The sequence below is a fragment of the Bacteroides difficilis genome (assembly GCF_048319815.1).
GTDB lineage: Bacteria > Bacteroidota > Bacteroidia > Bacteroidales > Bacteroidaceae > Bacteroides > Bacteroides zhangwenhongii.
This window is the reverse complement of sequence record NZ_CP182814.1, coordinates 1,211,099-1,326,441: the sequence shown is the minus strand read 5'-3', so window position 1 is coordinate 1,326,441 and position 115,343 is coordinate 1,211,099. Positions and strand designations below refer to the sequence as shown.

At 41.4% G+C, this 115,343-nt stretch carries 72 protein-coding genes and 1 pseudogene (2 of these 73 running past the window's edge); 19 read left to right on the top strand and 54 right to left on the bottom strand.

Annotated elements, in window-relative coordinates:
• The 5 genes from ACNOGP_RS04845 to ACNOGP_RS04825 all read right to left on the bottom strand — a co-directional run.
• Positions 1–2,424, bottom strand: partial view of a glycoside hydrolase family 2 protein gene (locus tag ACNOGP_RS04845; protein ID WP_117512477.1) — the 5' portion only. Its footprint begins 540 nt before the window's first position; 2,424 of the gene's 2,964 nt are visible here — the first part of the coding sequence; it begins with the start codon at positions 2,422–2,424; its stop codon lies off the left edge, out of view.
• 30 nt (positions 2,425–2,454) lie between these two features.
• On the bottom strand, positions 2,455–4,074 hold the full coding sequence (locus ACNOGP_RS04840; protein WP_099147575.1) for a RagB/SusD family nutrient uptake outer membrane protein: 1,620 nt from the start codon (positions 4,072–4,074) through the stop codon (positions 2,455–2,457).
• 14 nt (positions 4,075–4,088) lie between these two features.
• Positions 4,089–7,229, bottom strand: a complete 3,141-nt coding sequence (locus tag ACNOGP_RS04835) for a SusC/RagA family TonB-linked outer membrane protein (protein ID WP_008646719.1) — start codon at positions 7,227–7,229, stop codon at positions 4,089–4,091.
• 125 nt (positions 7,230–7,354) lie between these two features.
• Positions 7,355–8,317, bottom strand: a complete 963-nt coding sequence (locus tag ACNOGP_RS04830; RefSeq protein ID WP_004302675.1) for a polysaccharide deacetylase family protein — start codon at positions 8,315–8,317, stop codon at positions 7,355–7,357.
• Between the two features lie 15 nt (positions 8,318–8,332).
• Positions 8,333–9,847 (bottom strand): SGNH/GDSL hydrolase family protein, encoded by a 1,515-nt coding sequence (locus tag ACNOGP_RS04825; RefSeq protein ID WP_418214218.1) that lies wholly within the window; start codon positions 9,845–9,847, stop codon positions 8,333–8,335.
• A 248-nt stretch (positions 9,848–10,095) separates the two neighbouring features.
• Here ACNOGP_RS04825 and ACNOGP_RS04820 point away from each other — a divergent pair, with 248 nt between their 5' ends.
• Positions 10,096–12,150 carry a glycoside hydrolase family 2 protein gene (locus tag ACNOGP_RS04820; RefSeq protein ID WP_004302677.1) on the top strand — a complete coding sequence of 685 codons (2,055 nt, stop codon included), beginning with the start codon at positions 10,096–10,098 and terminating at the stop codon, positions 12,148–12,150.
• A 41-nt stretch (positions 12,151–12,191) separates the two neighbouring features.
• Positions 12,192–13,775 (top strand): glycoside hydrolase family 28 protein, encoded by a 1,584-nt coding sequence (locus ACNOGP_RS04815; RefSeq protein WP_418214737.1) that lies wholly within the window; start codon positions 12,192–12,194, stop codon positions 13,773–13,775.
• Positions 13,776–13,928: 153 nt separating this feature from the next.
• Here ACNOGP_RS04815 and ACNOGP_RS04810 read toward each other — a convergent pair whose 3' ends face one another.
• Both ACNOGP_RS04810 and ACNOGP_RS04805 read right to left on the bottom strand, forming a co-directional pair.
• Positions 13,929–16,904, bottom strand: a complete 2,976-nt coding sequence (locus ACNOGP_RS04810) for a glycoside hydrolase family 2 protein (protein WP_418214217.1) — start codon at positions 16,902–16,904, stop codon at positions 13,929–13,931.
• 34 nt (positions 16,905–16,938) lie between these two features.
• Positions 16,939–18,060 carry a glycoside hydrolase family 88 protein gene (locus ACNOGP_RS04805; protein ID WP_418214216.1) on the bottom strand — a complete coding sequence of 374 codons (1,122 nt, stop codon included), beginning with the start codon at positions 18,058–18,060 and terminating at the stop codon, positions 16,939–16,941.
• 248 nt (positions 18,061–18,308) lie between these two features.
• Between ACNOGP_RS04805 and ACNOGP_RS04800 the strand changes: the two genes are divergently transcribed.
• The gene (locus ACNOGP_RS04800; protein ID WP_418214215.1) at positions 18,309–20,222 is read left to right on the top strand and encodes a rhamnogalacturonan lyase; all 1,914 of its coding nucleotides are present in this window, start codon (positions 18,309–18,311) and stop codon (positions 20,220–20,222) included.
• A gap of 28 nt (positions 20,223–20,250) precedes the next feature.
• Here ACNOGP_RS04800 and ACNOGP_RS04795 read toward each other — a convergent pair whose 3' ends face one another.
• The 6 genes from ACNOGP_RS04795 to ACNOGP_RS04770 all read right to left on the bottom strand — a co-directional run bounded on the left by ACNOGP_RS04795 (position 20,251) and on the right by ACNOGP_RS04770 (position 26,849).
• Positions 20,251–22,026, bottom strand: coding sequence for an oxaloacetate decarboxylase (locus tag ACNOGP_RS04795; RefSeq protein WP_418214214.1), 1,776 nt, complete (start codon positions 22,024–22,026; stop codon positions 20,251–20,253).
• Positions 22,027–22,319: 293 nt separating this feature from the next.
• The gene (locus ACNOGP_RS04790) at positions 22,320–22,805 is read right to left on the bottom strand and encodes an HU family DNA-binding protein (protein WP_007762388.1); all 486 of its coding nucleotides are present in this window, start codon (positions 22,803–22,805) and stop codon (positions 22,320–22,322) included.
• Between the two features lie 552 nt (positions 22,806–23,357).
• The gene (locus ACNOGP_RS04785; RefSeq protein WP_007762394.1) at positions 23,358–23,579 is read right to left on the bottom strand and encodes a DUF4248 domain-containing protein; all 222 of its coding nucleotides are present in this window, start codon (positions 23,577–23,579) and stop codon (positions 23,358–23,360) included.
• A gap of 405 nt (positions 23,580–23,984) precedes the next feature.
• Complete coding sequence (dprA, locus tag ACNOGP_RS04780; RefSeq protein ID WP_418214213.1) at positions 23,985–25,109, bottom strand: DNA-processing protein DprA; 1,125 nt, start codon at positions 25,107–25,109, stop codon at positions 23,985–23,987.
• A complete protein-coding gene (locus tag ACNOGP_RS04775) occupies positions 25,106–25,507 on the bottom strand; it encodes an acyl-CoA thioesterase (protein ID WP_186966122.1) in 402 nt (133 codons plus the stop codon). Before ACNOGP_RS04775 ends, dprA begins: the two co-directional genes overlap by 4 nt.
• Positions 25,508–25,565: 58 nt before the next feature.
• Positions 25,566–26,849 carry a peptidase U32 family protein gene (locus ACNOGP_RS04770; RefSeq protein WP_017142657.1) on the bottom strand — a complete coding sequence of 428 codons (1,284 nt, stop codon included), beginning with the start codon at positions 26,847–26,849 and terminating at the stop codon, positions 25,566–25,568.
• 24 nt (positions 26,850–26,873) lie between these two features.
• Between ACNOGP_RS04770 and ACNOGP_RS04765 the strand changes: the two genes are divergently transcribed.
• The gene (locus tag ACNOGP_RS04765; RefSeq protein WP_186966124.1) at positions 26,874–28,814 is read left to right on the top strand and encodes an RNA-binding domain-containing protein; all 1,941 of its coding nucleotides are present in this window, start codon (positions 26,874–26,876) and stop codon (positions 28,812–28,814) included.
• A 9-nt stretch (positions 28,815–28,823) separates the two neighbouring features.
• Complete coding sequence (gene dusB / locus ACNOGP_RS04760; RefSeq protein ID WP_007762413.1) at positions 28,824–29,801, top strand: tRNA dihydrouridine synthase DusB; 978 nt, start codon at positions 28,824–28,826, stop codon at positions 29,799–29,801.
• Here the strand turns inward: dusB and ACNOGP_RS04755 are convergent.
• Both ACNOGP_RS04755 and ACNOGP_RS04750 read right to left on the bottom strand, forming a co-directional pair.
• The gene (locus tag ACNOGP_RS04755; protein ID WP_418214212.1) at positions 29,794–30,759 is read right to left on the bottom strand and encodes a phosphatase PAP2 family protein; all 966 of its coding nucleotides are present in this window, start codon (positions 30,757–30,759) and stop codon (positions 29,794–29,796) included. The two genes, dusB and ACNOGP_RS04755, sit on opposite strands and share 8 nt — an antisense overlap.
• Positions 30,750–31,757, bottom strand: coding sequence for an NAD-dependent epimerase/dehydratase family protein (locus ACNOGP_RS04750; protein ID WP_418214211.1), 1,008 nt, complete (start codon positions 31,755–31,757; stop codon positions 30,750–30,752). The genes ACNOGP_RS04755 and ACNOGP_RS04750 overlap by 10 nt, the downstream gene beginning before the upstream one ends.
• A 182-nt stretch (positions 31,758–31,939) precedes the next feature.
• Between ACNOGP_RS04750 and ACNOGP_RS04745 the strand changes: the two genes are divergently transcribed.
• The 10 genes from ACNOGP_RS04745 (at position 31,940) to ACNOGP_RS04700 (ending at position 51,986) form a co-directional block, all read left to right on the top strand.
• Positions 31,940–33,142: an IS110 family transposase gene (locus ACNOGP_RS04745; RefSeq protein WP_195595431.1), complete on the top strand. Its 1,203-nt coding sequence runs from the start codon at positions 31,940–31,942 to the stop codon at positions 33,140–33,142.
• A gap of 364 nt (positions 33,143–33,506) precedes the next feature.
• Positions 33,507–35,663, top strand: coding sequence for a ribonuclease R (gene rnr, locus ACNOGP_RS04740; RefSeq protein ID WP_418214210.1), 2,157 nt, complete (start codon positions 33,507–33,509; stop codon positions 35,661–35,663).
• A gap of 3 nt (positions 35,664–35,666) precedes the next feature.
• Positions 35,667–36,146, top strand: coding sequence for a pyridoxamine 5'-phosphate oxidase family protein (locus tag ACNOGP_RS04735; RefSeq protein WP_418214209.1), 480 nt, complete (start codon positions 35,667–35,669; stop codon positions 36,144–36,146).
• Entirely contained in the window at positions 36,143–40,210 is a 4,068-nt protein-coding gene (locus tag ACNOGP_RS04730) for a hybrid sensor histidine kinase/response regulator transcription factor (protein WP_418214208.1), read from the top strand. Before ACNOGP_RS04735 ends, ACNOGP_RS04730 begins: the two co-directional genes overlap by 4 nt.
• A 124-nt stretch (positions 40,211–40,334) precedes the next feature.
• Positions 40,335–43,514 carry a SusC/RagA family TonB-linked outer membrane protein gene (locus ACNOGP_RS04725; RefSeq protein ID WP_418214207.1) on the top strand — a complete coding sequence of 1,060 codons (3,180 nt, stop codon included), beginning with the start codon at positions 40,335–40,337 and terminating at the stop codon, positions 43,512–43,514.
• 12 nt (positions 43,515–43,526) lie between these two features.
• Positions 43,527–45,149 carry a SusD/RagB family nutrient-binding outer membrane lipoprotein gene (locus ACNOGP_RS04720; RefSeq protein WP_117932630.1) on the top strand — a complete coding sequence of 541 codons (1,623 nt, stop codon included), beginning with the start codon at positions 43,527–43,529 and terminating at the stop codon, positions 45,147–45,149.
• 35 nt (positions 45,150–45,184) lie between these two features.
• Entirely contained in the window at positions 45,185–45,565 is a 381-nt protein-coding gene (locus ACNOGP_RS04715) for a hypothetical protein (protein WP_007757599.1), read from the top strand.
• A 20-nt stretch (positions 45,566–45,585) separates the two neighbouring features.
• Positions 45,586–47,220 (top strand): cellulase family glycosylhydrolase, encoded by a 1,635-nt coding sequence (locus ACNOGP_RS04710; protein ID WP_418214206.1) that lies wholly within the window; start codon positions 45,586–45,588, stop codon positions 47,218–47,220.
• Between the two features lie 43 nt (positions 47,221–47,263).
• Positions 47,264–49,576 carry a glycoside hydrolase family 3 N-terminal domain-containing protein gene (locus tag ACNOGP_RS04705; protein ID WP_418214205.1) on the top strand — a complete coding sequence of 771 codons (2,313 nt, stop codon included), beginning with the start codon at positions 47,264–47,266 and terminating at the stop codon, positions 49,574–49,576.
• Positions 49,577–49,583: 7 nt separating this feature from the next.
• Positions 49,584–51,986 carry a glycoside hydrolase family 3 N-terminal domain-containing protein gene (locus ACNOGP_RS04700; RefSeq protein WP_418214204.1) on the top strand — a complete coding sequence of 801 codons (2,403 nt, stop codon included), beginning with the start codon at positions 49,584–49,586 and terminating at the stop codon, positions 51,984–51,986.
• A gap of 87 nt (positions 51,987–52,073) precedes the next feature.
• On the opposite strand, the gene cysK is transcribed toward ACNOGP_RS04700, so the two are convergent.
• From cysK to ACNOGP_RS04625, 15 genes are all read right to left on the bottom strand, one after another.
• Positions 52,074–53,021, bottom strand: coding sequence for a cysteine synthase A (gene cysK / locus ACNOGP_RS04695; RefSeq protein WP_418214203.1), 948 nt, complete (start codon positions 53,019–53,021; stop codon positions 52,074–52,076).
• A gap of 122 nt (positions 53,022–53,143) precedes the next feature.
• The gene (locus ACNOGP_RS04690) at positions 53,144–53,485 is read right to left on the bottom strand and encodes a cupin domain-containing protein (RefSeq protein WP_418214202.1); all 342 of its coding nucleotides are present in this window, start codon (positions 53,483–53,485) and stop codon (positions 53,144–53,146) included.
• Between the two features lie 29 nt (positions 53,486–53,514).
• Entirely contained in the window at positions 53,515–54,315 is an 801-nt protein-coding gene (locus ACNOGP_RS04685) for an alpha/beta hydrolase (RefSeq protein ID WP_418214201.1), read from the bottom strand.
• Between the two features lie 200 nt (positions 54,316–54,515).
• Positions 54,516–54,923 carry a hypothetical protein gene (locus ACNOGP_RS04680; RefSeq protein WP_418214200.1) on the bottom strand — a complete coding sequence of 136 codons (408 nt, stop codon included), beginning with the start codon at positions 54,921–54,923 and terminating at the stop codon, positions 54,516–54,518.
• Positions 54,924–55,032: 109 nt separating this feature from the next.
• A complete protein-coding gene (locus ACNOGP_RS04675; protein ID WP_418214199.1) occupies positions 55,033–56,505 on the bottom strand; it encodes an N-6 DNA methylase in 1,473 nt (490 codons plus the stop codon).
• 8 nt (positions 56,506–56,513) lie between these two features.
• Positions 56,514–57,089, bottom strand: a complete 576-nt coding sequence (locus ACNOGP_RS04670; RefSeq protein ID WP_186966138.1) for a restriction endonuclease subunit S — start codon at positions 57,087–57,089, stop codon at positions 56,514–56,516.
• A 903-nt stretch (positions 57,090–57,992) separates the two neighbouring features.
• Positions 57,993–59,315 carry an ATP-binding protein gene (locus tag ACNOGP_RS04665; protein WP_418214198.1) on the bottom strand — a complete coding sequence of 441 codons (1,323 nt, stop codon included), beginning with the start codon at positions 59,313–59,315 and terminating at the stop codon, positions 57,993–57,995.
• A 343-nt stretch (positions 59,316–59,658) separates the two neighbouring features.
• On the bottom strand, positions 59,659–61,092 hold the full coding sequence (locus ACNOGP_RS04660; RefSeq protein ID WP_418214197.1) for a sialate O-acetylesterase: 1,434 nt from the start codon (positions 61,090–61,092) through the stop codon (positions 59,659–59,661).
• A 71-nt stretch (positions 61,093–61,163) separates the two neighbouring features.
• A complete protein-coding gene (locus ACNOGP_RS04655) occupies positions 61,164–62,405 on the bottom strand; it encodes a BACON domain-containing protein (protein ID WP_418214196.1) in 1,242 nt (413 codons plus the stop codon).
• 17 nt (positions 62,406–62,422) lie between these two features.
• The gene (locus tag ACNOGP_RS04650; protein ID WP_418214195.1) at positions 62,423–63,907 is read right to left on the bottom strand and encodes an alginate lyase family protein; all 1,485 of its coding nucleotides are present in this window, start codon (positions 63,905–63,907) and stop codon (positions 62,423–62,425) included.
• A gap of 27 nt (positions 63,908–63,934) precedes the next feature.
• Entirely contained in the window at positions 63,935–64,246 is a 312-nt protein-coding gene (gene rhaM, locus ACNOGP_RS04645; protein WP_074635802.1) for an L-rhamnose mutarotase, read from the bottom strand.
• Between the two features lie 46 nt (positions 64,247–64,292).
• Positions 64,293–66,014, bottom strand: coding sequence for a RagB/SusD family nutrient uptake outer membrane protein (locus tag ACNOGP_RS04640; protein WP_074556604.1), 1,722 nt, complete (start codon positions 66,012–66,014; stop codon positions 64,293–64,295).
• 11 nt (positions 66,015–66,025) lie between these two features.
• Positions 66,026–69,118, bottom strand: a complete 3,093-nt coding sequence (locus tag ACNOGP_RS04635) for a SusC/RagA family TonB-linked outer membrane protein (protein ID WP_418214194.1) — start codon at positions 69,116–69,118, stop codon at positions 66,026–66,028.
• A gap of 24 nt (positions 69,119–69,142) precedes the next feature.
• Positions 69,143–70,393, bottom strand: a complete 1,251-nt coding sequence (locus ACNOGP_RS04630; protein WP_270539981.1) for an alginate lyase family protein — start codon at positions 70,391–70,393, stop codon at positions 69,143–69,145.
• 25 nt (positions 70,394–70,418) lie between these two features.
• Positions 70,419–71,618, bottom strand: a complete 1,200-nt coding sequence (locus tag ACNOGP_RS04625) for a glycoside hydrolase family 88 protein (protein WP_074556606.1) — start codon at positions 71,616–71,618, stop codon at positions 70,419–70,421.
• A 333-nt stretch (positions 71,619–71,951) separates the two neighbouring features.
• On the opposite strand from ACNOGP_RS04625, the gene ACNOGP_RS04620 reads away from it, so the two are divergent.
• Complete coding sequence (locus ACNOGP_RS04620; protein ID WP_418214193.1) at positions 71,952–76,013, top strand: two-component regulator propeller domain-containing protein; 4,062 nt, start codon at positions 71,952–71,954, stop codon at positions 76,011–76,013.
• A 154-nt stretch (positions 76,014–76,167) separates the two neighbouring features.
• On the opposite strand, the pseudogene ACNOGP_RS04615 reads toward ACNOGP_RS04620, so the two are convergent.
• The 12 genes and pseudogenes from ACNOGP_RS04615 to ACNOGP_RS04560 form a co-directional block, all read right to left on the bottom strand.
• Positions 76,168–76,374, bottom strand: a pseudogene (locus ACNOGP_RS04615) (pyridoxal-phosphate dependent enzyme); the annotation flags it as partial.
• 261 nt (positions 76,375–76,635) lie between these two features.
• Positions 76,636–77,523: a hypothetical protein gene (locus tag ACNOGP_RS04610; protein ID WP_418214192.1), complete on the bottom strand. Its 888-nt coding sequence runs from the start codon at positions 77,521–77,523 to the stop codon at positions 76,636–76,638.
• A 6-nt stretch (positions 77,524–77,529) separates the two neighbouring features.
• On the bottom strand, positions 77,530–78,519 hold the full coding sequence (locus ACNOGP_RS04605; RefSeq protein ID WP_418214191.1) for an alpha/beta hydrolase: 990 nt from the start codon (positions 78,517–78,519) through the stop codon (positions 77,530–77,532).
• A 44-nt stretch (positions 78,520–78,563) separates the two neighbouring features.
• Positions 78,564–79,766, bottom strand: coding sequence for an alginate lyase family protein (locus ACNOGP_RS04600; protein ID WP_287664972.1), 1,203 nt, complete (start codon positions 79,764–79,766; stop codon positions 78,564–78,566).
• A gap of 83 nt (positions 79,767–79,849) precedes the next feature.
• Positions 79,850–80,602, bottom strand: coding sequence for an SDR family NAD(P)-dependent oxidoreductase (locus tag ACNOGP_RS04595; RefSeq protein ID WP_007762463.1), 753 nt, complete (start codon positions 80,600–80,602; stop codon positions 79,850–79,852).
• A 24-nt stretch (positions 80,603–80,626) separates the two neighbouring features.
• On the bottom strand, positions 80,627–82,093 hold the full coding sequence (locus tag ACNOGP_RS04590; RefSeq protein ID WP_143868121.1) for an MFS transporter: 1,467 nt from the start codon (positions 82,091–82,093) through the stop codon (positions 80,627–80,629).
• 4 nt (positions 82,094–82,097) lie between these two features.
• Complete coding sequence (locus tag ACNOGP_RS04585; protein ID WP_022274948.1) at positions 82,098–82,442, bottom strand: cupin domain-containing protein; 345 nt, start codon at positions 82,440–82,442, stop codon at positions 82,098–82,100.
• Positions 82,443–82,465: 23 nt separating this feature from the next.
• Entirely contained in the window at positions 82,466–84,673 is a 2,208-nt protein-coding gene (locus ACNOGP_RS04580) for a heparinase II/III domain-containing protein (RefSeq protein ID WP_418214190.1), read from the bottom strand.
• A 44-nt stretch (positions 84,674–84,717) separates the two neighbouring features.
• Positions 84,718–86,982, bottom strand: coding sequence for a chondroitinase-B domain-containing protein (locus ACNOGP_RS04575; RefSeq protein WP_418214189.1), 2,265 nt, complete (start codon positions 86,980–86,982; stop codon positions 84,718–84,720).
• 6 nt (positions 86,983–86,988) lie between these two features.
• Positions 86,989–88,689 (bottom strand): IPT/TIG domain-containing protein, encoded by a 1,701-nt coding sequence (locus tag ACNOGP_RS04570; protein WP_418214188.1) that lies wholly within the window; start codon positions 88,687–88,689, stop codon positions 86,989–86,991.
• A gap of 20 nt (positions 88,690–88,709) precedes the next feature.
• Positions 88,710–90,230 carry a RagB/SusD family nutrient uptake outer membrane protein gene (locus tag ACNOGP_RS04565; RefSeq protein WP_418214187.1) on the bottom strand — a complete coding sequence of 507 codons (1,521 nt, stop codon included), beginning with the start codon at positions 90,228–90,230 and terminating at the stop codon, positions 88,710–88,712.
• A gap of 12 nt (positions 90,231–90,242) precedes the next feature.
• A complete protein-coding gene (locus ACNOGP_RS04560) occupies positions 90,243–93,425 on the bottom strand; it encodes a SusC/RagA family TonB-linked outer membrane protein (RefSeq protein WP_186966146.1) in 3,183 nt (1,060 codons plus the stop codon).
• Positions 93,426–93,666: 241 nt separating this feature from the next.
• Here ACNOGP_RS04560 and ACNOGP_RS04555 point away from each other — a divergent pair, with 241 nt between their 5' ends.
• Positions 93,667–94,386 (top strand): FadR/GntR family transcriptional regulator, encoded by a 720-nt coding sequence (locus tag ACNOGP_RS04555; protein ID WP_007762484.1) that lies wholly within the window; start codon positions 93,667–93,669, stop codon positions 94,384–94,386.
• 84 nt (positions 94,387–94,470) lie between these two features.
• Here the strand turns inward: ACNOGP_RS04555 and ACNOGP_RS04550 are convergent, their stop codons facing one another.
• The 10 genes from ACNOGP_RS04550 to ACNOGP_RS04505 all read right to left on the bottom strand — a co-directional run bounded on the left by ACNOGP_RS04550 (position 94,471) and on the right by ACNOGP_RS04505 (position 107,818).
• On the bottom strand, positions 94,471–94,956 hold the full coding sequence (locus tag ACNOGP_RS04550) for an HU family DNA-binding protein (protein ID WP_007762485.1): 486 nt from the start codon (positions 94,954–94,956) through the stop codon (positions 94,471–94,473).
• A gap of 216 nt (positions 94,957–95,172) precedes the next feature.
• Complete coding sequence (locus tag ACNOGP_RS04545) at positions 95,173–95,967, bottom strand: endonuclease/exonuclease/phosphatase family protein (protein ID WP_418214186.1); 795 nt, start codon at positions 95,965–95,967, stop codon at positions 95,173–95,175.
• Between the two features lie 61 nt (positions 95,968–96,028).
• On the bottom strand, positions 96,029–97,408 hold the full coding sequence (locus ACNOGP_RS04540; RefSeq protein ID WP_418214185.1) for an SMP-30/gluconolactonase/LRE family protein: 1,380 nt from the start codon (positions 97,406–97,408) through the stop codon (positions 96,029–96,031).
• A gap of 17 nt (positions 97,409–97,425) precedes the next feature.
• Positions 97,426–98,259, bottom strand: coding sequence for an endonuclease/exonuclease/phosphatase family protein (locus tag ACNOGP_RS04535; RefSeq protein ID WP_186966149.1), 834 nt, complete (start codon positions 98,257–98,259; stop codon positions 97,426–97,428).
• A gap of 26 nt (positions 98,260–98,285) precedes the next feature.
• On the bottom strand, positions 98,286–99,014 hold the full coding sequence (locus tag ACNOGP_RS04530; RefSeq protein WP_195532161.1) for a DUF3823 domain-containing protein: 729 nt from the start codon (positions 99,012–99,014) through the stop codon (positions 98,286–98,288).
• A 32-nt stretch (positions 99,015–99,046) separates the two neighbouring features.
• Positions 99,047–100,987 (bottom strand): RagB/SusD family nutrient uptake outer membrane protein, encoded by a 1,941-nt coding sequence (locus tag ACNOGP_RS04525; RefSeq protein WP_418214184.1) that lies wholly within the window; start codon positions 100,985–100,987, stop codon positions 99,047–99,049.
• A 14-nt stretch (positions 100,988–101,001) separates the two neighbouring features.
• A complete protein-coding gene (locus tag ACNOGP_RS04520) occupies positions 101,002–104,169 on the bottom strand; it encodes a SusC/RagA family TonB-linked outer membrane protein (protein ID WP_418214183.1) in 3,168 nt (1,055 codons plus the stop codon).
• An 8-nt stretch (positions 104,170–104,177) separates the two neighbouring features.
• Positions 104,178–105,338, bottom strand: coding sequence for a glycoside hydrolase family 130 protein (locus ACNOGP_RS04515; protein ID WP_122136005.1), 1,161 nt, complete (start codon positions 105,336–105,338; stop codon positions 104,178–104,180).
• A 168-nt stretch (positions 105,339–105,506) separates the two neighbouring features.
• On the bottom strand, positions 105,507–106,754 hold the full coding sequence (locus tag ACNOGP_RS04510; protein WP_195532165.1) for an MFS transporter: 1,248 nt from the start codon (positions 106,752–106,754) through the stop codon (positions 105,507–105,509).
• A 17-nt stretch (positions 106,755–106,771) separates the two neighbouring features.
• Positions 106,772–107,818, bottom strand: coding sequence for a glycoside hydrolase family 130 protein (locus ACNOGP_RS04505; protein ID WP_418214182.1), 1,047 nt, complete (start codon positions 107,816–107,818; stop codon positions 106,772–106,774).
• Positions 107,819–107,974: 156 nt separating this feature from the next.
• Here ACNOGP_RS04505 and ACNOGP_RS04500 point away from each other — a divergent pair, with 156 nt between their 5' ends.
• Both ACNOGP_RS04500 and ACNOGP_RS04495 read left to right on the top strand, forming a co-directional pair.
• Complete coding sequence (locus ACNOGP_RS04500; protein ID WP_418214181.1) at positions 107,975–111,958, top strand: response regulator; 3,984 nt, start codon at positions 107,975–107,977, stop codon at positions 111,956–111,958.
• A gap of 21 nt (positions 111,959–111,979) precedes the next feature.
• Complete coding sequence (locus tag ACNOGP_RS04495; RefSeq protein ID WP_418214180.1) at positions 111,980–112,855, top strand: endonuclease/exonuclease/phosphatase family protein; 876 nt, start codon at positions 111,980–111,982, stop codon at positions 112,853–112,855.
• Positions 112,856–112,885: 30 nt separating this feature from the next.
• On the opposite strand, the gene ACNOGP_RS04490 is transcribed toward ACNOGP_RS04495, so the two are convergent.
• A complete protein-coding gene (locus ACNOGP_RS04490) occupies positions 112,886–114,913 on the bottom strand; it encodes a glycoside hydrolase family 65 protein (protein ID WP_418214179.1) in 2,028 nt (675 codons plus the stop codon).
• A 51-nt stretch (positions 114,914–114,964) separates the two neighbouring features.
• Positions 114,965–115,343: the 3' end of a glycoside hydrolase family 31 protein gene (locus ACNOGP_RS04485; RefSeq protein WP_418214736.1), read on the bottom strand. It continues 2,102 nt past the right edge of the window; the window shows 379 of its 2,481 coding nt (coding positions 2,103–2,481); its start codon lies beyond the right edge, outside the window; its stop codon occupies positions 114,965–114,967.

Sequence of the window (115,343 nt, the reverse complement as noted above, 5' to 3'; positions counted from 1 at the left end):
AGTTCCCAAACCATCTTTTATAGTAACAGGGATTGTTTCCAATAAAACAGAAGCATCGGGAAGTCCCTTAGCTTTCGCAGTTAATATTATTTTTCCTGCTTTTGTAGTACTACGGACAAAGACACGATTTATACCACATTCAACTGGTAAATTCTTACTAAGAATATAATTATTTTCACCTTGTGCAATGCCACCACGCCATTCAGCTTCCCCTTTCAAATTAAACTTAATGATTCGATTGTCCAGTGGACAGCGCTTTCCTTCTCTATCTACAACTTCCACTTGAATTAAAGCCATGTCAGCTCCATCTGCCTGGAAACCATCGGGATTCTGTATAACTGTCAATTTCAAATTCGCAGGTTCACCCGCAGTTGCCAAAGTACAACGACTCAATTCTTTTCCTTTTTTATCATAGCTTACAGCTTCTAATTTGCCCGGTTTAAATGCAACTTTATCAAAAGTAAATAAGAAATTATAATCACGATTGCCTTTACCTAAAGACTCCCCATTAAGAAACAATTCCACTTCTTCTCCTGTAGATACTACATACACAGGTTTCACTGTATCTAGCGGATAATTCCAATGACCAATTATATGAGTTTGGTGGTTTTCTGTATCTACCCAACCATTCCACATCACTTGATGAGCAAAAAAGCCATCTTTCTCAATGCGCATCGGGTCAGTCACACCACTACGACGATAATTTTCCGAACCACGATGATGGGTATTGCTATCAGAAAAGATAATTTTTGCTCCACCGGAACTAACTCGTTCCCCCGTTCCGGGACGTTCACGCCAATAATCATACCAACGACGAATTAATTCAACTGCAAACTCATCTTGATTATGATTATAACTGGTAGCTGGTTGATTGCGATGCAAAGGACCATCTCCCTCTTTATGAAACGGATAACTATATTCATCCCAATATTTTCTCAGTCCTTCATCACGACAATATTCCGTAGCCCACATCGGATGATGTTTACTCTTATTGATATACAGCATTTCTCCTCCCCATTCAGCTTCACGAATGTCTAACATTTCACGGGAACCAATAGCACGACCACCAAACGGGTCATATTTATCCCGAATAGCTTTCATATCCAGCATGTGATCTCGGCTAATCGAGTTATTACCGCATTCATAGAACAAAATACTCGGGTTATTGCGATTATAAATGATCGCATCACGCATCAACTCCGTACGTTGCTCCCATTGGCGACCTTCCCTATCTTTTTCTGAATCTCCAGCAGGCATGGCTTGAATAAGACCAACACGGTCACATGATTCTACATCTTGTTTCCATGGTGTAACATGCATCCAACGAACAAAATTAGCATTACTTCTTACCATCAGATCATTTGAATAGTCACTAAGCCATGCCGGAACAGACATTCCTACCGAAGGCCATTCATTACTAGTACGTTGAGCATACCCTTTCATTTGTATGACACGATCATTCAACCAGATCTTTCCTTCTCCAAATCTAGTTTTACGAAAACCTGTACGCGTTGTTACTTCATCAAAGATTTGTTTCTGAGCATTTACAAGTGCAGTCTTCACCATGTAAAGATAACCGTATCCCCAACTCCAGAAATGTAAATCTCCGACTTCGGCGGCAGCTTTAACTATTCTTGTTTCTCCAGCTTTTAATGTTATATCAGAACCTCTAAAGGATTTTACAATTTTACCGTCTGCATCAATTAATGTCACCTGATAACTAAACCGACGAACTTCACGACTATCATTCTTTACCTCGGATTCCGCATGAATCTTTGCTTTACGGTCTTTTATATTTATATCAGTCGCATAAACATATACTCCTGTTGTTTTCAAGTGACTATATAATGGAAGAGTTTGATAAACGCTATCTTTTACATACAAATAAACATTTTTGGGGATACCGCCATAATTAGCATTAAAATTACGATCATTCCACTGAAATTTGGCTTTTGTTGCCACCTCACGATATTGCCAGTTATTATCAATACGTACAGCTAGCACGTTATCTCCGTCTTTCATATAAGGTGTTAAATCAAAACCTACTGCCATTACACCATTCTCATGCTTTCCCAAACGATGTCCGTTCAAATAAAAATCACCAGCCTGACGTATTCCTTCAAACTCAATAAACACTTTCCGATTGCCTCGATTTTCAATCTTAAAATGTTTACGATACCACATAACCGTATCGGTCAGTTGCTCTATCGAAACTTTGAATGCTTCATCCTCATTAAAAGCTCTCGGAAGTGTTACCTTGCTCCAATCATCATCTTTAAACTGACTTTTCTGTGCATCAGGAATATCGCCTACTTTTAAAAGCCAGTCGTTATTAAAACTATATTTTCCACATTCCGTTGTATATCCTTTAATGGCAAATGTAAAAGTAAAGATATACAATAATATAAGAAATTTATTCTTCATACTAATTCTAAATTAACAATTATGTTTTAATCACTTATAAGCCTCATTCTGTTCATATAATCCTTCTTTCACTTTCATCTGTGTATCAGGAATCGGATAAAGATAAGTACCTTCTTTTACACGATCAGCATATTGAGCAACTAGAGGGCGAGTGATATTACCTTCTGAATCTGTAGCATAATGCATAAACTTGTCTTTCACGGCTTGCAAATTATTATGACGGACAAGATCATGCCAGCGAATACCCTCAAAAGCCAATTCCTTACGACGTTCTTTTTCTATACACTTCTGGAATTTATCCGGTACTTTCTCCGCATCACTTAATTCACTCAAGCCGGCACGAGTACGAATCCTATCTACCATATCTATCCCCCTATCCGTAGGCCCCACAATCTCCGCATACATTAACATGACATCTTCCAACCGAATTAATGGATAATTAATAGGGAAATAAGTACGATCTATTATTTGCCCATCAATATCAGAATATCCCAGTTCCTGTCTCTTAATCTTATGTTCCATAAATTTAATAAAGAAATCATCGCCCGAATATCTAGTAATTTGGTTTGGGTTGTCTTTATTGACAAATTTCGTTGTATCAATAGTTGCCAGACAACGTACATCCAAGTAATGTCCTTCTGCATCTTTCTCTTCCCCCAGAAGTTCTTTCAAACCATCTGCACATCCCATGCTCCATCCTGCCAATTGTACTGCGGTATATTGGGAGGGAAGTTTAGGAGTACATATACCTGCCATCGGATTACCATAATCTTTAGCTGCGATATATTGAATCTCAAATATATGATATTTATTATCATTGTCACTAATCCATATCCTCTTCCACTCATCAGCATTTTTCGCCCAAAATTTCTTTTTTGCGTCAGCGTAATCTATCACTTTCTCAAATAAGTCTTTTGCTAATTCTTTTTTACTTTCATCATATAAAGGATAACCTGCCATAGTTAAATAAACCTTGCCAAGTAAAGACTGTGCAGCTTGCAAAGTAGCGCGTCCTGTGGAAGTTGCCTTTCCCAAATAATCAGTAGGAGCATCATTTAAACTAGTTATAGCATATTCTAAATCGGGTATTATGGCTTTTTCATAAATTTCATGCGCTTCTGATTGTGGAACAGACATAGCCTCGGTAATAGTCAAAGGAGATAGAGTCAAAGGTATGCGTCCAAAATAGCGTACCAAATCAAAATAGGCCAACGCTCTTAAAAAACGCGCTTCCCCTATCATCTGTTCTTTTGTTCCTTCTATGATAAATGTTACTCCATCAACTTTTGACAGAAATACATTGGTACGATATACAATCCGATATAATTCTTCCCATGCTCCACTTATAGTGGAAGTAATAGCCAAATTAGGATCATAGGTACTAATAGCCAAATAATCCCGTTGGGCTCCGGTATATTCACCACACCAAACATTATCAGAGCGAAGTTCCGACATTAATAACGAATATTCCGACACAGGAAGTAATCCATTATAAATCCCCATTAACGCTTGTTCCATCTCTTTGGGTGTCTTATAATAATAGTTTGTTGTACGAGTGTCTACTGGTTCTACTTCCAACCAATCACTACATGATGAAAAGAGCGATCCTAAACATAAAGCTCCACCTAATATGTATTTATACAATTCCATAATTTTCCGTTTTATTAAAATGTAACATTAACTCCCAAAGTAATCGTTCTTGGCTGAGGATAAGCTCCATAATCATAATCTGCAGTTTTACCACCATTATTAGATTCCGGAGAGAATCCCCCGTCATATTTATCCCACATCCAAACATTCTCTGCCGACATATACAAACGGGCACTGCTAAGATATTTAAACCTTTTAACGGGAATACGATAACCAAGAGTAATATTTTTTATCTTTATAAAGTCTGTACTATATAACCACCGTGAGTCATATAACGAACTTGTATTTTTATTATCAATACCTGGAGTTTTTCCATCTCCCGGTTCTTCTTCCGATCTCCACATATTCTTCCATTTAGCTAATACATTAATAGAAGCTCCCATACCTGGACGGTCCATAGCTCGGCCTAACACACTGTAAAGTTTACCACCGGTTTGAGCCGTAAGCAGAATAGACAAATCAAAATCTTTATATCTGAACGAGTTTGTGAAACCAAAAGTATAATCAGGCGACGGTTTACCTACTAATGTACGATCCTGGTCATTAATAACTCCATCATCATTAGCATCGCGATATCTCACGTCTCCCACCTGTGAGTTTGTCATGGTAGGATATTTCTTCAAATCTTCTTTAGTCTGATAAACTCCGACAGCATCATACATATAATAAGCTCTCAATGGCTGACCTACCATAAATACCTGAGTATTAGAATCACTATAACCAATAAATACAGTAGTATTATCTTCTCCCAGACTCTTTACCTCGTTTTTATTATAAGAAACGTTTAAGGATGTACTCCAATTCAGCTTCCCTGTCAAGTTCTGAGTTGTCAGTTCCAATTCAAAACCTCTATTTCCTATACTACCAATATTTCCCCAAGCTTTGGTGAATCCCATAATGGCAGGAACAGAAACTTTATACAAAAGATCTTTGGTCGTTTTATCATAATAGTCGGCAGCCAGCACAATACGGTTATTAAAGAATCCTAGGTCTATACCAATATTCCAGCTATGTGTCTTTTCCCAACCCAGTTTTTCGTTGTCAATAGAACTTGGCGCAAAGCCATTAACCAAACTTCCCAATGAGTAATTTGCACTTTCCATCAATCCTAATGCAGCACCATTAGAGATGGAATTATTACCATTCAGTCCCCAGCTTGCACGCACCTTTAATTGATTCATCACAAAATCTTTAGGCCAGAATTTCTCATTCGAGACACGGTAAGCTGCTGATACAGCAGGAAAAGTACCCCATCTATTCTCCCTGCCAAAACGCGAAGAACCATCCCGGCGAATACTCGCTGTCAATAGATAGCGATTATCGTATTCATACTGAAAACGTCCGAAATAAGAAAGTAAACGGCTAGGAGTCGTTAAAGTAGCAGATGCTCCGGTAATCGCCTGATCATTCAAAGTAAAAACTTCTAAAGAGTTATCCGCAAATTGCTTTGCAGACAAACTACTTGATGCCCCAGAAGAAGACTCCATAGAGTAACCAGCCATCAAGCCTACCGTATGCTTGCGAAAAGTTCTGTTATAATTCAATATCGTTTGGAACAAATATTTATGGGAACGTGTATCAGAACGATTTGCACTTGTATGATATCCTTCACCCACTTCCCATTTCTTCAGAACTGAGCTTGGAGTAAAGATACGTCTATGCTGACTTGAAAAAATATAAGAGCCGGTTGCTTCCAACTTTAACCCTTTCAATAAATCAATTTTCAAATAAGCAGAAGAGTTTACATTAATATTTTCCCGATGATTAACATTCTGCTCCATAAAAGCTATTGGACTCACATTGGAACTAGCCCACAAATAACTATCATAAGGCTCTGCACCCTCATATACCCCTGCTTCCGGCTCAGCTATAGGACACATAGACAAAACTTTCTGCGCCTGTTGATCTTTTCCTTCAATGCTCCCTCCTTCATTCCAAGTCATAGTCGGAGCAATATTAAATCCCATTGTGATACGATCAAACAAACGAGACTCTACATTTGCACGTAGATTCAAACGTTTATAGCTTGTTTCAATAGCAACACCTTGCTGATCAATATATCCCAACGAAAGACGGTATTTGCTATTCTTATTACCATTAGATACAGATAGTTGGTAATTCTGTATAGGAGCCAAACGAAAAAACTCATCCTGCCAGTCTATCAATGCCAAACCACCATAATTAGGCTGTGACCAACGAGGGTCATTCATGTAATAATAACTAATCTTACCACCATTCATAGCTAAACGAGTTTCCCAATCATCATTAGCAGTAGCTCCTTTTGCAGCATATTTCTCTACATATCTATAATTATTATATGCAGTACGAAAATCAATCCATTCTTCCGGACTCAAAACATCTACCCTTCTCTCCAATTGCTGAATACCATAAGATGCAGAAAAATCAACACGTACTTTATCAGACTTCGATGCAGTTTTCGTCGTTATCAAAATAACGCCATTTGCACCACGTGAACCATAGATAGCAGAAGAAGAAGCATCTTTTAACACCTCAATCGACTCAATATCGTTCGGATTAATGCTCCCCAGATTATCTACCGGAATCCCATCCAATACATATAAAGGTACCGCATCAGCATTAATCGATGCTGCTCCCCGTACACGAATCTCAAGCTCTTCTCCAGGTGCTCCACTTGTTGAACGGATTTCCACCCCTGAAAGCATACCTTGCAATGCAGAAGCAATATTCGGCGCCGGACGATTTTCAATTTTCGAAGCATCCACTTTGGACACAGAACCTGTCAGATTACCTCTCTTGGCAGAACCATACCCTATAGCTACTACCTCATCTAATTGAACCAATGATTCTGTCAATTGAACTTTATAAGTTGATTGTGCTTTCAACTGGACCTTTGCTTTATTATATCCTAAAAAAGAAATTTCCAGAGTTTTAACTGTAGATGGAAGATTTAATTCAAAAGCACCGTCCAGATTTGTAATAGTAGAACGGTTGGTACCGATAGCAACAACCGTTGCACCAATAACAGGTTCCTCATTTTCATCAATTACTGTACCCCTGATAGTACGATCATTTTGAGCCAGTAACGTAACTGATTGCAAAACAAAGACAGTTAGCAGAAAGAGAAACAAAGTTCCTCTACTTAAACAACTAATGCCGTACTCTGTGCTTTTCATACATTTCATTTTCATATTAGTAAAAACTTAATTTAAACATTCAATTTTGTGATTTTCACATTGCAAATGTAGTACAGGAACATATTTTAATTATGCAATCCAGTACAAATAGATGGTACAGAATCCTATTTTTCAATTAAACGCACCTTTATTAAACCATCATAAGGATTAAAATCAAAAATAATTTTATCCCCCAAGATATTTGCTGATAGTCGTTTTTTATTTTGGGTAACAACTACTCCTTTTACTCCTTCCTTTCTGACTATCATTGTTAATGGTTCCGCAAAAAGTTCCTTATTTAGCTTCAATTTTGGAGTAATAACCAGCACATCTTTTTTATCTGATACTTTCAGTTGTATTTCTTTCCTCTCCTTTATATAAGAAGCGATTTGCCGAAAAGTACTTATCCAAATTTTATCCTCCATATTTTTCACTTCGTCCAAATGTTCCCAAAATAATTCAGGTGACTTGAAAGCATCATATCCGTAATTAATGCCATGGGTCATGGTTACTCCCCAATCCTTGTTTTTTATTAAGTCTTCCAACCATTTTGCAAACCGTTGAGGACTTGCCTTACTTCCACCTATCGAAAATTGTTTCACACGTGTTGCCACCCTATTTTCAGAAGCTATCTGAGAAATCGTATCTGGCTTATAATTATATGGATAACAATAGGTAACAGGCATAATACCAATGTTAGCAAAAATTGCACTATCATTTTTCTCTATCTCGTCTTTAATACGAGCTAAGGGCAAACGTGACATTTTCTTATGTGACCAACTATGATTGGAAATCTCATGTCCTTTATTTGCCATTTCCTTCAATTGCATCCAAGTCATTCGAGGAACCTTTGCATCCATTCCCTGTTCCGTATAATAGCCGCATATCCAAAAAGTTCCTTTAAAACCCCGTTTTTCCAATTCTGGAAAAACGATTGTATAATGTTCTGCCAACCCATCATCAAATGTATAACTAATAGCACATATTTTATCATGCTTATATTTGGCTACATAAACCTCCCTATTTGCAGCGAATGCAGAATTAGAACAAATGATAAGGTTTAAAATAAGGAAAAAGAATATTTTCATGACTTTTCTAATTATCTATTTATCCATTATTGTACAAATTATTTTAGAGGCGACAATTTCTTGTCCAGCCCCTGCCATGTGCACTCCATCACCAGCATAATAATCAAGTATTCCTAATAACGGATGATATACATCAACCACACTAAAACCTTTTTTGGAAGCCATATACATCAATTCCGGTATCAAATTATTTAATCTCTGACTAGCTCCTTGGAACTTTAGACTAATATTTTTCTCTCTGAGAGGAGGAGGAGTTACGAAAATTAATTTTGTATCCGAACCTTTATACAGATTATGCATTTTTATCTTATTCAGAAGTTTCTCAAAATTTAGTACAACCTCATTCTGCCTGGCTTCAAATATTCTTTTTGTATCATTAGTTCCTAAACACAAAATAATATAATCATACTTTTTCTTTTCAACTTGTGCCTGATCTAAATATGAATTGATATTTTTAAGTCCATTCAATCTTTCCTTACCATTATTGTCAAACCCAATAGTACGCCCGGCTTCTGAATAATTAATTATTGTAGATTCCGGTAACATCTTCTTCAGTTGTGCAACCCAACCATCTTTTTTCTGTCCATTAGAATCACCAATAGTCAGGATATTATATTTTAGGTCTGTAATTTTATTGTAAGGTATCAAACCTAAAGCCTGAGGAATTTGATCATAATCACTCTCAAGAACTGTTAACTGTATGTTACTATACTTACGTATCAAATAGACATCACAACCAAACATCCTTCTATTCTTTTTGCAGTCAAAATTACTACGTTCACCCAATAAATCAAATATTTCGTAACAAGATATAAGGCTAGGATCATTAACCGCCTTCATCTTAATATCATCCATATTCAATATTCCATATTTTAACTCTCCAACTAATCGATTGTATATATTCAAAGATGGTGTAACAGAAAGAGAATCTTTATCTCCCCCATTCATCTTAGCATAGATAAACAATCGGGCATCTTTACGCTTTTCAATCAAACATTGATGTTCTAAAGATAAATCTACATTCAGTGCTCCCCAAACCGAAAAAGATTTCACCGGATAGTTAAGATTCATGTAGCTTGCCAATGTCACAACACCACCTTTTCCTGAACCTATTATATGAACATCATTGGGATTGGCATTGGTTTGTCTTAATGCATATCGAATTGCATCCTCAATATGGGCCAACATTTCAAGAATACTCACTACACTCACTTCTTGATTGACTTCTTCTAAATTCGGATGAATATAATTCCAGCCACGAGCTATAATTTCTTTGATTAAAGGATTCTTCTGTACAGAATCATTATTCCAAGTATCAAGATTCACCACCAAAGGCTGAGGACTTTTGCAAATAGTCTCATACATAAGTGCTCGCCGAATAGTGCCATCTTTAACAGAAGGAATCTCCACGTTCTTCAGTGCAGAATCCCAATTAGTCTCCACTGCATTATCACAAATCATTTTATTTTGAGCAAACATTTGTAAAAATGACAAGCCCCCCAAAAGAAATATAAACGTAATCTTTCTCATGATTATTCTATTTTTACTAGCTTTCATTATTTTAGCTCTTACTATGCAAAAGAAGCGCAAATTTATGAATACAGCCTTAATCACCATACATTTATATGTATTCCTGTTCAAAATATACCATCACCTGATTTTTGCGATTTGTTTTGCATCATAATACTTGTTTTCGTACTATATTACAGGAATAAGAGAATACAACGCCCTATATTTGCCAATAAAAATTCTGCATAATAATTATAACTTAATAATTTATGAAACACAAATTATCCACTTTATGCCTCGTTATTATCGGGCTCTTGTTCCATTCTTCTATCCTTGCAGAGAACCATCCTCGCACCTCTATTCTATTGGATAAAGGCTGGGGATATAAACCACTCACCAGTAATAAGAAAGATGCATCACTTACTCCGGTAACCCTTCCTCACACTTGGAATGCGAATTATCTGGAAGGTACCACAACATACAATCGGGAAATGATGGTATATAAACGTGATTTGGAAATTACTCCGGAAATGAAAGATAAACGACTTTTCCTCTATTTCGAAGGTGTCAATTCTGCCGCTGACATTTTCATAAATTACCGGACTGTAGGACAACATCTAGGTGGCTACACAGCTTTTTGCTTCGAAATCACAGATTTTGTACAGAATGGTAATAATGATCTGGAAGTGTGGGTAAGTAATGCATATCGTACAGACATCCTGCCAATTAGCGGAGACTTTAATATCTACGGTGGAATCCACCGTCCTTGTCATCTGATTATAACAGAAAAGAATTGCATCTCTCCTGTATTCTATGCCTCGCCAGGAGTGTTTATCCATCAGAATAGAATTACCAAGCAACAAGCCGAAATCTGTGTAGAGAGTATTCTTTCTTTAAAAGAAGTAAAATCCGGTCTGAAACTGAAAACAACCATCACAGATACTAATGGAAAAGAAGTGACCAGCAATATAACAGCAGTCAGTGAGGAGACCGTCAAACAGCCACTTACAATCACTAATCCTATTCTTTGGAATGGAAAAGAGAATCCTTATTTATACAACGTATCAGTAGAACTATATGATGGCGACAAAGTAATTGATAAAGTAACTCAAAAAACGGGATTCCGCTACTTTCATGCTGACCCGGAAAAAGGTTTCTTCCTAAACGGAAAATACCTGAACCTCTATGGTTTCTGCCGTCATGAGGATGTAAAAGGTAAAGGAAGTGCTTTACAGCAAGAAGATTATGATAAAGACATAAGCCTGATAAAAGAAGTAGGTGCGACCGCTATGCGTTTGGCACATTATCCACACGCAGAACCCATGTACGACTTATGCGATCAAAACGGAATTATATTATGGACAGAAATCCCGATGTGCGGTCCCGGCGGATATGCATATACCGGCTATTTACACAATAAAGGATTCGAGGATAACGCCAGGCAATCCCTGAAAGAACTGGTATATCAAAAATTCAATCACCCTTCTATTTGTTTTTGGGGAATATTCAATGAGCTATTGATTACCGACAATAAGAAATTTCAAGAATATGATAATCCGGTTCCTTTTGTTAGAGAAATTAATGAATTGTATAAAAAACTGGATCCGTCCCGTCTGACTGCTTTTGCAACTTGTGTAGACCAAACTAATTATCTGGGTTGTTCCGATCTTATTGCTTGGAATAAATATTTCGGTTGGAAAACCTCTCAACAATCTGCCGAAAAGTTTTTTGATGATGTAAAAAAGAACTCTAATAACCAGCCAGTGGGAGTATCGGAATATGGAGCCGGCGCCAGTATCCATCAACACGCATGTCCCCTCGACCATAATACCCAACGTCCTAAAAGAGAACATCCTGAAGAATATCAGGCAATCTGTCACGAAGGTTATTGGACAGCATTTACCGAACGCCCCTATTTATGGGCTAAGTTTATCTGGCAATTCGCAGATGCACAATCCTCTATCCGACAGGAAGGAGATACAGATGGTATTAACGACAAAGGTACTATTACCTATGATCGCAAAGTAAAAAAAGATGTCTTCTACTTTTATAAAGCGAACTGGAATTCGGAACCGATGCTCTACATTTGTAGCCGTAGATTCACCGAACGTACTAATCCAAACACGTTAGTCAAAGTATATAGCAACCTAAATGAGGCAACTCTGTATCTTAATGACAAAAAAATCGGTAAACAGAAAAAAGATAAGGTTAACCGGATCATATGGGATAATATAACCCTTTCTCCCGGAGAAAATGTCATTCGTGTAGAAGGGAAGTCCGGAAAAGAAATATTGAATGATACTTGTATATGGACACTTAAATAAACTTCTTGATAGTTATGAGAATTTATAAACCGTATTTATTAATGGCTTTGACACTTCCCTTTTTGTCAGTCTCTTGTCAGCCTCAAGTCGAATCTGCAAAGATTGTAACTATAGATAAGGTAGGCGCCATTGCCATGCCGGAAGAAATTGCCCCTATTGGCAAAATACCGTTTCAGATGCCTGATCTTAAAAGGCCTGTCTTTCCTGAATTGACAGTCAACATATCAGATAAGGGAGCCAAAGCAGATGAACCTATCACTCTTATTGTCAATCAAACGATCATGGACGTTCACAATCGAGGGGGGGGGACTGTCGTCATCCCCAAAGGGAAATGGAAATCAGGGCGTATTGTGCTAAAAAGCAATGTGAACCTCCACTTAGAAGACGAAGCCGAAATAGAATTTCCCGGAACTGTAGAAAGTTATTTACCTGCAGTGTTCACTCGCCACGAAGGAATTGAAATTATGGGAGCCGGGGCATTCATCTATGCAAATGGAGAAAATAATATAGCTGTGACCGGCAAGGGCATTATTTATGGTCCAGCTATGAATGCGGAGATCAGACAACTACCTAATGGAAATACTGTAGTTGAAAATGACATATCGTCAACCACTCCGGTAGCGCAACGAATATTTGACGGTATGAACGGAAGGGGATTCTATCGCCCAAAAACAATCTCGCCCATTAACTGTACTAATGTATTGGTTGAAGGTATTACTATGGAACGCAGCGCATTCTGGAACATCTGTCCGATTTACTGTGAAAATGTAATAATCCGTGGTATTACTGTAAATTCGATTGGAGTTCCCAGTGGCGATGGTATCGACATTGAATCCTGTAAGAATGTACTGATAGAATACTCCACACTCAATTGTGGAGATGATTGCTTCACTTTAAAAGCCGGACGCGCTGAGGATGGACTACGTGTAGGTAAGGCTACCGAGAATGTCGTAATCCGCTATTCATTGGCCAAAGACGGACATGGTGGCATTACTTGTGGAAGTGAAACTGCAGGTGGAATAGAGAATATTTACCTACATGACTGTGTGTTCGATGGAACACAAGTAGGAATACGGTTTAAAACCCGCCGCAATCGAGCCGGAGGAGTATCTGATATTCTATATGAAAATATACGCATGACGAATGTAGGAGAAGCTTTTAAGTGGGATTTGCTTGGCAGCAAACGATATATGGGCGAATTAGCCAACCGTATCCCACCAAGGGCAGTAAACAAACTGACTCCTATTATAAAAGATATCAAGATAAGAAACTTTATCGTAGAATCAGCTAATAAGGTATTAAGTATCAATGGAATTCCAGAAGTACCCTGTAGTAATATTCTTATAGAAAATGGAAAAATCAATAGTCAAAAACTCATTACTGCAATGAACGACGTTAACGGATTTATCTTACGTAATCTGGAAATCAACTCACAAGATAACAAAATTAGTATTCTAGACGGACAGAATATCTTATTCGACAATGTCCTTTTTACAGTTCCTGCAGGAGAATTATATACCAACATTAGAGGTGAAAAATCAAAAAATATTGTTTATCAGGACGAAAAATCAAAAATAGTATGCACACATAAAAAACCAATAAAGGTAAAACAACTCACTCGTTAATTTAGGTATTTCCCTCTAATCTGTTTTTCAATAGGTAAATAAAGAGCATCTCAAATAAAAATGAGATGCTCTTTTTATAATCTTCCAACAATAAGCCCCAGCCAATTCAAATAAAGAACTAGCCAGGGCAACCTTAAACAAACGCAATCCTATTTATTTCTTCAGCGTTTCCAGAAATTCAACCTCCACTATTCTCAATTCATTATTTGTCTGTTCACCACCTTTTGCTCTAAGAAGATCAAGATCACCAGCATTAGGCTCAACAACTTCTACTATTTGTCCGAAAGCATCCGATTCTTTTGCCTCTCCCTTCAACTTGATAGTTATTTTATCCGTTTGCACAGGCTTGACGGATAGATGAATATATCCTAAACTCTTTTCCGTATTTCCACTCCAAATAAGTTCATCATCTGCAAAAATCTCTAAAGGATAAGAACGTTTCCGCCAACCTGTCAACTTAATGCAAATATCATCTATCTCTGCTTTTCTCTCCAACTGATAAGTAATCCATGCCGTACTCAGTTTTCCATCATTTTTCCATTCACTTAATTCGTTACTGTCATAACTATGAATAGCCTGTTCACTGTTTATTCCAGCAATAGCAGATTTTACTCTTACATCTACTTTTGAATCCTGATAAGAAGGAGTTAACGGTGTTTCACCACGATCAAACCGGCTAGTCAATTTTTCACTTGGAAAAAATTGACTAAGTCCATCTTTCACCTCAATTGGATTGGACATCAGCGACAATTCTGCTGAAGGCAAACCTGCTGCCATAGCTTTTACCACAATCTTCCCTGCCTGTTCAGTCGAACGAATCAAAATTCTTGTGATACCGCACTCAACAGGTAGTTCTGTAGCCAATACATAATTGTCTATAGCCTGCGCAATACCTCCACGCCATTCGGCAGGTCCTTGCAAATCAAATTTAATCATATTATCAGCAAGTGGACATCTATCGCCATTTGCATCTACTACCTCCACCTGCAGTATAGCCAAGTCAGCCCCATCCGCAAAAAGCCCATCCGGTCCATGCATAAATGTAAGTTTCAAATGATGGGGATCTCCTATCGTTTTTACAGAATAACGGCTCAATTCTTTATTATTCTCATCATAACTCACAGCTTCAACTACTCCCTTCTCCCAGCGGACTGAATCAAACGTAAATAAGAAACGATAATCCTGTTTACCAAATCCTTTTGATTTACCATTGACAAATAATTCTACCTTATCACCTGAAGAAACTACATACACAGGTTTAATCACTTTGGATGTATAATTCCAGTGACCAATGATATATGTATGTTCTTTTTCCTTATCAACCCAGCCATCCCACATGACTTTGTGAGCAAAAAATCCATCTTTAGGTATTCTCAATGGATCTACGACTCCACTCCTGCGATAATTTTCTTCACCACGGCTATGCGTTTGTGTATCCGAGAAAATAATTTTAGCACCACCGGAACTAACCCGCCTTCCGGTACCCGGTCGTTCACACCAATAATCATACCATCGCCGGATCAATTCTACAGCAAACATATCCTGATTACGATTATAGACACTTGCATCCTGTCCTCTATACAAAGGCCCTGCTCCTTCTTTATGAAAAGGATAACTATATTCATCCCAATACTTACGCAGACCTTCATCACGACAATATTCGGTAGCAAACATCGGATGATGTTCACTCTTATTTATATAAAGCATTTCACCTCCCCATTCAGCTTCACGAATATCCAACATCTCACGGGAGCCTATCGCTCTTCCTCCATAAGGATCGTACATATCCCGGATAGCAATCATTTCAAGCATGTGTTCACGACTTATAGACTCATTACCCGATTCATAGAACAGTATACTCGGATTATTCTTAAAGTAGATGATAGCATCACGCATTAATTCCAAACGCTGCCCCCACCAACGGCCAACTGCATCTTTCTCCGCATCTCCGGCAGGCATTACTTGTATCACTCCTACTCTGTCACAAGATTCAACATCTTGTTTCCAAGGTGTAACATGCATCCATCTAAAGAAATTCGCATTATGCTCAATCATCAAACCATTAGAATAGTCGCTCATCCAAGGTGGCACCGATATGCCTACCCCCGGCCATTCATTACTTGTACGCTGGGCATATCCTTTCATTTGCAAAACTCGGTCATTCAGCCATATCTTTCCACCACCAAAACGAGTCTTTCTGAAACCTGTTTTAGTCACTACCTCGTCAACAATTCTGTTATTCACTATCAACCTTGTCTTTACATCATAAAGATAACCATATCCCCAACTCCAGAAATGCAGGTTCTCCAATTCTTTAGCAGCTTTTAGCTTTACTGTCTCCTTCGGTTTTACTACCACCGGGGCACTTCTGAAAGTACTTACTAAATTACCATCATAATCATATACACAGACCTCATATCCCACATTACACGATTTATCATATTCGTTACGTACTTCAGACTCTGCATTAACCAATGCTTTACGGCTTTTAGTACGTATATCTGTAGCATAGATATACACTCCTGTCGTTTGTAAGTTACTATATAAAGGTAATGTTTGATATAACTTATCCGTAATATGTAACCATACATTTTTAGGGATGCCGCCATAATTAGCATTAAAGTTATTATCATTCCATTGATATCGGCTTCCGGTAGCCCGCTCTTTATACTTCCAATCATTATCAGTACGCACAGCAATTACATTCTCTCCTGAAAAATTCAAATATGGTGTCAGATCAAAGCCAACAGCCATCACCCCATTTTCATGTAGTCCGATATGTTTGCCATTCAAATAGAAGTCAGCCCCCTGACGCACTCCTTCAAACTCTATAAAGACTTTCTTTCCCTTTGCTGTTTTTGGTAACTTAAAATGTTTACGATACCAAGAAACGGTATCTGTCATTTCTCTAATAGCAACTTTAAAAGCCTCATCTTCATTAAATGCGCGAGGTAAAGTAATTTTCTTCCAATCTTTATCAGCAAAAGACTGCTTTTCTCCTCCTTGAACATCACCAATATGCACTAACCATTGAGAGTTAAAATTATATTTCTCCCTATTGTTAGCCACTAGTAGTATAGGTATCAGCAGTAACAAAAGCAATAACTTCAAAAACTTAAATCTTCCCATATTCCAATATATCAATATTTCACCAAGTCTATCATCAATCTAGTTTATAAATCTCCGTACCTGCCAACAGAAAACAGCCCACTCCATAATCTTCAAAATCCGGAACGCTCTTATAAGTTACAGGCTGACTATCCTTAGGTTCTTTTCCGCTTCCCTGTACATAACCGAGAAAACCATTTGGATGTACACACTCTTTTACTAACGCATTCCATGCTTTTATAATAACAGGCAGATATTCCTGCTTATCCAATAAACCATTCCGCACTCCCCATGCCATACCATATACAAATAAGGAAGTACCGGAAGCCTCTTTTCCACCATAATTTGATTCATCATGCAGGCTCACATTCCAAAAACCGTCTTCCCGTTGGCAAGCTTTCAAGGCTTTACTCATAGCCATAAAATCAGTGACATACTCTTTACGGTGAGATTCATTAGCCGGAATTTCATTCAACACCCTTGTCAAAGCGGTATACACCCATCCATTACCTCTACTCCAAAAACAATTCTTACCATTCGGTTCTTTATAAGGAGGAACAAAATTAGCGTCTCTCCACCACAATCCTTCTTTCTGATTGAACAGACCACCGCCAATACTATTCCGCGAACAGGAATACATTTGCCACATTTTGTCATAATACTTCTGCTCACCAATAAGTTTACCTAATTGAGCAAAAATGGGCATCCCCATTTGTATTGCATCAATCCAGGTCCAATCATTCACCTGTGGCGTATTGACCAACATATCCATCGTTGCCTTGATATTCTTTATCTTATCCGATTCAGGACTAATCTTGTACAACTCTATATAAGCTTGCCCACAACAATGATCGTCTGCATTACGAGTGGTATTTCCACCTCTTAATCCCCATTTATGGAAATCAGCCCAATCATACGCATAATCATAATAATCCGAACGGGGATAAATAGTGTGCAAAGCCATCAATCCCTCATAATACACCCCTCTGGTCCAAATATTACTGGGACGGAATTTTCCGACATAACTAGGCCGCGTATAATCGGCATACTTTTTCATGAAACAATCATTCACCTTGATTAAAACTTTCAATGTCTCTCTCCGGTCCGGAAGAGTTTGGGCGGAAAGAAATCCTCCCCCGATTAATAATGCTAAAACAAAAAGTAATTGTCTTCTCATAAATATAAGTTTAATTATTTATATTTCTTCTCTTCTACAAAAGTAGGCGGAAGCCGTAAGAGCCAAATAGAAAGGAGTACTAATACATTGACTACAATTCAAATCAACCGAAAACATAGATACAAAAGCGTGAATTAGTAGTATTTTCCATGTTTTTGTATATTTGTACAGCTAATGTTTATTAGAAATGTCTTCCTTTGTGCATCGCATCTTTACAAGGACATATTACACATTAAATAAAAAGAAAAATGAGAAATGCAGTCTTTTATTCAATCCTTATCATACTGTTCCTTTTCGAAGGAATACATCCGGCACAAGGGAAACAACGTCAAATGGAAGCATTAGACAGAGGAGTGGTGGCTGTCCAAACCGATAATGGTGTTTTCATCAGCTGGCGTTTATCAGGTAACGAAAAAGGAGTAGCTTTCAATGTCTACAAAAACGGAAAGTTATTCAAAACCGTATCTGCAAAAGATGCAACCAATCTAATGGACAAAGCTGGTAAACTAACGGATAAATATGTAGTCAAAGCAGTTAGTAAAGGAAAAGAAGGAACAGGTTCCAAAGAGGTCAGTCCTTGGGCAAAGGATTTTTTAACCCTTCAACTGAACCGTCCGCAAGGAGGAGTCACGCCACCTAATATCACATATAACCGGGCAAAGAAACCTGCTGTCAAAGAAGAATTTCCCAATGGACAGGAATACACATACGTTCCGGGAGACTGTAGTGTAGGAGATTTGGACGGTGATGGAGAATATGAAATCATCGTAAAATGGAATCCTTCCAATCAGGTTGATAATTCCTTCTCCGGTATCACTGGTCCTGTTTATTTGGATGCCTACAAATTGAACGGTAAGCAATTATGGAGAATCAATCTCGGTAAGAATATCCGGGCAGGGTCTCACTATACGCAATTCATGGTATATGATTTCGATGGTGACGGCAGAGCGGAACTCATCTGTAAGACAGCACCGGGAACCATAGACGGAAAAGGGAAGAAACTCTTTCTCGGTTCGGATGATCCCGACAGGGATTGGAGAGATTTAAGCATGAACTATAAAACTTGCGGTTATATCCTCGAAGGGCCGGAATATCTCACCATTTTTAGTGGTACGACAGGGGGAGAACTCCATACCATTCCTTACGAAGTAAAACGTGGAGAGGTAAGTTACTGGGGAGATAGTTACGGAAATCGCGTAGACCGTTTTCTCGCTTGTGTTGCTTATCTGGATGGAGTACGTCCAAGTGTTGTAATGTGTCGCGGCTATTATGCAAAAACAACTCTGGTTGCCTACGATTTTATCAACGGAAAGTTGGTGAAACGATGGGAACATATCTCTGACATAAAAGGAGAAGGGGCCTATGGACAGGGAAATCACAACTTAGCAGTGGCAGATGTGGACGGAGATGGTTGTGATGAAATCATCTATGGCTCTTGTGCTATCAATAACGATGGAACATTACTTTATCGCACCGGGCTCGGACATGGAGATGCTATGCATGTAGCCAATTTAGATCCCGATCGTCCCGGCTATCAAGTATGGGAAGTGCATGAAGAGAAAGAAGCGTGGCAGACATACGGTTATGAAATGCATGATGCACGAACGGGAGAAATTCTCTGGGGTGGTCCTACCAAAGGCGATAATGGTCGCGGATTAGCCGCAGATATTGATCCGAATCATCGTGGATTCGAGATGTGGAGTTCCGGCGCACCGGGGGTCTATAACTGCAAAGGAGAAAAGATTTCCGATAACAAGCCCGGCATCAGTTTCCGTATTTACTGGGATGGCGACTTACAGGATGAAATATTGAATGGAACCAATCTTTCTAAATGGAATGGCAACAAGGCAGTAACTATTCATAAGTTTCCCGGTGCAATGCACTGCAACGGTTCTAAAAGAACTCCTAATGTCAGTGCCGATCTTTTCGGTGATTGGCGGGAGGAAATAGTATTTTATGACGCCAACGATCCAAGCAAGCTACGCATATATACCACGACAATTCCCACAAAACATCGTTTGTACACACTAATGCATGATCCTGTTTATCGTTTGGGAATTACCTGGCAAAATGTAGGATATAATCAACCGCCTCATTTGGGATTCTATATTGGAGACGGACTGAAGAATATACCTTGGCCAAATATGTATACACCGAAATAACATCTTCAGTCTGTCTCTCATCAAATACTCACGCAAAGATATCGCTCCGTAGAATATAGCCGATAACATCTCCCTTACGTACAGTAGCGCCCTGCTGTGCGCATATTTCCACCACACGTCCGGTAAATCCGGTCAGAATCTTCTCGTATTCTCCCCACGGAGTGGATAGGTAACAGAATACTTCATCGTGCTGATATTTACGTCCGATGAACGGGGCAATGGACGGTCCTTCTACGGAAACTTCCCAAAGCACCTGTCCGTTGTCGGGAGCGATAACCGGGTCTGCTTTGGCACGCTTCAATTTCTTTATTTCTTCCTCTGAATAACCGGTCTTCACCATCGCCGCATCTTTGGCACGTTGCAGGTCTTCTTCAAAACGTTTTTTGGCAACACCCGATTTATAATCACGATACTGTCGGTCGTGCATGGCCAGCTCGAAAAGTTCTTCATCATCTTCTCCATACTCCCAGCCATTCTCATCCATTTCCTTGCGGTAGTCATCCAAAGCATCCGGGTAGTTCAACTGAGGATCAGTATCGACAAACTCATATCCTTTCGATTTAGCCAGTTCTACAATCTCCGGAGCAAGCGTGCCCGGCAGACGTCCACTCTTACCTAGGATCATATCCCAAGTATGGTTATCTATCATTGTCCAGCGTTCTTCTCCTTTTACCAACTGCATAAGATTCATCAGTGCAACATTCTTCACATACTGGCTGAAAGGAGTCACCAAAGGAGGATAGCCCAACTTAGGCCATACATATTCCACCTCATCGAAAAGCATTACGAGCAGGTCGTCAAGACTAAGTTCCGGTTCGTTCTTACTCCTCAATATCATATTGATACCGGAATGCACCCCTTTCAGGTCTGCCATCATAGAACCCATCATGCCACCCGGCAAACCGCATTTCAAAAGGAGGGAAGACATATATTTGTTGGTAGGATCCATGAAGTAGCCCAGAAAATCATCTATAAATTCCTGTGTCATGGCACGGGCCTTCATATACGCTTTCATATTAATATCGGGAACCTGGAAACCTAAGTCTTTCAACATCGCCTGTACCGAAATGATGTCCGGATGCACTTTACCCCAAGACATGGGCTCCATAGCCACATCAATGATATCCGCACCATTCTCACAAACTTCGAGGATAGATGCCATAGACAATCCCGGTCCGCTATGACCATGATATTGTATCAGTACATCCGGATGTCTTTCCTTAATGGTCCTGACCAGTTGCCCCAACATACCGGGACGACCGATACCCGCCATGTCTTTCAAACAAATCTCAGGTGCACCGGCTTCAATCAGCTGATCGGCTATTCGTGTATAATACTCAACAGTATGTACCGGAGAATATGTAATGCAAAGGGTTGCCTGCGGAATCATGCCCGCTTCCAGAGCATACTTGATGGAAGGAATTATGTTTCTTGTCTCATTCAGTCCGCAGAAGATACGTGTGATATCTACTCCTTGCGCATGCTTGACTTTATACATCAATTTACGCACATCTGCCGGAACCGGATACATACGCAACGCATTCAATCCGCGATCGAGCATGTGCGTTTGAATGCCCGCTTCTCTACAAGGTGCGGTAAAAGCACGGACGGCTTTATTAGGATTTTCACCGTACAACAGATTCACTTGCTCAAAAGCACCTCCATTCGTTTCAACTCTTGCAAAACAACCCATTTCAACAATCAATGGAGCTATACGTACAAGCTGGTCAACGCGAGGTTGATACTTACCGGAAGACTGCCACATATCCCGATAAACAAGACTGAATTTGATTTCCTTTTTCATCGCAATTAGTAATAAAATGATTTTTTTCTTCGGTTAACTTCACATAGACAAATATAAGATATTATCCTGACATATAGTCAACAAAATCCATATTTTATAAGGATATAAAGATATGTTTTATATCATAATGCTAGATATGTTCCTATTTATCTTTAATAACAACGAATAATAAATCAAATTGTTCTAGCAAACGAAAGCATAGTATATAAAAAATGCACAGATTATCAACAATCAGTCGATTCTCTGTGCATTCCACTACTCTAAAGCCAATACTAACACAAAACCCTACTCAATTATTCTGCAGGATCCGGTGCCTCTCCATTATCACCTTTCCCATCATCAGGATTCTCGGCATTGCCACCGTTTCCGCCCCCATTGGTATAATCGGTCTCCACTTCTTCACGACGGGTAATGCTCATTTCCGCCAATGTATCTTTGAAGATTTTGCCAGGATAGAAATTGATTTTTCTTTGAAGGATTGATTTCGCCGACACATCTTTTGCATCATCCGCACTCTTCGTGTGGATAGTAGGATTAAAGATACCGAATTCACCTAACTGTACGCTCTTTCCATCATCAATATCCTCTGCCATAATATCTACCAGCCCACTGACTACCAAATCTACTACCTTACGGTGGACACCGCAAAGCTGACTCACCTTACGACACATTTTGGCGAAATTTACTCTACCGGAACGAACCGATCTTGCCACATACTTTTCGTTTTTGTCTTTGTCAAAACCGAACACTCTTTTTGTTACTACATACTCTAAAGCCATAATTGTTAAAGTTTAAATGGTTAAAAAAATAAAGGTTATCTGTATGCCATTCTCTTTGTTTGAATGACTTTGCAAAGGTACATCAGGCGAAAAACGTTCAGTCCCCTTTCGTCTCCTTTTTGTCTCCTTTCATTGTTGGGAGATGTGCATTACCGCAATGTATACCGCTAATAATCAGCACAATAAACAAAATAGTTAAATTCCCAATATATACGTTCATATCATGTTGAATGTTCATTATTCCATAAATCATATACTTGTCAAATTAAGACAACCCCTGGTCATGTAACACCTATTTACCAAAGTAGGAATCAAATAAAAAGAACTTAGATTCCAAACATTTTAATGTACAGAAAAAAGTTTATCTTTTTTCCATAAACTATTTTTCAGTTTCTAATAAACTTTTGAGGGGTTTATTAAAAACGGTATCCACGTTTATTAAAAACTCTAATTGGGATTTTATAGAGAGCTACATTGAATTTATGCAACAAAAAAGGCTGCAAACCTCATAAAAGGTTGCAGCCTCAAGCTTTTCATCGGGTCGTCTATGCCCTAATCCTCATAAGGATCTCCTAGATGTTTTGTTATAATCTTATACTGTTTCATTGTCAGATAACGATGATTATACGGCATATAACCGGTCGGTACAAGTTCTTTGACCAAAAGGTTACAGCCTGTAATCCATCGGCTCAGACAACGCACTGCATTTTTACTGGTTCTACACCCGGGGAAGTACAACGCGGCAAGTGCAGCAAAAGATAAGATTCGTCTCATTCGTTTTTAAAGTTTTAATTTGTTTTTTTATTGTTTCCGTTCTACAAATATACAACATCAAAAAGCGTTTGTCAAGTCTTTCAGGAGTTCAGCGTTAATAAAAAGGCTTTTATCTTCATATCTCATTATTACTCAATACATTACACGAAGTCCATTAATTCTTCATATTTTACATGGAATACCATCCGGCCGAATAGTCAAGAAACTACCGTGTACGATAACAGTGAAAATCAGTAAAAGAATTCAAAAGAGAAACAAATATGACAGATTTATTTGGAAGTTAGTTCAGGAAGGCATACATTTGTCATGTGATTTTTTTCATAGTATTAGATTTAAGGTTAACAAAGGTTGGAGCAAGGCGTTGCTCCTTTTTTTATATCTATATACGAAATCGCCCTATCCCAGTTAGTTTAATAGCTGATACATTCCACCCGCCAATACACGAACCACCCCTTTCATCTCCAATTCAAAAAGAAGGGCGCTCATTTTCTGAACCGGAATATCCGCTTCCACTACCAATGTATTAATCTGAAGGCTTCCTTGCTTTGCCAGAATACTGACAATCTTTTGTTCTTCTTCCGATAAGTCGAGGAAAAGACTACGTTGCACATTCTCTGTTTTTACAGGATGAGAACCCGTGTTCCACCCCATCGCTGAAACAAAATCTTCTGCAGAGAGAATCATAGAGGCTTTGTTATCCCGGATCAACTGATTACATCCTTTGGAATACTCGTCAGCCACACGGCCGGGAAAAGCAAAACAATCACGCTGATAACCTTCGGCCAGTTCGGCAGTAATCAAAGAACCTCCTTTCTCGGCAGACTCTACAACGATAGTAGCGTCACACATACCCGCAACAATACGATTACGGCTGACAAAATTGTGACGATCGGGATTGGTTTCAGTGAGAAACTCCGTCAATAGCCCGCCATTATCCAACATATCAATAGCAGTTTTGCGATGGACGTATGGATAGATACGATCCAAGCCATGCGCTAGAACTCCTACTGTAGGAAGGTCATTGACCAATGCTTCACGGTGGGCATGGATATCAATGCCATAGGCGAGGCCGCTGACGACCAGTACATCCGGACAAAGAGCCTTGAGTTGATGCAGAAAAGACGCGCAAAGCTGAGTCCCATAACCGGTAGCATGGCGAGTGCCTACCATATTAAGAATATGAAGGGAATTCAAATCGGCATTTCCTTTGAAGAAAAGAACAATGGGAGCGTCATCACACTCCCGCAAACGGGAAGGATAATCCTCGTCAATGAACGTCAGGCAACGGATATTCTTCTTACGGATAAAGTCCAGTTCGCGCCCGGCACGAACGACGGCTTGCGGACAGTCCAACGCATCCACTACACGCTGATTTATATCTGGAATCAGTTCGGGAAGTTCTTTTCGGTTCCGGAATACATAACGGGCGCTACCCGTCTCGGAAACCAACCGTTTCGCTCCGATATGCCCTATGCCGGGCACCATTGTCAGAGCGATACTGTAAAGCTGTTCTTCTTCGTCGGATATCATTTCAGGTAAGGAGCAAAGACGTTGTCAAACAATTCGCTGTCACTCAAACGTCCATTTACTACACATACCGTTTCAACAGTGGATTTCACTACTACTTTATTATCACTTTTACGGAAGATGTCCTGATAGAATACGTATTTGATCCCTTCTTTCTTCATGTATAACTTAGATATAAACTCATCTCCGCTCTTCAACGGGGTCTTGAAAGCCATATTAATACGTGCCACCACCGGATCTACTCCCTGTTCATGGAGCCCGGCAAAACTTACGCCTGCCGAAGTCAGAAACTCATGGCGAGTATGCTCCAGATAATGCTGGTAATTGGCATTGTTCACAATTCCCTGAAGATCGCATTCGTAATCGCGTACCTTCATCTCCAACTCATAGATATAGTTCATCTATTGAAAATTAAGGATTAAAAGTTAAGAATTAAAATTGAAAGCAGGAACGAGGGAGTTAACCTCTTTTCTGCTCGATATCAAGACCTTTGAATTTCTTCAATTCTTCGGTAGATACCAGTTTATATAGCTTGTCACTTGGACGTATCTTATCCGATTTCATGGAGAAATGCTCACCTTTCTTCACTGTCTGCACCGGTTTCAAATCGACACGGGCTTCTTCCAGGGTCATAAATACCGCACCGGTAGTCGGCCCCGTAATCAGCAGTTTATCGCCTACACTTACTTCAGCAGCCTCCACCAGGAATTCAGACACACCGATATTGGAATAATATTTGATACCCTTACCTACATATATCTTGCGTTCCGTTGCGGCAGAACCATAGTTACGGGTCCATTCTCCCAAACGCTGTCCCAAGTAATAACCATTCCAGAAACCACGGTTGAAGACCGTTTTCAAACGTTCATCCCAAGCCGCTATTTTTTCGTCGGTAAATGTATCTTCCAGATAAGCCTTGATGGCTTCCTTATAGCATTCGACCACTGTACGCACATATTCAGGACCACGGGCACGCCCTTCAATCTTGAACACACGTACGCCCGCATCCATCATTTTATTCATAAAGTGGATGGTTTTCAGGTCCTTCGGTGACATGATATATTCGTTATCAATATCGAGTTCCACATCTGTTTCCTTATCACGGACGGTATATGAACGACGGCACACCTGCATACAGGCGCCACGATTGGCGGAGTTATTCATTTCATGCAGAGAGAGATAGCACTTACCCGATACAGCCATACAAAGCGCACCGTGACAGAACATTTCAATACGGATCAGTTCACCGCTCGGTCCGCAAATATTCTCTTCCCGAATCTGTCGATAAATCTCCGCCACCTGTTCCAGATTCAACTCACGGGCCAGTACAACTACATCCGCAAATTGTGCATAGAACTTCAAGGCTTCCGCATTGGAGATATTCAACTGAGTGGAAAGATGTACCTCCTGCCCTATCTGACGGGCATAATTCATTACCGCTACATCAGCGGCAATCACAGCAGAAATGCCCGCCTCTTTTGCCGCATCGACAATCGTACGCATCAAAGGAATATCTTTATCATAGATAATCGTGTTGACCGTCAGATAACTTTTCATCCCGTGTTCATCACACGTACGGGCAATTTCCCGCAAATCATCAATCGTGAATGTATTGGCCGAACGGGCACGCATATTCAGGTTTTCTATACCGAAATAGATAGAATCGGCACCTGCCTGAATAGCCGCAGCAAGGGATTCGCGCGAACCGACAGGAGCCATTATTTCAAAATCTTTTATATTCATTTTACTGTCTGATAATCATTAAATATGATAGAAGTATGCAAAGGTACGAATTTATCCGTATTTTTGCAGAGAATAAAGCAGAAAGAAGAAATGGAAAATAAGAAACCTATCGTACTCAACAATCTGGAAGAGTGGGATTTTACCGACTATATAGACTCGTTGATACAAAAAGAGGAGGCTGTAGATTTGGAATTCAAGGTTGCCAAAGATGGTCTTCCTAATAGCTTGTGGGATACTTATTCTTCTTTTGCCAATACGGATGGGGGAGTCATTGTGCTTGGTGTGAAAGAGCATAAACAGCAATTCATTATAGAAGGACTAACTAAAGAACAAATCAGCCAATACAAAAAAGACTTCTGGAATCAAATTAATAATCCGGATTGCATAAATGAGAATCTGCTTTCCGACAATGACTTATACGAAGGTCGCTATAAAGAAAGAAATCTGCTTCTCATCTATGTTCCCCGTGCAAACCGTGTGCAGCGCCCTATCTACAGGACAAGAAACCCTTTCGGTGGGCATACATTTAAACGCAACCATGAAGGAGATTATAAGTGTACGGATGCAGAAGTCAGACGCATGATTGCCGATTCGGACGAAAGTCATCCCCGTGACTCTAGGATTCTGCCCAATTACTCGATGGAAGACATTGATAAGGAAACATTGATTCAATACAGACAGCTTTTTGCCAATTTGAAACCATCTCATCCATGGCTTAATTTAAATGATATTGAATTTCTGACTAAACTTGAAGCATATCGCAAGGACAGGAGTACGAAAGTAGAAGGTTTCACATTGGCAGGCATACTGATGTTTGGAAAGACAGAAAGTATTACCGATCCCGAATGTGCGCCCAATTATTTCCCCGACTATAGAGAGCATCTTAACGAAAACTCCGATATTCGATGGACGGATAGAATCTGTCCGGACGGAACTTGGGAAGCCAATCTCTTTCAGTTTTATCGCAAGGTTCATCCCAAACTAACTGCTCCCCTGCCTAAGCCCTTCCTTATCAAAAACGGAATACGTATTGATGAGACACCTACGCACATTGCTGTGCGCGAAGCTTTTATCAATACGCTTATCCACTGTGATTTCTCGGAGGAGGGCAATATTGTTGTCGAACAATGGGTAGATAAGTACCGATTTAAAAATCCCGGAACAATGCTGGTCAGCAAAGCTCAATATTATCTAGGAGGAGATAGCGTCTGCCGCAATAAAGCCTTGCAGAAAATGTTTATGCTAATCGGTTTTTCCGAAAAAGCGGGAAGCGGAGTGAATAAGATCATTAAAGGTTGGAGGGAAGCAAACTGGCAGAAACCGTATGTTGAAGAATTCAGCCGACCGGACAAGGTGGAACTAACCCTGCCTATGATTAGTTTATTGCCGGATGACGCTGTAATTAAACTAAAGGAGTTGTTTGATGGAAAGGTTGAGAACTTGACGCAAGATGAATTGACAGCTTTAGTAACTTGTTACAGTGAGGGGGGGATTAATAATACCCAACTGCAATATGTTATTCCGCAACACCGTTCTGATATTACAAAAATGCTGAAAAAGCTTTGTAATCAAGGATTCCTTATTTCAGAAGGAAACAGAAGGGGAACAAAATATCATGTCAACGATCCGGAGAGGAAGGTTGGAAGCTCGGAGGAAAAGGTTGGAAGCTCGGAAGAAAAGGTTGGAAGCTCAGAGGAAAAGGTTGGAAGCTCAGAGGAAAAGGTTGGAAGCTCGAAAAGACTCAAATTCGAAGAACTTCAATCCATAATAATATCCATTGCAGAAGACTACATCACATTAGATGAAATCGCTAAAAGAACAAACAGAACCTTTGACTACATTGCCAATAAAATAATTCCACGGATGCTAAAGAATGGGACTATCGAATATTTATATCCCGGAGTACCCAATCATCCGAAACAGAAATATAAAGCAACCAATAAGAAAACGAATAATAAGCAGTAATACTTATATATGAAGATAGCTCACATAGATTTGGGTAAACACCCTATTCTGCTCGCTCCTATGGAAGATGTGACTGATCCGGCTTTCCGCCTGATGTGCAAGAAGTTCGGAGCAGACATGGTATACACCGAGTTTGTATCAAGCGACGCACTGATACGTGCAGTCAGCAAGACCGCACAAAAGCTCAGTATCAGTGATGAAGAACGCCCTGTCGCCATTCAGATCTACGGAAAAGATACAGAGACAATGGTAGAAGCAGCCAAAATTGTGGAAGAAGCGCAGCCCGACATTCTGGATATCAATTTCGGATGTCCGGTGAAAAGAGTGGCCGGAAAAGGAGCAGGAGCAGGAATGTTGCAGAATATTCCGAAAATGCTGGAGATTACCCGTGCCGTAGTAGATGCAGTAAAGATTCCCGTAACTGTGAAAACCCGTTTGGGATGGGACGCCAATAATAAGATTATCGTAGATTTAGCGGAACAGTTACAAGATTGCGGAATTGCCGCATTGACTATTCATGGCCGTACCCGTGCACAAATGTATACCGGAGAAGCCGACTGGACACTGATAGGTGAAGTGAAGAAGAATCCACGGATGCATATTCCTATTATCGGCAATGGTGACGTGACTACGCCTCAACGCTGCAAAGAGTGCTTTGACCGCTATGGAGTAGATGCAGTAATGATCGGGCGTGCCAGCTTCGGACGTCCGTGGATATTCAAGGAAGTGAAACACTATTTGGAAACCGGTGAAGAACTGCCACCACTCAGTTTCGACTGGTGCATGGATGTACTACGCCAGGAGGTGGTCGACAGCGTCAATCTGCTAGACGAACGCAGAGGTATCCTGCACGTACGCCGTCATTTGGCCGCCAGCCCCCTATTCAAAGGAATTCCCAATTTCCGCAACACACGCATTGCCATGCTACGGGCAGAAACTAAGGAGGAACTCTTCCGGATATTTGATGAGATACTTGCTACTATTTAAACATCGGCTGTGCAAACCACTTCTTAAACATCCAGGTTGCCACTACATACAATAAGAATGCGGAGAAAAATCCTACCACAGCGTCGATGACGTAATGTGCTTGAATATATACGGTAGCCCCACAGAGCAACAAATAGAAAGGCAGTAAACAGGCGAACAGCTTCTTACTGCCGCGCCAAGCCATAATCATCAAGATAGTAGAAATGCCGACGTGCGAACTCGGAAATGCCGCTGTGGGACGTTCACCCACTTGCTGGGAACTTTCTACCAGGCTATAAAAGAATCCGTGCTGGTATCCCGGTCCGGGCAACAACTCCTGATGATAATTGAAATAGTCACCGATAGCAGGAAAAACTCCCTTAGCCACGTTATCAAATCCGATAGCCGGAAAATAGAACTGAGGGCCTGCCACTGGGATAAAGATATAAAGCAAATAATATATAAAGAAAGAAGTAACCAGTACAAAGGACATCTTTTCGAACCATTCAAACCTATAAATGAAATAAAACAACGCCACAATCAGCATCATCGGATAATAGAAGAAATATCCCATATTAAACGCTTCGCTGACCAGAATATGAGGAAACGTATGGCAGAACCAGATAGCAGGTTGTCCACTGAAGATAAACTGTTCGATGGTAGCAAAGATATGGTCCAGGTTCGGAAAAAAGCGATTGAATTCGAAAGTATCCGGATACCAATAGGAAAGCAGGCTCATCTGAATAACGATACGTACAAACGCCGAGAACTTACAAGGGGCAAGCCGATAAAGATACATCAACAGGAAAGTCATTGCAGCAATCATGGCTCTATCCAATAACATATGCCATGGATGATCCATCCTCTGAAACAGGAATAGAATCAATATGGAAGTCAGCAGATTATAAATCAATGTAATCTTCTCCACAGCAAACAACCCTTTCCGGGTCTCTACACGCTTAAATAAGTCTAAAGCCATCCTTCGTTTTTATACCAGGCAATAGTTTCACGTACCCCCCTCTCCAAATCGTACTCGGGTGTATATCCCAATTCGTTAATTGTCGGGGTTATATCACACTGCCAGTTGCGTTGTTTCATTATCTTATATTTATCAGAATTCAATGTACTGCACTTCTTGGAACGCGTAGCTACAAATTCAGCGAGCAAAGATATAACTTTTAGCACAATTAACGGACATTTCAGATGAAGAACAAACGGATTCCCTAATTCTTTTTGTATCAAGTCCGAAAACGCGCGGCTTTTATAGACTTTCCCATCTGTCAGAAAATACGCCTTTCGGGTGACTCTTTTCTCTATACCCAAGAAAATAGCCTGCACAATGTCTTTCACATAGACAAAAGTCAGATCTTGCCGCTTGAAACCAACCGAAAAATCAAAATGCTTCTGAATGGACTTAGCCATTAGGAAATAATCTGATTCACGAGGTCCATACACTCCCGTAGGGCGATAAATGACATAAGGAAAACCGGGGATACTTTGAATATATAATTCAGCCTTCAACTTACTGAAACCATAAGCTGTGTTGGGCATGGGAGAATCGTCCTCTTTTATCGGAGTGTAATCTGTCTCGTGCACAGGACCGAACACACTAAGCGTACTTATATATATGAATTGCTTCGGGACCATATTCAACTCCCTCAACGTATCAATAAAATACTTCGTCTGAAGATAGTTCACGTAGTCGAAAGATTTTTTGTCGAAACATTTCGTAACACCGGCACAATGAACGATATAATCAAACTTATTATATGTCCCTTTATGACCGGAGAGTTGGGCACGAAGTTCATTAGGATGTGCAAAGTCCAGTTCCAGAAAGTGAATTTTCCGATTCTTCAAATATTGTCTGCTACTAGTAGGACGAACTCCCGCCCACACACTAAACTTTCGTTTCAACGCTTCTTCTACAATGAAACTCCCGATAAAACCGCTTGCACCCGTAATTAAAACACTCTCCATTCCTACTTTTCGGCTCTATATAAATACAATTAAAATTTCGGTTACAAAAGTATATAGAAAAATCAAGTTTTTCTATACCGGCGTAATAAAAAGCCAAGGCCAGTGTAAAAAACTCTGCCTTACACCTCGTGTAATTGATGTAAATGTCTATATTTAAGGAGTGTAACTTAAAAAAAATAAATATGGACAGAAACAGAACGGTGGCTGGCCTTGACATTCACAAAGATACAATTTATTTGTGTGTGATGAGCCACAACGAGACCATTATTTTTGAAAATGTTTATGGAACATTGACTCCTGAATTACAACTTATGTGCTCCGACATGATTTCTTATGGAGTGACAGAAGCCGCAATGGAAAGTACTGCGACTTATTGGGTACCGGTATGGAATGCCTTGTGCGACAGCATGTCGCTCAAACTGGTAAATCCTTATTTCATAAAGCAGCTTCCCGGTCGCAAAAGCGATGTGAAAGACGCCCAATGGATAGCGGAATGCCTGCTGAAGCAGCTGATTCGAGGGAGTTTTGTTCCGGATAAGACAGTGCAGGATATGCGCAAGTACAACCGTCGCATTTTTGACCTGAACGAAGACATGACTTACAACACCAATAAGCTAGACGCTGCCTTGCAACGCTGTGGTTTTCGGTTGAGCAACTATGTTTCGCGGATCAAGGGGAAAAGCTACCGGAAGTGCATCAAAGCAATAATAGATGGGGTGACAGATCCTGATAAGTTGGTGAAACTGATTCATGGAAGAACTATACGAAAATTCGGGAATGACACCCTGAAATCCGCCGTAACCGGAAACTTTCACCAAGCGGACATATGTCTGATAAGGCAATACACAGAGTTTATAAACATGATTGAACGGCAAATCGAAGAATGCAAGAATGCCCTCATTACAATGTGCAAGGAATATTTTCCAAAACCATTCGAACGGTTGCAGAGCATACCCGGTGTTAGTGAACGCGCGGCTTCGGCTATAATTGCGGAAACTGGGGCTGACATGAAGCCATTTGAAAAAGCGACAAATCTTGTAGGCTGGTGTGGGCTAAAGCCACGTAATGACGTAAGTAACAATAAAGTAAAAAGCAATAGGACTACACATGGGAATAGATTCCTACGCCAGATATTAATTGAAATATCCTGGGTCGCATCAAGAACCAGAAACTGCTTTTTCTCAAACTTCAGCTACGTACAATGCACACAACGGCATAAGAACAAGATGAAAATACAAGTGGCAATCGCTCGAAAAGTATTAGTCGCAGTATGGCACATGTTGACTAAAGATGAGGACTTTATAGATGTCTACATCAGGCGTCTTGAAAAGGAAGAACAATGGATAAATGAAATCCGGACATTAGAATCGTTAGTGGTCAAATAGACCATTCCGATAGACCTCTATAGACAACATAATTATCTTTGTGCTGCCACATGAGCGCGTTTACAAAATTATTGCATCTATAGAGGAATTGGACACCGGCGTAGTCCTTTTTAGGCTGAAGAGGAAAGTAACAAACTTTATTGGTTCAGACGACAAAAGACTTGTCGCCTAAGCTGGTTTATGTGCCAGGAGACAGAATATAAGCATAATTGATTCTATACACATGGCGAATATTCAAATATGATAGCTGAGGGGAACTTTACTTTTTAGAGGAAAGATACGATAAATATAATAGTATTATTACCGGTTTTTTTATTTACTTTGTAGCCATATCAATAGATGATGACCAATAAAAATACATATTATGGCGAAAAAGAAAGAAAAGAAAGAGAAAAAGGCCGGTAAGAGAATGAGTAAAAAAGAGCTGGCAGCGTTGTTAATAGACTTTTTCCACGCCAAATCCAGTGAAATTCTAAGTATGAAATACATTTTCTCGGAATTGCGTCTTACCACCCATCCGCAGAAAATGCTATGCGTCGATATATTACATGACCTTTTGGATGACGATTATATCTCCGAAATTGAGAAGGGCAAGTTCCGTCTGAATAATCACGGCACAGAAATGATAGGTACCTTCCAACGCAAAAGCAATGGAAAGAATTCCTTTATTCCCGAAGAAGGAGGCGAACCAGTATTCGTAGCAGAACGCAATTCCGCCCATGCCATGAACAATGACAAGGTAAAAATTACATTTTATGCCAAACGAAAGAACAGGGAGGCAGAAGGGGAAGTAATCGAAATACTGGAACGTGCCAACGACACTTTTGTCGGTACATTGGAAGTAGCCAAGTCATACGCATTTCTAGTAACGGAAAACCGTACACTTGCCAATGACATATTTATTCCGAAAGATAAACTGAAAGGCGGAAAAACCGGAGATAAAGCGATCGTGAAAATAACAGAGTGGCCTGACAAGGCAAAGAATCCCATCGGACAAGTGATAGACATATTGGGCAAAGCAGGCGACAATACCACTGAGATGCACGCCATTCTCGCAGAATTCGGCTTACCATACGTATACCCGAAAGCAGTAGAGACAGCAGCCGATAAGATTCCGGCAGAAATCACTCCCGAAGAGATAGCCAAGCGTGAAGATTTCCGCAAGGTGACAACTTTCACTATCGACCCGAAAGATGCTAAGGATTTCGACGATGCGCTTTCCATCCGCTCCATCAAAAACGGATTGTGGGAAGTAGGCGTACACATTGCCGATGTGACACACTATGTAAAAGAAGGAGGAATCATCGACAAAGAAGCTGAAAAGCGTGCCACTTCCGTTTATCTGGTAGACCGCACCATCCCAATGCTCCCCGAACGGCTGTGCAACTTCATCTGTTCGCTCCGTCCGAATGAAGAGAAACTCGCTTTCTCCGTGATTTTCGATATTACCGAGAAAGGAGAAATCAAAGACTCACGCATTGCGCATACAGTCATCAATTCCGACCGCCGTTTCACTTACGAAGAGGCGCAGCAAATTATTGAAACTAAAGAAGGTGACTACAAAGAAGAAGTACTTATGCTGGACACCATCGCGAAAGCACTCCGCGAAAAACGGTTCGCAGCGGGAGCAATCAATTTTGACCGCTACGAGGTGAAATTCGAAATTGACGAGAAAGGGAAACCTATCAGTGTGTATTTCAAAGAGTCGAAAGACGCCAATAAACTGGTAGAAGAATTTATGCTTCTTGCCAACAAAACCGTAGCAGAGAAGATAGGACATGTACCCAAAAACAAAAAGCCTAAAGTACTGCCCTACCGTATCCACGATCTGCCGGATCCAGAGAAACTGGAGAATCTGTCACAATTCATCGCCCGCTTCGGCTACAAGGTACGTACAAGCGGAACAAAAACAGATATTTCAAAATCCATCAACCATTTGTTGGATGATATACATGGAAAGAAGGAAGAGAATCTGATTGAGACCGTGTCTATCCGTGCTATGCAGAAAGCCCGTTATTCTACACATAACATCGGTCACTACGGACTGGCATTCGATTATTATACTCATTTCACCTCACCCATCCGCCGTTTCCCGGACATGATGGTTCACCGTCTGGTAACGAAGTATATGGACGGAGGACGCAGTGTATCCGAGGCTAAATATGAGGATCTTTGTGATCACAGTTCAAATATGGAACAAATTGCAGCCAACGCCGAACGTGCTTCCATCAAATACAAACAAGTGGAATTCATGAGCGAACATCTAGGACAGATTTACGATGGTGTCATCTCCGGAGTAACCGAATGGGGACTGTATGTCGAACTTAACGAGAATAAATGCGAAGGTCTCGTCCCTGTCCGTGACTTGGATGACGATTATTATGAGTTTGACGAAAAGAACTATTGCCTTCGTGGACGCCGCAAGAACAGAACATATAGTTTGGGAGATGCTATTACTGTTCGTGTAGCACGTGCCAATCTGGAAAAGAAACAGCTCGACTTCGAATTAATTGAGAAATAAATTATGAAAACTTTTATTATTGAAGACAAACAACGAATCGAGTCCATTATCCTCCACTGCGATGCCTGCTTTGTAGGCATCACAGATTTAGAAGGTAATCCCTACGTAGTTCCGATGAACTTCGGTTATGAGAATGGCATCCTATACCTTCATTCGGGTCCCGAAGGCAGCAAGTTGGAGATGTTGGAACATAATAATAATGTATGCATCACTTTCAGCATAGGTCATAAACTCGTATACCAGCACGAGAAAGTAGCGTGCAGTTACAGTATGCGCTCCGAAAGCGCCATGTGTCGTGGAAAAGTGATATTCATAGAAGATATGGATGAAAAACGCCGGGTATTGGATATTATCATGCGTCATTACACGGATAGTGAGTTCAACTATTCCGAACCTGCCGTGCGCAATGTCAAAGTATGGCAAGTGCCCATCGAGCAGATGACGGGAAAAGTCTTCGGTTTGCGAGCCAACGAAAAGCCATGAAACGTTTCCCGGCTCTTTACCTGTTGACCATCTTCCTTCTGTTACCTGTTTTTCCCATTCTCGCACAATCAGATAAGCAGGTAAACAGCCACTCTTTTACCTATCAATACCTTACAACCAAGGAAGGATTAAGCAACCAGCGCGTATTCTCCATCCTCGAAGATAAGAAAGGCTTCATCTGGATTTCTACACGTTCAGGGGTAGACTGCTTCAACGGAAGAACCGTAAAAAACTACAGCCTTTTCGGGGAAGACATCATCGTTGACGGAGCCGGGCGCATGATCTACCTCACAAAAGACTCACACGAAACGCTATGGGCATATACAAGTGCCGGTAAAGTATTCAAATATGATCCCATCTTCGACGCTTTCACACTGGAGATTGACGTAGCGGAATTAACGGAAAAAGGGATCTTTCTTAACAATCTTTTTATCGACTCATCCGACTGCTTCTGGTTCGGACTGAAAAACGGTTTGTTCTGCTACGACAGCCCCAACCGGCACATAGAGAATATACTAGAAAAGAAATGTATAAACACCATCCATTTCTCACCATCCGACGAAACCCTGTATATCGCCACTACCGAAGGATTGTATAAACGCAACCAGCAGAATGGAACAATTACCACCCTATTGCCCGAGTGTTACATCCAGTCCGTTTTCTACGATCCCGCAACCCACTTGCTCTGGATAGGAACTTTCAACTCCGGAGTAAAAGTGCAGGATACCCGTACCAGAGATTTCATGTCGAACGAATCACTGAACCAGCTGCCACACCTCCCCTACCGTTCCATCATCCCCTACGACCCACAAACATTATTGTTGGGAGTAGACGGAGCAGGTGTCTATGCAGCCACCCGTGATGCCGGATACTCCTGGTCCTTCCTCAATGCGAATCTGGAAGAAGAAGGAGAACTGAAAGGAAACGGCATTTATGCCCTCTGCAAAGACAGTTCTTCCAATCTATGGATCGGCAGTTATACAGGGGGTGTAGCCTACGCCAATCCGAAGAAATATCTCTTCGAACTTACCCAACATGAATACAAAAACCCGCAATCACTGATAAACAATCACGTCAACGCTATCCTCGAAGATCATGAAGGCGATTTATGGTATGCCACCAACCAGGGAATCAGTGTACACCTGCTAAAGTCCGATACCTGGAAACACTTCTTGAAAGAAAACGTATTCCTGACTCTCTGTAACGATGAAAACGGAAATGTATGGACCGGAGGTTACGGCACAGGCGTCTACTGCCTCAACAAACATACAGGCATCCGCCAGCATCTCACCACCGAACGTCCCGGCACATTAACAACAAACTACATTTACTCAATCGTAGAAGACAACAACAAGAATCTATGGTTTGGCGGCATGTATGGCAACCTCATCCGATATACCCCGTCTCAAGCAGGGAAAGCGGAACAGTTCGCTTCCTACGGCATCACGCTCATCAACTCGATAACCACAGTCGGCAAAGACACGATAGCCCTTGCCACGGCCAACGGGCTCTACCTGTTGAACAAACAAACCGGCAATTTCAAACAATATTTCACCTCGCCCTCCAATGCCGACACCCGGAGCAACAGCTTCATCTACTCCATGTATTTCCCCACCCCCGACAAAGTGTGGTTCGGTACAGACGGAGGAGGCATCAACTTATTAGACCTGAAAACAGGCAAAGCCGTCACCTACTCCACAGCAAACGGCCTTCCTTCCAACTATATATACAGCATCCTTCCCGACAACAAAGGACACCTATGGCTTAGCACAGACAAGGGACTGGCCTACATCACCACCTCCCCCTCTCCCACAATAACCAACATCGGCTTCCTCGACGGACTGGCAAATGAATTTAACTTCATGTCCTACACCCGTCTAAGAAACGGAGACTTCGTCTACGGAAGTACCAACGGCGCCGTGCGCTTCAACCCGGAAAACTTTACCCGTCCCCTTTACGAAGCCCCCTTGCTGTTCACTTCCTTCGAAGTTCCGCAAAAGTCACGTGAAAAGACCGAAGAGAAAAAGATTCAATTCAACCGGATGCTGAACGAAGGAAAAACGATCGAGTTGAAATACAACGAGAATTCTTTTCTCATTTCCTTTATCTCCGTCTCTTACCAATATCAACAAGACATCCACTACAGCTACCAACTGGAGGGTTTCGAACAAAACTGGAGTGCTCCTACCAACGAATTAAGCATCCGTTATACCAATATTCCTCCGGGCAATTATACGTTCCGCGTAAAAAGCATGAGCAAAAACGGCGGACAGCAACTGGACGAGCAAACCATCCGCATACACATTGCGCAGCCTTACTGGAATACAGCAATCGCCTGGCTGATATACATCATCCTGCTGGCAGGCATCACCTATTTCATCTGGCGTTTCTTTGCCAACAAGATGGAGAAAAAGCACTTCTCCGAAAAGATACAGTTCTTTATCAACACCGCCCATGACATCCGTACTCCGGTGACGCTTATCATGGCCCCGCTTAGCGATTTAAGCAAGGAGGACGGACTGTCCGGAGAAGGGAAACGATACCTCCAGATAGCCCGCAAGAACACGGAAAAGCTATACAACTTAATCACGCAACTACTCGACTTCCAGAAGATAGACACAACACATCTCACACTTCAGGTTGCAGCGTACGATTTGAAATCATACTTGCAGGAAAAAGTGCTTAACTTCCAGTCCCTTTGCGAAAGCAAACAAATCCGGATGGAATTATCAGTGCCCGAAGCCCCCGTCTCACTTTGGATGGATAAAGACAAAGCAGACAAAATATTCGATAACCTGTTATCGAATGCAGTGAAATATACCCCTGCCGGCGGAACTATTTCAATCACAATAGAACAGAATGATAAAAAGATAACCGTAGAAGTCAAAGACAGCGGTATCGGTATTCCGCGTAAAGCACAACGGTATATCTTCTCCAATTTCTACCGTGCCGAAAATGCCGTCAACTCCAAAGAAACCGGAAGCGGCATCGGATTACTGCTGACCCGTCGCCTGATGAAACTACATAAAGGAAACATCTCTTTTACCAGCAACGAAGGCGAAGGCTCCACCTTCCTGCTCACTTTCCGAAAAGGGAACCGCCATCTGGCACGCTACATCCTTTCGGGGAAAACCTCTCCTCTATCTACCTTCCTAACGGATATATCCACAGAAGACAGTAGCAGCGAACTATCACCGGAGGTAAATACAGACCGGGAAACAGGAACCGTTCAGCATACAGACCGATACGATGAAAACGAGCCGAACCAGACAGCCCATACTGCCAAAGAACGAATCTTGATTGTAGAGGACAACGACGATCTGCGTTTCTACCTGAAAAAGACATTTTCTTCCATCTACACCGTCATCGACAAACCCGACGGAGAATCGGCACTGGAATATCTGCAAGGAGCATCAGTAGACTTGATTATCTCCGACGTCATGATGCCGGGCATTCAGGGGGACGAATTGTGTCGTCAGCTCAAATCGGACTTCACCACCTCGCATATCCCCGTCATCCTATTAACTGCCAAAACGGAGAAAGACGCCATCCTCGAAGGATTGGAAAGCGGAGCGGACGATTATCTCACCAAGCCTTTCGACACGGAGATACTGAAAACTAAAATAAAAGGAGTATTACAGAACCGCAAGATTATGCGGCAGTATTTCCTTTCTCATTCGCTCAATTCCATTCCTGCTACGGGGCAAAGCGAAGAGAAAGAGGACACCGAATGTGCCTACCTCCTATCTCCCATGGACAAAGAGTTTTTGGAACGTTGCACAAAGCTCATTACAGAAAATCTGGCCAACCCGGATTTCACCATCAACCAGCTCTCCCGTGAGCTGGCATTAAGCCGTACTATATTCTACGAAAAACTGAAAGCCCTGACAGGGCAGGCGCCTAACGAATTTATCAAACTCATGCGCATGACAGAAGCTGCCAATCTATTAAAACAGCAGATTCCGGTGCAGGAAGTCGCTCTTTTGGTTGGTTTCACAGATTCCAAGTACTTTAGTACAGCATTCAAGAAGCATTACGGAGTGTCTCCAAGCAAATTCCTTTAGAAAAAAGCGAATAAAATGCAAATCCGATAGTTTTTCAACCTATTCCGATAGCTTTCAAACCCGTCCGGATACGATAACACCCTATATTTGCGATGTTATCAACAATCTAAATAATCTAATTAAGATGAAAAAGCAGTTAACCCTAATTCTCTGTCTGTTGCTATTCATACCCATATATGGATATGCGGAAGACGAAATCACCCATCAAGTTGTACAGCAAACTTCCAAAGTAAAAGGTACGGTTACGGATGAGCAAGGCGAACCTCTGATTGGAGCCAGCATTGCCGTCAAAGGTACTACACAGGGAGTCATCACCGATTTCAACGGTCAGTTCAGTATCGACGCTTCCAAAAACGCTACATTAATAGTAAGTTATGTAGGTTATCGTTCGGAAGAAGTACAGGTGAAAGGACAATCCAATCTTAAAATCGTCTTGAAAGAAGACAGCAAAATCATCGACGAAGTAGTTGTTACCGCACTGGGTATCAAGCGTGAACGGAAAGCACTCGGCTATTCCATCGGTGAAGTGAAAGGTGAAGAACTTGAAAAAGCAAAGGAAACCAATGTCATCAACTCGCTGGCAGGAAAGATTCCGGGACTGGTTGTCAGCCAGACTGCCGGCGGTCCTTCCGGTTCGTCCAGAGTGATCGTTCGCGGTAGCACGGAGATGACGGGAAACAATCAACCGCTTTATGTGGTGGACGGAGTGCCTTTGGACAACAGCAACTATGGTAGTGCCGGACAATACGGAGGTTATGACCTCGGCGACGGTATCTCCAGCATCAACCCGGACGATATTGAAAGCATGTCCGTATTGAAAGGCCCGGCGGCATCTGCCTTGTACGGTAGCCGCGCTTCTCACGGTGTGATCCTTATCACTACCAAGAAAGCAAGTACCAAAAAGAAATTTGCAGTGGAACTGAACAGTACCACTACTTTCGAGAAACAATTGACGAAGTGGGACGATGTACAGTACGTCTACGGTCAGGGAACCGGCGGACGCATCAACGGTACGGACGACCAGTATTCTTCGAACAAAAACTGGGGACCGAAGATTGATCCGGGACTGAACCTGACGTATTTCGACGGAGTGACCCGCCCGTATGTTGTCATTCCCAACAATATCGACGGTTTCTTCAGAACCGGTATGACCACTACCAACACAATCGTTGTCAGCACCGTGAAAGATGACACGGGTATCCGCGCCACTTATACGGATATGCGCAACAAAGACATTCTTCCAAACACGAAGATGAGCCGTAACACGCTGAATCTGCGTGCCAACACTACGATCAACAAGAAAGTAGACCTCGACTTCAAGGTGACTTACACCCGTGAAGACGTAAAGAACCGTCCCGCACTGTCTGACCACCGTGCCAACCCTGCCAAGAACCTGATGTCTCTGGCAACCACCTACGACCAGAAATGGCTGCGCGACAACTACAAAGATGCCGACGGCAACTACTACGACTGGAACGGACGCGACGTTTGGAACCTCAACCCTTACTGGGTGCTCAACGAAATGACCAATGAATCGGGAAAAGACAAGTTCATGGGTTCGGCACTGGTACGTTACAACGTCAACGAACACTTCAAGATTCAAGTTACCGGTGGTGCGGACATCAACTTCATGAACTTCCAAGACTATGCAGCCCCCACCTCACCGGGATTTGAACAGGGACAGTTGCAAATCAGCGATTTCAGAAACAGAATGTATAACGTAGAAGCACTGGCCATTTACAACAACAGTTATAAGAAATTCGACTATGGAGTAACCATCGGCGGCAACCTCTATAAAGTGGACAACAAAACACAGATTGTAACTGCCAAAGAGATGGTGATGCGTGATGTCATTGCCCTGCAGAGCTTCACAAGCAAAGAGATCACCGAAGGAACCTACCGCAAACAGATTAACTCTCTCTATGGTTCTATCAACCTGGCTTACGGCAACTTCGTCTACCTCGACGCCACGCTACGCGGTGACCATTCTTCCACTCTGCCATCGGGAAACAATACTTATCTATACCCCTCGGTATCAGGAAGTTTCCTGTTCTCGGAATTCTTCAAGATCAATCCGACGCTATTGCCTTACGGTAAAGTGAGAGTTTCATGGGCACAGGTAGGTAGCGACACAGATCCTTACCAATTGGGACTGTCCTACGAACTGTCTCCCAAAAACTATTCAGGGTACGCACTGTCTCAAATCGCCAATACGACGATTCCGAACAAAGACCTGAAACCGACCAAGACCAACTCTGCCGAAGTGGGACTGGAACTGAAATTCCTGAAAAACCGCATCGGACTGGATTTCACTTACTACACCCAAAAAAGTAGTAATCAGATTATGCGCCTCAACACCACAGGAACTTCCGGCTACAACTCCATGCTGATTAATGCAGGAGAAATAGAGAACAAAGGAGTGGAAATCGCACTGAACACACGCCCCATACAGACGAAAGATTTCTCATGGGACTTGAATATCAACTTCTCAAAGAATAGTAATAAGGTAAAAAGATTAGCTTCAGGTATTAAAGAATTTGAATTGGAATCGGCACGTTGGATTAACGTAAAGGTAGCTGCCGTAGAAGGGGAGAACTATGGTTCCATCCTCGGTAAAGACTTCCTTAGAAATGATGCCGGACAGATTATCGTAGATGCTTCTACGGGACTTCCGAAAGTGACGGAAGACTTGCGAGTGCTGGGCAATGCCACCTGGAAATGGACAGGAGGTATCACCACCAACCTGACTTACCGCGACATCTCCCTATCTGCCATTTTCGATATTAAGGTAGGCGCCGATGTCTATTCCATGTCCGCCCGTTCTTCTTACATGACCGGAAAAGACAAAGCGACTCTTGCAGGACGCGACGGCTGGTATGAATCGGAAGAGCAACGACTGCAAGCCGGAGTGAAAGAAAGCAATTGGGAAGCGACAGGCGGTTATGTAGTAGAGGGCGTGGTAGAAATGCCGGACGGAAGTTTCGCGGAAAACAAGAAGTTTGTCGACCCCGAAGTATATTGGAAACATATAGCCGATCAGACTCCGGTTCCGTTTATCTACGACAACTCTTACGTAAAGGTGCGCGAAATTACGTTGGCTTACCGTCTGCCCAAAAGATGGATCAGCAAGGTGTTTGATGCCGTATCCGTATCGTTCGTGGCACGTAACCCGTTCATCATCTACAAGAACGTACCGAACATCGACCCGGACTCCAACTACAACAACGGCTCGGGTATGGGACTGGAATACGGCTCGCTGCCATCCAGAAGAAGCTATGGTTTCAATGTTAACGTAAAATTCTAATAGTAAGCAATCATGAAAACAATCTATAAAATCGCCTTCGGTATGTTATGTATATGCGGTCTGCTGCTGGGAGCCTGCACCGACTTTGAGGAACTGAATACAGACCCTTCCAAGTCGTCCTCTACCGACCCGAACCAGCAACTGTCTATGATTCAGTTGCAAACATGGGGACATTGGCAAATGTGCCAGCCCTATCCATTCTATCTGGCTGCTTTCGCACAATATATGCAAGGCGACTGGAACACCACCAACTATGGCGGACAGTATCGCAAAAATGATGCGGAAATGGGAAACACATGGAACCTGATGTACCCGGCACTCATCAAGAACATTGTCGACATTCTGGACAAGACCAAGGATAACGAACGGGAAGTGAACATCCACTCTGTTGCCCGTATTTATAAAGTATATCTTTTCTCCATACTGACGGATATGTACGGCGACTGCCCTTACTTCGAAGCGGGTAAAGGCTTTATCACCGGTAACGTAAAACCTGCCTACGACAAACAGGAACTGATATACAAGGATTTCCTGAAAGAACTCGGCGAAGCGGCAGATGCTCTGACCGCCAGTGGTGACAAGGTCACGGGAGATATTATCTTTCAAGGGAATATCGACAAATGGAAACGTTTTGCCAACTCCCTGCACCTGCGCTATGCAATGCGCATCGTAAACGCAGACCCGGAACTGGCAAAAGCAGAAGCCATCAAAGCTGTCGGTCAGGAAGCCGGCCTGATGCAATCGGCTGCTGACGATGCCCTGATCGCTTACACCGATATTCAGGACTGGGCATCCAACGAATTCCGCAGAAACGGGCTCGCCCAACTATGGAGAGGTCGCGAAGCATATCCTACGGCTTATCTCTGCAGCACATTCTGGAAACAGCTGGACGCTACTTCCGACCCGCGGCAGTTTGTATTCGGACGTTGTTATGACGAAAGTTCGGCAAACAATCCATTCGGACGTGTGGATCTGACGGAGGAAATGCAGAATACGGAAGCCGCCAAGTTTCAGCCTTGCAACCCGGGTTATTTCTGGTACAGCAACGGGACATGGCCGGAGGGTTATTGGAGCAAGCTGACTAATAAATGGCAGGACAAAGCTACCCGTCCGCAGCTCAACAACATTTTCCTGAAAGGCGATATGCCCGGAGTGGTTATGACATACGCGGAAGCGGAATTATTACTGGCGGAAGCCAAAGCCCGCTGGGCAGGAGACATTACAACAGGTGCCGACGCTTCCACCCATTATAAAAACGGAGTACGCGCAGCCATCCATTTCCTGGAGAAATTCGGTGCCAAGACTTTTGACGATCAGGTCATCGATACCTATCTGCAGGCTAATTCACTACCTGCCAGCGGATTGGATGCACAGCTTACTGCTATCAACACCCAATTATGGATTCTGCACTTCAACAATATCCCCGAAGGATATGCCAACTGGAGAAGAACAGACATTCCGGTGTTGCTTCCTTCTCCCCACTACGGGGCAGTGACGATTGATTCGCAGACTACACCGCTGCGTCTCTGCTACCCGCTCTTTGAAAGTTCGTACAATCCGGAGGGTTATCAATCTGCCATCCAGGCTATGGGAGGCAAAGACGACTGGAATTCACCGGTATGGTGGGACAAATAAACCTAAGATCATCAACACTAAAAGAAAAAACGATTATGAAGAAAATAATATTTATATGCACGTTGCTGGTATCTCTGTTTGCCATGAGTGGTTGCAGCGACGATATAGACACTCCGGTACTGACTACTGACGAATATCCGCGCATACTAGGCCGGTGGCCGGACAAGCAGGAGGATGGCACGTTGGGTAAATTCAGTATTCCATTGAATCAGGTGCTTTCCATCAATGTACAATACACTCCTGCCGAACTATGCGAGGGGACATGGTATCTGGATGGAAGGGAAATTCATAAGGGAGTAGGATTGACGTACATTCCTTCGACTATCGGCACTTTCCACCTCGAACTGATTGTAAAGACGCCGACTAAGGAAACCACCCGTGAAGCTATTATCCAAGTAACCGAAGCAACAGAGTAAACCATTAAAACAAGAATTGTATGAAAAAAAGACTTATAATCTATCTGGCCTGTCTGTTTGCATGCCTGATAGCCTCCTGTTCCGAAAAAGATGAAGTAATCAGCAACGGAGGAGAACCGCAAAGCTATGTTCCTTTTGCCATCAACAAAGGGGTGAATATCAGTAACTGGCTGTCGCAGGTAGACGCCATCCCCGCCAACGGCTTCTCACAAGCCGAAGCACAAAAGCTGGCCGGATACGGTTTCGACCACATCCGTCTGCCGATAGACGAAAAACTGTTCTTCACGGAAGACGGTCAGAAGATACCGGAAGCATTCACACTGTTGCACAATGCCATAGGATGGTGTCGGGATGCCGGAATGAAAGTGATTGTAGACCTGCACGTATTGCGCGATCACAACTTCAATACAACGGTCACTACATCGGGCGAGCCGATTGAGAGTTTCTACGACACATTTGAAGATATGAAATGGGCGGGATGGTTTGCCAATGGCTCCGGCGTGACGGTGAACAATGTAGATAATCCCAGCAAAAGCGGTATAAACACCAGCAACAGGGTGTTCTCTGTGGTACGAAAATCAGGAGTGGACACTTGGTCGAACGCCAAGAAAAAGGATTTTTCCATTATTCCTGTCGGGTCAGGCAAAATGCAGTTCAAGTACCTGCGTGCCAAAATATACAAAAGCACCAAAAGCACTATTACCGTTGTATTGAGTGACGAGAACAATACGAACGACGGTTACTACGGATATACCAATACTACGGCAAATGAATGGGAAGAAATCGCCGTAGATGTATCCAACTATAACAAAAACTGCGGTCGCGTGGCTCTCCGTCCGGAAGAAGGAGAAACGATGTATTTCGACGATGTATTCTTCTCCGACAGTAAAACTGGCGACAACAAGATTTACCCTGAAAGTGGAACTACCACCGTTGTCCCCAAACTCTGGACAGACAAAGACGCCCAGTACAAATATCTCGACTTATGGAAAACGCTGGCAGAAGAACTGAACCAGTATCCCAACGATCTCGTTGCCTACGAGTTATTGAATGAACCGGTAGCCCCTTACGCCTCACAATGGAACTCTCTTTCCGCCCAACTGATTCGTGAACTCCGGCAAACGGAACCCGAACGTAAACTCATCATCGGCTCTAACCGCTGGCAGAGTGTCAACACTTTCAACGAGCTGACTATTCCCGGCGGTGATCCGAATATCATCTTGAGTTTCCACTTCTACAACCCGCATCCCCTCACACACTACCAAGCCGAGTGGACGGAAGAAAAAGACCTGAATGTACCCATTCACTATCCGGGCGAACTGATAGAAGAGGCGGACTTCAACCAACTATCCGAAGCGATGCAAAAACTGGTGACTCCTTATATGGGAACGTATGATAAAACCACGCTTGAGTCACTCGTATTGAAAGCGGAGATGAAAGCTACCAGTCTCGGCGTACAACTCTACTGTGGTGAATTCGGTTGCTACAAAAAAACTCCGGCTGCCGACAGAATGGAATGGATACGGGACGTAGTATCTATCTTGAAGGATCGTCACATCTCCTACTCTTATTGGGAATATAAAGCAGGATTCGGTTTCTGCGATTCACAAGGAAACGTGATTGAACAGGAGGTACTGGATTTGTTAACTAAATAATAGTCATTCAGATAACAATAATCATTCAAATTAAAAAAGAAATATGCGACAAACATTCATCGCTATGGGAATTTGTTGTGCTATCGGCATTTCCACATTAGCTTGTCAGGATAAAAGCAAAGATTACACCGATCCTACGCTGCCTGTGTCCGAACGTGTCTCCAGCCTGATGTCTCAAATGACATTGGAGGAAAAAGTTGCCCAAATGTGCCAATACGTGGGATTGGAACACATGAAGAAAGCAGAAAAAGATATGTCTGCCGAAGACTTGAAACACAGTCATTCGCAGGGTTTCTATCCCAATCTACATTCTTCCGATGTGGAAGAGATGACGAAAAAAGGACTGATTAGCTCGTTCCTGCACGTGGTAAAGGCCGAAGAAGCCAACTATCTGCAATCGTTGGCACAGCAAAGCCGCCTGAAGATTCCACTCCTGATTGGCATTGACGCCATTCATGGAAACGGTTTGTATCGTGGTTCGACCATTTACCCCACTCCTATCGGACAGGCAGCTACTTTTGACCCTGCACTGGTAGAACGGATGTCGCGGGAGACTGCTATTGAAATGCGTGCCAGCGGTATGCACTGGACGTTTACTCCGAACGTGGAAGTAGCGCGTGACGCTCGCTGGGGACGTGTGGGCGAAACATTCGGCGAAGATCCCTATCTGGTAGGACAGATGGGGGCGGCTACCGTACGCGGATTCCAGACAAAGGATTTCACGGGAAACGATAAAGTGATTGCGTGTGCAAAGCATCTTGTAGGTGGCAGTCAGCCAGCCAACGGAATCAACGGTGCTCCTGCCGAGTTATCGGAAAGAACGTTGCAGGAGGTATTTTTCCCGCCTTTCAAAGATTGTCTGGAAGTGGGTGTATTTACAGTGATGACGGCTCATAATGAGTTGAACGGGATTCCTTGTCACGGAAATAAGTATCTGATGACGGAAGTATTACGCAATCAGTGGAAGTTTGACGGTTTTGTTGTCAGCGACTGGATGGATATTGAGCGCATGCACGACTATCACAACGTAGCCGAAACGCTGAAAGACGCTTACCGGATCAGTGTAGATGCCGGAATGGGAATGCACATGCATGGACCGGAATTCTACGAAGCTATCATCGAATGTGTGAAAGAAGGGAGTATTCCTGAAAAGCAGATAGATGCTGCCGTTTCTAAGATTCTGGAAGTTAAATTCAGGTTAGGATTGTTCGAGAATCCGTTTATCGACCTGAAAAAGAAAGATGAAATTGTCTTTAATGAGAAACATCAGCAAACGGCACTGGAAGGAGCGCGGAAGTCTATCGTCCTGTTGAAAAATGAAGGCAATATGCTGCCATTGGATGCTTCGAAATATAAGAAAGTGTTTGTTACCGGACATAATGCCAACAATCAGTCTATCTTAGGTGACTGGGCAATGGAACAGCCGGAAGAACATGTCACTACCGTATTGAAAGGTCTGAAAGCTATCAGTCCCGAAACGAATTATAATTTCCTTGATCTCGGCTGGAATGTACGTTTGCTATCGGACAATCAAATAAAGGAAGCAGTGCAACAGGCACGCAGCTCCGATCTGGCGATTCTGGTGGTAGGAGAAAACTCAATGCGCTATCATTGGAACGAGAAGACGTGTGGAGAGAACAGCGACCGTTACGAGCTTTCTTTGCCGGGACGTCAACAGGAACTGGTGGAAGCTGTAGCTGCTACGGGGGTTCCGACAGTCGTTATCCTTGTCAACGGCCGTCCGCTGACTACCGAATGGATAGATGAAAATATGCCGTGTATCATCGAAGCATGGGAGCCGGGAGTAGCCGGGGGGCAGGCTTTGGCGGAAATTCTTTACGGAAAAGTGAACCCAAGCGGTAAACTGCCGATTACGATTCCAAGAAGCACCGGACAGATTCAGTGTATGTACAATCATAAATTTACCAACCATTGGTTTCCGTATGCAACAGGAAATTCATTACCTTTGTACGAGTTCGGTTACGGTTTGAGTTATACGACGTATAAATATGAGAACCTCAAACTGTCTGAAGCAACGACCACTCCTGACAAAAGCGTGAAAGTAACTGTAGATGTCACGAATACCGGAAAAATGGATGGTGAAGAAACGGTCCAGCTCTATATCCGCGACGAATACAGTTCTGCTACCCGCCCTGTAAAGGAGTTGAAGGACTTTGCCCGCATACCTTTGAAAGCAGGAGAAACGAAAGAGGTTTCATTTACTCTTACTCCCGAAATGCTGTCCTACTATGACGCTAATATGCACTATGGAGTGGAAAAAGGAACTTTCAAGATTATGGTGGGAGCTTCTTCAAGAGATACCGATCTGCAAAGCATTATACTTACAGTGAAATAAAATAGATATGAAGAAATTACTATGTCTCGCCCTGTTATTGTCTGCCGGAAGTGTTTATACCGGCAGCGTTTCGGCAAGCAACCAACCTGCCGGTAAGAAATCCGGCAACAACTCAAAGGATATATACAAAAAGACCTGGATTGACTTCAACAAGAACGGTGTAAAGGATGTATATGAAGATCCTTCCGCGCCTATCGAAGCCCGTATTGCGGATTTGCTTTCGCAAATGACACTGGAGGAGAAGACCTGTCAGATGGCTACTCTCTACGGTTCGGGACGGGTACTGAAAGATGCATGGCCTACCGACGGATGGTCGACAGAAATCTGGAAAGACGGTATCGGAAATATCGATGAGCAGGCCAACGGACTGGGTAAGTTCGGTTCTGAAATCTCCTATCCGTATGCCAACAGTGTGAAGAATCGCCACACTGTTCAGCGCTGGTTTGTGGAACAGACACGACTGGGTATTCCGGTCGATTTTACCAATGAGGGAATACGCGGATTATGTCACGACCGGGCTACCATGTTTCCCGCTCAATGCGGGCAAGGTGCCACGTGGAACAAAAAACTAATCCGGGAAATTGCGAAAGTCACTGCTGATGAGGCGAAAGCACTCGGATATACCAATATTTATGCTCCGATTCTGGACATCGCACAAGATCCTCGCTGGGGACGTGTAGTTGAAAGTTACGGAGAAGATCCTTATCTGGTAGGCGAATTGGGTAAGCAAATGATTCTTGGTCTGCAAAGTGAAGGAATCGTTGCCACTCCGAAGCATTTTGCCGTTTATAGTATTCCGGTCGGTGGACGCGATGGAGGTACACGTACCGATCCGCACGTGGCTCCGCGTGAGATGAAAACTCTGTATCTGGAACCATTCCGTAAAGGTATTCAGGAGGCGGGTGCACTGGGTGTCATGAGTTCTTACAATGACTATGACGGGGAGCCTGTTTCCGGAAGTTATCATTTCCTCACGGAAATTCTGCGTCAGCAATGGGGATTTAAGGGATATGTAGTTTCGGATAGTGAAGCGGTGGAATTTCTACACACTAAACATCGCATCACTCCGACCGAAGAAGAAATGGCTGCACAAGTGGTAAATGCCGGATTGAATATCCGCACGAACTTCACTCCGCCACAGGATTTTATTCTTCCATTGCGTCGTGCTATTAGTGAGGGAAAAGTCTCTCTGCATACGCTCGATCAACGTGTTGGTGAGATTCTCCGTGTCAAGTTTATGATGCGGCTTTTTGATAATCCGTATCCCGGTGATGACCGTCGCCCGGAAGTGGTAGTGCATAATGCCGCCCATCAGGATGTATCTATGAGAGCAGCTTTAGAGTCTATCGTGCTTCTGAAGAATGAAAAAGAGATGCTTCCACTATCCAAGAGTTTTAGCAAAATAGCTGTTATCGGTCCGAATGCGGAAGAAGTGAAAGAACTAACTTGCAGATACGGTCCGGCCAATGCATCTATAAAGACTGTCTATCAGGGAATTAAAGAATATCTGCCCAACGCAGAAGTTCGCTATGCAAAAGGTTGTGATATTATTGATAAGTATTTCCCGGAGAGTGAACTATACAATGTTCCATTAGACACACAGGAGCAAGCGATGATTAATGAAGCCGTAGAATTAGCAAAGGCTTCGGATGTCGCTATCCTTGTATTAGGTGGAAATGAGAAGACGGTTCGGGAAGAATTCTCACGTACCAACCTCGATCTCTGCGGGCGCCAACAGCAATTATTGGAAGCTGTTTATGCCACAGGAAAACCTGTCGTTCTGGTAATGGTAGACGGAAGAGCAGCTACTATCAATTGGGCAAACAAATATGTTCCTGCCATCATTCATGCCTGGTTCCCCGGCGAATTCATGGGAGATGCCATTGCCAAAGTTCTTTTCGGAGACTATAACCCGGGCGGACGTCTGGCTGTTACTTTCCCGAAATCTGTGGGACAGATACCTTTCGCTTTCCCATTCAAACCGGGTTCGGATTCTAAAGGAAAAGTCCGTGTTGCCGGTGTGCTTTATCCTTTCGGATATGGTTTAAGTTATACAACTTTCAATTATTCAAACTTGAAGATCTCCAAACCGGTTATCGGGGCACAAGAGAATATCACTCTTTCATGCACTGTAAAAAATACAGGAAAGAAAGCAGGAGATGAAGTGGTCCAGCTTTATATCCGTGATGATTTTAGTAGTGTAACAACCTACGATAAAGTATTACGCGGTTTCGAACGTATTCATTTACAACCGGGAGAAGAACAAACGATTAGCTTTACACTTACTCCTCAAGACTTGGGGTTATGGGATAAGAATAATCAGTTTACAGTAGAGCCGGGAAGTTTCTCGGTGATGGTGGGGGCTTCTTCGGAGGATATTCGGTTGAAAGGAAGTTTCGAGGTTCAATAAAGAATCCAGAATAATATCTATATAAAAAATGTGAGATAATCTAAATCTTTGGAAGTTACCTCACATTTTTATTCTACCAATTGTATTTTACAAAGGATATTCCTCAAAAGCATATAAAATGGTAGACAGGTAACGTTCTCCAGTATCAGGAAGCAGAGCAACGATCATCTTCCCTGCATTTTCCGGTCGCTTCGCCAGTTCCGTAGCGACATATACAGCTGCTCCCGAAGATATACCTACCAATAAACCTTCTTGTTTGGCCAGTTCACGACTCGTACGAATAGCATCGTCATTCTGCACCTGAATAATTTCATCTACGACAGAAGCTTTGTACGTTTTAGGAATAAATCCTGCACCGATTCCCTGAATCTTATGAGGACCAGGTTTTCCTCCCGACAGTACAGGCGAATCAGATGGTTCCACTGCCACTATCTTTATACTCGGATCACGCATCTTCAATGCCTCACCTACACCGCTAACTGTCCCGCCAGTACCTACACCGGCTACAAAGATATCGACTTTCCCCTCGGTATCTCTCCATATTTCCAGACCGGTAGTTCGTAAATGCATGGCGGGGTTAGCAGGATTCTCAAATTGTTGTAAAATGACAGCTCCCGGAGTTACACCTTTTAATTCTTCCGCTTTGGCAATTGCCCCTTTCATACCATCCGCACCAGGAGTCAGCACTAATTCTGCTCCTAAGGCTTTCAGAAGATTACGTCGCTCAATACTCATTGTATCAGGCATCGTCAGAATCAGTTTATAGCCTTTCGCTGCTGAAACAAAAGCCAATCCCACACCGGTATTGCCGCTAGTCGGTTCAATGATCGTTGCTCCGGGTTGTAAGACGCCTTTTGTTTCAGCATCCTCAATCATAGCCAATGCGATACGATCCTTAACACTTCCCGCAGGATTAAAAGATTCAATCTTTACAATCAAACGGGCTTTCAAATCATTGTTTTTATTATAGTTACTAAGTTCCAATAACGGAGTATTACCTACTAGATCCGTCAATTTCTTTGCAATCTTTTCCATATATATCTGTTTTTAAATTTTCTTGTTTTAAGATATGACAAAGATAGTGCAGATTCTGTTCAGGGGAAATACCATAGATGTGGTAATTTCATACCACATCTGTCTGACTTTCGATCCAGATACTACAATAGGAAGTCAGCCCTCATAGGACTAAATGTATCAATCAGTACACCTGCTTCCAGACAAACGCATCCATGAGGCTGATCAGGTTCTACATAATAACCGTCGCCCGTAGAGAGAATTTCTTTCCGGTCACCAATGGTCAGTTCAAACTTGCCGCTTGCGACATAAGTAGCCTGGCTATGATAATGTTGATGTACAGCCCCAACGGCACCTTCCTCAAACTCCACCTTCACCATCATCAATTGCCCGTCATATCCCATCATCTGACGGCGGATTCCCGGAGCTGGTTTCTCCCAATCCAATTCTTTCTCAAACTGAAAAGCATCACTACGTGTTTTCATCTTCCAATCTATTATTATTTATAACTATATTATTTAAACCTCTTCACATAATCTACAATCAGATAGCAAGCCGGACCGAGCACCTGACCATGATCGAATCCCTGCATCTCATACAACGTCACTCTCTTATTACCTATACTTTTCAGGACAGCTTCCAACAGCGCATTTTCCTCATATCTTGCCGCCATCTCCAGATGCTTGTCACCCGTTATCAATACAAGAGGGGCTGTTTCCTTGCGGGCCTTATTTACCGGAGCATATTCATCAACCACCGGAATACCGTTAGGCAAACCACGTTCCTTACGAATAGTGAAATGTGTCACCGTCTGGCCACTAACCGGAAGATAAGCAGCCACACTATCAGCATCTACTCCGTATGTTGCCATATATTTTTTATCCATCGCCAGAATCAATGAAAGATAACCTCCCGCAGAATGGCCGGAAACAAAAATGCGATCCTTACATCCACCGTACTTCTCGATGTTCTTGAAAACCCATGCTACAGCTTCAGCTGCATCCTCAATATAAGCAGGATTCTTCGCCTTCGGACTTAAACGATAATTTACCGCCACCACTGCAAACCCTTGTTCTGTCAGTTCTTTGGGAATAAATTTACTTCCACCTTCCATACCCCCACCGTGGAACCATACGATAGTCGAAAAATCCCTCTTATTTTCGGGATAATAAATATCAAGTTTACAACGTTCCAGACGATAAGCGTCCATTTCAGAGTCAGGGACATAAGATATATCTTTGTCGGTACGATAAGAGTTCTGTGCTTGAACTATGCATGCAGAAAACAAAAAGAGAAGAAAGCAAATCTTTTTCATAATTTTATTCATTTTCAATAATTCAGTATTACATTAACTATCAACCTAAACAGTTCATTCTTTTTTCAGACAGGAACAAAGATAAGACCTTATTCCAAGAACATAAACAAAAAAAGACTAAGAAAAGAACTCTTACTATTGATTGGGTAAAGTTTCAACTTGGACAAACGCTATTCAATTTACCACTTCAAAATAAAAGATCACTTATTGATATTGTTTTTAATAATAACTTTAGCATTAATAATATCCCGCTTATCAATGTACAATTCAGGTTTCTCACCTGCGCTTTCCACCAAAGCTTCAATGGTGATACATTCATCCGGCAACCATTGTTTAAAATATAAGGTGTTATCTTTCAACTCGGCTATACTATTGTCTGTAGCGGATATTTGAATAATCTGTTTTATATTTCTCGTATACAAAGGAAGTCCATGCCCTTTAGTCACCAAAGATGACTGGGTTCCCTCACCCACAATATTCTGATTTCCTGTATTTTTTAGCATATAGCATATTCTCCAAAGATTTTCAATGGGCATCATATCCTCATACTTCACAAAAACTGCAAGGCCCGGAACATTCGGTCTTTGTGTCAATAACGTATTTTCCATACAGTAAATCGTCACTCTGGTTTTTCTTCTTGACATATGTGCCAAAAAAACAGTAAATAGTGCGCTGATAATAGCACAGATTATAGAATTTATAGTTCCCATGGTATATCTATTTTCTATTTGTTAGCCTGATTAACTGCTGTGTACAATACTCTAACTGTTCATTGACAAACTCCAGTCTCTTCTCTAATTTTTCAATTCTTTGCAGAGTTGCTTCTACATCAACTTCCACTCTTTCAATCTTCTCCTCCACATATTTGACAGTCTGCCAATCATACTTATTGTTTCGAACCTCCTCCTGTGTAGCAATATAAGCCGGGCAACTATTTTCCTGCCAAACCTGTTCACCACTAAGAAACCCCTTATAAGTGTTTAAAAGCTGTTCGACCATTGCATCCGAAAGTTTATAAATACCTTTATTCGAAATATATCCTTTACGCGCATCCATAAACAAAGTCTGCGTCGTCTTCCTGTCTTTTCTGAAAACAAGAATAGCCGTAGAAATAGCCGCACCATAAAACAGATTTTGTGGTAACTCAATAACCGTTTCAAGCAAATTATGCTCAATAATCTGATGCCGTATCTTACTTTCACTAGTACGAAACAAAACCCCCGCCGGAACCACGACAACAGCCCGCCCATTAGGTTTCAAACTTGCCAGAATGTGACTAATATATGCCCATGTAGCCTGACTTCTAGGAGGAATACCATATTGAAAGCGTCCATAACGATCAAACTCTGCTTCCTCTGTTGCCCACTTATCTGCAAATGGTGGTATAGAAGCAACAATATCAAACAGCTTTAACCCGCCGTCATCCGTCAGTTTAGGATTACTAAGGCTATCTCCCCAAAAAAAAGTGGAATCTTTGAATCCATTCAACATCAGATTCATTTTTGTCAATGCATATTGATTCCAGTTTGCCTCTTGCCCGAAAATACTAGCTCCTCTGATTCCAACCCTTTTACCAACTTCAACTAGTAAAGTACCACTGCCGGATACCGGATCGCACAAACTATTATTATCTTTATTATTACCTATCAATTCCGCCACCAAGCCAATAACCTCTTTAGGAGTAAGAACATTACTTATCTTCTTACCCGCCTCTTCGGCAAAAATGTATAATAACTGATTATATAAAACACCGATATCGATTAGCTTACCGGCATCATCTGTTAATGTCAGTTTCTGAAAAAGATGAAGAAGTTCATGCAATTTACTCAATCTCTCATTCGTATCTCCTAATATATTACTTTCGAAGTTGATAGCTCTATTAATCTCATAACCTTCAATTACACGGCTGTTTGCTTGCTCTAATTCATAAAGAGCAACATTGATCAACTTACCAAGCTCCGGCGAGCCAAGTTCTTTGTAGAGATAGTCAAAAGAGCTACGTTCAGACACCAGCAACCGGAGGAGAGGTTTATTCTCATCCGATTGAAAAGAATCGTTTGATTTGTAGTACTCGCTTGCAGATTTTAGAAATAGCAGAGCCAGTACATAATCCTTATACTGATTGACAGAAAGCGTTCCACCTAAGATTTGTTTCGCCTTACTCGCTATATAATATGCAGTTTCTATCATAACATATTTCATTTTAAAGAATCCATCAACAACTGTTCCTGCAAACTCCGTTTTAGCTCATTGATTTCACGGTAAATACTTTCCCCCTCTCTTCTCAATTGATCCATCTGTACAATAAGCTGTTGTGTCTGCATAGAAGGTATGCCGATCTGAAGATCACTTAGCACCGATTGAGGAATTACCTGAATTCCTGTACCTACCGATGATTTTTTCAATTTATTAAGAACAGATGGGGTATTGAGAAAACAGCAAAGAAATTCTGGTAGTATATCTTTTGATATAATACGTATAATAATGAATGACGAAGAAGCTACCATCTTTTCCACTAACCCATCATACAAAAAGCAATAATTAGAGGCTCCTTTAGCCGCAAACAATAAATCATTTTTCCGTAACCAGTATTGGTCACCAATCCCTCTATCCTCCACTGTAGTGATCCGACTGTAATCCGGCTTACTCCCCGGATTAATATCCTTAACCTGCAGATACTTTATATCACCTGCCGGATCGCTTTTCATATATATACCAGATTGCATAATGGCAATATCACTTATTCTCTTTATATCCTTTGATTTTATATTCATATAATACAGTCCCTACTTAAAAACGCTATTCTAAAAAGTTAAAGAATAAATTTCAGTTATCAGTTCAATCACACTGCAAATATATCACTCTTTTTGATATATAAATGCAATATAAGGAAAATAAAAACACAAAAAATGAAAATTACTTTTATAATCTCTTCTTATCAGAAGCAATATAAAGTAGAGACTCTACTATATAAGAATAAGTAAATATCAACCGGAAAAGATATAGTTGCATCTCATCCATACTCACATATAAACACCCGCCGTCTATAGCCGAACATTCAGAACCGAACACCCTTCCACCAATAAATGTCTTTTAAATAATTATACACTTGATAATATAGACTTTCAATGTTCTATTTTTAATATTCTGTAGAGAAATAGTTAATTAGAAAATAATGAACCAGAAAATAAACTGCATAAATAAATGCATGAGCATACAGAAAGATGCCTAATATTGTATAAAAGCAAACAGAATATACATCTTTCTCTATTCATAAACTGCTTATTGCTTTAAAACCAACGAAGTGTTCCTCGGTGTGCATCGATTTATTCTTCACCGAGGAGACTATCGCTCCTCGGTGAAGAAGATAAAAATGAACTATTAAGAAGTATTTTTTCTCTAGTTTAGCATAATATATCGGAAAGGAAAAAACAATAAAATGATTAGTTATTCGGGCATCTACTCTCCAAATAACAAAAATAATCAAAAATCTACCGCAACTCGATTGGTATATTTTCGAAACAGCAGAAATAGAAAATCGTGTAATTACAAATGCAGGATATTTTCCGGCTTTTCTTTACCGAACTGCAATTCACGTCCTTCTCCAATGATTAAATATCCCTTTTTTAAGAATCATCATTTTTTAAGAAGGCTACTGGTTCCTTCAGGAGGCTCTTTCAACTTTTATCCTTTAATAGTTCTTTTGTCTTATCCGCCAAAAACAGAGGAATATTAATCAAATTACCATCTTGTTTCAAATTCAGCATTGAATACCGGATCCGGCAAGCAGGCTGGAAAAGCTTCTCATACTGAATCAGACTTTTACCTGTTATACTCTGGTCAGCTTTCACTTCTATCGGATAGATATGATTGTCGTATTGAAGCAGAAAATCCACTTCAGCCTTATTGCCGGAAGTCCAATACCGAAAAGATGCCTGGAACTGCGCTGTAAGACTCTGCAACACATAATTCTCTGCCAAAGCTCCCTTATATTCCATATACCCAGGAGTAGACAGAAACAAAACACTTGCATCCAGCTCCGACAACTGCCTTAACAGTCCTACATCTAATGCGTAAAGTTTAAATGTACTCAAATCATCATATGCTTTCAATGGTAATTTGGGTGATTTGCTCAATGCAACTTTATTGATAAGTCCCGCCTGTTCCAGCCACAGAATAGCATCTTCATACTCACGAGCACGGGCACCGGGACGTACCAACTGATAAACAAACTTACGGTTCTCCTTCGCCAATTGTGAAGGCAGGGAATTCCATACATAATTAATGCGGGGAGCCAATACCGGCGTAGTATGTTTTACAAAATCCAATGCATAGTCATTCAAGATATCCCGAAGCGCCAAATCCACCTTTTCCATATCATTGAAGTCAATCATCAGAGTAGCAGGTTCGGGCATACCGCCACAAATGGAATAGGCAACAAATGATTCACGCAACTTATCGAAAAATATTTGAGGAAGAGGAGCTATTTCTTTAATAGAACACAGATACTCATACATATTCGGGTCTTTTGTCTTCAGAAATTCCGTAAAAGTAAGCGGATACATGGACAGGTGATTCACCTTTCCCACCGGAAAGGAATTGCCAATATGATTCAAATAAATACCTAATAAAGAACCTGCACAAGCTACCGCATATTCGGGAGCTTCCTCACAAAAATATTTCAGTGCGTTCAGTGCTTCATTACACTCCTGAATCTCATCCAATATGAGTAAAGTCGTTTGAGGATTGATTTTTTTTCCATGCAAGAAAGACAATTGCTGAATAATCCGCCTAGGGTCTTTGGTCGTTTTAAAGATATCGCAAAGCCCACTTTCATCCTTATCCAAACTAAAATAGGCGACATCCTCGAAATATTCCTTCCCGAAATATTTCAAAGCCCATGTCTTTCCTACTTGACGAGCCCCGTGAATAACGAGCGGTTTCCTGTTCACGTCCATTTTCCATGCTGCCAATTGCCTGATAATATCTCTTTCGAACATAATGAATCACATTTTTGATATCAGAAATGTGTAAATTATCACATTTCTGATATGAGTTTCGTGCGAATATACACATTATCCACATAAAACGAAAGAGAAGTTCAGAATAATAATTGAATTGCCAAGCATTAACAGATGCAAAAGGCTGCCAGAAGTGCCAGAATCCATCCCCTGGAAATTAGAGAGTATTTTGAAAAGAAAACGGTACAAGGAAAGTAGTTCGAGATTGTCATGAATGCTATTAAATACAAATTGACACAAAGAATGTTTGCTGTAGTAAAAAGAGGAACAGATCGCGATTGGTGAGACTGTTCCTTTTCGTGCATATAGAAAAACATCTCCTTTATTTCACATCATCCCACGCATCCGTCCGAAAAGGAAATGCAGCCAATCCAAAAGTATTACGCAGTAAGACATTTCCTACATAGTTACGAAAAGCATACCGCACAGCTATCGGTTGATTGACTTGTTCACTCCAAACTCTCACTGTGGGTGTACGATCTACAATTTGTGCTTGAGCCGGATAAAATTTCTTATCAGCTCCTGCAATCTCAAATCCTTCCAAGTTACAGAATGCCGGCGTTAATCCGGCAGAAGCATTATCAAAAGTGACAATTGCCTTACCCTCTAAGTAATCGACTTTCGTCATCGTCGGCCCAGTAGGTGGAAGTCTACAAATGTTATATGTTTTAGTTAAAGCCAGAGTAGCCAAACGAAGCCCTACTATGTCTTTTTGAGGTGGATGAATACAAAACTCATCACCAATGTCGGTAGTAGAAACCATACCGGAATTGGGTATCGCTTCAAGAGCTTTTGTCTGCGCTTCTCTTAATAAAGCTGCATCCGTATCCTGACTATCTTTATACTTATGAGGAGCAATCTGGACATAATAAAAAGGCATATCCGGTGCTTCCCAAACCTCTCTCCATAACTGAACCATAGCAGTCATCATCGGAGCATAACAGTAATAGTTGAAGATATTCGACTCCCCTTGATACCAAAGGAAACCACGTGCGGTAAAGTTCCTCACAGGCCACAACATGGTATCGTACATGCACTCCAAGCGATGATGCATTTTTAATTTCGAACTTCTGGCAGCCTCTATGTCTACTCCATCAATAGAAGCTAATGTTTTCTCATTCATCCATGATTCTATCCGGGAACCTCCCCAGCTACTAATAACCAGCCCTACCGGAATATCGAGCACTTCTGTGACTTGTTTTGCAAAGAAATAAGCAACCGCACTACAAGTCATGACCGCTTCCGGTGCCGATACCTCCCATTTTCTCCCTTCAAAATCAGTTCGTTGCTGTACATCTTTCGTTCTTGAAACAGCAATAAAGCGGATACGGTTACGATAATTACCAGCATGCAGAATTGTCTCCAATGAACGATCAATAGGCTGTCCCGTATTTCCCATCATACGCATATCCATATTAGATTGACCGGAACAAATCCAAACCTCCCCTATCAATATATCTGAAAGGATAACCTCCTCTCCATCACTAATTGTAATGAAATAAGGAGTATAGCTTGCCCCAGGAGTATTCACCTTAACCAACCAGGCTCCGTTCTTATCCGTTAGTACCTGATAAGTCTGATTATTCCAGGAGGTAGTAACAGTAACTTTCTTATTATCCGCCCATCCCCACAGTTTAACGCTACTATTTTGCTGGAGTATCATATGATCTCCCATCATAGCAGGTAATTTAATCTTTCCCTGTATAAAAGATGAAAAACAGAAGCATAAAATCAAAATACTTAGAAGCTTTTTCATATTGTTCATATAAAGTTTGGCCCAGGATTACATTAAAATTGTACCCCTGGGCCAAGATTCGTTCATATCCGTTAATTCATTACCAAACTCATATCGTCAAGGAACGGCTGTTGATTTCCATTTCTTCTCCAAACAATATATACATCTGTCTTATCAGCAGGCATAATGAAAGTATAAGAAACTTTCTTATGCTCATCAGAACTGCTTAAAACGCCATCGGAAGCCGCAACAAATCCAAAAGTAACTTCCGGAGCCAATGGATTGGATAATGTCGGTATGTCCGTTTCATTAATCACCGCACCAAGCCTGATATTTCCCGGCTGAGGCATTTCCGCCGCTGAAGGAGTCTTGAACCAGAAGGAAAATGTATAAGACTTGCCTGGAGTCAACCCTTTCACCTTTCTCCATAACCAGTCTAAAGAATTGGCAGTTTCGTTCTCACGCATACGTACGAATAAATAAGATGATCCGGTATGAGGTATAGGCGAGTTTGCAGCAACCCGGACGGCAGTGGCACTTGCTCCGAATTTACCAATCCCCTGACTATCCGATCCACCCCATTCTCCAAGAGCCGGCCAATATTTGTTGGTAGTAATTCTCTCAAAGCTGTAATCTTCTTCAGGAGTATCCAATAAGTTCACTCCCCCCATTGCTTCAGTTTGCTGAACAATATCTACACTTTTAGTGATACCCTGAGCAGTAATAGTAATCTTTCCTTCCCGGATCACATCACCCCCATTCTTTTCCACTACAAAATTCAAGGTTCCATCCTCCAAGCCCGCGGTTTCGCTGGTAAAACTAATCCACTCTACATCGGTTGAAGCCTCCCAACCGACATTACAAACGAAAGATATAGAGTTTCTTCCACCCTCAAAATCCAGTTTGATAGGACTTTTGGTAGTGATGCTTAACTGTGGCGTAGAAGTATCTCTATATTTCTGATGAATATTCAATCTTTTTTCCAATTCACCGGCCACTATCTTAATCACACCCATTCTGTCCACCCCTTCATCATTTTTAGTAACCTTTGCATTTATGGTAGCACTCTGACTGCCTGCCTTAGCATCCAAAGTAATCCAAGCGGCATCTGTTGATACCTGCCAGTCCAAATTACAAAGGAATTCTATCGGTATAGTTCCCCCATAAGTGCTAAGAGCTTCAATATCTTCCGTTATGATATAAAGAGTCGGTTTGTTCTGTATTTCATCATCATCGTCACATGATTGCAAAACTCCGGCAGACACTCCGAATAGCCCGATGCCTATCATTATCATAAATGACTTTATCCAATGGTCTGAAATATATTTTCTCATAATCTATCGCTTTTGAATTATTCATTAATTTCTGCTGAAAGAAGCCGGGTATATCCCAATAAGTCCATATATGACGACTCTCTGTTGAATGTACCCGAGTTTATCAATTGCCTGATAGGTTCGCTATCCGGATAATATCGCAACCCCATTTCATACATACCCGGATTATCACCGGCTTTTGTCATACGTTCCGTTTCACCACAATAATATCCTGACTTTATACATGAATCCATAGACCGGTAGAAATCACTGTAATACTCAAAACAGTAACGTAAATTCTCTCCGGTCGGAGCTGTATACGCAAACAAATCCAACCCGTTATTATAGCACATACGAGCAGTTGTAGACAATAATGTGAGTGTGAGATGCGTATATTGCAATCCCTTTAATGGCCCTGTGTCGTGACGGTAACGATCATAAATTTCCCCCTTCACAGGAGGAGCCGAACCTGCTTTTTCTCTTGAGCACGGAGTATCGCCATCCATCAATATACAGCCGCTTAACAGTTCTTTTACATCCCTTGGGTTTGCAGGAGAATCAATAGCGAACTGAACCAATTCATCATCATCTGTAACCAGTCCGAGCATCAGTATTCCCATTGAATGGGCTACAAGATGATTCTGGTAATATTGCTTATTAAAGTAATCGTTATCTTCCCACAAATTGATACTAATCATCCCTTCCCTATATAGCACCTGGAACCAATCTGTTATATTCTTCTTTGTCTCATCACTCATGATATTCTCCGAAATCAGCATATCATAAGCACAAACCATTGGATACATACCTCTGGTAAGATACATCGCACTGCCCGCATCAGCCACATAACTAATGTCTTTACACGCTTTCGCCCAAGCCTCTATTATTTCAATTGATTTCCGGGCATATTTTTTATCCCCTGTAAACCAGTATGCCAAAGCCAGATCGCGGGAGTTTGATCCGGGAACATAACTCTCTTCAATAAACTTTGTAGGATCTTGTCCCGTATAAGGAGTCGCCGTATAAGTCAGTGCATTGTTACAGCGCTTCATCAGATTGTTGTAGGTCGTTGTTATACTTGCCGAACTGTTGCCTTCAACCATTTGTTTTATATTCAACAATTCCTCTTTGGTATAAAGGATAGAAGGATGTTTATGTTCTATATCAATCGTTTTTATAGATTGTCTGATTTCTATTATCTTTATGTTACCTCCACAAGTAATAGAGAGCTTTCCCGTACGATCCCCTCCAGATGTATTTTTCTCTATATGAATCTTTATAATTGCATTGCCGCTACCCTCTGTCGGCCCCCCAAATGTTATCCACGACACATCTGATGAAATTGTCCAGTTATCATAGCAAATGAACTTAATCAGTTCTTCCCCGCCACCATATCCAATACTAACGGCATCATCTGAAACTAAAGCTATTTCCGTATTCTTCGCGTTATCATTACACGCCATAAGCATCTGTGCTAACAACAGCAAAGTCAGGATGATCGAATGTTTATATCCTAAATTCATATTATTTTCGTTTAATAGTTAACGTTCTTATTCCATATAAAAAACTTCTTCCAATGGAATACTGACAGGTGAATTATCCGGATTAACTGCCATGATATCCGCCATATAGTCCCACCATTTTTTCACGATTTCATTATCGCCCATATCTTGCGAACCTGCACCATCATTCTTCTGCACAGCATACAATACATTCGTTTCCTGATCCCAGAATATAGAATAATCGGACACTCCGTTCGCCTTCAAAAGCTTTACCAGTTCAGGCCATATTTCGCTATGCCGCTTTTGATATTCTTTTTCAAAACCGGGTTTCAAATACATTTTAAAAGCTTCTCTTTTCATTGTTTACCTCCATTTGTTTACTAAGTACATACAAAAAACGGACAAGTTACCATCCCGGATTATTAGGTTTCAGAGCCGGATTCCGCTGAATTTCTTCACTTGGGATGGGCCACAGATAATCTCTTTCCGTAAACTTACGGGTAAAGCGAATTTCTCCGGTAAAGTCTTTCTCCTGACGATTATTCAGATATTGCACAGCCAACCCCCAACGTCTTAAATCACTGAAACGATGTCCTTCACCAACAAGTTCCACAGCCCGCTCGTGCATAATACGCTCGAACATATCCTCTTTATCTGAAACCTGTAACCAGACCGGTCCGCTATTTAATGCCGGCATATTCGTTGACTGTCTTTTTCTTACCTTATTCAGTTCAGCGACAGCCTTGTCCAATTGGTTATCTTCATTATAAGCTTCAGCCAGCATCAATAATACATCTGCAAAACGAATGATAGGGAAGTTGATAGGAGTGTAATTACGATTGGTGATAGCACCACCCATATCTTCAATCGGAACAAACTTCCGGTAAAAATACACATTCCAGCCTCTGTCATTCTGAATAAAACCATTGGCCACCGTAGTACCTGCCGCAATCGCATACAATTGCTTTTTAGCCCCTGTTCCCACTATATAGCCATTATAATAAGAGTAAGGAACAATCAATGACTGCATCATTCTCGGATCTCTTCCTCTGTAAATCTCACCTAACAGAGTGGTATCAGGGATTGTTTCCAATTTCTGTTTGGTCGAATTCAAGGTTGCCTGAAACGCTTTTTTCTTCACTGCATCACTTTCATTATATCCGGGAATATAATTATTCCAGTTAAACTTCTGTCCATCCTTCTCTTCATACATATCCGCCAAAGTTACCGACGGCATACAAGTAGCACGACCACCGCCATAAGAGCCGCGTGTTCCATACAAAGTACAAAGCGGCATACCATACAAATTGTCAGTAGTACCTTTATTTTGAATGGCAAATACCGTTTCATTATCATTAGGAACCGGTCCTGCCGAAGTGAACAAAGTCAGATAATCCGGATACAATTGATAACCATACTGATTGGTTTTGTTATATACAATTTCCTCAAAATCGGCAATCGCTTCAGACCAATTCTTTGTATAAAGATATGCTTTTCCACGTAATGCATAAGCCGCTCCCTTTGTCGCCCTTCCATAGTCGGAGACCGCCCATTTGAGAGGAAGGTTTGCAATAGCAAAAGTCAGATCTTTAATAATGAAATTCCAAACCTCCTCTCTTGAATTACGAGGCAGCAACATTTCATTGAAAGATTCGGAGACTTCCCAACTCTCATCATAGATAGGTACTCCGCCAAAAAAATCAGCTAAATGGAAATAATACAAAGCCCGCAGAAAATGAGCTTCTCCCAAGACGTTATTTTTCACCTGGTCGTCAATTGACATACCCGATACATTCTTAATAACGGTATTGGCACGCTGCACACCATCATAAGTGTCCCGCCAATTTTGCACCAGGAAATCATACGCACCGTTATATGTGCCCTGTTCAACAGGTCCGCCCGGTCCGTGACCTATATCCGAGTAAGTGTCGAAAAGAGGCATATAGCCATAAGCACCATAATCCTTCAGTTGGGCATATACCCCCATAACTCCCGATTTGGCATCGGCTTCCGTTTTCCAATAGTTATTTTGAGCGACCTTATCATACGGAGCCACATCCAGATCATAACAGCTGCTGAATCCCAGTGTCACGGCAACCGCTACCATAATATAATTGACTGTTTTCATAATCATATTTTTTAAAAGACTACATTCACACGTACCGTTATCTGCTTCATCGTCGGATAAGTTGTACCACTTATCTCCGGATCAATCCCTTTATAGGAAGTAAAAGTTAGCATATTCTCCAAACTTGTGTATAGTCGAAGTTGGGATATATCCAGCTTTTGAAGAAGTTTCTTAGGAATCTTGTACCCTATCTGAACATTCTTTAATCGCAAATATGACTTATTCTGAACCCAAAAATCACTCGGCTGGGCATTTAACGTATTCAACCCGGTCAGTAATCTGGGATAAGTCGCATTTGTACGCCCTTCCCGCCAGGCACCTTCGGCTATTTCTTTGTTGATTACATCTCCATAATTAATATATCCCATATAGAATTTATCTTGCCAATATACCTGCAAACCGGCATTTCCCTGGAACAAACAAGAGAAGTCGAATCCATTCCATTCTGCCCCTAAGGAGAAGCCATACGTCAGACGGGGAGCAAGTCCATGCCCTACTGCATATTTATCATTATCGTCGATGACACCGTCACCATTCAAATCTTTATATAAGAAATCGCCTTTCTTCGGAGTTCCATAAGAAGCAAACGGGTTAACACGTTGTCCGGTAGCAGGATCGACCGGTGCGTCTTTAATCATCTTTTCAACAAACAACATATCTTCGTCCGTTTGAAGAATCCGGTCTACCGCCAATACATATTGAATATTGATAGGATAGCCTTCCTGAATCATGTTCGTCCCCGAAATCGATCTTTCCTCTCCTTTAAACCGGGTTACTTCATTATCTATGAAAGTAAAATTACCACCCACAAAATAGTTTACTTTACCAATCCTATGATTCCACTTCAGATTCATCTCCATACCTCTATTCCGCACTCTTGCTGCATTTTGAGTAGGGATAGACGCATTACCAACAAGCAATGGTGCCGGTAGATCGATAAGAATATCATGCGTATCCTTATTAAAAAGTTCTATTGTTCCATCCAACTTTGAGCCAAAAAGACTGAAGTCAAGTCCGATATTGGTGACATAGGTCGTTTCCCATGAAACCAACGCATTAGCTAACTGTATCTGTGCCAACCCCGGCACAACAGAGTTTCCTAAGACATAATTATCTTTATTGTACACAGACTGGTATTCATAATTATCTACCGCATTATTACCCAATGCACCCCATGAAAGCCTCAACTTCAACATATCCAGCCATTTAATTGAATTCATAAAGTTTTCTTCCGACATACGCCATCCCAAGGAGAAGGAAGGGAACGTCCCCCACCGGTGATCTTTATGGAAGCGGGAAGAACCGTCCCGACGAATATTCCCTTCAAACAGATATTTGTCCGCCCATGACAGATTTATTCGTCCGAAATAAGAACGCATCACCCAGTCTGTGGCAGCCCCACTTGTTTCAGAATCCCCGGTGGCACCATTAATGACCGACAAATTATCTGCAAGAAGATCGTATCTCTTCGCCTCAAACCATTTTACATTATCCTTTTCCTGACTGGCTCCCGTCAATATGCCTACATCCAACCTATCAAAAAATGTCTTCTGATAGCGAGCTACCACATCAGCTACATGATGCGTATTAGTCCAATTTTTATTTCTTACAAACGTTCTACCGGCTGCCGTCTGGGTTATTGTGTTGGATTGAAAACTCCAACGGTCAGCATAAACTGGAGTCTCTTCCTCTTGCAGATTATTACGGCGATACGTGTAAGACGCCTCTATATTTAAACCTTTGAAAACCTTTATATTCGCCCAGAAACGGGAAGTGAGATTATTAACTTCAATATCTCCCTGATACATATTCAGGTGATAGAGAGGACTTTGTACCTGCTGATTTTCCTCCGGATTCTCGGCAGATCCATACCTGCCATCCGGATGCCGGTAGACAATACCGGGGCTGGAGATATTACTAAAAAGCGAACTCATGTATTTGGAACCCATCTCGGCATTTGATTTCAGACCGCTGATATTCATCCCCATTGTAATCCAAGGCTTTAGTTCGGCATTCACATTCAGACGGGCAGTGAATCTTTCATAAGCCGAATTCTCCACAATACCCGGATTGTTCAGATAAGCCACAGAACCAAATGCTTTCAGTTTCTGGTTTCCGACAGAGAATGATAAATTATGATTAGTAGACACCCCTGTTGAAAAAACTTCATCCTCCCACTTTGTATTCGGATACAAGTAAGGTTCATTGGGGTGAACTCTCCATTCCGCTATTTTCCGTTCCGAATATACCGGCATTGCTGTCGGGTCAACATTATAAGCCGCTTCGTTATAATACTCCATATAATCGGCATAGTTGTATACAGTTTCGATTGTATTCGAAGGTTTCTGGAAAGAAACATACCCATTATAGGAAATCGACGCTTTGCCTTCCGAGCCTTTCTTGGTCGTTATCAGGATGACTCCATTGGCGGCTCTTGAACCATAGATAGCAGAAGATGACGCATCTTTCAGTACAGATACTGATTCTACATCCTGTGGGTTAACCTCATTTATATTTCCTTCTGCCCCATCAATAATAATCAATGGCGAAGAATTATTCAGAGTTCCCTGTCCCCTGATAAGCAAGGTAGCTCCATCGTTATTAGGACGGGCTGATCCCTGATTGACATACAGTCCCGAACTTAATCCTGCCAATCCGGTTGAAAGACTGGTCATCGGGCGGCTTTCGGCCTGTTCTGCCAGATTCACCGTAGATACCGAACCTGTCAGATTCACTTTTTTCTGGGTGGCGTATCCTACTACCACCACTTCTTCCAGTGTTTTTCCATCCTCAACCAGAGTAATAGTCGCTCCATTAGCCTTTGATGCAATCATTTCCTGAGAAGCATATCCCATATAAGAGATGACAAGTATATCTTTTGCCTGAACCTTGAAAGAAAACCGCCCCTCTATATTAGTGATAGTCCCCGTTTGTTTCCCTTTTACCTGAACGGTAGCTCCAATCAGGGGCTCATTGTTCACATCTACGACTTTGCCGCTTATATTTAACGGATCTTGAGCCCACAGATCTCCTATCGGGATCATGAGCATGAACATAATCACGTATAATGAATATATTCCTTTACTGATGTTTCTCTGTTTCATAGATATTAATTATTAAAGATTATTTTATTCAATACAGCGTCCATGAGTCAAAATCACCGGACCTAACAAATGCAGGTTATGAGCTGTACGATCATTGGTACGCAAAACCTCATTAAAGATTTTCTCCTCCGGATAACGGGCATGCCCTACCTCCCACAGTGTAAATACCGATTGATCGTTGTAGTTAATCCAAGAGTCTTCACCTGCATAGAATCCTCCCTTGATAGAAGTATCTTTAGTGATATAAAAATCAGCATAGAAGAGTAAAGGCAATTTAATACTCTCACCGGTAGGAGCTACATAATGATGAAGATCCAGCCCGTTCAAACGTCCCATTTCTGCTGCTATCATTAGCAAATTAGTCGATAATCCTGCATACTGTAAGGCTCTGTTCGGCTTCGTAGTCTGTCCGTAATGAGTCAATGCAAAATGCCTGTAACGATCCATTATCTCTCCATCTTGTGTTGGCCATGAGCCGGGTTCACCACAGTAAGGCGGTTGTCCTTTCATCAAAATGATACCCTCAATTACCTTCTTTATATTATGTGGATTTGTTTCTCCGTCATATACATAATTCACCAGCTCATTATCACGCAAAATAATACCAATAGACATCAACCCCACAACTTCCGCAACTATATGATTCTGAAAATATTGTTTTCCAAAGTAGTCATTCTCCACCCAGCGTTTCACGCCTTCTTCTATATGAGGAAGCAATATCCGGAGCCATGCCTCAAATTGTATCTGCTTACTTTTTTCTATCAAGTTATCCGCGCAAAGCAAATCATAGGCATAAAGGAACGCAAATACGCCACGTGAAACCAACATACCGGTATTAGGATAGAATTTATCCGGATCGAAATAAGTGCCCGGAGCATTTTTAGGAGAAGACCATTCATTGATTATTTCAATGGCTTTGTGCGCATAGCGTTTATCTTTAGTGATCTGATAGCCAATTGCCAAATCTCTTGCAGCCGACCCGTCACGTATAGCAGCTTTGTAGAAAGACATACTGGCATCTCCCCGATACACATTCGGTTTCCATTTCTTGTCTGCATAACCGTCTATTTCACCTTTCAGTTTTTTCCAAGCTGTTTTCCAAGGCTCAATATCCGAAAGAGCATTTCCCCGCATCAACTCAATGTCCGTACCCGACAGAATCAGGCGGGGATGTCCCGCTTTAATTCTAACCGATTGGTTCTGAGAAAGTGACTTGCCTGCGATGAGAACCATCAAAAACAGTAACAATGATACCTTCATCAACTTGTTTTTCATATAGTAATGATTTTAGTTAGTAACTCTATTCTTTCAAGTGCATGGCTCTATACCTCATTAATGCTTCTACAAAATAATAATCTGCATAAGTCAGAGGTACATCCACTTCGCTATTCTGCGGCAAAAAGCCTACACTGTGTTTAAGTATGAAATTACAGTTTTCTCCCGGCTTTGCCAGATACTCGTCCGAAGCCAGTGTTCTAAGCTGTGTTTCGGCAACAGCGATATATCCTTGTCCGGTTACCTTGTCTACATAACCCGACAGTTCCAGTAAAGCAGAAGCCATAATGGCAGCGGCTGAAGCATCTCTCAAGGCATCCGGAACTTTTGGATCGTCAAAGTCCCAATAAGGAATCTTGTCCTGAGGCATCTTCGGATGATTAAGAAGGAAGCCGGCAATATGCTTTGCCTGTTCCAGATAACGTGGTTGTTTCGTTTCCCGATACATCATAGTATATCCATACAATGCCCAAGACTGTCCCCTGCTCCATACTGATTCGTCACTATACCCTTGCCATGTACATTTCTGAAGTGCATTGCCGCTGATTGTATCATAATTCACCACGTGATAACAGCTATAATCCGGTCTGAAATGATTCTCCATTGTTTTGTCAGCATGAGAAATTGCCATATCATAGAAACGTTTATCACCCGAGAACTCCGTTGCCCGACAAAGTAATTCAAGGTTCATCATATTGTCAATGATTACAGGAAACTGCCAATGCAAAGTGCCCGGATGACTCCATGAACGTGTGCATCCTACAGCAGAACGGTAACGTGTAGATAATGACCGGGCTGTAGTAGTGACTATATCCATGCAGGAAGTATCACCCAATAGCCGGTATTTATTTCCGAAAGAACAGTTTATCATAAAACCGACATCATGGTTATCTTTATTATACTTCTGGATCTCGACTCTATCACTCATCTTGGAAGCCATCTCCTTGAGCTGCTCATCTCCAGTATATTCATACAAATACCAAAGAGTCCCGGGATAAAAGCCACTCGTCCAGAAATAAGAATCCGAGGTTTCAAGCGCGCCATTTTTATCTATCGAACGGGGTAACATTTCCGGGATAGAATCCATAACAGAATACATATGCTTATATTGTTCTACCGCCCGGTTCAAGGCATAATCGACCATGTGTTCCATAGAAGGTTCCAAGGTTGTCGTACATCCTGATACCATCAATGAGAGCAGACATATTGCCACATAATTTTTCATATTTTCTTTTGCTTATAATTTGAGATATATTAAAAATTTAAAGATCCATCCAAAGGTTTTCTCCTGATAGCAAGAGCAAAAGTAGGAGATTACAGGAAGCAGCATTGGATAAAAAAGTTCCAAAGGTTCTATAATTTTGTTCATATCCCTATTACAAACCGTTTTTTGTTTCATTATCTCAAAAAATAACGATACATTTGTAATTATCGAACCTGCTATCAGATATAAGATATATAATAATAGTCCCCCATTATATGAATCCCTAAGATTAATACCAAAACTAAATATAGGAAGTTCCGAAAACAATAGAAACTTAATTAACGCTTTTAATATATGCCTGAACATAACAGACTAGTCGCTATTATATTTATGCTGGTTTCATGCGTCTCATCCATCGCTGGATTCGAGACGATAAACTTCCAGCATTTATCACTCAATTCCATGTTTCCCCAGATTACGATTAACGGACTTTATCAGGATGAATCGGGTATCTTATGGATTGGAACTAAAGACGGTGTGAAGAAATATAATGGAAATTATATCGAATCTGTCAACTTCATGGGAATAAACAACTGGATACAGTCCAACCTTGTTCCGACAATCTGTGGGGATAAGAAAGGCCACTTATATGTCAATACGGATTACAGCATCATTGAATATGACCTGATAAAAGAGGAAAGCCGTATCATATTCAGCCAGCCCAACACACAGATATTGCCGTCCATTGCCTTCAATTATGGTACCAACTCATTATGGATCGGTTTATTGGATAGTGTCTATAATTATAAAGAAGGTATATGTCAGGCCAAATACAAAATTGATGGCAACAACCTAAGTATCTCATCGCTGAAAGAAACGTCCGGCAAATTATTATATATCGGCACCAAACATGACGGGGTATTTACCATTGATCCATCAGGCAGGCAACAGAAAGTACTGACTACCCGCAGTGAAATTATATCGATAAACGAAGATAGCCGGAACAACATCTGGGTGAGCACCCTGAATGAAGGATTATTCAAACTAACTCCATCGGGCGACGTTATCCAATATACGGAGCCTACCTTAGCCAGCAATTATGTAAGAACAGTATGTGAAGACAACAACGGAAATATCTGGATAGGAACCATGTTGGGATTGAATGTCATCAACTCGCAAACAGGTGATATCAGTTTTTATGGTCTGGAAAAAGAGGGTAGTGCGGGACTAAGCAACCTCTCTGTCTGGATTATCATGAAAGACGATCAAGGCACAATGTGGTTCGGTACCTACTATGGAGGGTTGGATTACTACAATCCGCATACTGACATCTTTGAATATAATAATCTGAAACTGGGACATGCCGGTATCGGACCCGTAATCAGCAAAATTATAGAAGACAAGACAGGACGGATATGGATCAGTACAGAAGGAGACGGGTTGGTATCCTACCTACCCGAAACAGATGCATATACATACTATACGAAAGAGAACAACACAATATCCCACAACAATATCAAGACCTTATATTATGATGATACATCCAGTACAATATGGATCGGGACTCATCTCGGCGGACTTTGCAGTTACTCGATTGACAGAAAAGAATTCAAACATTTCACAATCGATCCATCCGACCATACAAAACGGTCGGAAATCGTTCAGGCTATCATCCGTCACAAAAATATCTTATATCTGGGCACGCTTTCGGGAGTATATTATATGAATCTGGAAGATGGCAGCATTCAAAAGATACATCTTCTCGACAAATACATCTATGCTGTAAACTCATTGATGATAGACAAGCAGGACAACTTGTGGATTGGAGGGAATAACCTGTGCTATTACAGTATCAAACAGAATTATGTACGCAGTCTTGACAAATATCTTGCTAAAATCACCGCTTCTTCCAAGAATACCATTACGTCTCTTATTCAAGATAATAGCAATCGCATCATAGCCACCACATTAGGCGCAGGTATTCTTATTTATCATCCTACTCAAGATAGGCTCGAACAGATAAACAGCAAAAACAGCAATCTCGACAGTGATTATCTAAGCGCCGTTTATCCTCTGTCCGATCATCAGCTTTTGGTCACCAGTGCAAACGGCTTATCCCATATCGATCTCAAAACAAAAAGAAGCTATAATTATAAGTCACAAAACAAATTCGTCTTACCGTCAATGATTCCGGGTGACATAATGAAAAGCAGTGATAACCGTATCATCATGGGAGGAATAAACGGCCTTGCCATGATTTCTGAAAAGAATTTGTTTCCAGAAAGTCTATCCACTAAAATGTTCTTTTCCAAACTATTTGTTAATAATAAAGAAGTGTCAGCAAATGATTCTTCCCGAATATTACCTCGTTCTCTTTTTGCAACAGACTGCATCAGGTTAAAGCATCATGAGAATAATATATCTGTCGAAATCGGAACCAACGACTTCGTAAATCTCGGACAATCCAAATATCAGTATAAACTGGATGGCTATAACAATAGCTGGATTGAATTTCATCCCCAAAAATCAATCAACTACATGAACTTACCTTATGGAGACTATAAGCTAAAAGTAAGAAACATTTCTTTTAAAGATGAAGCCGAACTTAATGAAATCAGTCTGGGGATCACGATTATCCCTCCTGTTTATGCCACCTGGTACGCTTATCTATTATATACGTTGCTAATATTAGCCATCATTATCAGCATTGCCTATTTCTACCGTTCCAAGCTATTGTTAAGAAATTCACTGGAACTTGAAAGGCGGGATAAACTGCAAAAAGACGCGATAAATGAATCCAAAATGCGTTTCCTTGAAAATATATCACATGAGTTAAAAACACCGATCGCATTAATATCCGGACAACTGGAACTTATTCTTATGTCAAATTACTCATTGGCTACTATCCAGAACAGCTTGCGTGAGGTACATAACAGGGCTGCCAAAATGGGTGCTTTAATCAATGAACTACTCGACTTCCTGAAATATAACAAAGAAAATTTCACGTTAAGAATCAAACAGCAAGATATCGTTTTATTCACACAGGAAATATATGATTCTTTCGTTAGCTATGCCGAACTAAAGAATATTCATTTCAATTTTGTGTTCGACCAAAAGAGCCAATACACGTGGTTTGATGAAGTACAACTACAAAAGGTTTTCAATAACATTCTATCGAATGCTTTCAAATTCACTCCGGAAAATGGAACAGTCGAGATTAAAATAACGACTTCTGCGTCTTCCGTAATTATAACATTCAATGATTCCGGCATTGGGATACCCAAAGACATGACAGAACGAATCTTTGAACGTTTCTTTCAGGTAAACAACTCTGTAAACAGAGAACTATCCAACACCGGAACAGGGATAGGCTTATCACTGTCACTCAATATTGTAAAGGCACATCATGGACAAATAACAGTTGAAAGTGAAGTAGGAAAAGGTAGTTCATTCATTGTCGAATTACCAATCGGTAATGAGTACTTTAAAGAAGATAAAAACATCACCATCATAGAGAATCAAAGGAACACAGGGATAATCAATAGCCCGATTAGTATAGAGAATGAAGAAGAGAGCTTGGAAAACCTGGAAGATTTCATCATACAGCAGAAAAAGGATTTCGATCATTCATCGACTTTACTTATCGTTGAGGATGACGATGAATTGAGGAAATTACTCATAGAGATATTTGAACCCATCTTTGAAATCTATGAAGCAAAGAATGGCGAAGATGCATTCAAAATCGCACAGCTCAATTCACCGGATCTTATTTTATCAGATGTGATGATGCCCGGCATCTCCGGTATAAATCTATGTGCAAGGATAAAGTCTCATTTTGACACCAGCCATATTCCGGTCATTCTGCTCACTGCACTTAGTAGTGTGGAACATAATATTAAAGGACTCAATTGTGGAGCCGATGATTATATCACCAAACCATTTAATATCAGAATTCTAATCGCTAAATGCATTAACCTACTAAATAACAGACGAAAATTACAGGAACGATACAAAACTTTAGAAAACAATAGTGCAGAGCAACTGACCAACAATAAGCTCGACCAAGATTTCATCGATCATATAATAAGAATTGTACAAACCAAGTTGGAAGAAGGAAACGGAGATATTAACGTCACCCTGTTATGTTCAGAATTAGGACTAAGCCGGACAAAGCTATTCCTGAAAATGAAAAAGATAACAGGGGAATCTCCTCATTATTTTATTCAAAATATAAAACTGAAAACTGCTGCAAAAATGCTTCGGGAGAATGAAGAATACAACATTAGTGATATCAGTTTCCAACTGGGTTTCAGTTCATTAAACTATTTTGGAAAAAGCTTTAAAGAGTATTTCGGAATGTCTCCTACTGCTTATCGTAAGTTTCACCAGGAACAAAAAGAGAATCACTCAATATAGTAATGCAGATACATGCACAATAAAAAAGTGGTTACTTAGCAAAAGATAGGGGTTTGCCAAGTAACCACAGGATTACTCTCTCTTCTCTTAAAACCGTCTATAACAAAGGATGTTCCTCAAAAGCATACAAAATGGTAACCAAATAACGTTCACCCGTATTAGGCATCGTCAGAATCAGTTTATAGTCTTTCGCTGCTGAAACAAAAGCCAATGCGATACGGTCCTTAACACTTCCCGCAGGATTAAAAGATTCAATTTTCACAATCAAACGGGCTTTCAAATCATTACTCTTATTATAATTGCTAAGTTCCAACAACGGAGTATTACCTACCAAACCCGTCAATTTTCTTGCTATCTTTATATATCTGCTTTAAATTCTTTTATTTTAATATAGTACAAAGATAGTGGAGATTCTGTTCAGAGTAAATACCACATATGTGGCAAATTCATACCATATTTATCTGTATCAGACAAATACAAAAAACTATAAATATCTATTCCCCCAAAAAATAAAGTTCTCCTATCCCCAAATATACCCGAAGATATATTTCAGACAGGAGAACCACCATAATAGACAAAACGATAGTCTGTCCCTTTCTTATATTGTTCTTAAAATCCCTCTCTAAAGTTTTTTGATGGAGAAATCGGCAAAACGGATTTCCTCGTCACGCAACCGATCTTGCCAACTCCGGTTCTCACCTAAATAACGGTAGATACCCCATTTGGGACGAAGTCCGGTACAATCCGTACGCCACATATCCATTTTTTCAGGACCTAGTTTTAAAAGAACTTTTCCATCTTTGATACGTGTGATGATCACTTCATAAGAACCATTCTCACCGAAACAGGCTTTTTCTTCTACCTCTACCCAGTTGCCTAGAAAATCGGCAAGGTCTGTACTAATAAGGGTAGAAGTGCTTCCACCACGTTTATCATAACGTACCCGCAATTGTTGTCCCCCTTTGCTGTTAGAATAGGCAGTCAGAGTGATAAGAGGAGAACTGACATCTGCTGTGCCCGACGAGTTATCAATACCTTTCAACTGGTGAAGATGAGAAAATTTAGTCGTCGTTTGAAACCCTACCGGCAAACAGAATTTCCAACGAAATACCATAGCCTCTCCCTTTTGTCCGACAAGACTTTCCGGAGATTTGTTATCCGTCTTTATCTCATTGCGCTGACGGTCAGTAATATTTGTAAGCCCACGATCATCATCGATCGTAGCATGAATGAAGAAAGCAAATACATACTTATTCAACTGATTATCATAAACCTGCTGAATATGCTGAAAATGAGCGGTTTTATGTTCACGTGAAGAATCAGGCACTTCATGGTTATATCCCGAACGTTTAATCAAGTCATATGTTTTTATACTATTGCCGTCAGCAATCAATGTACCATCCACCTGCTGTTCAGGTTTCGGTTGTTCTTTCTCGTCTATCACTTCCGATGAACTGTTGGAGCAGGCGATAAAAGCAAAAAGGGCTAAAAATAAGATTCCTTTTCTCATTTGGACTTATTTAACATGGTCAGTCAGGAAATCTACCGATTTGAAGAAAATCTCTTCCATTTTATCAGAAGTCTTTGAACTGACATTATGGTCATAATATTCATATCTCAACAGTTCACAGACTCCCCCTCTTTTCTTTAAAGCCGATGCAAATATCTCGCTCTGCTCACATTCTACCGTAACATCACATGTACCACATACCAACATGGAAGCAGGTACATTCTTTTTTGGAATCAGGTTGACAGGAGATACTTCCCGAAGTACTTTAGGATCCCTGCCACAGAAATATCCAATACGCTGAGGGTCTTTCGTCTTTTGAATGATAGCCGCCTTTTCCAAATCATAAATACCGGAGTAACCAACGAAGGCCTTCGTTCCGGGTACAGTCATTGCAGCTACCGCAGCCAAATGAGCACCGGCGGAAGTTCCCAGAAAGCCAAAGCATTCAGGATTGATATTCAGCTCTGCAGCATGTTCCCGTATATATTTCACAGCATCCCAAACATCTTGGATAGAAACTTTCACGGTTGCATCAGATTGCGGAGCCAATGTATAAGATACACGTACACCAGTGATCCCCTTTTGTTTTGCTAAATATTGGGATAAAGATCTAGACGAACCGTTATTGCCCCGTGCCCATCCACCACCGTGGAGATAAATTACAAAAGGAGCAGGGTTATCAGTTTCTGCAAAATCAACTGTCAGTATCAGCTCATAATCTTTATACTTTTTGTAAACAATGTCTTTTGTAATTACTCCTTTATAATCCTTGCTTTTCAAGCGGTTTGCTTGGTAAGTATAAGGAGTCATTACATCAGGAATTGTATTCACATCAATAAATTTCGCATATTTCTTTGCATATAGCAACGAATAAGAGCCATCTTCGTTCTGCTTCATCTTCATACCATAACGATTGGAAAACTGTTGTGGTTGAGTTTCCTGCGCAAGACAAAGAAACGGCAGCATACACAAATAAAAAAACAATTTCAATTTCATGTTATCACTTAATATTAGGTGAGGATAAATTATGTCTTCTAACTCTATTTCTTCTTCAAAATCAGATACGGTATCGTTTCCACATCAGATGTACTGTATTTCAACCCAATACGCTTTGCCGTATCAATATACTTTTGATTGCCCAATGCTGTTCCTGCTTCATAAAGAAGAATAGCTGCACGAGACTGGTCGAAAGGTTTAATTTGTTTGAATTTCCAACTTTCGGGATTCAGATAGTAGGGATATAGATAATCCACTGCCTGTGAAGCCGCTTTTCCATTGGGAGCAGGCGTACCCCATAAATTAATACCAATTTGACTGGTGATTTGATTAGCTTCCATCAAAGCTTCCAAAGCGAAAGTTGAATAATGTAAAGAGAGAGTACGTTTCAACTCTTGGGGTAATGAGCCATCATCAGCAATCTGTGTACCCATCTTGGGAAGAATACTTTGTTCAGCCACCTCACGAATACGGTCGGTACGGTCTAAGTAGGCCAATACCATCAGATGAATAGCTTCGTACCACAAGCCATGATTATTGGCTGCATGAGATTCTCTTTGCCCTTGCGTACTGTTCTCCATCCAATAACAAAAAGCGGTGGCCCAGTCATCAAGCTTTTTCTTATCTGAGAGTGTCCAACTTTTAGAGCCCTCTATCAATCGGGCAACACCCAATGCACGGCTAAAACGACGAGAGTCGATAAAGCCTGAACCCCGCATATTTTTCATACCCGGCACGGATTGTGCATAAGTCATATTGGGATTCATACCCAGTTTCGGGTCTGTGAACCATGTCTTTAAATGAACAGCACATGCTTTGGCGTAGACTTCTTTTCCTGTTATATAATAGAGCACTCCCAGACAGTAAGCGGCATCACCGAAGCGATTGGCATTCTCACGTTCAGGATATTCATAAACTTCGGGATTACGTTCCCCATCTTTTCGGATATAGGGAAGTCCATCTGTTTTTGTAGAGTCAGGCCACCAATAGGGAGATAAGGTCATATAATCCCGTGGATCTTTGCTAGGAGGCAATTTCTTTTTGGCGGTCACCGATAAAGGAGTCATCTTTATATATTTCTCCGCTACCTTTTCCTGAAATTCGATGTACCGGACAACATCCTTGTCGCCTTTCTGATAGTCATTCTTTAGCTGTTCAAGTAATGTCGCATTAAACGGCCCCAACGGAGCAGCATTCAGTATTCCCCAACAGAGGCATACAGCCCATATGGCAAAGATTCGTCTCATAACTATTGTCTTTAAAGTAGGTAAGTAGTCGGGCAGTTAATTGCCACCCGACTGCCATTAATTTTTGAATCAGTCATTCTTCTTTAAGAGAAGAAACAACCACCGTTAATATCAATGTTCGTACCTGTCAGGTAAGAAGACTCGGAACAAGCAAGGAAGCAAATCAAGTCTGCAACTTCTTCAGCAGTTCCTTCACGACGCAATGCGTAAGAAGCTTTCATACGTTCGCGATTCTCCGGTGTATTGAAACGATCGTGGAAAGAAGTAGCAATCGTACCCGGGCAAACCGCATTACAACGGATACCTTGTGGACCAAGTTCCTTTGCCATAGAACGAGTAAATGTCATCACCGCCCCCTTCGCTGTTGCATACATGGAAGCTCCGTTACCTCCACCATCGCGTGCAGCCAATGAAGAAAAGTTAATGATGGAACCACCTGCCGGCATCATTGGAACTACTTCACGAGTACAGAGGAATACGGAACGCATATTGACATCCATCAGGAAATCATACCAAGCTTCATCTTGCTCAGTAATCTTTTTACGGCCTACAATTCCACCTACGACATTTACCAATACATCTACCTTGTCACCAAAAGCCTTATTACACTCTGCGAAAAGATTCTTTACCGCTGCAGCTTTTGTCATATCACCCTGAACTGCGATAGCTTCACCACCAACATTCTTAATCAACGCCAGTGTTTCCTGTGCATCGGCTTCATTGTCGAAATAATTCAAACAAACTTTAGCACCTTCTGCTGCCAATTTCACTGATATTGCGCGACCAAGATCGCGTGCACCACCTGTCACGATAGCGACTTTACCTTCTAATTTCATAATCGTCTTGTTTTTAAAATACGTTTATTTTTCTATTTGTTTAATCTCTCCTACTGTTAGAAAAATGGAGCACAACGACAGCGGCACCAAAGCTCCTAACAAGCTGAATAATAATATCCAATTCGTAATATAACTGGCAAAAAGTATTGCCAGAATAGTTCCTAATACTGCCGAAGCACCCCCTAGTCCCGCCAAAGAGCCCACAGACTTACCACTATGTAAATCGCTCGGTATAGTCTGTAAATTCGTCATGAAGAACTGAAAACCTCCTAATACCAAAGCCATAAAGATGATAGCAACAGGAGCCGTAGTAGACATGATTGCCGCCAAAATAGACGGAATTATGATAAACCCGCCAAGCAACATAGCCGCTTTACGGGCATAATTCACTGTATGTCCCCGGTTTATCAACCAACCGGAATACCAACCACCGGCAATACTTCCCAATGCCGCACCCACATAAGGTACCCAAGCAGAAAATGCCACTTCTTTAATATTCAGATGAAATACATCTGCCAAATAAAGCGGTAAGAACGTCACAAACATCCACCAAATTGGGTCAAGGAAGAATCGTCCCAGAATAACAGACCAGTTCTTTCTCACCCGAAGCAGTTCTCCCCAACTCTTTCCTTTTTCTTCGGTTTTCAACTCCTTTTCAGGCTGACCACTCAAGATATAAGTCCGTTCTTCCTCCGTAATCCAAGGATGCTTCTTCGGTCCTTCTTTATTGATAATCAGCCAAGGGACCAACCAAATCAGCCCTAATCCACCGACTACAACAAATGTCAGCTTCCATCCAAAGGCAATGAACAGCATCAGGATAATAATCGGTGCCAGAATAGAACCTATGGAAGCTGCCGCTCCAAACAATCCCTGTGCAAAAGCACGTTCTTTCTGTGGGAACCACTCAGCATTACTTTTTGTCGTACCAGGCCACGGACCTGCTTCACCCAATCCGAGCATCATCCGGAAAAAAGTCAGCGAGAAGATCCCCCTGGAAAGAGAAGCCAAGGCATCTGCCGTACCCCATATCAACACACTCCAAAAAAAACCTTTCCGGCATCCAATCTTATCGTACAGTTTCCCGGAAACAAGCTGGCTGATACCGTATGCTATCATAAAGAAAATAGTAATCAGACCGAGAATATCTTTCGCTTGTTGTGAAGCGTCGGGATCATTACGATCTATTAAGCCGAGATCGATAGCGATACCTTCGCGATTGGTCACAAACGTAACTCCATTTTTCTCCTTCATCTGTACGTTGGCTACACTGACCGAGTCACGATTTCCGTTCGCAGCCGTCAAGATATATTGCTCTCCTGCCAAAACAGCATGATTGCCTTTATCTGCCAATGCATCCGTTTGGGAAACCAAGCGATAATCAATATTAGCCACCCACATATAGTTAAGCGTGCCTCTATCCAGGTAATTGATAATGGTTATCAACATGATTAATCCGATAACCATCCATCGGAGTCCTTTCACTTTCATACGCTCAGAGATTTAAAAAGTCTGCACGCACAGGACTGAATGTATCAATCAAAATACCAGCTTCGAGGCAAACACATCCATGTAACTCATCAGGAGCTACATAATAACCATCTCCCGCAGAAAGAATTTCTTTCTTGTCACCGATAGTTAGTTCAAACTTACCGCTTACTACGTAAGTCGCCTGACTGTGATAATGCTCGTGCATACTTCCTATCGCACCTTGATCAAATTTTACTTTGACCATCATCAGTTGCCCGTCATAGGCCATTATCTGACGATTAACACCCGGAGCAGGATTTTCCCACTTCAAATCTTTCTCAAACTGAAAAGTTTCACTACATGTTTTCATACTTTTGTCTATTAATGGTTTGTTTATCTTATAAATACTCCGCAACGACCATTCCATGTATAATCAAGTCCATCGATGGTCAGATTGTGTTTTTTCTCTTTACTATTATCCGTATTGCTAAGACAAAGCAGTACAAAATGCCCACCTTTATATATGGCTTTTACAACTGTATAGGAAGCCGTATCCATCAGTACTTTCACTTCTTCGCAAGAAGAAACCAGATTGTTGGAAGTTTCCATCACCACATCATAATCTCCATGCGTTTCGATAGAAGTAGCGAATATGTGGTTCTTACGTGCTTTTTCCCTTATCAGAAAAGCTGTTTCATTCCTCAGATTAAAGTCTGGATCATTGGCTCCCAAACGGAGCATTTTTATTTCGGTCTGCGGAGTTGTCGCTGTACTGACAGTATAAAAACGGTTCTTATTAACAAAGGTAAAACAAGATGTATTCTTACTCTCATTCTGTCCCCAGGCTTCCAGCCAAAGATGTTGATAACCGTTCTTCGTTCCAAGAGTTCTTAATTCATTACCGGCTTTAGTATAAGGGAAGTTCAGAGAGACGAAGTGCCCGTTATACCATAAAGGATAGTCGTATTGATGTTCTCTGTCCGCATTTGCTTGCAGTACATCCAAAATTAAGGGAAATTGCAGGAAAGGAGTAGTCACGTAAGCCAATGTACGCTTCATCTCCACGCCAGGATAAGCATTAGCATCTTTTGCTACCACTACCTGAAAATGTCCTCCGTTGAAATCATGATAAATAATGTCCGAATGATAACGGGAAGATACTTTTATATCTCCGCCAAAGTTGGATGTTTCATCGACCACCAAGGTGTTGTGTGCGATTGTCTGCTTAGCAAACGATTGGTTTTCACGCGTATAATGTCCTTTGTACTTGGCCTCAATATTCAGAAAACGGGAGGCACCGTAATCAGTAAGAATCTCGTTTCCATTATCGTAATAAGCCATTGTCAGTTTATCAAAATGTCCATGGCTCAAACCGTGTGAAGTAGCCTTCAGCGTCAAAGCACTATTTAAGCTGGAAGCTGTAGAACGAATTACACCTATACCACCCTCATCTCCTTTGCGCCCGTCACGAAATAGACTGCTACGGTAAACAATCGGGGCTGCTTCTCCACGGGCTATATCACGAGCTACCTTGAAACCGCCGATAATAGGAAGATAAGTATGCTGATACTTATCAGCAACGGATAACAGTGATTTATCCGAAGGATTCATATTATACAATATATCTACCGCATATACCAGTTCCTGTGCGGAAAGTCCTTTGAGTAGTGCATCATTGATATGGAAAAATTCTCCCTCATAGGAAAGCTGTATCAATGTGGAAAGCGCTTTTGAAAGAATATTGTCCCGATAGTCGAAAATTTTCAGTTCCGGTAATTTGTTATCAATACATTGAGCAAAGATAACGAAAGGCCAAATGGCATAACGTTGATAATAAGCGCCCTCTGTGAAGTAACCGTCGGGAGAGAACAGATAATCCATTTGGCGGATAAAGCCACCACGCTTACCTGTTTCATCAGAGCCATAAAGTGCCTTCTTTACATAATCTTCACGATTCATGGCAAAGCCGATCATACCGACAGCAGCCGTAGCCCATGTCGCATGGTTATGCATCTTATTAAAGGTCTTTTTATTGGCATGGTTATCTCCCATTCCATCCATAATGAAGTCTGCCATCGGAACAAATAAATTCTCCTCGATAGTGGCACGCTGTTTGGATGAAAGTGTATTATAAATACAATCGTAAGCCACTGCTGTATGTACTAACCATACGCTTTCATTCAAAGTCTGCCAAAACAAACGTCCCGGAACAGGAGAAAGCTGTAAAGGATGAAAGCCCAAAGTGGGATATAACTTCGCATAGGCTTGCAGCATATTGGCCACATAGGTAGCATATTTCTTATCACCGGTCAGTTGATAGGCAACTCCACAATGAAACATAGCATAATAATTGGACTTATGCTGTTCGTGTACCGCACCACCGCCACCATCTATCGGAACCGGAACGGATATAGAAGAGTTTACTGCTGCATCAGCCGCACTCAATACCTCCGAGAGCGATTTGTCGAACTCGGGCACCATCCCCTTTCCTGCCCTAATCTCGCTCACTTCCTCCTGCGTGAAAAGAAGAGACGGATGTTGGGCAAATGAAAGAAGACACCCTCCTAAAACCATAAATATACAACTAACAAATTTTCTCATCTTACCTCATTTTCTTTTTCGATACTCATATTACGCGCAGCTATTCAGTTCTTCCGCAAACCAATAGAAAGTTTCTCCAATTCACTCCCCCGTACAGGTACATAATCGTATGCTTCAGCATTAGTATAAGCAGGACGGATATTGTACATCTTCCCTTGTATAGCCTGAGCAGTGGTAGTTACCATTCTACCGGAGTTCCACAAATTACAGTTCGCAATGCGTACCTTTTCCCAAGTGGCCTCATCCAAACGGATCGTTGCTCCGCCACGTCCACTATTATCAAAATTACAGTTTTCTACGGTCAATACTTGCGGGCCAATCAAGCGCATGACACTCCCACGCTCTTTGTTACAGCAGTCTACGAAAGTACAATGTCTGATAGTAACATAAGGTCCTGCCGTACTTTCGTCACTTCCACCGCGATAAATATTGATAGGCAAACCTAGCAAACGGTAGAAAGAACAGTTTTCAATCAGCATATCATCAGCATTATAACGACCTATATCATCTTTCTCTGCTGCATAATTGATGGCATCTCCTGAAAGATCACGGAAAAAACAGTTTCTAATAGTAACACTTTTGGCAAAAGTAGCCTTTGTCCCTTTGATTGCAAAGAATCCGCCTTCTCCAAAGTTTTGAAACTCGCAACCGTCTACTGTCAATGTATAAGGCTGAATCATATCAAAAGCTGTAGATATTCCCGCTTTAGCCAATGCTTTTCCCGGTTCTAATACGCCATCGAAAGCAATATTTTCAATTTTCAGTTCTCCACCATCAGCTATTGTCACCATATTATCCGGTTTGTCTCCATTAAAACGAATGAGCGGTTTATTGCCCGGATCAGCGGCACGAATTGTCAACGGCTTATCGATGAGTATAGAACGTTGAATAGGATACGTACCTTTTGACAGAATAATGATACTGCCCGGTTCTAACGAATGAACGATTTCGGACAGATTCGTACCCGGAGATACATTGCATTCTTTATGAGCATTAGTTGTGGACTGTGCCACCTGATTTGTAAACCACGAAGCACCTTTATCCTTACGTATCACAGTATTATCAGGCAACTGAGGAACTTTCACTTTTTCCGTAATGAATCCCGGTGCCGAATAGTTCTTGCTTAGTTGTACCTTATTACCTTTAAACAGGATACCCGATACATCGTCAACAGCTATATAAGGCTGAGCCAATTTCTTATTGATAATAATATTGTCCGTAAAAGAAACCTTTTCCGGTGCAAGGGTACGTTCCATATCTTTGCCTGTACCAAATTCTATATTTGTGCAATCAACAAATGTATTGCGGAACATTTCGACATCAACAACCTGACAATATCTGTTTGGCAACGAATTGGGTACTGCATCCATAACTCCTAAAGCCGAGAAGAAACGGGTACCCGCCAAACCGACTAATAGATTATCATAAATCCGATGTCCGGCATTAACTACACGGATACCGCCTGTATTACGACGTCCGTTGCCGATAAACAGATTGTTATTCACCGTATTACGATCGCCATGGCGCAAAGCAACTACTCCTTCACATTCCAACAAAGTATTGTTTCGGATGATGTTATCACTGGATTTGATAGAAATTACTTCCACTTCTCCGGAACAACGTTCGAACAGATTATTTTCAATGATTGTGTTTGAGGAGCTATAAGCCTGCTGAGAGGTTCCCACACGCATTGTTTCAGCTCCATTCGAACCATATACCGGCTTTTCTCCAAAGTAGTTGTGATCAATCAAATGATAATTCTCCAGGCAACGTTTGTCGTTGAGGATGACAATTAATGTCACCCCCAAATTTAATTTTCCTGTCAATGAACAATGATCTACTCTATTATGACGACCATAAAGCAATATATAGCTATAAGCCTGATCCCGACGGGATGGATTAAATTTATCTATCACACAATTCGTCAGACGACAGTGATTAGCCAACTCTTGTCCATTACGAAACTCTATTACAGAACCTTTAGGAGCATATCCATCTGTGAAATATAATCCGTCGACAGATATCCATTCTCCCGCTATTCGTAGATTAGACCCACCTTCTATCTTTACCTTTCCCGGATTCAAAGCTTTTATGGAAATAGGAGACTTTTCAGTCCCTTTACCCATCCACTTCAACTGCATATCTTTATACTGACCATCTTTAATATAAATTTGATCACCCGGCTGTGCAGTTTTTAAGCAGGAAGCTACTTCAGGAAGTGTTACGTCATATCTTTTTGCAAAAGAGAGTAACGGTAGCCCAATGAGCAGGGAAGCTATAATCGCCCTATGTATATCTCGTATCATCATTTTAAATTATTGAACTTGAACTTTTGAGTAATCATAATCTTGTTTCTGCCAGTACATATCAAAGGTGATAGAACTTGCAGAAGGATCTGTTGCATCTTTTCCTGTATCACCTTTCATTTTAAAGTCTGCACTCTTGATATACATCAGCCCTATACGCTTCACATCCCTAACCGGATTTTTATCAGTTGCCTTATTGTCATATCCTTTTACATTGTAATAGAATACTAGAAATACAGCATCTATTTTTACATTGGTCTTATTTACACCTGTCTCAAACTCCTCTTTTGCCCAAAGAGTTGTATTAGGTGCAGCACTTACCGATGGCTTAATACCAGCGCATGTTTTCTTTTCCACATTAAGCGGGAAAGTTTCCTCATCGATTTTCTTGATGTTACCAATCTTCACATCATTAACCAATTTGGCACAATCCGGGTTAGCTTTAGGATCCAAATATGCAAATGATAATGCAGGGGTACCAAAATAACTGCTTCCCCCCGTAATGGAAGTTTTATTGGAATCCTTAAAATTCTTCAACTGCCCGTTGGAGTTAGCCGGACTATTGATAGCCAAATTAAAATTAGAAGATGAGCCGGAAATGAAAAAATAAGGATTTACAGAATTATAATCTTCTTCTGGCACAACCGGAATATTTGCCGTTTTACAAGTATTCTTGCCCGCAGCAGCAATAGGATCTACCTTCTCACTCCATACATCGTTAGAATAAACCAGTCCCGTTTCCGGTGAGAAGAATGCTAAAGTCTCTCCAGCCTGTGCATAAATAGTCTTATTTTCCCAATAGTGCACAAAAGCCACTCTTATAATAAATTCTTCTGCTAAGACAGGGGTCTCACGTCCATCAAAATAAGAAATTTTCAACGGTACTATATTATCACCATTTTTAAAACTATCAGATGTAGGTACCACAAACTGCAATTCACTTTCAGTCTTTGACATAATTTTACACTCAATGTCACCTACCAATACTTTATCAATTTTATTTAGATAAATTCCCTCCAATACTACCACATCTCCTACATTAGCCGGTTCAAACACATTAGTTATAACCTCCGGTTCATAACGTTTCACTGTCAACTGCGGTGCAGAAGAACTTGATGTCTCCACATTCTCCGTACCATTAAAGTATTTGAATGTCACCACAGCCCTGTCACTCTCCACATAAGGAACCTTCACTACTATCTCATTCTCATTTTGTGAGACGATCTCAGCCTCATTTCCAGCCGTACCTCCTTCAGCAGCAGTAAAGAGAACGGCACTTACTACGTTCATGTGACTACCAGAAAGCAACAAATTATTCCCCATTTCAACTTCCGAAGGTACTCCGGTCTGCGAAACAACAGGTGCCGGATATTCGAGAGTAAACTCTGCTTCTGATACACCCTCACCGATTGAGTTGGTCAATACAATTTTACCACTTCGTGCCTGATCCGTTACCTTTAGAGATAAACGCTGATTGGATACTTTCTGCAAAATAGTAACTTTTCCACCACCAATAGTAGCACTTACCACATCATCCAAATATTCTCCGGTAACAATCACTTCACTACCTATACTTCCACTCTCAGGCGAGAAAGAAAGAACCTCCGGTGAACTAATCGCCACATCTTTCATCGACGTAGAATCACAACCACACAAAAAGAATAAACAGGCAAATAATGCTGCCAAAGTCCATTTTCTATATTGTTTCATATTTGTAAGCATTTAAAAGATTAATAACCCGTATTCTGCGCTATCTCAGGATTAATGTCAATCACACTCACCGGAATAGGCAAAAATGTTTGCCAATCTTCTATATCATTCACCGTATAAGAATATTCCGTATAAAGAAGCTCGCTGTTCAAATAATTATTTACCGTCTGAGTAGCAATGCCCCAACGAAGAAGATCAAACCAGCGCTGATTTTCAAAAGCTAACTCCAGCCTACGTTCATTACGTACAGCCTCTCTAAAATCGTAAAGGCTTGGCAAATCAGCTAATGTATAGGTAGAAACACCAGCACGTTCACAAACCATGTTCAGATATTTCAGATTATCAGCCGAGGGTCCTGAGATCTCATTAGTCAGTTCTGCATAAAGCAAAGCAATGTCGGCAACACGAATCACAGGCCAATCACTCTCACCATCATATTGCGTAGACACAGGGTTAACATATTTCTTACAATAACGACAATTACCTTCTGTCACCCACGTTTGAGTAGTTGTATTAAAATATTTCTGAGCGACATTCACATCCAGACGTTTATCAGCTCCCTCTCCTCTTAGCTCGTAAGCCGCAATAATATTGTCAGTGGGAGTATTATAACCGGAAGAAGTACCGATAATCACATTCGCGCCATTATTGACCGGAGCAAACATATTGCCGAATGGCGAACCAAGACCTACATTACCGGAAAGATAACGAACCGCAAAGATGATTTCTTTATTCATCTCATTACTAATATCAAAAATTTTATCATAAGCAACAAGATCGCTACCCGATTGCGGATTTCCCACAGATTCATTTTCAAGAACTTCCTTACACAACTGCGCCGCACGAGCATACTTCTCATCACCTACCCGATAGTGTGTAGCATATACCTTCGCAAGTAATGCTTTCGCTGCATTCAAGTCTGCGCGTCCCAAGTCACTATCCGCCATCTTGCCGGGAAGTAATTCATTATTGACAATATTTTCCAAATCCTCTTCAATAAGTGCATATACCTCATCTACTGTAGAGCGCTGCATATCACGAGCCACTTCAGAAGGAACCTTAGAAGTAACGATGAACACCGGTCCCCACAAACGAACTAAATTGAAATATTCCAATGAGCGAAGAAAAAGTACTTCTCCCTCATATTGATTCCGTAGTGTCTCATCTGTCACTACATCAAGGTAAGAGATAACATTATTTACCCGAGCAATTGTGGCATAGCAGGCATTCCAATACGTTTCTACCCATTCATTTTCCGGTACAATAGTTCCCTGGTCAAGCTGTTCCACCAACCGGGTAGTATTAGAAGAGGATCCGGCCGCATACATACGTCCGTTATCTGAACGTAACTCGGTCACAGCCCACTCGTAATACATCACATCATGCAGAGAATTATAACAACCCAACACTAGATTATTCACTGATGAAGCATCCTTCACATATTCATCTGCTGCCACTTCCGAATAAGGATATTGGTCCAGATCACAAGCAGAAAATAGCATAACGATTAACAATAATCCTATATAATTTACTTTTTTCATCGTTTTCCTCCATTAAAAATTAATATCAAAACCGGCAGAAATAGTAGAAGTCAATGGGAATCCACCGCGCTGGTATCCAGAAATCATAGCACTGGAATAGTCACCGGATGTCATACGTGACTCCGGATTAATGCCTTTGTAACCGCTTCCCCAAATATAAAACAGGTTACTACCCGACACATAAAAACGTACACCGGACAATTTAATCTTACGGGCAGCCGTTGCCGGTAAAGTATATCCTACCGTAAAGTTACGTAAACAAGCATACGAAGCGTTTTGCAAAGGATAATCGGTAAGCATGAGGTCATGTCCCGTTTTCACATTCTGATAAGGAGTTTTTCCGTCACCCGGATGTTCTGCACTCACCCAACGGTTCTTTGTATACTTCTTATTCCATTTTTTTGTTTCATTATAGTAAACATCTCCATTAAGTACTGTAATTCCCTGTACACCCTGAATCAGGAATGAGATGTCGAAATCTTTGATTTGGAAAGTATTAGTAATACCCCATGTGAAATCAGGGTAAGGAGTTCCCAATGCAACACGGTCTTCAGGAGTCAAAGAACCATCATTATTAGTATCTACGATACGTATTCCTCCCGGTGCATCATCTGAGAAATGAGGATTAGCAGCAATTTCTTCCGCGCTATTCCATACCCCACACGTCTTATATCCATAAAATTGAATCAACGGTTCACCTACCTTAGCAAGATAGCCTTCATTTCTTTCTCCCAAAGAAATCATTTGCTGTTCGCCACCTAACTCTAACAGTTTATTACGTGACAATGAAAAATTTATATTAGTATCCCATGAAAACTTACGGCTTTTCATATTATGTGTATCAAGTTGAATCTCCAAGCCTGAGTTCCGAACTTTTCCTATATTATTCCAATAATGAGTATAACCGGTAAACGACTGTGTAGGTTGTTCAAATAATAGTGCACGTGTCACCGAATAGTAGGCATCTATTGCCAGATTAATTCGGTTGTTGAAAAGTCCCAAATCCAAGCCATAGTTAAACTCGTCAGTCTGTTCCCACGTAATATTAGAATTAGCTAATGAGGAAGAGATGTTTGCAGAGCCATTAACCAAAGCGCCTGTACCTTTACCCGTCACATAATTTGCACTGTTCAATACCTCAAGAGCTGCATTATAGCTGATACGATTATTTCCTGTCACACCATACGATGCACGAAGTTTCAAGTTAGAGATAGCTTTGATATTCTTCATAAATTTCTCTTCATTCACACGCCAGCCAAGTGATACGGAAGGAAACCAAGCATTACGATTGCCTTTGGAAAAGAGCGATGAACGATCCAGTCGCAAAGAAGTAGACAACAGATAGCGTCCCAAATAGCTATAATTAATACGTCCCAGATAAGATTCCAATACGACATCCGGATACCGGAAAGTTCCTGTACCAGCCGTATTGCCGTTACCTTCGCTCGCCAGTTCGTAAACGGTAGCAGCATTCAACGTCTGAATATCATCAGTTGCAAATCCTGTCGCAGCCATAGCTACACGTTGATTCCGTGTCTTTTCTACAGTATATCCTAACAAAGCGTCAATAGTGTGAACTTTATTCTTTCCAAAATCCAAATGATAGCTCAAAATATTCTCACTCAACAAATCGATATAAAGCGCACTGGAATATGTAGCACGACTTGCTTCTTTATCTTTTGTAGCATCTTTATTACCATAATAGTAAGAAGGAGCAAAGCGAACATTTAATCCATTGGAAGTTTTAAACTGTAATCCCTTACAAAGATCAAGCGTAAGGTACATGCTAGCCAATCCTTGCATAGTCTCACTCCAACGGAAAGTATTAGTCATTACACTTTTCGGATTATTATTGGCAGAGCTAAACGGAGACGATTTCTCCAACACCCGGTTACCATCGGCATCCAACAACGGATTCCCATCTGCATCTACAGCAGTCGGTGTCATGATATTGTTAAAATGGCTACCTCTTGCAAATCCTTCATAACCGGTTAATTCAGTACTATATGCATTGTGATAGACCGGTAAAAAAGAAGGAGTACGGTAAAAATCAATAAAATTATTCTTCGGACGTTCCGTCTTACTATATGTACCGGAGATATTAACACCTACTGTGGCTATCTTTGAAAGTTTGGTATCCACTTTGGTACGGAAATTCAATTTATCCAATGAATTGTTCAGCATTACCCCTTGATCTTTGGTATAAGCAGCCGAAATAAAATACTTCGTCTCCTTACGTCCACCGGAAACACTCATCTGTACATTAGTGATACCTGCCATATCACGTAAACCTTCTTTCTGCCAATCGGTAGTTCCCATCTGGCTCTCCAAATAAGCGGCTCCACGTGCAGCGCTCGGAACTTTCGGACCACCTAAAGCAGCTTCTTCTTCCAATAAATCCAACCATTCGGAAGAAGTCATCATATCATGCAACTGATATGCATACTTAAATCCTTGATAAAATTTGAAAGAATATTTCGGTTTGTCCGGCGTACCACTTTTAGTAGTCACCATAATTACGCCATTAGCGGCACGTGACCCATATATAGCAGCCGAAGCGGCATCTTTTAAAATTTCAATTGATTTTACATCCGCAGCATTAATGGATGATAAACCACCGGATACAGGAAAGCCATCTATGATAACCAATGGCTCACTATCTGCCGAAATAGATCCTGTGCCACGTACTCGGATAGAAGGAGTTACTCCCACCTCCGATGTCTCATTGGAAACCGTCAGACCTGTCATTGCACCTTGCAAAGCAGATGTCATATCACTCACCGGAGCATTAATCAGTTTCTCACCTTCTAACTTTGAAATCGAACCTGTTAAATGGGACTTTGCCTGTGTACCGTAACCGATTACCACGACATCATCCAACATTTTCGAATCTTCTTCCAACGTCACATTCACCACTGTACGTTTACCTATTACCTCCGCCTTATCAACGTATCCGATATACGAATAGACTAAAATTGTCTTGGAATTAGGAACTTTAATGGAGTACTTACCTTCAGCATCCGTCACGGTTCCCGTAGGAACAGCAGCATCTTTAACTGTAACCGAAGCTCCAATCAACGGACCCTGTTCATCTATCACTCTACCAGTAACTACATGCTGGGAATAAATGTTCAATGTCCCTACCAACAACAGGAACATCAATACGACCTTTTTTAAAATACAGGAGTTGTTCATAGATTAGTGTTTTAATTTCTATGACAAACGTAGTGATTAAAATTGGTAAACCAAAATTTTGGTTTACCAATTATTATTTATTAACAATATCATATAATCAGCTTATAAATAGCATATTACGCGTACATCTTTATAAAGAAGAAAAAGAATATTTTTACTGTAAAGCTTTACTTTGAAATATAATATTCGTACTTTTACAGCCGCAAACAGGAAGGAAAACCTTTTAAAATATTTATATCTTATGAAAGACGAAGTAAATTCGCAACCAGTTAAGCTTGTCATTGAACACATAAAAAAACAAATCGCAGAGCGCCGGATTCTGCCTGGTGAACGTCTACCGTCTGAACGGAAATTATCTGAGCTTCTGCAGGTCAGCCGCTCGCATGTTCGTGAAGCTTTACAAAAGATGGAGTTATATGGAATTGTAAAAATATATCCTCAGAGCGGAACAGTAGTTTCCGAGTTCTCCAAAGATCAATTGGATACCATGATTACCGATGCTTTGAAAATAAGCAAATATGACTTTTCCAGTTTGGTATATGTACGTGTTCTGTTGGAGATCGAAGTTTGCAAATTGTGTGCAATTAACCGTACAGAAGAAGATTTGGAGAATATCGAAAAAACACTTGTCGAATTGGAGGAAAAGTTTGACACAGAGCTACGCGTTGAGAAAGATTTTGCATTTCATCAAGCAATTGCACAAGGTGGACACAACCCGGTAATTAGTTCACTCTTGCTTATCATTACTCCTGATATATTAAAATATTATCAAAAATATAAAGTCTGCGCCGTTCCTCAAAAAACAGTCCATGCGGAACACAGAGAGATGTTACAAAAGATAAAAGATAAAGACAAAGATGGAATGAAAGAGCTGGTACTCCGCCACTTGTCCAACCTGATTGATTTTGCCAAATTATCGACCAAAGGAGAGATTCCGGAGTTCGAATACGGGCATATCTAAAAAGCAAAAGAAAGCAATAAAAAATAATAGAGGAGAACAAATGTCCTCCTCTATTATTTTTCAAGTTAACAGCTAGTCTCTCAATTAAGCTGCCGGATCGGGAGCTTCTCCGTGATTACCGTCCGAATTTCCGCCATCGCCAGAATCAGAGCCACCATTACCTCCATTTGTTGCCACAACGTCCAATGGTACATATTTTGAGATACTCATCTTATTCAACATCGTTTTTAACTGACTTCCCGGAGTAAAAACTATTTTTCTCACTATAATATTACTACTATCGACATCCTTGGCTTCTATACCACTTTTAGCGTTAAACGTAGGACGAAGTGTACCGAACTCACCTAGCTTCACCGTTTTTCCCTCATCCATATATCCTTCCAATGAATCAAGCAGACCGTCTAAGACTAATTTGACCTGACCACGATGAGTGCCACAAATCAATGATACATTTTTACACAATTTCGAGAAATCAATTACTCCATCGCTCACCGGAGCAGCGACATACTTCTTAGTTTTGGTTTCATCGAAATTAAAGACTCTTTCTTTTACTGCATACTGTAATCCCATAATTTTAAGTTTTTAAATTGTTTGATAAAAATGTTGTTTTGTGATCACGATGCAAAGATACAGCAAGGGAAAACCACCGAAGTGCTTTAATGGTCCTTAACTACTCGTTAATCTAAAAACACTCCTTTGAACACCTGCCTAAAAAAATATTCGCTTTTGCCTAAAAAAAGATATCCATCCTCCTAAACGCAGATATCTTTTTAGGCAAGTATCGTCTTATTTGATAAGATAGGTAGCCACTACCGGATAATGATCCGATTCTTTATCGGCCCAATAACAAGCATTGTACGCCTTTACTGTAAAGGCTTCATTCGGAGCATAAATCAGCCAGTCGCAGGCATAAGTCGGACTTGGAACGGGCACTGTCCACGGAGCAGCGTCGCTCAAACAGTTTACTGTGAAATACTTCTGAAAAGCAGCCATGGTAACAGAACCACGACGAGAGTTCAAATCCCCACCGAGAATGATTGGTTTGTCCAGTTGTTCCATACAAGCAAGAATCTCATCAATCTGTTTCAGACGGGTAGCATCTTCGTACTTATGGTCCAAATGTGTCGTAGCAAAATAAAATTCTTTGCCCTCTTTCATCACTTTTACATAACCAAACGAACGAACGTAGTCGTTTTCCTTCAATACACTCAATTTAAAGCTTTTCTCCTCCGAAATCGGAAACTTGGAAAGAATTACATTTCCATAGTCTCCTCCGGTAGGAATATCAAGTGCGTGGGCAAAATAATAATACTTCATGCCTGTCAGTACCGATAATCTTTCAGGAGTATTCCAGGGATTAATCTCTGTATTTCTTTCTATTTCCTGAAGTGAAACAATGTCCGGATCTTCCTGTTTTATAACCTCGGCTATTTTATCAATACCTTGTTTGCGCCCACTGTAAGTATTGTAAGTCATCGCTTTTACTATAACTTTTTTCTGCTTATTTTTGTCTCTCTGCGCCATCACAGGGGACAACAGACAGCATACCAGAAATAACGAAATGCATATTCTGAAATTCATATATCGTCAATTAGTGAGTGAATGTTATCCTTCAAAACAATCTTTTTTACCTAATACCCTATTAATCCTTTTCTATCTTGCGAATCTTATGATTCCAATAATCTGAAACATACAATGCACCGTCGGGCCCGAATTGCACTCCTTCCGGATGATTGAACTGTGCCTTATCCAATGGCCCATCCGTAGTACCGGAAGTACCTGTACCTGTATAACTTGTCACTACTCCATCAGGTGTAATTTTCGCGATACGATGCTTTTTACGGACTGCTACATAAATATTGCCTTCTTCATCCAAATCCATCTGACAAGGTTCTTGGAGTCTGGCATCGTTTCCTTGCCCTTCTACAAAGCCTGTTTTATCATACTGTCCAATCCAAATATGAAGATTAGAAAATAATCCGGTCACCATATCATAATCCCCTTTATAAATCACATCCCTCTCCTGTGAACTCATATACACTGTAGTTCCTGCCTTATCGAAAAGGATACAACGGATCTTCACTTTCGATGCATTCTTTCCGTCCGCATCGGGAAGTTGTTGTCCGGTAGCCACCATCGTATTCTGCTCCGGATCATATTTGTAAATCATGGCATTTCCATGAGCTACGGAAAAAACTTCTCCCGTAACAGGATGTACGCCCACATTGGTAACACCGTTACCTAAAGACGAAGTTATCGACCATATTGCAGCAAGACTTCCAGTATCATACTGATGCACATCATTACTCCATGACATAGTGGCAATATGTGCGCTTCCAGAGCCATTCGCATCATTAGACAAGAACAAAGTGTTGCCATCCAGTGAGAAAGCGATATTCATCATTCTAAATGCAACTCCACCCGTTGCGTCCCCACGAAGAAAAGTAGCTACTTGATTATCTTTCGCAATACGAATATCACGGTCATCGTCTTCCACAATATACAAAGTGCCTTCCTTATCAAAGGCTATAGAACCTGGTTTCCAAAGGACTGCTTCCATCAAGGAACCCTCTTTTTTCTCTGTTTTGGCATCAGGAACATAGCTGCCGATATACGAGCTTACAATAGGAGACTGAGAATATTCAAATTCTGTTTTATAAGTCAGTTCCTGAATATTTTCCCCCTGACCGATATATATTTTCACCGGACCGGAGCCAGAACCTCTCTGCACATTGGCAGTAATAATATTCCCCAAAGCACCTGTCACCTCTGCATCTACTCCGTTGACCGTTACTCGGATATTATCCAAGTCCGTACCAAAATGAGTACCATATAAAGTCAGGCTAGTAGACTTTCCACCTGTCGTCGGAGTATACATCGTAATCTTAGGAGTAACTTCACCTTCTCCGATTTCAGGCGTCATATCCTGCCGATTCTCATCTTCGCAACCAGCAAAACCTACTGCCCCAAGCAATAGTGTATATATCGAAAATCGTTTCAAATGATGAATCAATGTTTTCATGTTTCTATCTTTTTAGATTAATCGTTTATACTGAATGTAGCTACTACCGGAAAATGGTCTGATTCTACATAAGCATCATAATACACATCATAAGCCTTCGGAGCCATTCCTTTATCCGGGGTATACAACACGAAGTCAATAGCCTTTACCGGAACGGGAGTTCCGGTCGTCAATCCATAGTTCCCGTTCAGGCAACCAATATCAAAACGCTCATACAATATCTTCATCGGACCCGAATCAGCCAACGCATTAAAGTCGCCGGTCAATATCATCGGGGCATCCATCCCCTTCGTTTTTTCCAGAATAGTTGAGGTCTGATTGATACGGTTGGTTTCATTACCGACATGAGACAAATGAGTTACTCCGAAATAGAAGTTCTTCCCCTCTTTTTCTGTTTTCACGACTCCCATAGAGCGTGGATAAACATCTTCCACGGTCTCTATTCTCGGTAAATCATAATTCACCTCGTCGCTTATCGGATATTTTGAGAGAATCAGATTACCGTATTCTCCACCATCCACATCACGGGTTTTAACGAAGAAAGCATATTGCATTCCCGTCACCTCCTTCATCAAAGCAATAATATCCGCTTTCTCCACCTTATTGGTTTTCGTTTCAAACTCCTGTAAACCAGCCAGATCCGGATTTATCTTTTTAATCACTTGAGCAATAGCCTCCATTCCTTTCTTTCCGGAATAAACTTTCTGGCCGCTGTATATATTGTAGGACATGACTTTTACCAGTACTCCATCCTTATAGTCAGGAGGAGTTACACCATCATCATCCGAACTGCAGCCGATAAACAAACCGCTTATCAACAGTACCAGTAATAAATAGAATTTATGTTTCATTGTTACATTCTTTTTTATCGTTTACCTTATCTGATATCATTCACAGTTACTTCCACCACCCGGCTATAGTTCACATACGGTTTGCTTTCCGCCGTTACCGTAGCCGCAACACGCACGTATACCCGATTCTTGTTGGAGACAATCTTATAGTGATTCTCAATAAATTCGGTATCACTCATCAAGTCAATGATATGTGTACCACTGGCCTTTGTTCCCAATGAAGAAAGAGTAGCATGATTAGCATTGTTCACGTCTACTCCCGGAGCATAATTCCAGATAACGGAAACATCTGTCAGTTGCAATGTTTCGTTCGATGTCTTTGCATCATAGGTAAGTGTCAGTTTATTATCTGCGGATACAGTAACATCAAGACTAATACGCGAGAATGGAATGGTATATAAGTCAACCTGCGTTTGTCCGTTCACAGTGACATATCCCTCACACACTCCAACAAAAGGGCCGTCCTTTGCCTGAATGCGGTAATTACCATTAAATACTTTGGTATGCTCAAATGTCCCATCCTGCCGGGCCCGGAAATCGACCGAAGCAGTAGCTCCGGTGTTCTGCTCATACAAACTCATCATCACCCCACTACTTCCCGGCACAGGCATGGGAATCGGCTCATTCGTTTCCTTGTCATAAATGGTGCCATGCACACCGCCATTCGGCGCATCATAATTGTCGATGTCATTTTCGCATGCTACCATGAAACAGGCGAATAATGCAGTCAATCCTATATTTATTATTTTATTCATATCGGTTTTTCTTTAACTTATAATTGAACATATCAGTTGCCGTAACCCGGATTCTGCGTCATCAACGGATTTGTACTCAAATCTTCCGCACGGAAAACCGTATAATAGTTCTTTTCGAGGAAAAGACGTTTTCTCTTTTCAGGTACCCCAGTTTCAAATGTGTATTTTCCACTCTTGACATTGTAATATGGACAAAGAGCTGTACCACGGAAATTAGTCAAGCCACCTTTGCTGACATCCAAATGGGCCAGACGCCAACGTTTCAAATCCCAGTAACGATGCTTCTCAAAAGCAAGTTCCACTTTTCGTTCATGGCGAACTTTGTCAAGAGTCAGATCACCGGCAGTCAACAGCTTGATACCTGCCCTGCCACGAATCTCATTGATATCTTTCAAAGCCACATCCAAATGCTGATTCAACTCCATACAAGCCTCTGCACGATTCAGGTAGATTTCTGCCAGACGGAACACAACCCAAGGAGTAGAAGAACGTTTTGCATCAATATCCGTATAATCCGTCAGACTTTCGTCCAAAAACTTTCGCTGATAGAAACCTGTTTTGCTGGCGTCACCTACACTTAATGAACCACCGTCTTTCCCGGAAGTATTGTAAGTCTGTTCGTCGATAACTACCTTATTTTCCTTATCCGGTTGAGCGGAAGCTTCATATTTGGTTCCTATTCCATCCTGTCCGTTGATTACTCCACGCATCCACTCTATTTTACCACCGCCATATCCTTTATAATCAGCACCAGGCAAGTAAACGGAACCTAATAAACGAGGATCTTTATTTTTAAAGATGTCATACGGACTGTCGTAGCTAATCGCCTTTCCACCGCTATCCTTCATTTTTAGTTTACCTTCTGTGCCGTCGATATATTCAAATTCCTCAACCATTTCCAGAACCGGAGACATACCACATCCCCAACCATCACCACGATATGAGAAAGGAACGTTCAGTTTATCCCACATATGCCCTTTTCCGGCAGCTACATTATACTGTTTCTGAAAAATATACTCCCCATTATCCCCGTTCACTGTCTTAGAAAAAAGATTATAAAAGTTCTGTGCCAGCTCTTCCGGATCCGTACTTGTCGACTTGTACAAGCTATATACACGAGGAACCATCTCATCCAAAATCTTTGATGAAGCTGTATAACATTCGTCAAAGTAACGCTCCGCTTCTGTCTCCGGAATATAAACATAGCCTTTGGAAACGGCTTCCCCCGTCAAGGTAAGTGTTTTAGAGTATTTGGCAATAGTGCCGGCATACAATGCTGCACGAGACCACAAAGCCAATACCGCCCCACGATTGGCCCGATATTTGGCATCGCTGTTGCGCACTTCCGGCAATGATCCATAGATGGCTTTACACTCATTGATTATAAAATCATACGTAGCTGCTTCCGTATCACGAGCCTGATACAGCGCTTGCGTATTTCCGGCGGTGTATTCTTGAGGAATAGTTTGCAAAGGCACACCTCCGTAACGTTTCACCAACCCAAAATACTGCATTGCACGGATAAAGCGAGCTTCTGCTCCAATCTCTTCTTTTTCATCCTCACTCAGCACTGAAGTCTTTTCGATATTCAGCAGGAAGTTATTTACGATACGGATCTGTTTATAACGAGTCACCATATCGTCATTAAATACATAATCGCCATAAGAATAAGTAGAATTTGATTTATCAAATGCACTCTCTTTCTGATAACTGGCCGTAGCCTCATCCGAAAGACTGGTCTGATTCGCCAAATTCGCTTTCTTGCTTCCATACCAATCATCAAACTCATCCAGCTTTAATCCGGAATCATACATATCCGCCAAAACGGCTGTAATTGCTTTCGGATTCTGCCAAATTAGATCCGGAGTGTTAACCCCACTGGTACTTTCACGATTCAGGTAATCATCACATCCCGTCAATCCGAGGATAGATACTCCGGCTATCCATATATATTTCAAATAATTTCTATTCATTGTCTTTATAGATTTTAGAAGGTTACATTCACACCAAAGTTATATGTCTTCATTTGCGGGTAATAGCGCACTCCGCTAGAGTTGCTTTCCGGGTCAACATTCTTCATCAATCCATCACGATTAGTGAAAGTCAGCAGATTGTTGCAGTTGATGTAAAAACGTACCCGGTCGATAGCTGCTTTCTTCGTCAATGCTTTAGGCAGTGTGTACCCTAGCTCCAATGTTTTCAGACGCAGATAACTTGCATTGTGCAGTGACCATGAATTACCGGAACGATTATCCGCAACACCCGCCACACGAGCGGCAGGCATATACCCGGAAATCCACTTACTATAAGGATCGGTCGGGTCTTCCCGATGCCAACGGTCGGTCATGATGGCCAGTCCATTACCCAAACCCTGCTGGATAAATGGGTCCAGAATATCCCCACTGACATAAATATCATGACCTGCTGCCCCCTGAAAGAATACCGTCAGGTCGAATCCTTTATATTCTCCGGACATATTCAATCCATAATACATACGTGGAGTAGCACCATGTCCGAGTGGCTGCGTATCGTTATCATCAATAATGCCATCCCCATTATAGTCTTCAAATTTCAGATCACCTGGCATTAATGAACGGTTACCGTCTTTATCCTGAACCGGTGAATTCAAGATTTCCTCGAAACTGGAGAACTGTCCGATAACTTTCTTTCCCCAACGAATATCTTTATAACGACCGTTCGTGTTATTACGCCAATCATCATACATATTGGTAGAAGCAGCTCTCTCTACATAATCATACTTAATCCGGGTAGTAGAGAAATTAGCCGACACATTATAATTGAAGTTACCAATCCGGTTCTTATGTCCAACTACAATCTCAAATCCCGTATTAATATCAGAATTCAGATTCTCCTGCGGCATTGATTCTCCGAAAATAGTAGGTAATGATCCTACACGAGTAGCAGGAAGTCCCGAACGGTTTCTACGGAACCAATCGAATTCTACGGAAATCAATCCTCTATGATAAGAGGCTTCAAAGCCAATATTCATAATCTTTGATTCATACCAGGTCAGCCACGGATTGGCCATACCTACCGTAGTCATACCGGAAGTCACTCCGTTGCTGCCCATTATATAGCTTCCATGAGATGTATATCCATCCAGATATTGAAAAGCGTCGAAGTCTCCTTCATCTCCCACTTTGGCATACGAAGCACGGATTTTCAGGTTGTCCATATCAGGCAACAGTTTCTTGAAAAAGGCCTCTTCGGAAACACGCCACCCTAAAGACACACCTGGAAAAAATCCCCAACGATTACCTTCACGGAATTTATAGGTTCCATCGTAGCGGAAATTGAACTCAACAAGATAGCGATTGGAAAAATCATAATTCAAACGCCCCACCAGACCGGCATGTGCCGTTTCCTGTGTTTTACCGGAGGCTTCCTGATTGGTTTTATCTCCATAATCCAAGTCAGGAATGAGTCCGATAGCAAAATCACGTGTTCCGGTCACCCAACTTCTTTTGTCATTATACATTTCCCATACCAGCATAGCACCAATATTGTGCTTCTTGGCAAACGTATTATTATAGTTCATTGAGAACTGATAAGTCGGTTTATCATAATTTTCCAGTTTCGATTCCAGATGTGCGGTATTAATCACCTTCTCTATATACTCTTCATTGGCATAATCATAAGTATATTCCGACAAATCTTTCCTCCATGTTTTCCATTCCTTATTTGTATAATCATAAGCAACCAATGCTTTTGCCATCAGTCCTTTCACCCAGGGAAGTTTCCAGGTAATAGCCAATGAGCTGTTAAATTCACGACGCAGACGATCTTCATATCCGCTGTCATCCGAACTGGATACATGTACAGGATTAGCCATATCACCTACCGCTCCCCAATAATCCGGATTATCATTGGCATACATGGAATAAGTCGGGATTGCCATTTGTGCCGAACGGAACAGATTATCGCCGTTATAAGGCTTCTTGCGATTATCAAACCGTCCGCTCAAACGCAACTCTACGTTCACCCCTTTAGCAACTTCTACACTTAGGTTTGAACGGACATTGTAACGTTGGTAGTTCCAGTCGCCCGAACGGATGATGCCGCCCTGATCCATATATCCGATAGACATATAATATTTCACCTTCTCCGTACCTCCCGTCATGCTCAAGTTATGTGAAGTTTGAGGAGCTGAGCTACGCATGGTTTCATTCCACCAATCCGTACCTGCCGTACCGTTCCGGTAAGCTTCCAGCTGCTCCTGCGAGTAAGCAGAAGCTCCGCGCCACGGATTCGCATTATGAATCGCTTCATTGTAAAGTGAAGCATACTCATAGGCATTCATCATTTCCGGATAGCGGGTCACTTTCTGAAAACCTACGTAACCATTATATTCTATCTTTGCCTTTTGCTCCGTTCCTTTTTTAGTAGTCACCAATAAAACTCCATTAGAACCTTTAAAACCGTAAACAGCTGCGGCAGCATCCTTCAGTATGGAAATTGATTCGATGTCATTCGGGTCTAGTTGGGCATAATCACGCTCGATACCATCCACAATCACCAACATACTTCCATATCCGCGAATATCAACAGAAGCTCCGTCATCGCCAGGACTACCACTACGTTGCACGGCACGCAGCCCCGGCAAACGTCCGGCAAGCATATTTGTCACACTAGGAGCTTTTACCTCCATCAACTTATCCGAAGAGATGGCAGCTACCGATCCAGTCACAGAAGCTTTCTTCTGAATACCATAACCTACTACTACCACTTCATCCAACGTTTCCGTATCTTCCTGCAAAGTTACTTTCAATCCGGCTTGTCCGTTTACTTTCACTTCAGCCGTTTTATATCCGATATAGGATATTTGCAACACTCCGTTAGCCGGAACTGACAAAGTGAACTTACCATCCAAATCAGTAATCGTTCCTATACCGGTACTCCCCTTCAACTGTACCGAAGCTCCGATAACAGGTTCTCCATTGGCATCAACCACCACACCCTTGACCGAGATATTCCGTACCGTCTGTTCAACATCTGATATCAAAGGATTTTTTGCATATACCGTGAAAGGTAGACACAAGAACGTCCCTGCCATTAAAGCTGAAACAGTAGCTATCTTCAGCCGGTCATTGAACGACTTTGAGACAACCGTGTTCATTTTACAACCATGTTTCATAGATTAAATTAGTTATGTGTTTTGAGTTTTAAATCCATATTATTATCACATATCGCTACTGCAACCTGCGAATCAGCGCAGCCATAATAGAGATATAGTTTATTTTTGAAGTAAGCCAATCCTTCTATAAATACTGTTCCGTCTTTATATTGACCACTCTTCTCAAAAGCAGCCTCAGGCACAAAGAATGGTTTATCCAAACGACCCAGTACTTGATAAGGATCATCGGCATCGAACAAAAACTGCCCTGCACAATAAGCTCCAGCCGGATATTCCGAATCTCTTTCTTCTTTATATCCGTTCTTACCATTATACAGTAGGACAATACCATCTGTTGTTTTTATGGCAGGAGGACCACACTCTGTCAAACGACTATCAAAATAGCCGCTGCGGGGTTTGGCAATTTCTCTCAATTCATTATTCTCGTTCAATACCGGTGTCCAATCTGTCAGGTTGTCGGAAGTTGCTGCACATACGGCATTTTCCCCCCAATACATAAAATATTTGCCATTCACTTTCTCAATGACAAGTTTTCCATCCTTCACCCCGGTAACAATAGAAGCAGATTTGCTCGCTATATTGGCAAAACGTCCGTTATACGCTTTTGCAAAAGCAAGTCCATGCTTTGTCCAGTTCTTCAGGTCGGTGGAAGTAGCAACTGCCAAACGGGGGAGATGACGATTCCAAGCTGTATAGAGCATTACATATAATCCATCCTCCGTCATTGCCACACGCGGGTCTTCGCAACCTCCTTCCCATTCTATTTCTTTATAATCGTCTTCGGAAGGGAATAATACAGGGGCATCCGATTGTTTCATCGTCACTCCATCCGTACTTTCTGCATAGCCAATGCGGGATGTTCTCTTTCCTATACCTTGCGCTGAATTATCTTCTGCCCGATAGAGTACTACAATCTTTCCATCTTTAACGGTGGCTGCCGGATTGAAAGTATCACTCTCCTCCCATTTTACCAACTGCTTGCGCATCGGGCATTGAAAAGTAGTCGGTTGTGGAGAAATCACCGGATTCACTCCTTCCGGACGAACGAAAGGACCTATTATCCAATGCTCGTTCTGCTCTTCAACAACAGCAGATGTTTGCTTCTGACCCAAGCATCCGGCAAGTGTCATCATACTAATTAAATAGATTACAGATTTTAGTTTTATCATACGTCATTTTTTTTAGTTTTTCCGAATCAGTCGTTCCTTGTTTTTCTGTCAGCAAAACTACCCTCGCTCCACAAAAATTGAGTGTACTATATTCTCAAAAGGGTATATAGGTGCTGTACAACATAATAATTCATTCGTTTGCAACGACGATTTAACGATTTTGAAATATTAGCGAATAGCTTGATTCTGTCTGATGATGTTCCGGGCTAATGGATAGGCAATCAACTGCAAAGCTCCCACTAGGATCAATGCGTACTTCAATGCAAAATCCTGTGATATGACAAATGCGAGTACCATAAAAAGTATTAGTCCGAAAGCACGTCCCAGAAATAGTCCGAACTCATGGCTTAAAATATAGGTATATTCATTTCTTTTTTCGATTTTTACTACTGCATCGATGGTTTGCATCATAATAGGGTAATAAGGCAAGTCAAACAATGGCTGAAAGATCACCTTACAGAGGACAAAGATAATCACTCCGGTGGCTGAAAACAAGATTCCGTTGAACAGAGTACCGATAAAAAAGACAAGTAGCCCGGCTATAAATACCTTCGACCGGTCTTCAGGTTTGGTTATTCGTCCCAATACATAAACCAAAACAGCTGTCAGTGTACCACTGATTCCCTGTATTAAACCCAATACGCCTTCATCACCTACTAACTTCAGAACCAGAATAGCAGGAGCGGTCACCAAAAATCCCTGTACCATTCCTTTCAGGGAAGCCAGCAACAACATTTTTTTCCAAAGTGTGCAAAACCGGAAATACAGAAAATTCTTCTGCACCGGATTGGCGAACTTACCACGCCATAAAACGGCTACAGCAAACAGGGTCACTATGACTACTCCAACCGTCACCAACCGATAGGCTCCATTAATATCAATCAGGCATCCCATTATTTCCCTGCCATCTATCTGACTGATAAATGCTCCAATCAATAAAGGTACAGTAATCGAAGTAATGGAAAAGAAAAAAGACTCCAGCCCGAAGAAGTAGTTACGACTATCATCTGTCGTGTTATTCAGAGTCAGCAGATAGCGATTGGTCCAGAAGAAGCCCGATGCAGCTCCAAGTACAAATCCGGCTATACCCAATTCCACAAAGCCTAATGACTTTACCAACATCATGGCAAACATCGACAATCCACTAACTAATATCCCTCCTGCATACAGCATCTTCACACTCACATGTCGTAACAAGAAACCATTCACAAATGAGGTAGTGATGATACCAATGTACATGAAAAGCTGATAAAAAGCCACCGAAACCGGTTCACTGGTATGGCGCATCACATAAGCGCCCACGAAAATCTCAACTACAGGAAGCACCAGCGCATAAAGAAGATTAGTCATCAGCAAGACCCGTACATTAGAAGTTTGCTGTTTGAAGAACTGATACTCTCTTTTTAGTTTATTCATTATCTATCTTATTTATATTACGACTTTAATGAACGGAGAATCTCTGCAATAGACAACTCTGCCCCACAGATTACTTCATCACTGGCACCATAATAAAGCGTTATCTTATCTCCCTCTACCAAATGTCCGTTGGTGAAAACTACATTCCCGAAAAATCCGGTTTGTTCGTAAGGAGCAACAGGCTCCATGATAGGTTCTTTACTTCGGGCAATTACCTTTGAAGGATCATTTAAATCAAGTAGAAGAGCTCCCAGACAATAACGGTTTTGATAGTCCGCACCATGATAAATTTCCAACCACCCTTCCTCTGTACAAATAGGTGCCGCTCCTGCACCCACGCGGGCACAGTCCCAACTATCAGGACGGGTAGTTGCAATGCAACAGTGGTTGCCCCAATACAGTCGGTCGGGTGATTCGGCAAGCCAAATATAGTTGCCACCCAACTCTGGGCTACTCGGACGATGCAGTGCAAGATATTTTCCGTTCACTTTCTCTTCAAACAGCGCGCAATCTTTATTATGAGGAGGGAAAATCATGCCATAACGAGTATAGTTTTTCCAGTCATAAGTATGAATCAGCCCTACACCAACAGCTACAGAAGAGACTTCCGTAAACGTAAGATAATAACCATCGGCAGTAGTGGCCACCCGGCAATCTTCAATGCCAAAAGCCTCTAATGCTCCTTTACCAAAAATAGGAGGATAATCCGGCTCTTCCTTGAAGTGAATTCCGTCTTCACTCGATACCAGTCGGAGATAAGACATGGTAGTCAGATAATTCTGCCCTGCATATCCTATCACACGAGGATCAGAAGCATCCAGTTTCGGGTCATTCTCATCGAAAGAGAGCACTTCTATTTTTCCATCTTTATTATATACGGGAAAACTAATAACTCCCTGTTTCTGCACAGGCCGTTCGGCCACTCGCAGTAATAACCAAATTTTTCCGTCGAAACGGAACACGCCGGGATTCAGGAAACAGGTGATTTCCATACCTTCTATTCCCGGTTGTAAGTCGGAGGGTTTCAACAATGGGTTTTGATGAAATCGTTTTGCAATATCCATTTTCAGATTATTAAATATGTGTTGTTTTTATTTCTGGTGACAAAGCTACCCTGCACAACAACGGAAAAGGTGTACTATATTCTCAAAAGGGTATACAGGTGTTGTACAGCATATTTTTATCTTTGTTTTCTTATTTTTCCTCTCTATCTTTGCGACATGATTCTACGAAAACACTCATATTTCCGCTACATCTGCATCCTTATTTATTCATGCCTGATGCCTGTTTTATTACATTCCCAGAATGTAGTGAAACAGATTTCGAATGCAGACGGGTTATCCAATAATTCAGTGAATTGTTTTCTGGAAGATTCGGAACATACTCTCTGGGTAGGAACATGGGACGGGCTGAATGCCTACAACGGACGTAGCTTTAAAACCTATTCTTATAATAAAAAAAATGCAGGATCTATCAGTAATAATGTAATCTGGCAAATTATCGAGCAAAATGACTCTGTCTTGTGGGTATCTACCGACTATGGTGTCAACCGGTGGAAACGTTCCACACAGCAATTTACTCCTTATTATTTAGGTACGCAGAACAATCCGCCCAAACAAGAGAAATCATTCCTGCTGGGTATCACTTCCGGCAAATACATTATCTGCTATGTGAAGGAACAAGGTTTATTCTATTTTGACGACCGGAAACAGGACTTTGTTCCATTGAAGAATAATCTTCCTGATGACATCAAAAATTTCGTTATTGATTCCAAAGACCAAGTATTCTTCCTCACAGGACATGGACAATTATTACATTATCAACTATCTGTCCATAGCTCTAATCCAGAACTCTCGTTCAAAAAAGAAATCAAACAACCTGCTTCCATTTCCGGCATTTATCTTTCTCAAGATTATCTTATCATTAACGATGACCGGGCATTAACTGTTTCTTTGGACAACCGCATACTGAATAGCATAGATATTCCAGAAAATAAAACGGTTTCGCAAGTTATCTGCCACAAAGAGTATCTTCTCATCAGCTTTATCGAAGGGGGATGTATCAGGTATAATCTGGAAGATAATGCTTCAATGGAATTACCTCAATTACCAGCGAAAGCATCCATTTTCACCATCTACATCGGTTCGCAGAATATACTCTGGGTAGGCACCGACGGGCAAGGAGTATTGGAAGTCTATGAACACAGTTCTCCATTCCACACCGTAAAAACTGATTATCCCGTACGTTGTTTTTGCGAAGAAGATAATGGTAATATACTCGTGGGAACCAAAGGAGAAGGAATTCTGCTGCTTGACAAACAGGAACGGCAGGTCGAACCTTATCTGTCAACCGGCAACGGATTGATTTCCAATTCTGTCTATACTATCCGAAAAAATATGTCCGGAGACATATTTATCGGAACCGAGGGAACGGGCATCAATTATATTCCACTTAATAGCAGTCAGGTAAAGAAGTTAAGCATTCCTGCTGAATATCCGACTTTCAAAGCTGTATACAGCATTCTGTTCACTCATAACGACTCACTATTATGGTTGGGCACTTCCGGTTATGGACTTATCAAACTAACCTTGCAAAGGGAAGGAAAAAGTTATAAAGTGACAGAAATGAAACAATATAAATCTCCCGGACCTTCCTCACCAAGTAATAACATCATTTATTCGGTCATTGCCGGGTATAATGAAAATGAACTTTGGCTAGGCACACGAGGCGGCGGAATCAATAAGTTCGATATCGCATCCGAATGCTTCCAACAAATTCATGAGATAGACTCTACTTTATCCCTAACCAACAATGATATACTCTATCTGACCAAAGGAGATTCTGCCAGCATTTGGATAGGCACCAGTTACGGCCTCAATCGATTATTTCCGGCAGACATTCCGCCATCTATTATGGAATATACGGATCACAACGGACTACCCAACAATACGATTCACGGTATTCTGAAAGATGAAAACGGTAATATCTGGGCAAGTACCAATCAAGGTATCTCTTTTATTAATCTATCTTCGGGAAAGATTACTAACTATTCTTCCAGAAACGGATTACAAAATGATGAATTTTCCGATGGAGCGATTTTTAAGGATAAAGCAGGATGGTTGTATTTCGGAGGAGTCAGTGGGCTGAATTATTTCGATGAGAACAAAATACGTTTACGGGACCATATTGCTACTCTAAGTTTGAATAGTCTAAAAATTAATAATACCAGCCAAAACATTTACGAGCGTATTTTTAATCATACGCTCCGGCTCGACTATGACGAACCTTACATTACATTAGGGTTCACAGCACACGACTTTATCAACAACGAGAACTGCGAATTTAGTTATCGGATTATTGACTTCGCCGATGAATGGATTTACAACGAAAACAACCCCAATATCGTCATCACCAAACTTCCTCCGGGGAAATATAAATTGGAAGTAAAATGTACCAATGGTGACCGTGTATGGAGCAATCAGATCTACTCTCTTCATCTGGATGTCGCTTATCCCTGGTGGCTAAGTACTACTGCCTTTATTATCTATTTTATTTTAATTGCTATTGCTATTTATATAACACAGTCCGTCATCAAGAATCGTATCCGACTGAATCGCCAGATTTTACTAGAACATATTGAAAAGCAAAATCAACAACGTATTCATGAATCGAAGTTGAACTTCTTTACGAACGTGGCACATGAGTTCTTCACTCCGCTAACACTGATATATGGTCCGGCACAGCATCTGCTGGAAAAAGCAGACCTTGACAGTTATACGAAAAGGTATATCTACATCATCAAGAACAATGCCGACCGGATGCAGAAACTCATCAACGAACTAATGGAGTTTCGGAAAGCAGAATCGGGACATACGGCTATCTATGCAGAGAAAGTAGATATCCAGCTACTCGTTGATTATGTGTCAGACAACTATACTGAAATTGCTGAAGAGAATAAAATAGACTTTAGTTTCAAAAGTAAAGAAGTGTCATCTTTTACTACAGACCGGAATGCACTGGAGAAAATTATATTCAACTTATTATCTAACGCCTTCAAGTATACACCGTCCGGAGGATATATCCGGGCTGAAATAAGACAGAATGCCACTACCGGAACATTACATTTCCGTATACGCAACTCTGGTAAGGGATTGACTGAAAAGCAAACGAGCGAAATATTCAGTCGCTTTAAGATTTTCGAGAGCAGTAACCTGAAGCACGCCGGAAGTACCGGAGTGGGTCTGAACCTAACCAAAAGCCTAACTGAATTATTAGGTGGAGAAATCACTATAGAAAGTACTTTGGGAGAATATGTAGAATTCAATGTATCCCTGCCTCCTATGCACGTGAATTCCGAAAAAGAAAGTCAGCCTACAGAAGAAGAGACAGAGATCAGTGAAATGCTTTTCATTCCTAAGCAGAAAGAAATTACCATACTGATTGTAGAAGACGAAAAGAATATCCGGGAACTGTTGAAAGATATTCTGCTTCCCTACTATCAGGTTCGCGAAGCTGCCGATGGAGAAGAGGCGCTGAAAGAAGTAGAACAAAAGCAACCGGACATCATTATCAGTGATGTGTTAATGCCCAAACTAGATGGCATTACACTAACAGATATATTGAAGTCTAATGAACGGACAGCGCATATTCCGGTTATTCATATTTCTGCCAAAAACTCTATTGAAGACCAGATCAATGCCTATAATCACGGAACAGATTTGTATATCCCTAAACCTTTCCATCCAAGACATGTGTTGAGTGCGGTAGAGAATATGATTAATAAATACTCTCTGATGAAAGAGTATTTCAAATCCGGCCGTTCCTCTCTTATTGTAAGGGATGGGATCACCATGCACAAAGAGGATGAATTATTACTGAACAAGATTATCAAGTTCATTGAAGATAATATCGACGATGAATCCATAAATCCGGATTCTCTTGCAGACTTTATAGGAGTAAGTAAAGCAGGATTGTACCGCAAACTCAAAGAATTGACTGAAAAAACACCAAGCGAGTTTGTCCGTACCATTCGTTTAGAGTATGCCGCTAGCCTGCTAAAAACAACTAAGCTCACCGTCACCGAAATTATGTATAAATCAGGCTTCTCGAACAAGTCTTATTTCTACCGGGAGTTTGCGAAATTGTACAATACATCTCCCAAAGAATACAGAAGCGAACAAACAGAAGAAAAAGATACTAAATAACCATTTAACAATAAAAAGACAATGAGAAAACTTTTGATTGTATTGACGCTCTGTGGTGTGTCAATACTGAATGCGCAGCAACTAAATGTAGCCTCCTACAACGTACGAAACAGTAATCCCAACGATGCCAAAGCGGGAAATGGCTGGGAACAACGCTGCCCGGTACTTACCCAGTTAATCACTTTCCATGACTTCGATATTTTTGGAGCACAGGAAGTGAAACATAATCAACTGGAAGACATGCTCAACGCTCTGCCTGCGTACAACTACATAGGTGTAGGACGGGATGACGGCAAGACAAAAGGAGAATATGCTCCTATTTTCTATCGGAAAGATAAATTCAAGCTACTCAAGTCCGGCAACTTCTGGTTGTCGGAAGACACTACAAAGCCAAATAAAGGATGGGATGCTGCTTATACCCGCATCTGCACGTGGGGAGAATTCAAAGACAAAACCGATAAGTTCAAATTCTGGTTCTTTAATCTGCACATGGATCATATCGGAGTGGTAGCCCGCCGAGAAAGTGCCAAACTGGTTATTAGCAAAATTAAGGAAATGTGCGGCAAAGATCCCGTTATACTGACAGGTGATTTCAATGTAGACCAAACCAGTGAAAGTTATCAGGTTCTTCATGAATCCGGAATATTATCAGATTCTTACGAGGTAGCTCAAATGAGATATGCGACTAATGGGACATGTACAGGCTGGAATCCGAATACATATACTCCGAACCGTATTGACCATATCTTCGTAACCCCCAATTTTACTGTAGAGAAATACGGTGTATTAACAGATACTTATCGCACCAAGAACGAAACTACTGGAAAGTATGAATCTCATATTCCTTCGGATCATTTCCCGGTAAAAGCAGTTCTGAAATTTCAGAAAAAACACTAATTAGAAAAAATCGTGAATGGTAGAAGTGTTTTACCCGCCCCTCTCAAACGTTTTTTTCTCCGGTCCTACTCCCGTCACTGTCACCTTTTTCCAATGTTTGGGCAATACGGAAGAAACCTGTACAATACCCTCATCCGTAATCTGTAAGCCGCAGAATCCATTGATTACCGCTTGAAGCAGCCCGCCTGCACCGGTAGCAAAATAGGGGTTATTGCTGGTTGCTGTTTCGGCTATCACACCGAAAGGTGCGCGTAAGTTGGGCTCATAGCAACGACGAAACATCTCATAAGCCTTCTTCGCATCTCCCATTCGGGCATATTGCACACAAAATACGGAGTAGGACATGGCAGGACCATCTTTCGGATCAATCCGGTCGGTATAATATTCCATATCCTTTTCCCAGATTTTCGGGTCTGTGATGATTCCCAGCGGATAGGCTAACAGGTTAGCATCGGATTGTTTTATCATCTCTCCGTTATAAGTGGCATGTTCACGTGTCACTCCGTTGGCAAAAGAAAGAATACGGATATTCTTCCCGACTTCTCTCCATTGGTCGGGTATCAGGTATCCACAAGTCTCAGCTGCCTTACAAGCATATTCCAAAGCACGAATGGCAGCACCATTGGTGAAAGCATTATCATCGACCCCAATAGCGTACTCATCGGCTCCCACCACGCTGCGAATGGAATAAGAACCATCCTCATTCCGTTCGGCACGACTTACCCAAAAATCGGCAACTGCTTTCATCAGTGGATAACCGTGAGAACGCAGCCAATGCAGGTCATGAGTGACACAATAATAGTTCCAACAGGCAATAGCAATATCTGCTGTAATGTGATGTTCGAGAGGTCCGGTCAAGGCAAAAGTCGGAGTAGATTCTTCACCAGCATCGTCACTTTCCCAAGGAAACATGGCACCCCGGTAACCATGAGTGATAGCACGTTTGCAAGCAGCTGCAAGACGGTTGGTACGGTAGTTCACCATAGATTCGGCAATGCCTTGATTGAGCAATAATATAGGAGGATACATCCAAAGTTCCGTATCCCAAAAGATATGCCCGTTGTACCCCTGTGAAGATAACCCCATGGGAGAAATGCTCAATCCGGTACCCTCCCTTCCGAAAGAATAGAGGTTGAACAGGGCGAAACGCACTGCACGTTGAGCATCATCATCACCCTCAATACGAATATCACCTTGCCAGAGTTCATTCCATAGTCGGCAATGGAAAGCCATCAGACGGTCGGCACCCTCGTGGATAGCGTAAGTGATTTGACGTTCAGACTCATTGTAAGGATCTACGAAGTCACGCTTGGAACAGATGGCACCTGCCAATGCAAAAGAATAGGTTTCTCCTTTTTTCAGAGATACGGTAAAAGATAATTGCTTGGAAGTTTCATCGTATGTCGGAGCAAAATTCTTACGGTCTTGAAATAAGAAAGCGGAAGAAGCAGCGACTTCTACTTGCCGGTGTCTGGAAAGGGCACTGGTTTGAAACACATCCATACGGAGGTTCGATTCAAATAGAGTGCGAAAACGGGATTCGGGATTGACATATTCATCGGGAACATCCATCCGGTTCATGACTTTCATAGTCAGTGATGAGAGGGCTTTTACCTCCACGCGGATCAATCCTGCATAAGGCATATTACGCAAGGCACAGATACTATAGGTGACTTTCGCTTTTTTATCTGCCAGAAAAGAAGTATTGTGGGTAGCTTCTTTCATATCAATCGTTTGCTTCCAGTCAGACAGACCATTTGCATCAATCTTCTTTCCGTCCAGCTCCAATGTCAACAGAAAAGGATTGATTCCTTTCAGTACCCGGCTCACGCCTTTAGGACCGTCTGTATCGAATACATGATTGAGAATAACATGTTGAATGGAAAAAGGCTCTTTCCAGGGGAGAAGGCCAATGCCACCATTAGCCATAGGAGCTCCTACGTAATCAGCATGAATATCTGAAGTATGGAGTTGCCACAAGTCTTTCTCGGAAGTAACGGCACGCATGGCCGTAAAAGAGCTTATCAATACCAGAATCAGTAAATTTAGTTTTCTCATGTTTTTCTATGTTGATTTACCACATTAAATACGGGGTAAAGATAAGAATAACTATTTGAAAATAATCATAATCTGCTCATCAATACCCTTATCAGGCATTCGCACACTACATACACCGGTTTCTTTATCCCAATTCCATAATACAGATTCCGTGTCATTCTCTAAATTATCTTCCAAGCGTTCCGTCTTAACTTTCTTTATTTTCTTTCCTTTGGCAGTTACCTCTGTCGGAGCTTTCGCAGAATAAATACGGAATAATAGATTTCTCGGACTGGGGACAGTGTAACCTTTTCCTTCACGGGCAGAAACTATCAGTTCATATCCATTTGCCAAAGTATTACAAACAATCGGTGTTTTGACAAATTCATCGCGCTGATATCCTAAGTCTTCTCCTTCATCTTCATAGAGAGTAAAGGTAGCCTGTGCACCC

Bases quoted from the DNA above. Each gene is read 5' to 3' on its own strand.
- ACNOGP_RS04590 (WP_143868121.1), bottom strand. From the start codon at position 82,093: ATGAAAGTGAAAGGACTCCGATGGATGGTTATCGGATTAATCATGTTG.
- ACNOGP_RS04595 (WP_007762463.1), bottom strand. From the start codon at position 80,602: ATGAAATTAGAAGGTAAAGTCGCTATCGTGACAGGTGGTGCACGCGAT.
- ACNOGP_RS04680 (WP_418214200.1), bottom strand. From the start codon at position 54,923: ATGGAAAATACGTTATTGACACAAAGACCGAATGTTCCGGGCCTTGCA.
- ACNOGP_RS04570 (WP_418214188.1), bottom strand. From the start codon at position 88,689: ATGAAACAATATAGAAAATGGACTTTGGCAGCATTATTTGCCTGTTTA.
- ACNOGP_RS04715 (WP_007757599.1), top strand. From the start codon at position 45,185: ATGAAGAAAATAATATTTATATGCACGTTGCTGGTATCTCTGTTTGCC.
- ACNOGP_RS04735 (WP_418214209.1), top strand. From the start codon at position 35,667: ATGAAAACTTTTATTATTGAAGACAAACAACGAATCGAGTCCATTATC.
- ACNOGP_RS04655 (WP_418214196.1), bottom strand. From the start codon at position 62,405: ATGAGAAAATATATTTCAGACCATTGGATAAAGTCATTTATGATAATG.
- ACNOGP_RS04675 (WP_418214199.1), bottom strand. From the start codon at position 56,505: ATGATAGAAACTGCATATTATATAGCGAGTAAGGCGAAACAAATCTTA.
- ACNOGP_RS04705 (WP_418214205.1), top strand. From the start codon at position 47,264: ATGCGACAAACATTCATCGCTATGGGAATTTGTTGTGCTATCGGCATT.
- ACNOGP_RS04805 (WP_418214216.1), bottom strand. From the start codon at position 18,060: ATGAGAAGACAATTACTTTTTGTTTTAGCATTATTAATCGGGGGAGGA.
- dusB (WP_007762413.1), top strand. From the start codon at position 28,824: ATGAAGATAGCTCACATAGATTTGGGTAAACACCCTATTCTGCTCGCT.
- ACNOGP_RS04515 (WP_122136005.1), bottom strand. From the start codon at position 105,338: ATGATAAAACTAAAATCTGTAATCTATTTAATTAGTATGATGACACTT.
- ACNOGP_RS04580 (WP_418214190.1), bottom strand. From the start codon at position 84,673: ATGAGAAAATTTGTTAGTTGTATATTTATGGTTTTAGGAGGGTGTCTT.
- rhaM (WP_074635802.1), bottom strand. From the start codon at position 64,246: ATGAAAAGAGAAGCTTTTAAAATGTATTTGAAACCCGGTTTTGAAAAA.
- ACNOGP_RS04490 (WP_418214179.1), bottom strand. From the start codon at position 114,913: ATGAGAAAACTAAATTTACTGATTCTGGTATTGATAAGCTCTTTTACG.
- ACNOGP_RS04495 (WP_418214180.1), top strand. From the start codon at position 111,980: ATGAGAAAACTTTTGATTGTATTGACGCTCTGTGGTGTGTCAATACTG.
- rnr (WP_418214210.1), top strand. From the start codon at position 33,507: ATGGCGAAAAAGAAAGAAAAGAAAGAGAAAAAGGCCGGTAAGAGAATG.
- ACNOGP_RS04840 (WP_099147575.1), bottom strand. From the start codon at position 4,074: ATGGAATTGTATAAATACATATTAGGTGGAGCTTTATGTTTAGGATCG.
- ACNOGP_RS04505 (WP_418214182.1), bottom strand. From the start codon at position 107,818: ATGGATATTGCAAAACGATTTCATCAAAACCCATTGTTGAAACCCTCC.
- ACNOGP_RS04575 (WP_418214189.1), bottom strand. From the start codon at position 86,982: ATGATGATACGAGATATACATAGGGCGATTATAGCTTCCCTGCTCATT.
- ACNOGP_RS04555 (WP_007762484.1), top strand. From the start codon at position 93,667: ATGAAAGACGAAGTAAATTCGCAACCAGTTAAGCTTGTCATTGAACAC.
- ACNOGP_RS04765 (WP_186966124.1), top strand. From the start codon at position 26,874: ATGATAGAAGTATGCAAAGGTACGAATTTATCCGTATTTTTGCAGAGA.
- ACNOGP_RS04800 (WP_418214215.1), top strand. From the start codon at position 18,309: ATGAGAAATGCAGTCTTTTATTCAATCCTTATCATACTGTTCCTTTTC.
- ACNOGP_RS04745 (WP_195595431.1), top strand. From the start codon at position 31,940: ATGGACAGAAACAGAACGGTGGCTGGCCTTGACATTCACAAAGATACA.
- ACNOGP_RS04530 (WP_195532161.1), bottom strand. From the start codon at position 99,014: ATGAATAAAATAATAAATATAGGATTGACTGCATTATTCGCCTGTTTC.
- dprA (WP_418214213.1), bottom strand. From the start codon at position 25,109: ATGATATCCGACGAAGAAGAACAGCTTTACAGTATCGCTCTGACAATG.
- ACNOGP_RS04500 (WP_418214181.1), top strand. From the start codon at position 107,975: ATGATTCTACGAAAACACTCATATTTCCGCTACATCTGCATCCTTATT.
- ACNOGP_RS04710 (WP_418214206.1), top strand. From the start codon at position 45,586: ATGAAAAAAAGACTTATAATCTATCTGGCCTGTCTGTTTGCATGCCTG.
- ACNOGP_RS04830 (WP_004302675.1), bottom strand. From the start codon at position 8,317: ATGAAAATATTCTTTTTCCTTATTTTAAACCTTATCATTTGTTCTAAT.
- ACNOGP_RS04790 (WP_007762388.1), bottom strand. From the start codon at position 22,805: ATGGCTTTAGAGTATGTAGTAACAAAAAGAGTGTTCGGTTTTGACAAA.
- ACNOGP_RS04610 (WP_418214192.1), bottom strand. From the start codon at position 77,523: ATGAGAAAAGGAATCTTATTTTTAGCCCTTTTTGCTTTTATCGCCTGC.
- ACNOGP_RS04730 (WP_418214208.1), top strand. From the start codon at position 36,143: ATGAAACGTTTCCCGGCTCTTTACCTGTTGACCATCTTCCTTCTGTTA.
- ACNOGP_RS04700 (WP_418214204.1), top strand. From the start codon at position 49,584: ATGAAGAAATTACTATGTCTCGCCCTGTTATTGTCTGCCGGAAGTGTT.
- ACNOGP_RS04690 (WP_418214202.1), bottom strand. From the start codon at position 53,485: ATGAAAACACGTAGTGATGCTTTTCAGTTTGAGAAAGAATTGGATTGG.
- ACNOGP_RS04585 (WP_022274948.1), bottom strand. From the start codon at position 82,442: ATGAAAACATGTAGTGAAACTTTTCAGTTTGAGAAAGATTTGAAGTGG.
- ACNOGP_RS04560 (WP_186966146.1), bottom strand. From the start codon at position 93,425: ATGAACAACTCCTGTATTTTAAAAAAGGTCGTATTGATGTTCCTGTTG.
- ACNOGP_RS04665 (WP_418214198.1), bottom strand. From the start codon at position 59,315: ATGTTCGAAAGAGATATTATCAGGCAATTGGCAGCATGGAAAATGGAC.
- ACNOGP_RS04775 (WP_186966122.1), bottom strand. From the start codon at position 25,507: ATGAACTATATCTATGAGTTGGAGATGAAGGTACGCGATTACGAATGC.
- ACNOGP_RS04600 (WP_287664972.1), bottom strand. From the start codon at position 79,766: ATGAGACGAATCTTTGCCATATGGGCTGTATGCCTCTGTTGGGGAATA.
- ACNOGP_RS04770 (WP_017142657.1), bottom strand. From the start codon at position 26,849: ATGAATATAAAAGATTTTGAAATAATGGCTCCTGTCGGTTCGCGCGAA.
- ACNOGP_RS04795 (WP_418214214.1), bottom strand. From the start codon at position 22,026: ATGAAAAAGGAAATCAAATTCAGTCTTGTTTATCGGGATATGTGGCAG.
- ACNOGP_RS04550 (WP_007762485.1), bottom strand. From the start codon at position 94,956: ATGGGATTACAGTATGCAGTAAAAGAAAGAGTCTTTAATTTCGATGAA.
- ACNOGP_RS04565 (WP_418214187.1), bottom strand. From the start codon at position 90,230: ATGAAAAAAGTAAATTATATAGGATTATTGTTAATCGTTATGCTATTT.
- ACNOGP_RS04545 (WP_418214186.1), bottom strand. From the start codon at position 95,967: ATGAATTTCAGAATATGCATTTCGTTATTTCTGGTATGCTGTCTGTTG.
- ACNOGP_RS04685 (WP_418214201.1), bottom strand. From the start codon at position 54,315: ATGAAAAAGATTTGCTTTCTTCTCTTTTTGTTTTCTGCATGCATAGTT.
- ACNOGP_RS04625 (WP_074556606.1), bottom strand. From the start codon at position 71,618: ATGAAAAATTATGTGGCAATATGTCTGCTCTCATTGATGGTATCAGGA.
- ACNOGP_RS04660 (WP_418214197.1), bottom strand. From the start codon at position 61,092: ATGAAAAAGCTTCTAAGTATTTTGATTTTATGCTTCTGTTTTTCATCT.
- ACNOGP_RS04755 (WP_418214212.1), bottom strand. From the start codon at position 30,759: ATGGCTTTAGACTTATTTAAGCGTGTAGAGACCCGGAAAGGGTTGTTT.
- ACNOGP_RS04635 (WP_418214194.1), bottom strand. From the start codon at position 69,118: ATGAAACAGAGAAACATCAGTAAAGGAATATATTCATTATACGTGATT.
- ACNOGP_RS04605 (WP_418214191.1), bottom strand. From the start codon at position 78,519: ATGAAATTGAAATTGTTTTTTTATTTGTGTATGCTGCCGTTTCTTTGT.
- ACNOGP_RS04725 (WP_418214207.1), top strand. From the start codon at position 40,335: ATGAAAAAGCAGTTAACCCTAATTCTCTGTCTGTTGCTATTCATACCC.
- ACNOGP_RS04510 (WP_195532165.1), bottom strand. From the start codon at position 106,754: ATGAATAAACTAAAAAGAGAGTATCAGTTCTTCAAACAGCAAACTTCT.
- ACNOGP_RS04520 (WP_418214183.1), bottom strand. From the start codon at position 104,169: ATGAAACATGGTTGTAAAATGAACACGGTTGTCTCAAAGTCGTTCAAT.
- ACNOGP_RS04785 (WP_007762394.1), bottom strand. From the start codon at position 23,579: ATGAGACGAATCTTATCTTTTGCTGCACTTGCCGCGTTGTACTTCCCC.
- ACNOGP_RS04630 (WP_270539981.1), bottom strand. From the start codon at position 70,393: ATGAAAAACAAGTTGATGAAGGTATCATTGTTACTGTTTTTGATGGTT.
- ACNOGP_RS04525 (WP_418214184.1), bottom strand. From the start codon at position 100,987: ATGAATAGAAATTATTTGAAATATATATGGATAGCCGGAGTATCTATC.
- ACNOGP_RS04640 (WP_074556604.1), bottom strand. From the start codon at position 66,014: ATGAAAACAGTCAATTATATTATGGTAGCGGTTGCCGTGACACTGGGA.
- ACNOGP_RS04650 (WP_418214195.1), bottom strand. From the start codon at position 63,907: ATGAATTTAGGATATAAACATTCGATCATCCTGACTTTGCTGTTGTTA.
- ACNOGP_RS04535 (WP_186966149.1), bottom strand. From the start codon at position 98,259: ATGAAACATAAATTCTATTTATTACTGGTACTGTTGATAAGCGGTTTG.
- ACNOGP_RS04620 (WP_418214193.1), top strand. From the start codon at position 71,952: ATGCCTGAACATAACAGACTAGTCGCTATTATATTTATGCTGGTTTCA.
- ACNOGP_RS04720 (WP_117932630.1), top strand. From the start codon at position 43,527: ATGAAAACAATCTATAAAATCGCCTTCGGTATGTTATGTATATGCGGT.
- ACNOGP_RS04825 (WP_418214218.1), bottom strand. From the start codon at position 9,847: ATGAGAAAGATTACGTTTATATTTCTTTTGGGGGGCTTGTCATTTTTA.
- ACNOGP_RS04750 (WP_418214211.1), bottom strand. From the start codon at position 31,757: ATGGAGAGTGTTTTAATTACGGGTGCAAGCGGTTTTATCGGGAGTTTC.
- ACNOGP_RS04670 (WP_186966138.1), bottom strand. From the start codon at position 57,089: ATGAATATAAAATCAAAGGATATAAAGAGAATAAGTGATATTGCCATT.
- ACNOGP_RS04810 (WP_418214217.1), bottom strand. From the start codon at position 16,904: ATGGGAAGATTTAAGTTTTTGAAGTTATTGCTTTTGTTACTGCTGATA.
- ACNOGP_RS04815 (WP_418214737.1), top strand. From the start codon at position 12,192: ATGGCTTTGACACTTCCCTTTTTGTCAGTCTCTTGTCAGCCTCAAGTC.
- cysK (WP_418214203.1), bottom strand. From the start codon at position 53,021: ATGGAAAAGATTGCAAAGAAATTGACGGATCTAGTAGGTAATACTCCG.
- ACNOGP_RS04820 (WP_004302677.1), top strand. From the start codon at position 10,096: ATGAAACACAAATTATCCACTTTATGCCTCGTTATTATCGGGCTCTTG.
- ACNOGP_RS04835 (WP_008646719.1), bottom strand. From the start codon at position 7,229: ATGAAAAGCACAGAGTACGGCATTAGTTGTTTAAGTAGAGGAACTTTG.
- ACNOGP_RS04540 (WP_418214185.1), bottom strand. From the start codon at position 97,408: ATGAAAACATTGATTCATCATTTGAAACGATTTTCGATATATACACTA.